Annotated in this window: 96 protein-coding genes and 2 tRNA genes; 52 read left to right on the top strand and 46 right to left on the bottom strand. The window is 68.6% G+C overall.

What is annotated here, in order from left to right; all coding sequences use genetic code 11:
- Positions 1-114 precede the first annotated feature (114 nt).
- Together ACFQ4H_RS06810 and ACFQ4H_RS06805 are read left to right on the top strand one after the other, a co-directional pair.
- Positions 115-1,596, top strand: a complete 1,482-nt coding sequence (locus ACFQ4H_RS06810) for an ABC transporter permease (protein WP_377568140.1) — start codon at positions 115-117, stop codon at positions 1,594-1,596.
- A gap of 132 nt (positions 1,597-1,728) precedes the next feature.
- Entirely contained in the window at positions 1,729-2,037 is a 309-nt protein-coding gene (locus ACFQ4H_RS06805; RefSeq protein ID WP_377568139.1) for a hypothetical protein, read from the top strand.
- Here ACFQ4H_RS06805 and ACFQ4H_RS06800 read toward each other — a convergent pair.
- Positions 1,996-3,084 carry an ABC transporter ATP-binding protein gene (locus ACFQ4H_RS06800; protein ID WP_377568137.1) on the bottom strand — a complete coding sequence of 363 codons (1,089 nt, stop codon included), beginning with the start codon at positions 3,082-3,084 and terminating at the stop codon, positions 1,996-1,998. The genes ACFQ4H_RS06805 and ACFQ4H_RS06800 overlap by 42 nt on opposite strands.
- Positions 3,085-3,086: 2 nt before the next feature.
- Between ACFQ4H_RS06800 and ACFQ4H_RS06795 the strand changes: the two genes are divergently transcribed.
- The 4 genes from ACFQ4H_RS06795 (at position 3,087) to ACFQ4H_RS06780 (ending at position 7,601) form a co-directional block, all read left to right on the top strand.
- Entirely contained in the window at positions 3,087-3,782 is a 696-nt protein-coding gene (locus ACFQ4H_RS06795) for an ABC transporter permease (protein ID WP_377568135.1), read from the top strand.
- 22 nt (positions 3,783-3,804) lie between these two features.
- Positions 3,805-4,533 carry an ABC transporter permease gene (locus ACFQ4H_RS06790; protein ID WP_377568133.1) on the top strand — a complete coding sequence of 243 codons (729 nt, stop codon included), beginning with the start codon at positions 3,805-3,807 and terminating at the stop codon, positions 4,531-4,533.
- Positions 4,534-4,984: 451 nt separating this feature from the next.
- On the top strand, positions 4,985-5,989 hold the full coding sequence (locus ACFQ4H_RS06785) for a glycine betaine ABC transporter substrate-binding protein (protein ID WP_377568131.1): 1,005 nt from the start codon (positions 4,985-4,987) through the stop codon (positions 5,987-5,989).
- 85 nt (positions 5,990-6,074) lie between these two features.
- Positions 6,075-7,601, top strand: a complete 1,527-nt coding sequence (locus tag ACFQ4H_RS06780) for a hypothetical protein (RefSeq protein WP_377568129.1) — start codon at positions 6,075-6,077, stop codon at positions 7,599-7,601.
- A 49-nt stretch (positions 7,602-7,650) separates the two neighbouring features.
- On the opposite strand, the gene ACFQ4H_RS06775 is transcribed toward ACFQ4H_RS06780, so the two are convergent.
- Both ACFQ4H_RS06775 and ACFQ4H_RS06770 read right to left on the bottom strand, forming a co-directional pair.
- Entirely contained in the window at positions 7,651-8,844 is a 1,194-nt protein-coding gene (locus tag ACFQ4H_RS06775) for an NADH-quinone oxidoreductase subunit D (protein ID WP_377568127.1), read from the bottom strand.
- Positions 8,841-9,842 carry an SAM-dependent methyltransferase gene (locus ACFQ4H_RS06770; protein ID WP_377568125.1) on the bottom strand — a complete coding sequence of 334 codons (1,002 nt, stop codon included), beginning with the start codon at positions 9,840-9,842 and terminating at the stop codon, positions 8,841-8,843. Before ACFQ4H_RS06770 ends, ACFQ4H_RS06775 begins: the two co-directional genes overlap by 4 nt.
- A gap of 159 nt (positions 9,843-10,001) precedes the next feature.
- Between ACFQ4H_RS06770 and ACFQ4H_RS06765 the strand changes: the two genes are divergently transcribed.
- The 3 genes from ACFQ4H_RS06765 to panD are packed head-to-tail and all read left to right on the top strand — an operon-like array spanning position 10,002 to position 12,346.
- A complete protein-coding gene (locus ACFQ4H_RS06765) occupies positions 10,002-10,976 on the top strand; it encodes a Rossmann-like and DUF2520 domain-containing protein (protein WP_377568123.1) in 975 nt (324 codons plus the stop codon).
- A gap of 59 nt (positions 10,977-11,035) precedes the next feature.
- Positions 11,036-11,893, top strand: a complete 858-nt coding sequence (gene panC, locus ACFQ4H_RS06760) for a pantoate--beta-alanine ligase (RefSeq protein WP_377568247.1) — start codon at positions 11,036-11,038, stop codon at positions 11,891-11,893.
- Positions 11,894-11,920: 27 nt separating this feature from the next.
- Positions 11,921-12,346 carry an aspartate 1-decarboxylase gene (panD, locus tag ACFQ4H_RS06755; protein ID WP_377568121.1) on the top strand — a complete coding sequence of 142 codons (426 nt, stop codon included), beginning with the start codon at positions 11,921-11,923 and terminating at the stop codon, positions 12,344-12,346.
- A gap of 108 nt (positions 12,347-12,454) precedes the next feature.
- Here panD and ACFQ4H_RS06750 read toward each other — a convergent pair whose 3' ends face one another.
- Together ACFQ4H_RS06750 and ACFQ4H_RS06745 are read right to left on the bottom strand one after the other, a co-directional pair.
- Positions 12,455-12,769, bottom strand: coding sequence for a winged helix-turn-helix domain-containing protein (locus ACFQ4H_RS06750; protein ID WP_377568119.1), 315 nt, complete (start codon positions 12,767-12,769; stop codon positions 12,455-12,457).
- Positions 12,769-13,245, bottom strand: a complete 477-nt coding sequence (locus tag ACFQ4H_RS06745) for a hypothetical protein (RefSeq protein WP_377568117.1) — start codon at positions 13,243-13,245, stop codon at positions 12,769-12,771. Before ACFQ4H_RS06745 ends, ACFQ4H_RS06750 begins: the two co-directional genes overlap by 1 nt.
- A gap of 186 nt (positions 13,246-13,431) precedes the next feature.
- Between ACFQ4H_RS06745 and ACFQ4H_RS06740 the strand changes: the two genes are divergently transcribed.
- The 4 genes from ACFQ4H_RS06740 (at position 13,432) to ACFQ4H_RS06725 (ending at position 17,760) form a co-directional block, all read left to right on the top strand.
- Positions 13,432-14,328, top strand: coding sequence for a septum formation family protein (locus tag ACFQ4H_RS06740; protein ID WP_377568115.1), 897 nt, complete (start codon positions 13,432-13,434; stop codon positions 14,326-14,328).
- Positions 14,329-14,392: 64 nt separating this feature from the next.
- Positions 14,393-16,096: an L-aspartate oxidase gene (locus ACFQ4H_RS06735; protein WP_377568113.1), complete on the top strand. Its 1,704-nt coding sequence runs from the start codon at positions 14,393-14,395 to the stop codon at positions 16,094-16,096.
- Complete coding sequence (nadC, locus tag ACFQ4H_RS06730; RefSeq protein WP_377568111.1) at positions 16,093-16,995, top strand: carboxylating nicotinate-nucleotide diphosphorylase; 903 nt, start codon at positions 16,093-16,095, stop codon at positions 16,993-16,995. The genes ACFQ4H_RS06735 and nadC overlap by 4 nt, the downstream gene beginning before the upstream one ends.
- A gap of 3 nt (positions 16,996-16,998) precedes the next feature.
- Positions 16,999-17,760, top strand: coding sequence for a type III pantothenate kinase (locus ACFQ4H_RS06725; protein WP_377568109.1), 762 nt, complete (start codon positions 16,999-17,001; stop codon positions 17,758-17,760).
- Positions 17,761-17,840: 80 nt separating this feature from the next.
- Here ACFQ4H_RS06725 and ACFQ4H_RS06720 read toward each other — a convergent pair whose 3' ends face one another.
- Positions 17,841-18,716, bottom strand: coding sequence for a class I SAM-dependent methyltransferase (locus ACFQ4H_RS06720; protein ID WP_377568107.1), 876 nt, complete (start codon positions 18,714-18,716; stop codon positions 17,841-17,843).
- A gap of 90 nt (positions 18,717-18,806) precedes the next feature.
- On the opposite strand from ACFQ4H_RS06720, the gene lysS reads away from it, so the two are divergent.
- From lysS to ACFQ4H_RS06705, 3 genes are all read left to right on the top strand, one after another.
- Positions 18,807-20,315 carry a lysine--tRNA ligase gene (gene lysS / locus ACFQ4H_RS06715; protein ID WP_377568105.1) on the top strand — a complete coding sequence of 503 codons (1,509 nt, stop codon included), beginning with the start codon at positions 18,807-18,809 and terminating at the stop codon, positions 20,313-20,315.
- Positions 20,316-20,423: 108 nt separating this feature from the next.
- Positions 20,424-20,774, top strand: a complete 351-nt coding sequence (locus ACFQ4H_RS06710) for a histone-like nucleoid-structuring protein Lsr2 (protein WP_377568103.1) — start codon at positions 20,424-20,426, stop codon at positions 20,772-20,774.
- A 604-nt stretch (positions 20,775-21,378) separates the two neighbouring features.
- A complete protein-coding gene (locus tag ACFQ4H_RS06705; protein WP_377568101.1) occupies positions 21,379-23,910 on the top strand; it encodes an ATP-dependent Clp protease ATP-binding subunit in 2,532 nt (843 codons plus the stop codon).
- Between the two features lie 130 nt (positions 23,911-24,040).
- Here ACFQ4H_RS06705 and ACFQ4H_RS06700 read toward each other — a convergent pair whose 3' ends face one another.
- Positions 24,041-24,955, bottom strand: a complete 915-nt coding sequence (locus ACFQ4H_RS06700; protein WP_377568099.1) for an HhH-GPD family protein — start codon at positions 24,953-24,955, stop codon at positions 24,041-24,043.
- Positions 24,956-25,063: 108 nt separating this feature from the next.
- Here ACFQ4H_RS06700 and ACFQ4H_RS06695 point away from each other — a divergent pair, with 108 nt between their 5' ends.
- From ACFQ4H_RS06695 to ACFQ4H_RS06685, 3 genes are all read left to right on the top strand, one after another.
- Entirely contained in the window at positions 25,064-25,576 is a 513-nt protein-coding gene (locus ACFQ4H_RS06695) for a glycine cleavage system transcriptional repressor (protein WP_377568097.1), read from the top strand.
- Positions 25,573-26,133, top strand: coding sequence for a peptide deformylase (locus tag ACFQ4H_RS06690; protein WP_377568095.1), 561 nt, complete (start codon positions 25,573-25,575; stop codon positions 26,131-26,133). Before ACFQ4H_RS06695 ends, ACFQ4H_RS06690 begins: the two co-directional genes overlap by 4 nt.
- Before the next feature lie 205 nt (positions 26,134-26,338).
- Complete coding sequence (locus ACFQ4H_RS06685; protein WP_377568093.1) at positions 26,339-26,917, top strand: hypothetical protein; 579 nt, start codon at positions 26,339-26,341, stop codon at positions 26,915-26,917.
- A 157-nt stretch (positions 26,918-27,074) separates the two neighbouring features.
- Here ACFQ4H_RS06685 and disA read toward each other — a convergent pair whose 3' ends face one another.
- From disA to ACFQ4H_RS06665, 4 genes are all read right to left on the bottom strand, one after another.
- Positions 27,075-28,259, bottom strand: coding sequence for a DNA integrity scanning diadenylate cyclase DisA (gene disA / locus ACFQ4H_RS06680; protein ID WP_377568091.1), 1,185 nt, complete (start codon positions 28,257-28,259; stop codon positions 27,075-27,077).
- A 203-nt stretch (positions 28,260-28,462) separates the two neighbouring features.
- Entirely contained in the window at positions 28,463-29,905 is a 1,443-nt protein-coding gene (gene radA / locus ACFQ4H_RS06675; RefSeq protein ID WP_377568089.1) for a DNA repair protein RadA, read from the bottom strand.
- Between the two features lie 87 nt (positions 29,906-29,992).
- Positions 29,993-30,709 (bottom strand): hypothetical protein, encoded by a 717-nt coding sequence (locus ACFQ4H_RS06670; RefSeq protein ID WP_377568087.1) that lies wholly within the window; start codon positions 30,707-30,709, stop codon positions 29,993-29,995.
- Between the two features lie 140 nt (positions 30,710-30,849).
- Positions 30,850-31,689, bottom strand: a complete 840-nt coding sequence (locus ACFQ4H_RS06665; protein WP_377568085.1) for a UbiA family prenyltransferase — start codon at positions 31,687-31,689, stop codon at positions 30,850-30,852.
- A gap of 45 nt (positions 31,690-31,734) precedes the next feature.
- Between ACFQ4H_RS06665 and ACFQ4H_RS06660 the strand changes: the two genes are divergently transcribed.
- The 4 genes from ACFQ4H_RS06660 to ACFQ4H_RS06645 are packed head-to-tail and all read left to right on the top strand — an operon-like array spanning position 31,735 to position 35,510.
- Positions 31,735-32,511, top strand: coding sequence for a methyltransferase domain-containing protein (locus ACFQ4H_RS06660; RefSeq protein WP_377568083.1), 777 nt, complete (start codon positions 31,735-31,737; stop codon positions 32,509-32,511).
- 54 nt (positions 32,512-32,565) lie between these two features.
- The gene (locus ACFQ4H_RS06655; RefSeq protein WP_377568245.1) at positions 32,566-33,735 is read left to right on the top strand and encodes an acyl-CoA dehydrogenase family protein; all 1,170 of its coding nucleotides are present in this window, start codon (positions 32,566-32,568) and stop codon (positions 33,733-33,735) included.
- Complete coding sequence (locus ACFQ4H_RS06650) at positions 33,729-34,823, top strand: type III polyketide synthase (RefSeq protein WP_377568081.1); 1,095 nt, start codon at positions 33,729-33,731, stop codon at positions 34,821-34,823. The genes ACFQ4H_RS06655 and ACFQ4H_RS06650 overlap by 7 nt, the downstream gene beginning before the upstream one ends.
- Before the next feature lie 51 nt (positions 34,824-34,874).
- On the top strand, positions 34,875-35,510 hold the full coding sequence (locus ACFQ4H_RS06645) for a hypothetical protein (RefSeq protein WP_377568079.1): 636 nt from the start codon (positions 34,875-34,877) through the stop codon (positions 35,508-35,510).
- Positions 35,511-35,853: 343 nt separating this feature from the next.
- Here the strand turns inward: ACFQ4H_RS06645 and ACFQ4H_RS06640 are convergent, their stop codons facing one another.
- Positions 35,854-36,594, bottom strand: a complete 741-nt coding sequence (locus ACFQ4H_RS06640; RefSeq protein WP_377568077.1) for a hypothetical protein — start codon at positions 36,592-36,594, stop codon at positions 35,854-35,856.
- A gap of 325 nt (positions 36,595-36,919) precedes the next feature.
- Between ACFQ4H_RS06640 and ACFQ4H_RS06635 the strand changes: the two genes are divergently transcribed.
- The 3 genes from ACFQ4H_RS06635 to ispF all read left to right on the top strand — a co-directional run bounded on the left by ACFQ4H_RS06635 (position 36,920) and on the right by ispF (position 38,807).
- Positions 36,920-37,405, top strand: coding sequence for a CarD family transcriptional regulator (locus ACFQ4H_RS06635; RefSeq protein WP_363855973.1), 486 nt, complete (start codon positions 36,920-36,922; stop codon positions 37,403-37,405).
- A 66-nt stretch (positions 37,406-37,471) separates the two neighbouring features.
- The gene (ispD, locus tag ACFQ4H_RS06630; RefSeq protein WP_377568075.1) at positions 37,472-38,176 is read left to right on the top strand and encodes a 2-C-methyl-D-erythritol 4-phosphate cytidylyltransferase; all 705 of its coding nucleotides are present in this window, start codon (positions 37,472-37,474) and stop codon (positions 38,174-38,176) included.
- 142 nt (positions 38,177-38,318) lie between these two features.
- Positions 38,319-38,807, top strand: coding sequence for a 2-C-methyl-D-erythritol 2,4-cyclodiphosphate synthase (ispF, locus tag ACFQ4H_RS06625; protein ID WP_377568073.1), 489 nt, complete (start codon positions 38,319-38,321; stop codon positions 38,805-38,807).
- A gap of 28 nt (positions 38,808-38,835) precedes the next feature.
- Here ispF and ACFQ4H_RS06620 read toward each other — a convergent pair whose 3' ends face one another.
- Positions 38,836-39,216 carry a VOC family protein gene (locus ACFQ4H_RS06620; protein ID WP_377568071.1) on the bottom strand — a complete coding sequence of 127 codons (381 nt, stop codon included), beginning with the start codon at positions 39,214-39,216 and terminating at the stop codon, positions 38,836-38,838.
- Between the two features lie 72 nt (positions 39,217-39,288).
- Between ACFQ4H_RS06620 and ACFQ4H_RS06615 the strand changes: the two genes are divergently transcribed.
- Positions 39,289-40,314, top strand: a complete 1,026-nt coding sequence (locus ACFQ4H_RS06615) for a tetratricopeptide repeat protein (RefSeq protein ID WP_377568069.1) — start codon at positions 39,289-39,291, stop codon at positions 40,312-40,314.
- Between the two features lie 77 nt (positions 40,315-40,391).
- On the opposite strand, the gene ACFQ4H_RS06610 is transcribed toward ACFQ4H_RS06615, so the two are convergent.
- The gene (locus tag ACFQ4H_RS06610; RefSeq protein ID WP_377568067.1) at positions 40,392-41,564 is read right to left on the bottom strand and encodes a homogentisate 1,2-dioxygenase; all 1,173 of its coding nucleotides are present in this window, start codon (positions 41,562-41,564) and stop codon (positions 40,392-40,394) included.
- Positions 41,565-41,659: 95 nt separating this feature from the next.
- On the opposite strand from ACFQ4H_RS06610, the gene ACFQ4H_RS06605 reads away from it, so the two are divergent.
- Together ACFQ4H_RS06605 and fahA are read left to right on the top strand one after the other, a co-directional pair.
- A complete protein-coding gene (locus ACFQ4H_RS06605) occupies positions 41,660-42,520 on the top strand; it encodes a hypothetical protein (protein WP_377568065.1) in 861 nt (286 codons plus the stop codon).
- Positions 42,517-43,719: a fumarylacetoacetase gene (gene fahA, locus ACFQ4H_RS06600; RefSeq protein ID WP_377568063.1), complete on the top strand. Its 1,203-nt coding sequence runs from the start codon at positions 42,517-42,519 to the stop codon at positions 43,717-43,719. Before ACFQ4H_RS06605 ends, fahA begins: the two co-directional genes overlap by 4 nt.
- Before the next feature lie 92 nt (positions 43,720-43,811).
- Here the strand turns inward: fahA and ACFQ4H_RS06595 are convergent, their stop codons facing one another.
- Positions 43,812-44,261, bottom strand: coding sequence for a recombinase zinc beta ribbon domain-containing protein (locus ACFQ4H_RS06595; protein ID WP_377568061.1), 450 nt, complete (start codon positions 44,259-44,261; stop codon positions 43,812-43,814).
- A 539-nt stretch (positions 44,262-44,800) separates the two neighbouring features.
- Here ACFQ4H_RS06595 and ACFQ4H_RS06590 point away from each other — a divergent pair.
- The gene (locus ACFQ4H_RS06590; protein WP_377568059.1) at positions 44,801-45,001 is read left to right on the top strand and encodes a DUF397 domain-containing protein; all 201 of its coding nucleotides are present in this window, start codon (positions 44,801-44,803) and stop codon (positions 44,999-45,001) included.
- Between the two features lie 276 nt (positions 45,002-45,277).
- Positions 45,278-46,555, top strand: a complete 1,278-nt coding sequence (locus ACFQ4H_RS06585; protein WP_377568057.1) for an outer membrane protein assembly factor BamB family protein — start codon at positions 45,278-45,280, stop codon at positions 46,553-46,555.
- A gap of 57 nt (positions 46,556-46,612) precedes the next feature.
- On the opposite strand, the gene ACFQ4H_RS06580 is transcribed toward ACFQ4H_RS06585, so the two are convergent.
- From ACFQ4H_RS06580 to hppD, 7 genes are all read right to left on the bottom strand, one after another.
- The gene (locus ACFQ4H_RS06580) at positions 46,613-47,563 is read right to left on the bottom strand and encodes a COG1361 family protein (RefSeq protein WP_377568055.1); all 951 of its coding nucleotides are present in this window, start codon (positions 47,561-47,563) and stop codon (positions 46,613-46,615) included.
- Between the two features lie 49 nt (positions 47,564-47,612).
- Positions 47,613-48,155 carry a hypothetical protein gene (locus ACFQ4H_RS06575; protein WP_377568053.1) on the bottom strand — a complete coding sequence of 181 codons (543 nt, stop codon included), beginning with the start codon at positions 48,153-48,155 and terminating at the stop codon, positions 47,613-47,615.
- Positions 48,156-48,253: 98 nt separating this feature from the next.
- Positions 48,254-48,802 (bottom strand): hypothetical protein, encoded by a 549-nt coding sequence (locus ACFQ4H_RS06570; RefSeq protein ID WP_377568051.1) that lies wholly within the window; start codon positions 48,800-48,802, stop codon positions 48,254-48,256.
- Positions 48,803-49,002: 200 nt separating this feature from the next.
- Positions 49,003-50,106, bottom strand: coding sequence for a histidinol-phosphate transaminase (gene hisC / locus ACFQ4H_RS06565; protein WP_377568049.1), 1,104 nt, complete (start codon positions 50,104-50,106; stop codon positions 49,003-49,005).
- Positions 50,103-51,143 carry an RDD family protein gene (locus tag ACFQ4H_RS06560; protein ID WP_377568047.1) on the bottom strand — a complete coding sequence of 347 codons (1,041 nt, stop codon included), beginning with the start codon at positions 51,141-51,143 and terminating at the stop codon, positions 50,103-50,105. The genes hisC and ACFQ4H_RS06560 overlap by 4 nt, the downstream gene beginning before the upstream one ends.
- Positions 51,144-51,180: 37 nt before the next feature.
- The gene (locus ACFQ4H_RS06555) at positions 51,181-51,843 is read right to left on the bottom strand and encodes an RDD family protein (protein WP_377568045.1); all 663 of its coding nucleotides are present in this window, start codon (positions 51,841-51,843) and stop codon (positions 51,181-51,183) included.
- Between the two features lie 10 nt (positions 51,844-51,853).
- Entirely contained in the window at positions 51,854-53,059 is a 1,206-nt protein-coding gene (hppD, locus tag ACFQ4H_RS06550) for a 4-hydroxyphenylpyruvate dioxygenase (protein ID WP_377568043.1), read from the bottom strand.
- 143 nt (positions 53,060-53,202) lie between these two features.
- On the opposite strand from hppD, the gene ACFQ4H_RS06545 reads away from it, so the two are divergent.
- From ACFQ4H_RS06545 to ACFQ4H_RS06535, 3 genes are all read left to right on the top strand, one after another.
- Positions 53,203-53,727, top strand: coding sequence for an Lrp/AsnC family transcriptional regulator (locus ACFQ4H_RS06545; protein ID WP_377568041.1), 525 nt, complete (start codon positions 53,203-53,205; stop codon positions 53,725-53,727).
- A 56-nt stretch (positions 53,728-53,783) separates the two neighbouring features.
- Positions 53,784-55,211 carry an outer membrane protein assembly factor BamB family protein gene (locus tag ACFQ4H_RS06540; protein ID WP_377568039.1) on the top strand — a complete coding sequence of 476 codons (1,428 nt, stop codon included), beginning with the start codon at positions 53,784-53,786 and terminating at the stop codon, positions 55,209-55,211.
- 67 nt (positions 55,212-55,278) lie between these two features.
- Positions 55,279-56,949, top strand: a complete 1,671-nt coding sequence (locus tag ACFQ4H_RS06535; protein ID WP_377568037.1) for a fumarate hydratase — start codon at positions 55,279-55,281, stop codon at positions 56,947-56,949.
- A gap of 111 nt (positions 56,950-57,060) precedes the next feature.
- Here ACFQ4H_RS06535 and ACFQ4H_RS06530 read toward each other — a convergent pair whose 3' ends face one another.
- A complete protein-coding gene (locus tag ACFQ4H_RS06530) occupies positions 57,061-57,252 on the bottom strand; it encodes a hypothetical protein (RefSeq protein ID WP_377568035.1) in 192 nt (63 codons plus the stop codon).
- Between the two features lie 284 nt (positions 57,253-57,536).
- Between ACFQ4H_RS06530 and ACFQ4H_RS06525 the strand changes: the two genes are divergently transcribed.
- The 3 genes from ACFQ4H_RS06525 to ACFQ4H_RS06515 all read left to right on the top strand — a co-directional run bounded on the left by ACFQ4H_RS06525 (position 57,537) and on the right by ACFQ4H_RS06515 (position 61,745).
- Positions 57,537-58,262 carry a helix-turn-helix domain-containing protein gene (locus tag ACFQ4H_RS06525; protein WP_377568243.1) on the top strand — a complete coding sequence of 242 codons (726 nt, stop codon included), beginning with the start codon at positions 57,537-57,539 and terminating at the stop codon, positions 58,260-58,262.
- 268 nt (positions 58,263-58,530) lie between these two features.
- Positions 58,531-59,931, top strand: coding sequence for a class II fumarate hydratase (locus ACFQ4H_RS06520; protein ID WP_377568033.1), 1,401 nt, complete (start codon positions 58,531-58,533; stop codon positions 59,929-59,931).
- A 110-nt stretch (positions 59,932-60,041) separates the two neighbouring features.
- The gene (locus ACFQ4H_RS06515) at positions 60,042-61,745 is read left to right on the top strand and encodes a S8 family serine peptidase (protein ID WP_377568241.1); all 1,704 of its coding nucleotides are present in this window, start codon (positions 60,042-60,044) and stop codon (positions 61,743-61,745) included.
- 131 nt (positions 61,746-61,876) lie between these two features.
- On the opposite strand, the gene ACFQ4H_RS06510 is transcribed toward ACFQ4H_RS06515, so the two are convergent.
- Complete coding sequence (locus tag ACFQ4H_RS06510) at positions 61,877-62,524, bottom strand: IclR family transcriptional regulator (protein WP_377568032.1); 648 nt, start codon at positions 62,522-62,524, stop codon at positions 61,877-61,879.
- A gap of 150 nt (positions 62,525-62,674) precedes the next feature.
- Here ACFQ4H_RS06510 and cysS point away from each other — a divergent pair, with 150 nt between their 5' ends.
- From cysS to ACFQ4H_RS06495, 3 genes are all read left to right on the top strand, one after another.
- Positions 62,675-64,090: a cysteine--tRNA ligase gene (gene cysS, locus ACFQ4H_RS06505; protein WP_377568030.1), complete on the top strand. Its 1,416-nt coding sequence runs from the start codon at positions 62,675-62,677 to the stop codon at positions 64,088-64,090.
- Positions 64,090-65,274 (top strand): 23S rRNA (guanosine(2251)-2'-O)-methyltransferase RlmB, encoded by a 1,185-nt coding sequence (gene rlmB / locus ACFQ4H_RS06500; protein WP_377568028.1) that lies wholly within the window; start codon positions 64,090-64,092, stop codon positions 65,272-65,274. The genes cysS and rlmB overlap by 1 nt, the downstream gene beginning before the upstream one ends.
- A 139-nt stretch (positions 65,275-65,413) precedes the next feature.
- Complete coding sequence (locus tag ACFQ4H_RS06495) at positions 65,414-68,173, top strand: Hsp70 family protein (protein ID WP_377568027.1); 2,760 nt, start codon at positions 65,414-65,416, stop codon at positions 68,171-68,173.
- Between the two features lie 89 nt (positions 68,174-68,262).
- On the opposite strand, the gene ACFQ4H_RS06490 is transcribed toward ACFQ4H_RS06495, so the two are convergent.
- Positions 68,263-69,354 (bottom strand): ABC transporter ATP-binding protein, encoded by a 1,092-nt coding sequence (locus ACFQ4H_RS06490; protein WP_377568025.1) that lies wholly within the window; start codon positions 69,352-69,354, stop codon positions 68,263-68,265.
- A gap of 375 nt (positions 69,355-69,729) precedes the next feature.
- Here ACFQ4H_RS06490 and ACFQ4H_RS06485 point away from each other — a divergent pair.
- The 4 genes from ACFQ4H_RS06485 to ACFQ4H_RS06470 all read left to right on the top strand — a co-directional run bounded on the left by ACFQ4H_RS06485 (position 69,730) and on the right by ACFQ4H_RS06470 (position 74,781).
- Positions 69,730-69,803: transfer RNA gene (locus tag ACFQ4H_RS06485), tRNA-Thr, on the top strand.
- 647 nt (positions 69,804-70,450) lie between these two features.
- Positions 70,451-72,679, top strand: a complete 2,229-nt coding sequence (locus ACFQ4H_RS06480) for a proprotein convertase P-domain-containing protein (RefSeq protein WP_377568022.1) — start codon at positions 70,451-70,453, stop codon at positions 72,677-72,679.
- Positions 72,680-72,883: 204 nt separating this feature from the next.
- Positions 72,884-73,624, top strand: coding sequence for a phosphodiesterase (locus ACFQ4H_RS06475; protein WP_377568020.1), 741 nt, complete (start codon positions 72,884-72,886; stop codon positions 73,622-73,624).
- Between the two features lie 47 nt (positions 73,625-73,671).
- The gene (locus tag ACFQ4H_RS06470; protein WP_377568019.1) at positions 73,672-74,781 is read left to right on the top strand and encodes a hypothetical protein; all 1,110 of its coding nucleotides are present in this window, start codon (positions 73,672-73,674) and stop codon (positions 74,779-74,781) included.
- Between the two features lie 18 nt (positions 74,782-74,799).
- On the opposite strand, the gene ACFQ4H_RS06465 is transcribed toward ACFQ4H_RS06470, so the two are convergent.
- The 6 genes from ACFQ4H_RS06465 to ACFQ4H_RS06440 form a co-directional block, all read right to left on the bottom strand.
- A complete protein-coding gene (locus ACFQ4H_RS06465; protein WP_377568017.1) occupies positions 74,800-75,264 on the bottom strand; it encodes a hypothetical protein in 465 nt (154 codons plus the stop codon).
- 25 nt (positions 75,265-75,289) lie between these two features.
- The gene (locus tag ACFQ4H_RS06460; protein WP_377568015.1) at positions 75,290-77,374 is read right to left on the bottom strand and encodes a DEAD/DEAH box helicase; all 2,085 of its coding nucleotides are present in this window, start codon (positions 77,372-77,374) and stop codon (positions 75,290-75,292) included.
- A gap of 83 nt (positions 77,375-77,457) precedes the next feature.
- Positions 77,458-78,777: a BREX system ATP-binding protein BrxD gene (gene brxD, locus ACFQ4H_RS06455; RefSeq protein ID WP_377568013.1), complete on the bottom strand. Its 1,320-nt coding sequence runs from the start codon at positions 78,775-78,777 to the stop codon at positions 77,458-77,460.
- The gene (pglZ, locus tag ACFQ4H_RS06450) at positions 78,774-81,644 is read right to left on the bottom strand and encodes a BREX-2 system phosphatase PglZ (protein ID WP_377568011.1); all 2,871 of its coding nucleotides are present in this window, start codon (positions 81,642-81,644) and stop codon (positions 78,774-78,776) included. Before pglZ ends, brxD begins: the two co-directional genes overlap by 4 nt.
- A complete protein-coding gene (locus ACFQ4H_RS06445) occupies positions 81,641-85,420 on the bottom strand; it encodes a hypothetical protein (protein ID WP_377568009.1) in 3,780 nt (1,259 codons plus the stop codon). Before ACFQ4H_RS06445 ends, pglZ begins: the two co-directional genes overlap by 4 nt.
- Positions 85,421-85,689: 269 nt before the next feature.
- The gene (locus ACFQ4H_RS06440) at positions 85,690-86,304 is read right to left on the bottom strand and encodes a hypothetical protein (RefSeq protein ID WP_377568007.1); all 615 of its coding nucleotides are present in this window, start codon (positions 86,302-86,304) and stop codon (positions 85,690-85,692) included.
- A gap of 737 nt (positions 86,305-87,041) precedes the next feature.
- On the opposite strand from ACFQ4H_RS06440, the gene ACFQ4H_RS06435 reads away from it, so the two are divergent.
- Together ACFQ4H_RS06435 and ACFQ4H_RS06430 are read left to right on the top strand one after the other, a co-directional pair.
- On the top strand, positions 87,042-87,890 hold the full coding sequence (locus ACFQ4H_RS06435; RefSeq protein ID WP_377568005.1) for a helix-turn-helix domain-containing protein: 849 nt from the start codon (positions 87,042-87,044) through the stop codon (positions 87,888-87,890).
- On the top strand, positions 87,887-88,108 hold the full coding sequence (locus ACFQ4H_RS06430) for a DUF397 domain-containing protein (protein WP_377568003.1): 222 nt from the start codon (positions 87,887-87,889) through the stop codon (positions 88,106-88,108). Before ACFQ4H_RS06435 ends, ACFQ4H_RS06430 begins: the two co-directional genes overlap by 4 nt.
- Before the next feature lie 51 nt (positions 88,109-88,159).
- Here the strand turns inward: ACFQ4H_RS06430 and ACFQ4H_RS06425 are convergent, their stop codons facing one another.
- From ACFQ4H_RS06425 to pglX, 5 genes are all read right to left on the bottom strand, one after another.
- Positions 88,160-88,546: a hypothetical protein gene (locus tag ACFQ4H_RS06425; protein WP_377568001.1), complete on the bottom strand. Its 387-nt coding sequence runs from the start codon at positions 88,544-88,546 to the stop codon at positions 88,160-88,162.
- Positions 88,547-88,556: 10 nt separating this feature from the next.
- On the bottom strand, positions 88,557-90,698 hold the full coding sequence (locus ACFQ4H_RS06420) for an ATP-binding protein (RefSeq protein WP_377568000.1): 2,142 nt from the start codon (positions 90,696-90,698) through the stop codon (positions 88,557-88,559).
- A gap of 4 nt (positions 90,699-90,702) precedes the next feature.
- Positions 90,703-91,266, bottom strand: a complete 564-nt coding sequence (locus ACFQ4H_RS06415) for a GNAT family N-acetyltransferase (RefSeq protein WP_377567998.1) — start codon at positions 91,264-91,266, stop codon at positions 90,703-90,705.
- 35 nt (positions 91,267-91,301) lie between these two features.
- A complete protein-coding gene (locus tag ACFQ4H_RS06410) occupies positions 91,302-91,823 on the bottom strand; it encodes a DUF6879 family protein (RefSeq protein WP_377567996.1) in 522 nt (173 codons plus the stop codon).
- A gap of 363 nt (positions 91,824-92,186) precedes the next feature.
- Positions 92,187-95,777, bottom strand: coding sequence for a BREX-2 system adenine-specific DNA-methyltransferase PglX (gene pglX / locus ACFQ4H_RS06405; protein ID WP_377567994.1), 3,591 nt, complete (start codon positions 95,775-95,777; stop codon positions 92,187-92,189).
- Between the two features lie 169 nt (positions 95,778-95,946).
- Here pglX and ACFQ4H_RS06400 point away from each other — a divergent pair, with 169 nt between their 5' ends.
- Genes ACFQ4H_RS06400 through ACFQ4H_RS06390 form a run of 3 tightly spaced genes read left to right on the top strand, consistent with a single transcriptional unit; the run spans position 95,947 to position 99,903 of the window.
- Positions 95,947-97,245, top strand: coding sequence for an AAA family ATPase (locus tag ACFQ4H_RS06400; protein WP_377567992.1), 1,299 nt, complete (start codon positions 95,947-95,949; stop codon positions 97,243-97,245).
- Positions 97,235-98,212 carry a hypothetical protein gene (locus tag ACFQ4H_RS06395; RefSeq protein ID WP_377567990.1) on the top strand — a complete coding sequence of 326 codons (978 nt, stop codon included), beginning with the start codon at positions 97,235-97,237 and terminating at the stop codon, positions 98,210-98,212. The genes ACFQ4H_RS06400 and ACFQ4H_RS06395 overlap by 11 nt, the downstream gene beginning before the upstream one ends.
- Before the next feature lie 44 nt (positions 98,213-98,256).
- Entirely contained in the window at positions 98,257-99,903 is a 1,647-nt protein-coding gene (locus tag ACFQ4H_RS06390) for a DUF262 domain-containing protein (protein ID WP_377567988.1), read from the top strand.
- Between the two features lie 34 nt (positions 99,904-99,937).
- Here the strand turns inward: ACFQ4H_RS06390 and pglW are convergent, their stop codons facing one another.
- The 5 genes from pglW to ACFQ4H_RS06365 all read right to left on the bottom strand — a co-directional run bounded on the left by pglW (position 99,938) and on the right by ACFQ4H_RS06365 (position 106,373).
- Positions 99,938-104,356: a BREX system serine/threonine kinase PglW gene (gene pglW / locus ACFQ4H_RS06385; RefSeq protein WP_377567986.1), complete on the bottom strand. Its 4,419-nt coding sequence runs from the start codon at positions 104,354-104,356 to the stop codon at positions 99,938-99,940.
- Between the two features lie 204 nt (positions 104,357-104,560).
- On the bottom strand, positions 104,561-104,761 hold the full coding sequence (locus ACFQ4H_RS06380) for a hypothetical protein (RefSeq protein WP_377567984.1): 201 nt from the start codon (positions 104,759-104,761) through the stop codon (positions 104,561-104,563).
- A gap of 65 nt (positions 104,762-104,826) precedes the next feature.
- Positions 104,827-104,899: transfer RNA gene (locus tag ACFQ4H_RS06375), tRNA-Arg, on the bottom strand.
- A gap of 94 nt (positions 104,900-104,993) precedes the next feature.
- Positions 104,994-105,440 carry an HNH endonuclease gene (locus ACFQ4H_RS06370; RefSeq protein WP_377567982.1) on the bottom strand — a complete coding sequence of 149 codons (447 nt, stop codon included), beginning with the start codon at positions 105,438-105,440 and terminating at the stop codon, positions 104,994-104,996.
- A gap of 447 nt (positions 105,441-105,887) precedes the next feature.
- Positions 105,888-106,373 (bottom strand): MSMEG_6728 family protein, encoded by a 486-nt coding sequence (locus tag ACFQ4H_RS06365; protein ID WP_377567980.1) that lies wholly within the window; start codon positions 106,371-106,373, stop codon positions 105,888-105,890.
- A gap of 159 nt (positions 106,374-106,532) precedes the next feature.
- Between ACFQ4H_RS06365 and ACFQ4H_RS06360 the strand changes: the two genes are divergently transcribed.
- A complete protein-coding gene (locus ACFQ4H_RS06360; protein ID WP_377567978.1) occupies positions 106,533-108,353 on the top strand; it encodes a potassium channel protein in 1,821 nt (606 codons plus the stop codon).
- An 88-nt stretch (positions 108,354-108,441) separates the two neighbouring features.
- On the opposite strand, the gene ACFQ4H_RS06355 is transcribed toward ACFQ4H_RS06360, so the two are convergent.
- A complete protein-coding gene (locus tag ACFQ4H_RS06355) occupies positions 108,442-109,668 on the bottom strand; it encodes a DUF4032 domain-containing protein (RefSeq protein ID WP_377567976.1) in 1,227 nt (408 codons plus the stop codon).
- Positions 109,669-109,823: 155 nt separating this feature from the next.
- Here ACFQ4H_RS06355 and ACFQ4H_RS06350 point away from each other — a divergent pair, with 155 nt between their 5' ends.
- Both ACFQ4H_RS06350 and ACFQ4H_RS06345 read left to right on the top strand, forming a co-directional pair.
- Complete coding sequence (locus tag ACFQ4H_RS06350) at positions 109,824-110,585, top strand: phosphatase PAP2 family protein (RefSeq protein ID WP_377567974.1); 762 nt, start codon at positions 109,824-109,826, stop codon at positions 110,583-110,585.
- Between the two features lie 9 nt (positions 110,586-110,594).
- Positions 110,595-111,848 carry an APC family permease gene (locus ACFQ4H_RS06345; protein WP_377567972.1) on the top strand — a complete coding sequence of 418 codons (1,254 nt, stop codon included), beginning with the start codon at positions 110,595-110,597 and terminating at the stop codon, positions 111,846-111,848.
- On the opposite strand, the gene ACFQ4H_RS06340 is transcribed toward ACFQ4H_RS06345, so the two are convergent.
- The 4 genes from ACFQ4H_RS06340 to ACFQ4H_RS06325 all read right to left on the bottom strand — a co-directional run.
- On the bottom strand, positions 111,849-112,733 hold the full coding sequence (locus ACFQ4H_RS06340; protein WP_377567970.1) for a class II fructose-bisphosphate aldolase: 885 nt from the start codon (positions 112,731-112,733) through the stop codon (positions 111,849-111,851).
- The gene (locus tag ACFQ4H_RS06335) at positions 112,733-113,683 is read right to left on the bottom strand and encodes a 1-phosphofructokinase family hexose kinase (protein WP_377567968.1); all 951 of its coding nucleotides are present in this window, start codon (positions 113,681-113,683) and stop codon (positions 112,733-112,735) included. Before ACFQ4H_RS06335 ends, ACFQ4H_RS06340 begins: the two co-directional genes overlap by 1 nt.
- A 41-nt stretch (positions 113,684-113,724) precedes the next feature.
- The gene (nagA, locus tag ACFQ4H_RS06330) at positions 113,725-114,831 is read right to left on the bottom strand and encodes an N-acetylglucosamine-6-phosphate deacetylase (RefSeq protein WP_377567966.1); all 1,107 of its coding nucleotides are present in this window, start codon (positions 114,829-114,831) and stop codon (positions 113,725-113,727) included.
- Positions 114,828-115,343, bottom strand: a 516-nt coding sequence (locus ACFQ4H_RS06325; protein ID WP_377567964.1) for an ROK family protein, incomplete at its 5' end; no start/stop codon positions are given. The genes nagA and ACFQ4H_RS06325, both read right to left, overlap by 4 nt.

Genomic DNA, 115,343 nt, shown 5'->3' with positions numbered 1-115,343 from the left:
CTGAATCCGAGAGGTCTACGGATCGGACGCCGGTCGAGTGCGGCCGTTCTGGGTTCCGCACACCGCCACGAGACTGCGAATGGTCGGCTGAGACGACCATGGGAGGCGTGCGACATGGCGTACGACGAGTCGATCTATCGGCCGCGTGACCCGGACCGCACGGACCAGTTCGATGTGGGCGATCAGGACGACCCGTGGCACGACCCCGGTCCGGAACCCCGCAGTGGCCAGCGCCTCCGTGGCGAAGCGTCGTACCAGCAGAACAGCGGCTACCGGCCGGCCCGGCTTCCCGCCGAGAACCCGTCCGGGACCCGACAGTGGGGTGAAGCGGACGAGTCGGAGGCCGGACAACCGCACGGATCGACGTCCCGGCACCGGGCAGCCGCCCAACCTGGCGAGCCTGCCGCTCAACCTGGCGGGTCGTCCGGGAATTCCGGGGGACCGGCCGCCCGATCCGATCCGGAGGACGAGTACCCGGCTGGCCCAGCCGGTGATGGGTCCGGCCGGGACCGGTTCGGGGTCCACATTCTCTGGGAGACCACGCTGCTTCTTGCGGTGGTGGTGTTGGCCTTCCTGCTCTTCCGAGCCAGCCCGGAGACGCTACGCGGGGCGGCACTCGACTCGTTGCTGGTCACCGGGGCAGCACTCGGCCTGCTCGTCCTCGCCGCCGGCCTGAGCCTGCGAGCAGGTGCGCCCAATCTGGCGATCGGCCCGGTCGCGATCGCCTCGGCGGTGCACCTGGCCGAGAACGGGGACCGGGGCATCGTCACCGCCATGTTGCCGGCGACGGTCGCGGTCCTGGTCATCGGCCTGGTGACGGCGTTCGTGGTGGTGGGCCTGCACGTGCCGGGCTGGGCGGCCAGCCTGGCCGGCGGTCTGGCGGTCATCGTCTTCATCCAGCAACGGACCGGTCCCGTACAGGTGCAGGGCGAATTCGATCCCACCCGGACAGCCATCCACCTGTTCGCTGGATTCGCGGCGGTGGCGCTGCTCGGTGGGGTGTTCGGTGCCATCAGAACGGTTCGGCACGCGGTCGGCCGGTTCCGTCCGGTCGCCGACCCGGCACGGCGCCCGGGCGGGGTGGCCGCGTTCTTCACCGGGACGGCGATCGTGGCCTCGATGCTCCTCGCGATGCTGGGCGGTGCGCTGATCGCCACCAACGGGGCCGGGACGGTGACCCCGACCCCGGGCATCGAGTGGACCGGTCTGGCGGTGGGCGTCGCGCTACTGGGGGGCACCAGCGCCTTCGGCCGCCGGGGCGGCATCTTCGGCACGCTGTTGGCGGTCGTCCTCCTCACCCTGTTCAACGCGTACGCGGATGATCAGGAATGGCACATCTCACGGTTTGCCGTCGCCGCCGTCACCCTGGCCGCCGGGCTGGTAGTGACCCGGCTCGTGGAGTCGTACGGGGTGGCCCGGCCCGGTCCCGAGCTCGACGCGCCGCCGCCCGCCGAGGAGGCGTGGACGCCCGGCCCCAACTGGCGTACGGGTACGGAGGACCGGCCGGAGCCCTGGTCCACCGTCCTGCCCGTCCAACCCGTCGAGCATCGGCCCGCCCCGTGGAGCACCGACCGCTGGGACTCGGCCGAGCGTTGACCGGTACCACTCGGCCGAGCGTTGACCGGTACGGCTCGGCCAGGTGTCGACAGCTACGGCTCGGCCGAGTGCCGGCGGGCCGCCCGGCGACTCGCCGTGCCGGGGCGGATGCCGACGGCTAGGCTTTGCCTCATGACCGAATCGTCATCCGGGCGCCGGGTTGGTCCCACCTTCGCCGAGCTGGACGAGCTGTCTACTGAGGATCTCCGGGAGCGCGCCTTCGCCCTCGCCCGCGAGCGCCGTGACCTGGGATTCTTCTGGGAGCTGTTGCAGCGGCTGCCGAACTCCGACGAGGCCGAGGCGCTGGACGGGGCACCCAACTCGATCGGGCCGACCATCGACGAGGCGGTGGCGCTGTTTCGCGAGTTCACCGGTCACGGTTACGAGGAGTCCGAGCCGCTACTGCGGGCGGCCTTCATCGACTATCTGATGAAGCACTGACCCCGTTGGGCCGCCGCCCGGGTTCGGGACGGCCGAGCTGACGTCGAGATCGAGGACCCGGTGTCGGGTCAAGACCCCTACCGGCCGGTCGCCGTCGAGGACCAGTGCCCGGTCGGCGGCGGCGGTGAGCAACCCGGCGAGCGCGTCGTAGAGCGAGGCGCCGAGCGGCACGGTGGGCAGGTCCGTACCCGTGCCGTTGGCCGGTAGGGGGGCCAGCAGCTCCCGGGTGACCGGTGTGACGGCGAGCCGACGGATGCCGCGATCAGCCCCGACGAACTCCCGTACGAACGGAGTGGCCGGTTCGCCGAGCAGGGTGGCCGGCGGTGCGTACTGTTCCAGCCGCCCGCCCTGCGACAGCACCGCGATCCGGTCACCGAGCCGGACCGCCTCGTCGAGGTCGTGGGTGACCAGCACGATCGTCTTGCGTACCTCGGCCTGTAGCCGCAGGAACTCCTCCTGGAGCCGGGTCCGCACGATCGGGTCCACGGCGGAGAACGGCTCGTCCATCAGCAGCACGACGGGGTCCGCCGCCAGTGCCCGCGCCACCCCGACCCGCTGGCGTTGACCGCCGGAGAGTTCGTGCGGATAGCGGCGACCGAACTGGCCGGGATCGAGACCCACCAGGTCGAGCAGTTCCGCCGTCCGGTTCCGGATGCGGTCCCGGGACCAGCCGAGCAGGCGCGGTACGGTGCCGACGTTGGCGCTGATCGTCTGGTGGGGAAAGAGCCCGACGTTCTGGATCACGTAGCCGATCCGCCGCCGTAGTCGGACCGGGTCGGCCCGGGTGATGTCCTCGTCGTCGAGCAGGATCCGTCCGGAGGTCGGCTCGATGAGCCGGTTGATCATGCGCAGCACAGTGGATTTACCGCAGCCGGACGGACCGATGAGGACGACCAGTTCGCCGGCCCCGACCTCCAGGCTCAGTTCGTTGACCGCCACCGTGCCGTCCGGGTACTGCTTACGGATCCCGTCCAGTCGGATCGCCGAGGCGCTGGCGGCCGACGTGCCGGGCACAGCGGTAGCGTCGGTCGTCGGGGTAACGTCCACGTATGTCCTTCCGCCTGGTCTACCGGGAAGACCCGGGAAACCCGTGGTTTTCCTGGCAGTACCTGCGGGACAACTCGGAGACCATCCTCGATGCGCTCGGGGAGCATGTCATGCTCACCGCCCAGGCCGTGGCGATCGCCGCGCTGGTGGCGGTCCCGCTGGCCGTCGTGGCGTACTGGTTCCGGCCCCTCACCGGTCCGATTCTTGCACTATCCGGTGTGCTCTACACGATCCCGTCGTTGGCCCTGCTGGCCTTCGTCGCGCCGTACGTGGGCACCACCAACCCCGCGTCGGTGCTGATCGCCCTGGTGCTCTACGCGTTGTTGCTGATGATCCGCAACACCCTGGCCGGGCTGAACCAGGTGCCCGCCGAAACGCGTGAGGCGGCGCTGGGGATGGGCTACGGCCGGTTCGGTCTGCTGCTGCGGATCGACCTGCCGCTGGCGTTGCCCGGCATCATCACCGGGATACGTCTGGCGACGGTCTCCACGGTCGCGCTGGTCACGGTCGGTGCCATGATCGGGTACGGGGGCCTGGGCGACCTGATTCTCACCGGGTTCCGGAACAACTTCTACAAGGCGGAGATCGTCACCGGCACGGTCCTCTCCGTGGGGCTGGCACTCGTGCTCGACCTCGTGCTGGCCGGGATCGGTCGGTTGCTGACCCCGTGGATCTCCCGCCGGGCGGCTGCCCGGTGACCGCTATGCTGGGGGAGCTGCGATGAATCCGATCGACCAGGCACTGGTCTGGCTGAACGACCCGCTCAACTGGACCAATCCCGGCGGGATCCTCGACCGGCTCGGCGAGCACCTCGTCATCTCGGCGGCGGCGGTGGCGATCGGCTGTCTGGTCGCCTGGCCGATCGGGCTGTGGCTGGGACACACCGGCCGGGGCGGTGCCCTGGTCGTACTGATCTCCAACCTCACCCTGGCCATCCCGACGATCGCCCTGTTGACCATCCTGCCGTTGACCTTCCTCGGCTTCGGCAAGCCACCGGTGATCATCGCGCTGGCCGTCTTCGCGGTGCCGCCACTGCTGGCGAACGCCTACACCGGGGTGCGTCAGGTCGATCCGGAGGCCCGGGATGCCGCGCGTGGCATGGGTCTGTCGGCCGGGCAGTTGCTGCGTCGGGTGGAGTTGCCGCTGGCGGTTCCCTATCTCGCCGCCGGGTTCCGTACCGCAACGGTGCAGGTGGTTGCCACCGCCGCCCTGGCCTCCTTCGTCAACGGCGGTGGACTGGGCCAGATCATCAGCGCCGGCTTCGGGTTGGGCATCTCCGTGGGCGGTGGACAGATCCTGGCCGGTGGGGTGTTGATCGCGTTGCTGGCGTTGCTGGTGGAGGTGATCCTGGCCGGGGTGGAGCGGTTGGTCACGCCCCGCCCGTTGCGTCGTACCCGGGTCACCGCCCGGGCCGACCGGCGGGCGGCGGACGCGGTGGCCGGTCGCTGACCACCCGGTGACGACGTCGGTCGGTCGCTGACCACCCGGTGGCGGCGCCGATCGTTCGCTGACCACCCGGTGACGACGTCGGTCGGTCGCTGACCACCCGGTGGCGGTGCCGATCGGTCACTGACCACCCGACGGCGCCGATCGTTCGCCGGTCATCGGCGTCGCCCGCGATGACATTGCGTGACGGGTTGTCGACGGCGTATGACGGCCGACGGTCGGCCGTATTCCTGAGTTGTCTGATCGACGCGGTTGACGCGAGTCTGATTCGTGCGCTTATTGCACCATTTTCCAAGTAACTTTCGTGACGATCAAATGACAAAAGGGCAGTCCGGTTGTCGGTTCGTCCATGAGGATGTTTCGTGGAAGCTGCGGGTGCCCATCAATGTCAGGTGCCCGTCGGACACGCGGCCGGCCCGATGGGCCGCGCCGGGACACGGAAGGCGGGCTTCATATGCGCGCGGGTTCACGTCTGGCGATCGGTGCGGTAGGCGCCCTTGCCGCAGCGGGATTTCTCACCGGCTGCGGCGATGCCGGTTCCTCGGGCACCGCTGCCCCGGAGGCCGGTACGGCAGGGGCGGGCTGTGCCCCGGTGGCCGGCAGCCAGTTGGTCGTCCTTGCCGACGACAAGAAACTCCAGAACGCCGACAACATCATCCCGGCGGTGAACAGCAAGGTCGCCGGCCCACAGCTGATCGCCGCGCTGGACAAGGTCTCCGCCGCCCTCGACACCGAGAAGCTGATCAAGCTCAACAAGGCGGTCGACATCGACCGTAAGACCCCCAAGGTCGCCGCCGAGGAGTTCGCCGCCACCAGCAACCTGACGGCCGGGATCGAGAAGGGGCCGGGCGGCGAGATCGTCGTCGGCGCGGCCAACTTCAAGGAGAGCCAGATCCTGGGTGAGTTGTACCGGATTGTACTTAGTTCGGCCGGATACCAGGTGAAGGTCCAGCAGATCGGCAACCGTGAACTGTACGAGCCGGCCCTGGAGAAGGGGGAGATCCAGGTGGTGCCGGAGTACGCGGCCACCCTCGCCGACTTCCTCAACGGCAAGCTCAACGGGGCCAACGCGCCGGCGATCTCGGACCCGGACGTGGACAAGACCGTGTCCGCCCTGCGGACGGCGGGCCAGCGCGTGGGGCTCTCCTTCGGTGCTCCGGCCGCCGCCCAGACCCAGAACGCCTTCGCCGTCACCAAGGAGTTCGCCGACCGGTACGGCGTACGGACGCTGTCGGACCTCGCCGCGAAGTGCTCCGGTAAGGCGACGGTGCTGGCCGGGCCGCCGGAGTGCCCGCAGCGGCCCAAGTGCCAGATCGGGCTGGTCGAGGTCTACGACTTCAAGGCAGGCTCGTTCAGCTCGCTGGATGCCGGTGGCCCGCAGACCAAGTCGGCGCTGACCACCGGTGCGGCCAGCGTCGGGCTGGTCTTCTCCTCCGACGGCACACTGGCCACCAGCTGACCGGATCGGTTCGCAGTCCGGGCCGGTGCTACGACAGCACCGGCCCGGTTTCCTGGTTCAGGAACTGTCGGTAGGCTCCACTGCCATGCCTTCCCCCGAAGCCATCGAAGAGTCGCGCGGGAAACCACTGCTCACCGTGCTGTTTTGGGTCGGGGTCGGGTTGGCCCCGATCGCCGCATTGTTACTGCTGGTAGGGGACGGCAACGGGGTGCTGCGGGTTGCCGCCGTACTCGCCCTCCTGGCCGTCGTCCTGATCGGACTGTCGATCGCGTTGCGATCCGACGCCAACGCGGTGCGTGACGAGATCGAGGACATCCTGGCCGAGGAGATCGAAGATCTCCGGGCCGACCTGCGCAAGGACATCGAGACCGCCGCTCGTGCGACGCACAAGGCGTTCGGTGAGAAGTTGCACACCGTCCAGCAGAGCGTCGAGGCGATCCGTAGCCAGCAGACGACACCCCGACCGGATGCAGGGCAGGGAGAACCGGCCGATGTCGGTGGACACCGGAGCGCCACCCGCCCGGCCGGTCAGTATGCCGGGACGGTGTCGTCCGGAGCGTACGGCCGGGCCGGCGGGCACGCCGCGATGCCGGAAGCGGACGTTGCGGGTGGACCGGCGTCCGGACCGCCGCCTGCCGCCCGTCGGGTCGCCCCTGCGGCCGGGGAGCACCCGCCCAGGCCGCATCTGCCGAGCGGGGTGGTCCAACACACCGAGACCGTCCAGGTCACCACCAGGCAGACCATCGTCGGACCGCCCGAGCACGATCCCGGCGGCGGCAACGTGTACGGCAGCACCGTCTACGGCGGCAGGGGCCATCGCCGTGATGCGGACGACGACGGCGACTGGTCCGAGCCGCCACCGAGACGGGAGCGACGCGCCTCCGCCGGTGACGAGGACTCCCCGCCCGAGCAGCGGGCGGGTGAGCCGAGGGGCGGCGAGAGGGGTGGTGACCGCCGGGGACCGGGCCGGTACGACCACGACGACGCCCCGGGGACCGGCGACGAGGGGTACTGGTCCAGCCTTCGGGCGGGTGGCCGATGGGCGTCCGTACGTAGTGACGAGCACGGTCAGGAACTCCGGATGGGTGAGCGGCGGGCGGCCGCGCACGCCGACGAGTCCGGCGCCCAGTTGCACGTCGAGGACCGGTGGGCGGCGGTACGGCGATCAGAGCCCCGCCGGACGGGAAACCAGGACGACTCCGGGTGGGACGAGCCGCAGGACGGCCAGCGACGGACCGGGCACCGGGCATCGGGCGGCTGGCCGGGGGAGGACCCCGGCGGTCGGGGCGCGGACGAGTGGCGCGATCCCCGGCAGTCGGATCGCCGGGAGGACGGTGACGGTCCCGGATCGCGTGGTGAGCGCGGGGGATGGGATCGGCGGACCGGCGCAGCGGCGCTGCCGGCCCGCAGCGGTGATCCGTCAGCGTCGTGGCACCCGGGTCGGAGGGAATCCGAGCGTGAGCCGGTACGGTCCCGGCGGTCCGCCGACGACGAGGAGGCGTACGGCTATCCGCCTGCGGACGACGTGCCCCGGGCCGGTGGCGCACGTCGCGGGGGGCATGGCAGGGAACGGGACGGCGGCGGCTACTCCGACGAATACCGGTGGCGTTGACCGGCCGGGCCACCCAGCCCGGTCGGCACCTCCGCCAAGGTAGCGGGACCTATTTGTCGATGTCGCCGACGACGAAGAACATCGAGCCGAGGATGGAGATCAGATCCGGTACCAGGCAGCCGGGTAGCAGGGTGCTCAACGCCTGCACGTTGGCGTACGACGCGGTGCGCAGTTTGAGCCGCCACGGGGTCTTTTCACCCCGTGAGACCAGGTAGTAGCCGTTGATGCCCAACGGATTCTCGGTCCAGGCGTAGGTGTGCCCCTCCGGGGCCTTCACCACCTTCGGCAGGCGTACGTTCACCGGCCCGGTGAGTTGGTCGACCCGGTCGAGGCACTGCTCGGCGAGGTCGAGCGAGACGTACACCTGGTCGAGCAGCACCTCGAACCGGGCATGACAGTCGCCGGTCGTACGGGTCACCAGCGGCACGTCCAGCGACCCGTACGCCAGATAGGGGTCGTCCCGGCGCAGGTCGAGGTCCAGGCCGGAGGCGCGGCCGACCGGGCCGGACGCGCCGAACGCCGCCGCCTGCTCGGCGGTGAGCACCCCCACCCCGACGGTACGGGCCAGGAAGATCTCGTTCCGCCGGATGATGTTGTCCAGGTCGGGCATCCGCCGACGGACCTCGCCGATCGCCTCCCGGGCCCGGCGGGTCCACCCGGCCGGGACCTCCTCCTTGAGTCCGCCGATCCGGTTGTACATGTAGTGGATCCGACCCCCGCAGGCCTCCTCCATGACCGCCTGGAGCGTCTCGCGCTCGCGGAACGCGTAGAACATCGGCGTGATCGCGCCGATCTCCATCGGGTAGGAGCCGAGGAACATCAGGTGGTTGAGCACCCGGTTGAGTTCGGCCAGCGCGGTACGCAGCCAGACCGCCCGCTCCGGCACCTCGATGCCCATCAGCCGCTCCACGGCCAGCACCACACCCAACTCGTTGGAGAAGGCGGAGAGCCAGTCGTGCCGGTTGGCCAGCACGATGATCTGCCGGTAGTCGCGTACCTCGAAGAGCTTCTCCGCGCCCCGGTGCATGTAGCCGACGATGGGCTCGCAGGAGACCACCCGTTCCCCGTCGAGTACCAGCCTGAGCCGGAGGACGCCGTGCGTGGACGGATGCTGTGGTCCGATGTTGAGCACCATGTCGGTGCCGAGTTGCTGCCCGTCGTCCTCGATGCCGGCGACGAGACCTGCGCCAGTGCCGACGGTCAGCTCACGCAGCGAACCGGTTTCGGTGGTCATGACGGTCATCGTGCCACGACTGCCGTCGGGTCGACACCGACCGGCTGGAGCAGCCACCAGTGACCGCCGAGCCCGGCCGGGTCGGTCAGTTCGCCCACCGCCGAGGCGGCGGCCAGGGCCCGCACGTACGCCGCCGGGTCGGTGCTGGCCAGGGCCAACGGGGGACGTCCGCCGTGCAGACCGAGCGCCCGCAACGCATCCCGTTGTGGAAGCAGGGTGTACGGGAGGCCGGCAGCCGACGAGCCGGCCGCTGCCACCGCGTCCATGGCGACGTGCGCGGTTATGTCACAGGAGCCGTCGGGAACCGGGGGTACCTGCCGGCCGGCGAGGAATCCGGTGAGGCTGCCGTCCGGCGGTCGGTTGGTCGCCAGGTGCCCGTAGTCGACGCAGAGGGCCAGGCCCCGGTCGACGGTGGCCACCGCATCGGCCCAGGCGGCGTCCCGGGGGAGGCCCACCTCGGCCCGGCTGCCGGGCACAGTGGACTCGGTGGGCCACCAGGTGGCCAGCCAGTCCGCCCCGGCCGGGTCGACCGGTCCGCCGGGGGATTCGGTGCCGGTGGCCGGATCGACCAGGACCTGCCGCCAGCCGTCCTGGTCGGCCTCGACCACGTCGAGCGGTACGTTGTCGAGCCATTCGGTGGCCAGCAGCAGCCCGGTTACCCCGGCCGGCGGGGTGGCCCGCCACTCGATGCCGACGGGCAGCGTTCCCGGTCGGGGGGCGAGTTCCACGGCGGTCAGCCGGAGCCGTCGGCGCAGTTCGGGCGTGGCGTGTCCGGCCAGCGTGGTGAGCAGTTCGCCCCGGCCCGCGCCGACGTCCACCACGTCCAGGGGATCGGGGTGGCCCAGTGCCGCGTCGACCCGGTCGAGCAGTCGCAGCAGGGCCAGTCCGAACGCCGGGGAGGCGTGCACACTCGTCCGGAAGTGGGCCGCCGGTCCGGCTCCGGTCACGAAGAACCCGTCCGGCCCGTAGAGCGCCGCCGACATCGCGTTTCGCCAGCTGTGGGGCATCACCAGAGGTTACGGGCCGGGTGGCCGGTCACGTCCGCCCTGTTCCCGGCTGGGCGTCGTGGGGTGGTGAAGGTTTTCACACATCCTTGTGGGGGATCCGCGCAGGCGGCGCATACTTGCGATCGACCGGTACCCACTCCCGAGGACTGGATCATCGCTATGAGCGCACCGCTGCGTCCGCATTCGGCACGTTCCAGCGGGGCTGCCGAGGCACCGGCTGCTTTCTTCGCCGGCCCGGACAGTTCCCACCGCCCGTTGACCGCCGGTGTGATCGGCGCCGGTCGGGTCGGGGCGGTGCTCGGCGCCGCGTTGAACCGGGCCGGGCACTCCGTCGTCGCCGTGTCCGGGCGATCCGACACTACCCGTACCCGGATCAACCAACTTCTGCCCGGTATCGCCAACCTGTCCGGCGACGAGGTGGCCCGGGCCGCCGTCGACCTGTTGATCCTCGCGGTGCCGGACGACGCGCTCGCCGCGGTGGTTGCCGATCTGGCCGAGGCCGGCGCACTCCGTCCCGGACAGGTGGTCGCGCACACCTCGGGCGCGCACGGGCTCGCCGTGCTCGAACGGGCGACCTCGGCCGGTGCCCTTCCGCTGGCGCTGCACCCGGCGATGACCTTCACCGGCACCCCGGCCGACCTGGCCAGGCTGCCGGGAATCTCGTACGGCGTCACCACCGTTACGCAGTTGCGACCGTTCGTCGTGCGTCTGATTGCCGACCTTGGGGGCGTACCGGAGTGGGTGGCGGAGGAAGATCGGCCGCTGTACCACGCGGCGCTGGCGCACGGCGCGAACCATCTCGTCACCCTCGTCAACGAGGCGGTCGATCGGCTGCGCGACGCCGGGGTGGCGGATCCGGCGAAGGTGCTCGGCCCACTGCTGCGCGCCGCCCTGGAGAACGCCCTGGGCCTCGGTGACGCGGCGTTGACCGGGCCGGTCGTCCGAGGCGATGCGGGGACCGTGGCCCGGCACCTGGCCCGCCTCGCCGACACCGCGCCGGAATCCGTACCCGGATATCTGGCGCTGGCCCGGCGTACGGCCGACCGGGCGATGGCGGCCGGGCGGCTCCGGCCGGCGGACGCGGTGGCACTACTGGGTGTTTTGGCCGACCGGCACCGGGAGACGGTGCCATGAGTGAACGTAGCGGGGGCATCAGTGAGCGGGATGTACGCGACGACCGAACCGGGGCCGGCATGACCGACGTCGTACTGACCCGGGCCGAGTTGGCTGCTCGGCGGGGCGCCATGTCGGGGACGGTCGGTGTCGTCATGACCATGGGCGCTCTGCACTCCGGCCATGAGGCGTTGCTGCGGGCCGCCCGGGAGCGGGCCGACCAGGTGATCGCGACGATCTTCGTCAACCCGCTCCAGTTCGGGCCGACCGAGGACTTCGACCGTTATCCGCGCACCCTGGACGACGACGTGGAGATCTGCCGTCGCGCCGGGGTGGACCTGGTCTTCGCGCCGGCGCAGGTGGAGGTCTACCCGTACGGCCAGCCGGCGGTCCGGGTTGATCCCGGCCTCCTCGGCGAGGACCTGGAGGGCGGCAGCCGGCCGGGTTTCTTCGAGGGTGTGCTGACCGTGGTGATGAAGCTGTTCCAGCTCGTCCGGCCGGATCTGGCGTTCTTCGGCGAGAAGGACTACCAGCAGTTGACCCTGATCCGGCGAATGGTCCGGGACCTCGACGTGCCGGTGGAGGTCGTCGGTGTGCCGACGGTCCGGGAACCGGACGGGTTGGCGCTGTCCAGTCGTAACCGCTACCTCTCGGCGGCCGAACGCGAGGCGGCGCTGCTGCTGTCCGCCGCGCTCCGCGAAGGGGCGGCAGCGGCCGAGGCCGGACTGCCCGGCGAGGCCGTCATCGCCGCCGGTCGTCGGCTCCTCGACGACGAGTCCTCCGGCGTACGGCTGGACTACCTGGCCCTGGCCGACCCGGATCTGGAACCGGGACCGGTGTCCGGACCGGCGCGGCTGCTGGTGGCGGCCTGGGTGGGCAGCACCCGTCTGATCGACAACCTGGCCATCGAACTCAATCCGCAATCCCTGCCCAGCTGAATCGCTGATCGACGAGAAGGAATCCTGATGTTCCGCACGATGTTGAAGTCGAAGATCCACCGGGCGACGGTGACCCAGGCGGATCTGCACTACGTCGGCTCAGTCACCGTGGACGAGGATCTACTCGACGCTGCCGACCTGATCCCCGGTGAGCAGGTTGCCATTGTGGACATCACCAACGGCGCCCGACTGGAGACGTACGTCATTCCGGGGGAGCGTGGCAGTGGCGTGATCGGCATCAATGGTGCGGCTGCGCATCTGGTGCACCCGGGTGACCTGGTCATCCTCATCTCGTACGGGCAGATGGACGAGGCGACCGCGCGTTCCTACCGGCCCCGGATCGTGCATGTGGACGCGGCGAACCGGATCATCGAGTTGGGTGCCGATCCGGCCGGTGTGGTGCCGGGTATGGCGGGTGACCCGGTCCGTAGCAATCTCGCCGCGATGAGCTGACCGCATTCGTCCGTACGGAATTGGAACGGCCCCGCTCGGTGCATGGCGTCGAGGCAAGGGGCCGTTCCGGTGTTGCGTATTCGTGACCGTCCACGTGTTGCGGCGATGCTAGCGGTCGAACGCGATGTTCTCGCCGGACCGGGCGACGATCTGCTGGAGGGCGGCGACATGTCCGGAGAAGGCGTTCCGGCCGGTCCTGGTGAGCTTCACCGAGGTGCGTGGACGCTTACCGATGAATGCCTTTCGAATCTCCACGTAGCCCGCTTCTTCGAGTGTGGTCAACTGCTTGGACAACGCCGAGTCGGAAAGGCCGACGGTGTCCCGGACGAACTTGAACTCGGCCCATTCGGTGGCGGCCAGCAGACTGACGATGGACAGACGGGTGGGGGCGTGGATCAGTTCGTCGAACCGGTGCGTGGTCATCAGCCTTCTCCGAGTGGGCGAGCGGTCATCACGCCGCGCAGGTAGCGCATGAGCAGCGGGCCACTGATCGTCATGGCGACCGCGGTCACCGCCCCTGAGATGGTCGCCGGCCGCGGTGTACCCAGTGCCTCCAGGCCGAAGCCCGTCGCCAGGCCGATGCCGACCAGCGAGACGGCCATCACGGTGATCGCCAGTACGCCACGTACGCCGAGCATACGGTTGCTGACCTGGGCCCGGTGGCGCCTGGTGAGCCTGGTGATCACGAGGGTGAGGCCCACGCCGTAGCCGACGGACCCGACGGCCACCACCCATGGCTGGCGGGTCTCGATCGCCGCCATGAAGCCGAGCATCAGGACGCCGATCGCGGCCCAGTACCAGTTGGGGATCATCGACTCGCTGATCACCTGGTCCCGTCGCGCCTGGATTTCGGCCAGCGCACTGGCCGCTTCGGCGGGCTGGATCGACTGGTTGCTCACGATGCCTCCTCTTGGTCGGCGGGCTAGCACTTTCCTAGTGGGAAAGTACTAGTAGCTTTCCTGTCAGGCAAGTACTTTCCTGTCAGGTGCCGGACGGGGATGGGCGATCATCCTCGTCGATTCGTTGGCGCGGCTGTCGTAGCCTGCAGGGAAGGTCTGGACCGTGGCCTCCCGGGGAGGAACGCGATGCGTCGTTGGCTCACCACCTTGACCTTGACCGGCGCGACCGGCCTGCTCCTGGTTGCCTGCGGTGCACCGGGCGGGGCGGACGGGGACCTGACCGACGACTGGGCCGTACCGCCCGCACCGACGCCCTTCACCCCGCCGGTCGGGGCCTGCCACGACCAGGCCGTCTTCGACGAGACGCCCTCCGTCAGGGACTTCGCACCCGTCGACTGTGCGGGCAACCATCGGCAGGAGACCGTGCACGTCGGCAACTACCCCGGTGACTCCGGCCAGGCCCCGGACATGGTCTCGGACGAGGGACGGGCCGCCTATGCGGAGTGCGATGCCAAGGCCACCGAGTACGTCGGCGCCGAATGGCGTACCGGCCGGCTCTGGCTGGCGGTGGCCCGGCCCACGCGGGAGGCCTGGGCCGGGGGCGCCCGTTGGTTCCGCTGCGATCTGATGGAAGTGGCCGACGTCGGCGGTCCACGGGAGCCGGAGAGCCGTTCGGGCAGCCTGAAGGGGGCGCTGGCCGACCCCTCGCCACTCAACCTCGGCTGCTTCAAGAGCAAGGTCACCGCCGGCCGCCTGGACTCACTGACCCCGGTCGACTGCACGCGGGAACACGACACCGAGTTCGCGGGCGTGTGGCAGGCGCCCGAGATGGCGTACCCGGCCGCCGACAAGGACTGGACGCGGTTCTACGACGAGTGCCGCAAGGTGGTCGCCGGGTACGTCGGGGTGCCGGCCGACGCTGACCTGCGCTACCGCACCGGCGTCGTGGTCCGGCCCGGTGCCCGTACGGAATGGGGGTACGGCAACCGTGGCGTGCGCTGCTACCTGTGGCTCAGCAGCCGTACCCTGACCAAATCGCTCAAGGACGCTGGCCCGGCGGGGCTGCCGATCCTGACCAAATAGCGCGCTGGCCCACTTTCTCCGCCCCCGCGCGCCACGCGCCCCACCGGGGCGGTTGACTGTGGTGATGAGCCTGTCGACCCTCGACCTACCAGCGTTGCCAGCCCGACTGGCCGCGCCCGCACCCGGCTGGGTGGAGACCACCGACGTGATCGTGATCGGGTCGGGCATCGCCGGGCTCACCGCCGCGCTGAACCTGCGTGAAGCCGGTCTGCACGTCACCGTGGTGACCAAAGTCAACATCGACGACGGCTCGACCCGCTGGGCCCAGGGCGGGATCGCGGCCGTACTGGACCCGCTGGACACCCCGGCCGCACACGCCTTCGACACCGAGGTCGCCGGGGTGGGACTCTGTGACCCCGCCGCTGTTCAGGTGCTGGTCGAGGAGGGGCCGACCCGGCTACGCGAGCTGATGCGGGTGGGGGCCGAGTTCGACCGTAATCCGGACGGGTCGCTGATGCTCACCCGTGAGGGTGGCCACCGGGCAGATCGCATCGTGCATGCCGGCGGGGACGCCACCGGCGCCGAGGTCCAGCGGGCGCTGCACGAGGCGGTGGGCCGGGACCCCTGGATCCGGCTCGTCGAACATGCGCTCGTGCTGGACCTGCTGCGCGCCCCCGGTACGGCCGGTCAGGGCGCGGACCAACTCGGCCGGGCCTGCGGGATCACCCTGCACGTGCTCGGCGAGGGCAGTGAGGACGGCGTGGGGGCGATCCTCGGCCGTGCGGTCGTACTCGCGACCGGCGGAATGGGCCAGATCTTCTCGGCGACCACCAATCCGACCGTCTCCACCGGGGACGGGGTCGCGCTGGCGATGCGGGCCGGTGCGGCCGTCACGGACGTGGAGTTCGTCCAGTTCCACCCGACGGCGCTGCTGCGCCCGGCCGGTCTGGGCGGCTCCGGGTCCGGTGGTGCCCAGCAGCCCCTGGTCTCCGAGGCACTGCGGGGCGAGGGTGCCCACCTGGTCGACGGCGACGGCAAACGGTTCATGGTCGGCCAGCACGAGTTGGCCGAGTTGGCACCGCGTGACGTGGTGGCGAAGGGCATCCACCGGGTGATGCTGGCCCACGGCACCGACCATGTCTACCTGGATGCCCGACACCTGGGCGAGGACTTCCTCAACCGGCGCTTCCCGACGATCGTCGCCTCCTGCCGGGCGATCGGGGTCGACCCGGCGGTCGACCTGATCCCGGTGGCACCGGCCGCGCACTACGCCTCCGGCGGCGTCCGTACCGACCTCTTCGGCCGTACCTCCATCCCCGGCCTGTACGCCTGCGGCGAGGTCGCCTGCACCGGGGTGCACGGCGCCAACCGGCTGGCCAGCAACTCGCTGCTGGAGGGGTTGGTCTTCGCCCGTCGGATCGCCGAGGACATCGCCCGTGACCTGCCGCCGCAGGTGGATCCGGCACCGACCGGCGCCTGGGTCGGCGGCTCGGGCGACGTGGTCGACCCAGCGGTGCGCGCCGGGCTGGCGCGGGCGATGACCCGTGGGGCTGGTGTGCTCCGGTCGGCCGGCTCGCTGCGGGCGACCGCAGCGGAGTTGACCGCCCTGAGCCGGAGCCGGGGCACGCCCGGTACGGCGAGTTGGGAGACGACCAACCTGGTCACGGTGGCTTCGGCGCTGGTGGCTGCCGCGTACGCCCGACAGGAGACCCGGGGCTGCCACTGGCGGGATGATTTTCCGGCTGCTGACGACGAGTGGCGCGGCCACCTCGTCAGCTCGATCGGTTCGGACGGCAGGCTGGTGCAATCCTGGGAGGCGACACGATGAAGTTGTCCACGGTGGAAGCGCTACGGGCGACCGGGTTGGACCCGGCGGCCGTGGAGCGGATCGTGCGGGACACCCTGGCCGAGGATCTCGGTCCGGAGTGGATCGACGTGACGAGCCGGGCGACGATCCCACCGGAGCAGGTGGACACCGCCGACCTGGTCGCCCGGGCCGACGGGGTGGTGGCCGGACTGGCGGTGGCGGCAGCGGTGTTCGACCTGGCGGATGAGCTGACGGCCACCGGTGACCGTACGGTCGAAGTGGTGATCAGGGCCCGCGACGGTGCGCGGGTGGCCCGGGGTGACGTGCTGGCGACGGTGAGCGGCCCGACCCGGTCGCTGCTGACGGCCGAGCGGACTGCGCTCAACCTGCTCAGCCGCATGTCCGGCGTGGCCACCCACACCCGTGCCTGGGCCGACGCGCTGACCGGTACCAAGGCCATGGTGCTGGACACCCGGAAGACCACCCCGGGTCTACGGATCCTGGAGAAGTACGCGGTACGGGCCGGCGGCGGCACCAACAAGCGGATGGGCCTCTACGACGTCGCCATGATCAAGGACAACCACAAACTGGCGGCGGGTGGTATCGCCGCCGCCTACCAGCGGGTACGCCAGGCGTTTCCGGAGGTCGCGGTCCAGGTGGAGGTAACCACCACGGCGGAGGCCGTCGAGGCGGTCGAGGCGGGGGCCGACTTCCTGCTCTGCGACAACATGAACCCGGACCAGCTCCGCGAGGTGGTGGCGGCGGTGGGTGACCGGGCCGAGTTGGAGGCGACGGGCGGGTTGACCCTCACCGAGGCGGCCCGGTACGCCGCAACCGGCGTGGACTACCTGTCGGTCGGGGCACTCACCCACTCGTCGCCTATCTTGGACATCGCTTTGGACCTCAGGCCCCGGGACTGACGCATGCTGCTGTGTATCGACATCGGTAACACCAACACGGTCCTGGCGACCTTCGACGGCGACAAGCTGGTCCACTCGTGGCGGATCAAGACCGATGCCCGGTCGACCGCCGACGAGTTGGGGCTGATGTTCCGTGGACTGCTGGCCAGTGACGCGGTGGAGATCACCGGGGTGGCCGCCTGTTCCACCGTGCCAGCGGCGCTGCGCTCGCTGCGGAACATGCTGGCCCGCAACTACGGCGACATCCCCAACGTGATCGTCGAGCCGGGCGTGAAGACCGGGGTGCAGTTGGCCATCGACAACCCCAAGGAGGTCGGGGCCGACCGGGTGGTGAACACCCTGGCCGCCTACACGCTCTATGGCGGACCGTCGATCGTGGTCGACTTCGGTACGACCACCAACTTCGACGTGATCAGTGGTCGCGGCGAGTTCCTGGGTGGTGCGTTCGCGCCGGGCATCGAGATCTCCTTCGACGCGCTGGCTGCGCGGGCCGCCCAGCTGCGCAAGGTGGAGGCGACCAAGCCACGGTCGGTGATCGGCAAGAACACGGTGGAGTGCCTCCAGGCCGGGCTGTACTTCGGGTTCGCCGGTCAGGTCGACCGCATCGTTGAGCGGATGACCGAGGAACTGGGCGGCGGGGTGAAGGCAGTGATCGCCACCGGCGGACTGGCGTCGCTGGTCGTCGGTGAGTGCCGGACGATCACCCACCACGAACCGATGATCACCCTGATCGGTCTGCGGATGGTCTACGAGCGCAACGTCTGACGACGCCGGTCCGGCCTCTCGCCCCGCTCGGTCCGGCCTCTCGCCCCGCTCGGTCCGGCCGGACGCCCCGGCCCGGGCCGCTACCGTCGGTGAGCCCGGTAGCAGGTGGTCAGGTACGGCAGTTCGAACGTGTCCCGCCCGGAGAGGTCCGGGTGGTCGGCGGCGAGGGCCCGGACCGCCTGCTCGACCTCCCGCTGCCGCTGCGGCGTGGCGGTCAGGTAGTACGAGCGGGTGGTGACCATTCCGACCAGGCTCTCGGTCGTGTGGGTGGTGGCGTGACGGAACTCGGCCCGCTCGACCGGGCCGAACCGGTCGCCGAAGGAATGGATCTCCGGAGCGTCGTCCCGGATACCCCGCCCCTCCCGGGCCACCTGGTCGGCCCGCCCGTTCCGCCCCTCCTGCCCGGTCCGCCCCTCCTGCCCGGTCCGGCTTTCCGGCACGGTTGGGCCTTCCTGCCCGGTCCGGCTTTCCGGCACGGTTCGGCTTTGCTGCTCGGTTCGGTCGAAGATCGCGGTGAGCGCGGCCACCCAGGGTACGGTTTCGTCCCGGCTGTTCCAGATGGTGCCGAACGTTCCACCGGTCCGGATGACCCGGGCGGCCTCGGCGTGCGCACGTTCCCGGTCGAACCAGTGGTACGCCTGCCCGGCCACGATGGCGTCCGCCGTCCCGTCGGCGACCGGGATCTCCTCGGCGGACCCGTCGAGGGCCGGGACGCCCGGCGTGGCGATCGCGAGCTGTGCCCGCATACTGGCGTCCGGTTCCACCGGTACGACGTCGTAACCGAGCCGCAGCAGGGTTCGGCTCAGGATTCCGGTCCCCGCGCCGAGGTCGACCACCCGGGCGGGTGCCGGGCGACCGGTGAGCCACGCTGCGGCGGCCAGTGGATAGGACGGGCGGAACCGGTCGTAGGCAGCTGCAGCCCCGCCGAATGACATTGCGCTGGCTCGATGGATCATGGTGGCGAGGTTATCCCGGTGACCGCCGCCGAGGCATTTGAGTACGCTCGGGCCTTGACCCACCGAAATCTCCTGCTGAGGAAGCGTGCCGTGAGCGAGCAGACCGCCGTGCCAGTCGACCCCGCCGATGATCTCCCCGAGCAGATGCGGATCCGCCGGGAGAAGCGGGACCGCCTGCTGGCTGACGGGGTCGAGCCGTACCCGGTGGGCTATCCGCGTACCGCGACGCTGGCCGAGATCCGGGCCCGGTACGCCGACCTGCCCACCGATACCGGCACCGGGGACGTCGTGTCGCTTACCGGACGGGTGATTTTCCAGCGCAATACCGGGAAGCTCTGCTTCGCCACCTTGCGGGACGGCGACGGAACCGAGCTGCAGGCGATGTTCTCCCTGGACCGGGTGGGTGCCCAGCGGCTGGAGGACTGGAAGCGTCAGGTCGACCTCGGTGACCATGTCGGGGTCACCGGTGAGGTGATTAGCAGCCGGCGCGGTGAGCTGTCCGTTCTGGCCGACTCCTGGGCGGTCACCGCGAAAGCGCTGCGCCCGCTGCCCGTCGCCCACAAGCCGCTCAGCGAAGAGGCCCGGGTCCGGCAGCGCTACGTCGATTTGATCGTCCGCCCGCAGGCACGGCAGATGGTCCGTACGCGGGCGACCACGGTGCGCAGTCTTCGTGATTCGCTGCACGCTCGGAGTTTCCTGGAAGTTGAAACCCCGATGCTCCAGTTGGTCCACGGCGGCGCGGCTGCCCGGCCATTCGTGACGCACAGCAATGCACTCAGTACCGATCTGTATCTGAGAATCGCCCCCGAGCTTTTTCTGAAGCGCGCGGTGGTCGGCGGGATCGATCGGGTCTTCGAGATCAACCGCAACTTCCGTAATGAGGGGGTCGACTCGTCGCACTCTCCCGAGTTCGCCATGCTCGAGGTGTACGAGGCGTACGGCGACTACGACACCATGGCCACCATGACCCGGGAACTGGTGCAGGAGGCTGCCGCCGCGCTCACCGGGTCGTACGTCGTGACCCACGCCGACGGTACGGAGTTGGACCTCGGTGGCCAGTGGCGGACGGTGACGCTTTACGGGGTGCTCTCCGAGGCGCTCGGGGACGAGGTGACGGTCCGGACCGATCGGGCGCGTCTCGTGCAGTACGCCGAGAAGGTCGGGCTCGCGGTCGACCCGAAGTGGGGCCCGGGCAAGCTCGCCGAGGAGCTTTTCGAGGAGTTGGTCGTACCGGGGCTGCGTGAGCCCACCTTCGTTCGGGACTACCCGGAGGAGACCAGCCCGCTTACCCGGGGGCACCGGGATGAGCCCGGTCTTACCGAAAAATGGGACCTGTATGTCCTCGGATTTGAGCTGGCGACGGCCTACTCGGAACTTGTCGACCCGGTGGTTCAGCGGCAGCGGCTGGTCGCCCAGGCGCAGCTCGGGGCTAAGGGCGACGAGGAGGCAATGCCGCTGGACGAGGACTTTCTACGGGCGATGGAGTACGGAATGCCGCCGGCGGGTGGCATGGGAATGGGAATCGACCGGCTTCTCATGGCCCTGACCGGGCTCGGAATTCGGGAAACGATCCTCTTCCCGTTGGTCCGCGCGGAGTAGTCACCCCGTTCTTGTTGCGTAGTTTCCGGGTCCTATTGACGTAGCGCGCATCTAAAGCGCTATTGTGCTCTTGTTTGCGGGAGAACCTGCTCGAAAGGAACGTGGCACGTGGCCAAGCAGATCATTCACAAGCTGGTCGATGACCTGGACGGCGGAGACGCGGACGAGACCGTCAAGTTCTCGCTCGACGGCGTTCAGTACGAGATCGACCTCTCGAACACAAACGCCGGAAAATTGCGGGAGCTATTCGCCCCCTACGTCTCGGCCGGCTCCAAGGTGGGTCGGGGTGGCGTGGTCATCGGCGGCCGGGCTGCCCGTGGTCGTGGCGGGGCCACCGCCGACCGGGAGCAGAACAAGGCGATCCGGGCATGGGCCAAGAAAGAGGGCAAGGACATCTCTGACCGTGGGCGGATCCCGCAGGAGATCGTCGATGAGTACCACGCCAAGGCCGGTCGTTGAGTCGGTCGAGATCAACCGGTTCTCACGCCGGGCTCGGAGCGCGACGCCGCGCCCGGGTCCGGCGTTGCCCTTTCCGGTGATCCCGGGCACCGTTCCCCGGGGCCGGGAATAGCGGCCCTGCGCCCGTGCCCGCGACACGCCGCGACTCGCGGACCGGTCGGTACGGGAACAGCGGACCTGCGCCGATGTTGAGACACGCCGGGGAGCGTCGACGCGAACCGGCGGGCCAGCCGAGTTGCACCGGTGGACGGTCCGGGTCCGGCCGAGCGTTCCCGCCGCTGCCGGGAAGGATCCGGGGCCGCCCCGCGTTATCCACAACTGGTGGATGATTTGTCCACAGCCTGTGGACGAGCGCCGGCGCTGCCGGTGGATCTCGTACCGACGGTCGAATTTCGCTCTGCGCGTACAGCTGGGGGTCGAGGAACACCCGCTGAGCGCGGACAGTTGGCTAAAACAACGTCGGACGAGGCTCGATCGCGCCCGCAGGGCATCGGATGAGTCGGTCCACGGCGATAGAGTAAGGAAGCACGGGCGTCCGCCCTGGACGTCTGGGCGCTGGCCCCGCCAAGAACACTGGCGCACGGCACGTGAGGAGCACGAGGGCATGTTCGAGCGGTTCACCGACCGAGCGCGACGGGTTGTCGTCCTGGCCCAGGAAGAGGCCCGGATGCTCAACCACAACTACATCGGTACGGAACACATCCTGTTGGGTCTCATCCACGAGGGTGAGGGCGTGGCGGCCAAGGCTCTGGAGAGCCTGGGCATCTCCCTGGAGGGCGTCCGCCAGCAGGTGGAAGAGATCATTGGCCAGGGCCAGCAGGCACCGAGCGGACACATTCCGTTCACCCCCCGGGCCAAGAAGGTGCTGGAGCTGTCGCTGCGTGAGGCGCTACAGCTCGGGCACAACTACATCGGCACGGAGCACATCCTGCTCGGACTGATCCGGGAGGGCGAGGGCGTCGCCGCCCAGGTGCTGGTGAAGCTCGGCGCGGACCTGAACCGGGTGCGCCAGCAGGTGATCCAGCTGCTCTCCGGTTACCAGGGCAAGGAGCCGGCCGCCGCAGGCACCGCCACGGGCGAGGCCGCGCCGTCGACGAGCCTGGTGCTGGACCAGTTCGGTCGTAACCTGACCCAGGCTGCCCGGGAGGGCAAGCTCGACCCGGTGATCGGGCGGGAGAAGGAGATCGAGCGGGTGATGCAGGTGCTCTCCCGCCGTACCAAGAACAACCCCGTGCTGATCGGTGAGCCCGGCGTGGGTAAGACCGCCGTGGTGGAGGGCCTGTCGCAGCGGATCATCAAGGGCGAGGTCCCGGAGACGCTGAAGGACAAGCAGCTCTACACCCTCGACCTGGGTGCCCTGGTGGCCGGTTCGCGTTACCGGGGTGACTTCGAAGAGCGCCTGAAGAAGGTGCTCAAGGAGATCCGCACCCGGGGCGACATCATCCTGTTCATCGACGAGATCCACACCCTGGTCGGCGCTGGTGCCGCCGAGGGCGCGATCGACGCGGCCAGCATCCTCAAGCCGATGTTGGCTCGGGGCGAGCTGCAGACCATCGGCGCGACCACCCTCGACGAGTACCGCAAGCACCTGGAGAAGGACGCCGCTCTGGAGCGTCGTTTCCAGCCGATCCAGGTGGGTGAGCCGTCCCTGGCGCACACCATCGAGATCCTGAAGGGGCTGCGGGACCGTTACGAGGCCCACCACCGGGTGTCCATCACCGACGGGGCGCTGGTCGCGGCGGCCACGTTGGCCGACCGGTACATCTCCGACCGGTTCCTTCCGGACAAGGCGATCGACCTGATCGACGAGGCCGGTGCCCGGATGCGGATCCGTCGGATGACTGCTCCGCCAGACCTGCGTGACTTCGACGAGCGGATCGCTCAGGTGCGCCGCGACAAGGAGTCGGCGATCGACGCACAGGACTTCGAGCGGGCCGCGCAGCTGCGGGACAAGGAGAAGCAGCTGCTGGGCCAGAAGGCGCAGCGGGAGAAGGAGTGGAAGGCCGGCGACCTGGACGTGGTGTCCGAGGTCGACGACGAGCAGATCGCCGAGGTCCTGGCGAACTGGACCGGCATCCCGGTCTACAAGCTGACCGAGGAGGAGACCGCTCGACTGCTCCGCATGGAGGACGAGCTGCACAAGCGGGTCGTCGGCCAGTTGGACGCGGTGAAGGCCGTCTCCAAGGCGATCCGGCGTACCCGTGCCGGCCTGAAGGACCCGAAGCGGCCGTCCGGCTCGTTCATCTTCGCCGGCCCGTCCGGTGTCGGTAAGACCGAGCTGTCCAAGGCCCTCGCGGAGTTCCTGTTCGGCAGCGAGGACGCGCTGATCCAGCTCGACATGTCCGAGTTCCACGACCGCTACACCGTGTCCCGGCTGGTGGGTGCGCCTCCCGGCTACGTCGGCTACGACGAGGGTGGTCAGCTGACGGAGAAGGTGCGGCGTCGGCCGTTCTCGGTGGTTCTGTTCGACGAGATCGAAAAGGCCCACCCGGACGTGTTCAACACCCTGCTTCAGATTCTCGAAGACGGTCGGCTCACCGACGGTCAGGGTCGCATCGTGGACTTCAAGAACACGGTGATCATCCTGACCACCAACCTGGGCACGCGGGACGTGGCCAAGGCGGTGTCGTTGGGCTTCCAGGCCTCGGAGGACCAGGAGTCCAACTACGAGCGGATGAAGCAGAAGGTCAACGACGAGCTGAAGCAGCACTTCCGGCCGGAGTTCCTCAACCGGATCGACGACACGATCGTGTTCCACCAGCTCAACCAGGGCGAGATCCTGTCGATCGTGGACATCATGATCCAGCGGATCGAGACCCAGCTCCGGAACAAGGACATGGGTCTGGAGCTGACCGACAACGCCAAGAAGTACCTGGCGAAGAAGGGCTTCGACCCGGTGCTGGGTGCCCGGCCGCTGCGTCGGACGATCCAGCGGGACATCGAGGACAACCTGTCCGAGCGGATCCTGTTCAACGAGCTGACCCCTGGTCAGATCGTGGTCGTGGACTGCGAGGGCGACCCGGAGGACATCGACAAGTCGAAGTTGGTGTTCCGTGGGGCGGACAAGCCCGTGATCGTGCCTGACGCGGTCCCGGCCGACCTCGGCGGCACCGCAACCGCAGGTGCCGACGAGTAAAACCAGAGCAACAAACACAGATCCCCGTGATCGGGCCCGCGTTCACCACTCGGGTTCCCGGTCACGGGGATCTTGTCTTTGTCCGGTGCCGGTCAGCTCCCGGCACACCGACCGGGTTGTACGACAGGGACTACCCTGCGGCGGCCCCACTCGGTGTCGGGGCTACTGGGCCGTCACCGGCCAGGGCGAACTTCTCGCCGACCAGTTCCACCAGACCGTCGTCGAGCAGACTGGCCAGTGCCCGTGATCGTTGCGTCGCGTCGGACCAGACAAGATCCAACCGGTCGCGGGACACCGGACCGGTCGTCTCCCTCAGCACCGCCAGCAGCAGCCCGCGTACCTGGCGGTCGGTGCCCGCGTAGCGCTGTGGACGTCGGGTCGGCCCGGCCGGCGCGGGAAGCCCGGACGCGCGCCAGGCGCAGCGGTCGATCAGCGGGCAGCCGACGCAGTTGGGCGACTGCGCCGTACACACCATTGCCCCCAACTCCATGATCGCGGCACTGGCCCTGGCCGCCACGGCCGGTTCCGCCGGCAGTAGTGCCTCGGTGGCGACCAGGTCGGCCGGTCGGGTCGCCGGGCCGGCATCCGGCTCACCAGCCACCGCACGGGCCACCACCCGCCGTACGTTGGTGTCGACCACCGGGTGCCGCTGCCCGTACGCGAAGGTGGCCACCGCCCGGCCCGTGTACGTGCCCACGCCGGGCAGGGCCAGCAGTTCGTCCAGGTCGGTGGGCACCTGGCCGCCGTGTCGGTCCACGATCGCCACGGCACACTCCCAGAGTCGCAGCGCACGTCTCGGGTAGCCGAGCCGACCCCACATCCGGATCGCCTCAGCGGAGGTGTCCGCAGCCAGCGCCGCCGGTGTCGGCCAGCGTTCCAACCAGCTCTGCCAGGCCGGCAGCACCCGTACCACGGGCGTCTGCTGGAGCATGACCTCGCTGACCAGGATGGCCCAGGCGCCTACACCGGGCACCCGCCACGGCAGGTCACGGGCGTTCTTCTCGTACCACCGGATGACCTCGGTGGCCAACGTCGTCTCAGGCATGGCGTCGCCGATCATGTCATGCGTACCGGCCCGGTGACACATCCCGCACCTTGGTCGGATCGGCCATGTCGTGACTGGCAAAGCCGGTCGATCAGGCAGACTGCCGGGATGAACGAACTCGCGATCACCGTGATCGGTCAGGACCGACCCGGCATCGTGGCCGATGTCGCGGAGGTGCTCGCCGGGGTGGGCGCGAACCTCACCGACTCGACCATGACCCGGTTGCGCGGCCACTTTGCGATGACCCTGGTCTGCACCGGCCCGAGCGCCGCCGAGGCCGAGGCCGCGCTGGCACCGCTGGCCGCCGACGGCCGGCTCCTGGCCACCGTACGCGCGGTCAGCGGCGACTCGGCCCGCGCCGCGGTCGGCGAGCCCTACCTGATGGCCGTACACGGTGCTGACCGGCTCGGCATCGTCGCTGCGGTGACCCGGGTACTGGCCGAGGCCGGCGGCAACGTGACCGACCTGACGACCCGCCTCACCGGGCCGCTCTACGTCCTCGTCGCCGAGGTGGACCTGCCGCCCGGAACCGCCGGAACGCTGTCTCAGCGACTCAACGAGGTCGCTGCCGGGCTCGGTGTCGTGGTGACACTCCGGCCAGCGGAATCGGATCTGCTGTGACGGTGGAGTACGCCGGTCTGGGGGACTGGACAGTCGAAGCCCTGGGTGAGCCGGGCCAGGTGCGTCCGGTCGTCACCGCACCGCACCCCGTACTCGGCCAGGCCGGCGTCGAGGTCGATCCGACCGACGCGGAGGTGGTCCGGTTGGCCGCCGACCTGGTGGCCACCATGCGGGTCTCGCCCGGATGCGTGGGTCTGGCCGCGCCGCAGATCGGTGTCGGCGCGCAGGTGTTCGCGGTCGACGTGACCGGACACCCCAAGACGGTGACGGTGCACGGCACGTTCGTGCTCTGCAACGCCAGGATCGTCGAGGCCACCCGGTCCCGGCCGGGCCGGGAGGGGTGCATGTCCGTGCCCGACCTGACCGGTGACGTCAAGCGCGCCAGCCGGTTGGTGGTGGACGGGGTACTTCCCGGCACCGGTGCACCGGTACGCCTGGTCACGGACGGGTTCGAGGCCCGGGCGCTACAGCACGAGATCGACCACTGTGCCGGTCTGCTGTTCCTCGACCGGGTCGCCGGGGCACACGCCGTCTACCAACGCAAGGTGTACCTGTGATGGCTGGTTGTCGTACGGCCCAAGGGATCTGACGCGGCTTGATGAACGCTCGGCGCGTCGACAGGATCAACTTGGCCCACCCCGATACGGTGTGGGCATTATGCGTCTGACGGTTGGCCCCCTGCCACCCGCTGTCTATTGGCGGCGTCGAGCCGTCGTGCTCGGAGCGGGGCTTCTTTTCCTGATTGTCTTGCTGTACTCATGCGTGGGTTCGGGTAAAACCAACCCAGCTGCGAAGGAGAGCCCCTCGCCCGGCCCGTCGGCCGAGTCGAAGCCCACCGCCGCGCTCACCCCGGAGACCGGGGCACCGCCCGCCGACGATGTGCCGGCCCCGCCACCGACCGTGGATCCGACCCCGACCCAGGCGGGTCAGGCCCCGGCCGGGGGCAGTACCTGCACCGACGGCGAGATGTCGGTCGTACCCGAGGCGTCCCAGTCGACGGTGCAGCGGGGGGTGACGATCAACCTGCGGATAAAGATCAAGAACGTGTCGAACCGGACCTGTAGCCGGGACGTCGGTGCGGATCTCCAGGAGATCTACATCAAGTTCGGCGCGGAGTTGATCTGGTCCTCCGACAAGTGCGGCGCCGCCAAGGGCAACCTCATCCGGTCCTTCCCGCCCGCGCACGAGGAGTCCTTCGAGGTCTCCTGGAACGGCAAGAACAGCAGTACGTGCGCCAACGGGCTCGCCAACGGGAAGGTCGTCGACGCGGGCGAATACCAGCTCTTCGGCCGACTGGACGGCAAGCACAGCGAACCGGTGAAGCTCGTCGTCACGCACTAGCCCGCCCGGCTAGGTCACGCACTAGCCCGCCCGGCTAGCCGCGCTCGGAATACGCGTTGGTTCGGATACGCGTCGCGCGGCTAGCCGTATTCGTCTGCGGCTAGCCGTACTCGTCCGTCGGCCCATGATCGTCCGTCGGCTCAGCGGGGGTAGCAGGTCAGACGTACCGTTCCAGGATCGAGGCCTCGGCCAACCGGGACAGGCCCTCGCGTACGCCCCGGGCGCGGGCGTCGCCGACCCCGTCGACCGCCTGTAGGTCCTCGACCGTCGCCCCGAGCAGCCGTTGCAGGCTGCCGAAGTGGCTGACCAGCCGGTCCACCACCGAGGCCGGCAGCCGGGGGACCTTGGCCAGGAGTCGGAAACCGCGTGGGCTGACCGCCCCGTCGAGCGCGTCGGAGGCACCGGCGTAGCCGATCGCCTTGGCGACGGCGACCAGGTCGATCAGCTCGGTCGCACTGAGCAGGTCGAGTTCGACGAGCGCCTCGTCGAGGGTACGGGCCTTGCGCCCGGTGGGCAGGTAGTCGCGGATCACCAGCGTACGGTCGGCGTCGACCCCGGCCATCAGTTCGTCGAGCTGGAGTGCCAGCAGTCGGCCGTCGGTGCCCAACTCGACCACGTAGCCGGCGATCTCGTCGGCGATCCGGCGGACCATCTCCAGCCGCTGCACGACCACCACCGCGTCGCGGACGGTGACCAGGTCCTCGATCTCCAGGGCGGACAGGGTGCCGGAGACCTCATCCAACCGCAGCTTGTACCGCTCCAGCGTGGCAAGCGCCTGGTTGGCCCGGGACAGGATCGCCGCCGAATCGTCGAGGACGTGTCGCTGCCCGCTGACGTAGAGGCTGATGATCCGCATCGACTGGCTGACCGAGATGACCGGATATCCGGTCTGCCGGGCGACCCGCTCGGCGGTACGGTGCCGCGTGCCCGACTCTTCCGTCGGGATCGACGGATCGGGCATAAGGTGCACTGCGGCCCGAACGATCCGGGTGCCGTCGCTGGACAGCACGACCGCACCGTCCATCTTGCATAGTTCGCGTACCCGGGTCGCGGAGAACTCGACGTCGAGGGGGAACCCGCCGGTGCAGAGCGTCTCGACGACCTTGTCGTAGCCGAGCACGATCAGTGCGCCGGTACGGCCACGGAGGATTCGCTCCAGGCCGTCCCGTAGCGCAGTGCCCGGTGCCATCAGCGCGAGGTTGGCGCGCAGCGGGTCTCCGGTGAGACCGGATCCACTCATGGTCATGCCGGCACCGACAGTGCGGGCGGCTGAATTGATGGCACCGGTCCGGGCATGGAGACTCGCGTCAGCGGTTCGGTTCGCATCGCGGTCGACTGGCACCCGGACAGTCTACGGACTGGCATGCGTTCGGTGCTGTCGTGGTTACTGTGATGTGCCACTGTGTCCGTTCCCTTCGCTGCCGGCTTACCGGTACCCCCGCTCGCCGACGGTGGACGGGTTGCGATCGAGGGCTCGGTGGCTGGTTTGTCGCGGACACCAGGGTAGGGAAGCAGTGCATCTGGTCGACCCGTGACACAGCCGGCTTATTCGGACGATGCGCGCGCGGCGCACTGTAGGGCCATTCGTACGTCAGTGACTTCCATCACCCGCATGCCGTCGGGAGTGATGCCGGTCGACTCCGGCCCACACCCCTGGGGAACCAGGGCAAACCGGAACCCGAGCCGGGCTGCCTCGGCCAGCCGGCGCGGAACCGCGCCCACCCGGCGGACCTCGCCGGTCAGCCCCACCTCGCCGATGGCCACCAGGTGCGGTGCGATGGCCAGGTTGAGCCCGCCCGAGGCGACGGCGAGGGCTACCGCGAGATCGGCGGCTGGCTCGACCACCCGGATGCCTCCGACGGTGGCGGCGAAGACCTCGCGGTCGTGCAGGGTGAGCCGCTCGGTACGGCGTTGCAACACCGCGAGGACCATGGCCAGCCGGGCGCTGTCGAGGCCGGAGACGGTACGTCGGGGCGAGCCGGCGACCGTGGCACCGATCAGCGCCTGCACCTCGGTGACCAGGGCCCGTCGGCCCTCCATCGAAACCGTGATGCAGGTCCCCGGGACCGGCTCGGAGTAACGGGTGAGGAACAGCCCCGAGGGGTCGGCCAGACTGCTGATGCCGCCCTCGTGCATCTCGAAGCAGCCGACCTCGTCGGCCGCGCCGAACCGGTTCTTGACCCCGCGGACCATGCGCAACGAGGAGTGCTTGTCACCCTCGAAGTGCAGCACCACGTCGACCAGGTGCTCCAGTACCCGGGGGCCGGCGACCTGGCCGTCCTTGGTGACATGGCCGACCAGCACGGTGGCGATACCGCGCTCCTTGGCGACCGCCACCAGGGCTGCCGTCACCGCCCGGACCTGGGTCACGCCACCGGGCACCCCTTCCGCACCCGGCATGGAGATGGTCTGCACCGAGTCGAGCACCAGCAGACCCGGCCGGACCGCGTCGAGGTGACCGAGGACGGCGCCGAGGTCGCTCTCCGACGCCAGGTAGAGCTGCTCGTGCAGGGTGCCCATCCGCTCCGCGCGAAGCCGTACCTGGCTGACCGACTCCTCACCACTGACCACGAGCGAGGGACTCCCGCTGGTGGCGGCCCACTGCTGGGCCACGTCGAGCAGGAGGGTCGACTTGCCGACGCCGGGTTCACCGGCTAACAGCACCACCGCGCCGGGCACCAGACCACCACCGAGCACCCGGTCGAGCTCGGACACCCCGGTCGGTCGGGCCTTGGCCGGCGCGGCACTGATGGTCGCGATCGGGCGGGCCGGCTCGGCGGGCACCCGGGAACTGACCACCCGACCGGAGACGGTCGGGCCGGTGACGGTCGACTCGACGACCGATCCCCACTCACCGCACTCCGGGCACCGTCCGACCCACTTGGGTGGCTGGTGACCGCAGGCGTCGCACTCGAATGCGGGCCGGGGCTCGCGGGTCGTGGGGCGGGCGCGGTTCGCGGCGCCTCGGGGGGTGGCTCGGGTGGTCACACCAGGACGCTAGCCAACTCGTACGACGAAACCGGGCCGACGTGGTCTGCGCCACGCCGGCCCGGTTCGGGTTGTCTTCGGCCAGGGTCAGCCGTGCCCCTTGCCCTCTTCGTCGTGTACGAGCGGGGTGGCGACCGGACCCGGGGTGAGCGGCAGCGCGACCGGAACCACGGTTTCCAAGTGCTGGCCACCGAAGTTGAAGACCAGGTTGATCGAGCCACCCGAGCTCAGCGCCGACCTGAGGCCGTTTACCTGGAAGTGGCGACCCGCGGTCTTGTTGAGGACGACGAAGCTGCGGGCCGGAATCTCGATGCTGGCCGGCGTCTCCGCCGGGGCGGCCGGGGTGGTCTCCACCGGAGACGGTGATCCGGACGGTGACTCGGTGCCCGCTGGCGGCTCGGGCGTGGCCGAGCCGGACGGCTCGGCGGTCCCGGTCGGCGCAGCGGTCTCGGTCGGTGCCACCGGCACGCTCGGCGTGGCCGAGGGGTCGGTGAGCACCACGGAGTTGGCGCTGTCGGTGGTGACCGTGACGGTCACCGACTGATCCGAGTCGTTGTAGAGCACCACTTCGAGCGGTGCGTTGCCGCCTGCCGGGTATCCCTTGGGGTCCAGGTAGCTGACCGCCAGGTTCCGGACCTTGAAGGTGCCGTTCTCCGTCTGGGCGTTGATCCCATTGATGCTGGGCGCCTTCCTGGCGGTCTCGGCGATCTGGCCCGCCCCGCAGCCGGACATCAGCAGGGCGGTCGCCGCCGTACCGGCCAGCAGCACCGCGGCCCGCCGGGCCCCCCTGATCGAGCGCGTCACGTCGGTCCTCCTCGTTGCGATCCCAATCCGGCCGGACACCGGAGGCGGTGGCCATACCGCGCAGACCGGGCTCCAGGGTAATGGGGGTGATCCGCGCCCGTACGGCGACCCGGGCATTAGGTGAGGTGACCGGGACCGGATCACACCACCCGGCCGGCGATCACCAGTAGGACGACGTCGATGAGCGCCACCAGCAGCACCGCGCGGAACACCGCCACCGGCCTGGTGCCCCGCCGTGCGGCGGTGCGACTGCCGTACCACCCGAGGGGCAGCACCACGACGGCGACCGCGATGGCCGCCAACCCGGACCAGGACGGCGGCCCGGGTGGTCCGAAGACGAGCGTCGCCGTGGTCGCCAGCAGCAGCCCGGCGGCGGCTGTCCGGGTCCCGGCCGGGCCGATCCGGTGAGGTAGTCCGCGTACCCCGGTCCGTACGTCGTCGTCCAGATCGGGCAGCACGTTGGCGAAGTGTGCGCCCGCACCGAGCAACACTCCGGCCGCCACCAGCCACAACGGTGGAGCCGGCGCGTCCGGCAGGGCGAGTACGACGAAGGCGGGCAGCGCCCCGAAGGAGAGGGCGTACGGCAACACCGAGGCCGGGGTGAACTTCAGTGGCCAGTTGTAGAGCAGCGCGGAGACCAGGGCGACGGTGGCCAGCACCGCAGCGGCCGGATTCGTGGCCAACGCCAGCGGCGGTGTGACCAGGGCGGCCAGCACTCCCGCCGCGCCGACCACCCGTCGGCTGATCGCCCCCTCGACCAGCGGCTTGTCGGTCCGGCCGACCGCCGCGTCCCGGTCGGCGTCGAGCCAGTCGTTCAGCCAGCCGACGGCGAGTTGGCTGGCCAGCACGGCCGCCGTAACCACCGCCACCCCGCCGGGTCGGTGACCGACGCCCCAGGCCAGCAGCGCCGCCACGCCGGTGACCGCCAGCGCCGGCTCCGGATGGCTCGCCCGGATCAGCCTTAACACCATTTCCGGCATAGGGGAAGTCTGGCCCTTATTGGTGGATCGTGCCAGGCTCAGTCCATGGGAGACGGGCAGGTTCGGACGGCCCGGGGCCAGGTCAGGTCCCTGCCACGTAACGATCTTCGGCAGTACGACGACCTGGCCGGGGAATGGTGGCGGCCCGAGGGCGCGTTCGCGATGCTGCACTGGTTGGCCGAGTCCCGGGCCAGGCTGATCCCGCCAGCCCGTCGGCCGGGCGCGGTGCTGGTCGATGTCGGCTGTGGAGCGGGCCTGCTCACGCCGTACCTGACCGGCAAGGGATACCACCACATCGGCGTCGACCTGGTCTGCTCCGCGCTGGAACAGGCCGCCGCGCACGGCGTGACGCCGGTCAACGGAGATGCCACCTCGGTGCCGCTGGCGGATGGCTGTGCGGACGTGGTCGCCGCCGGTGAACTGCTGGAACACGTTCCCGACTGGCCGGCGGTGGTGGCCGAGGTCTGCCGGCTGCTCCGACCCGGCGGGACGTTGGTGCTGGACACCCTGAACGCCACCGCCCTGAGCCGGCTACTGGCCGTCCGGGTGGCCGAGTTGCTGCCCGGGGTGGCCCCCCGGGGCATCCATGACCCGCGACTGTTCGTTGACGTACGGGAGCTGACCGCGGAATGCGCCCGGCACGGCGTACGGCTGCGGGTCCGGGGCGTACGCCCCGAGTTCTGGGGGGTGACGAGGTGGCTGGTCCGACGGGCGGTGCCCGGGCTACGCCGGGCTGATGCCGGTGGCCCGGGTACGCCGAGGATCGTGCCGACCTGGTCGACGGCGGTGCTCTACCAGGGCCTGGGGGTGAAGGAAGGGTAGGGCGCCTCGACAGCGCGGACGGAAGGGGGAGCCATGGCGGTGGATACGGCGGCCATGAAGGTGGATGCGGTGCTGGCTGCGCGCCGGCTGGTACCACGGCTGGCGGCCCGGGCGGCGGAGAACGACCGGGACGGTGCGTTTCCGGTGGCGGACTTCGCGGACCTTCGGGAGGCGGGGCTGTTCGGGCTGATGGTCCCACCGGCGCTGGGTGGCTCGGGGGCGAGTTTTGCCGAATACACCGCCGTCGCCACCGAACTGGCCCGGGGCAACGGAGCGACGGCGCTGGTGTTCAACATGCACGCCTCGGTGACCGGAGCGCTCTGCGCGGTGACCGAGGAACTGGCGGAGGCCCTCGGTGTGCCGGACGGGGCGCTGGCCGCCCGCGACCGGCTGCTGGCCGACGCCGCCGCCGGATCCTGGTACGCGGTGGCGATGAGCGAACGGGGTGCCGGGGCACGGCTCTCCCAGCTGACCACCGTCTACCAGCCGGTCGACGGTGGCTACCACATCAAGGGGGCCAAGACCTTCTGCTCGGGGGCGGGGCACGCTGACGCGTACCTGGTGGCCGCCCGTAGCGCACTCGATCAGTCGGTGGTGTCGCAGTTCCTGGTGCCGGCCACGTCCGACGGGCTGTACGTCGAGCAGACCTGGGATTCGCTGGGGATGCGGGCCACCGCCTCGCACGATCTGCACCTGGACGTGACGGTGCCGGCGGACCGGCTGCTCGGCGGGGTGGAAGGGCTCGCCCTGGTGGTGGCGCAGCTCATGCCGCACTGGCTGGTGGCCAGCTACGCGGCCGTGTACGTGGGCGTGGCCCAGGCGGCGGTGGACGCCGCCGTCGAGCACCTGACGGCTCGTGGCCTCACCGGGCTGCCGGCCGTACGCGCCCGGATCGGGCGGGCCGACGCTGCGGTCGCCGCCGCCCGGTTGGTGGTCACCGAGGCAGCCCGTCGGGTCGACGACGAACCGGGCGACGTGGAGACGAACCGCTGGGTGTGGCGGGCCAAGCTGCTGGCCGGTACGACCGCGGCGGAGGTCGCCGCGTCGATGTTGGAGGCGGCGGGGACCTCAGCCACCCGGCGCGGTCACCCGCTGGAGCGGCTCTACCGCGACGCCCGCTGCGGGTCACTGCATCCGGCGACCTCGGACGTCTGCGCGGACTGGCTCGGCATCGCCGCGCTCGGCGGCGACCCGGACCGCGACGGAACGGCCCCCCGATGGTGAGCGCGAGGAGCGAGCGGGCGCAGCGAGCGAGCCCCACGGTCGCGATCACCGGAATGGGGATCGCCTTGCCGCCCCGGGCCACCCAGCACGAACTGTGGGAGGGCTTCTTCGCCCGGCACTTCTGCGGGCCGACCCGGGAACTGGCCCAGCGGATCTTCGCCAACTCCGGGGTCACCACCCGCCAGGCAGCGGTCAATCCGCTGTTGGAGGACGTGTCCGACTGGTCGACCGAACGCCGGATGCGTCGCTATCTCGTCGAGGCGCTGCCGCTGGGCAAGGAGGCGGTTGGTCGGGCGTTGACCGATGCCGGCCTGTCGGCCGACGACATCGGGCTCTTCGTGGTCTGTTCCTGCACCGGCTACGCCACCCCGGGGCTGGACATCCTGCTGGCCCGGGACCTCGGTCTGGCCACCGGTACACAGCGGATGTTCGTCGGGCACATGGGCTGCTACGCCGCGCTGCCCGGGCTCGGCGCGGCAACCGACTTCGTCACCGCCCGGGGCCGCCCGGCGTTGCTGCTCTGCGCCGAGCTGCCCGGACTGCACCTGCAACCGTCGTCGGCCCGGACGGACACCCAGCAGATCGTCGCTCACGCGCTCTTCTCGGACGCCGCCGTCGCCGCCGTGGTCGCGCCGGGAGCGACCCGGGGGTACGCGGTCCGCGAGGTCGTCGCGGTGACGGACACGTCGACGGCGGACTACATGACCTGGGACGTCACCGACACCGGCTTCCGGATGGGACTCTCGCCGAAGGTGCCGCAGGTGTTGGCGTCGCACGTACGGGGTCTGGTCGACGATCTGCTGGCCCGGCACGGTCTGCGAACGGTCGATGTCGACGGTTGGGCGGTGCATCCGGGCGGCCCCCGGATCCTCAACGTGGTAGAACGTGAGTTGGGACTGCCAGCGGAGGGGCTGGCCGCGTCCCGGGCGGTCCTCGCCGAGCATGGCAACTGCTCTTCGCCGACCGTACTGCTGATCCTGGACCGGTTGACCCGTGGGCCGCGCCCGCCCCGGTGGACCGTCATGCTGGCCTTCGGCCCGGGACTGACCCTGTACGCGACACTGCTGCAACGGGCATCGATGGCCTGACGTGCCGGTCGAGTGGTGATCGGGAATGCCCCCGGCGGCTAGGATCGCGCTGTGGGCAGTACTTCGGATGGCTACCGACTGCGCGGATATCTGCTGGCGTTCCTGGCGTTGGCGGTCCTGACCGGTGGCGGTTGGTGGTGGATGGTGTCCGCGCCGGATCCGGACCGACGGTCCGCCGGGTCGGCTGCTGCAACGCCCACGCCTGCCTACTCCCCGGCAGCTCCGGACTACCGCCAGGGGTACCCGGCGACCGCCCCCTCCGCTGGGTTGGTGTTCGACGTCGACCCGGCGACCGGCCGGATCACCCGGTTCCGGTCCGTCGAGCCGGTCCCTTCGACCGGCGTCGGTGGCCCCGGCCGCCCGGCTGCGGGTGACGTCGAAAAAGAACTCCCACTCTCCCCGAACTCGGTACGACGTGAGGTGACGACGCTGACCCGTGACAAGGCGATGGACTGGGACCTCACCCTCGCTCCCGGGAACTACTCGCTGCAAAGCATCTGCGTCGCCTCCGGCGACCTGCACTTCCAGGTCGATGGTGGCCGGAGCCAGCCGAGGTCCATCGGCGCTCGCTGCAACGGGGAGCTGTCGGTGATTTCGGTGGCCGTCGATGGTCGGGTACGCATCAAGGTGACGTACGCGGGCCCCGGTTCGGCCTGGGTCGGGGTGGTACTCGAACGACCGTTCTAGCGTTGGTGATCGAGGTTTGCCGCCTGTCGTCGTCGGTCGGTGGACGTCGACCCGTGGGTGGGTCCGCGTGCGGCCGGTCGGTACGGACGGCCAGCCCCCGGGCGCGACAGCACGAATGACCCAGTTCGACAGCAGGTTGGGGCGACGGGCTGACGGCAGTCGCCGGCCATTCCGGCAGCCAAGGTCGATCTTGCGGAAAGCGGCGACGATTACGCGTCGTACCAGCGTGGCGTCAAATCCCATTCGTCCATTCGGGATCAGCCGCTTCGGCTATACCGTCATTCTGCTGCCGATCGTTGGTCGTCGACATTCGCCTAAATCGACCCGTCGATAATTGCCGTGGTCAACGGTTGCCCAATTCGGCCAGTTCGGCCGGGTGCTCCGCGAGTCCGTTCGTCGAGGGCAGGATCCGGACGATCCCCCCGGAGCGGGCGACCAGCAGCGTGGTGGCCGGGTCGGGGCGCGGTGAAAGTCGCAGTGCGGCGGCCAACTGGGCGGTCGGGTCGACGAGGGACCGGATCGGGGCGACCGGTGGCTGTCCCGGTGTGGCGGACGGCCGTGTCTCGCTGGTCAGCGCCACCACGGTGACCCCGGGAGGTACCGTTCGCGCGGCCAGGTTCAGCTCGTCGACACAGGTGCAGCCGTCGACGAAGACGAGTACGGCGGGCAGCAGGCTGCGTAGCGGGACCAGGGCGCCGTCCTCGCGGATCAGATCCATTGCGGGCACCCGCTGTACGGGGGTGCCGGTGGTGGGGGCGGTCTGCTGCGGGGTGCGTTGGGTCGTCCGTACCACGGCGAAGAGGCTGACCAGCGTGGTCAGTACGGCGACCAGGAGGATCAGCAGGGGGCTGCGGGGCGGGCTGGGGATGTCGACGCCCGGAGCGGGTGGCAGTCCGAACAGCCGACGCCAGGCGGTACGGCGGTTCCGTCTGCGTAGTTCGGCGCGGAGCTGGGCGGCCTCGTCGGCCAGTTCGGCGGGATCGTCCGGAATTACGATCGAGCCCCATTCCGGGGGCAGGCCGGGCAGCCCTTCGGGCGGTCCGCCGCCATCGGGTCGTCCGTCACCGTTGCCCGCCGTGCCCATCGCGCCCCCTTGCGGTCACCTGAACAGTGGATCGGGCCCGGTTCCAGGGTCCCCTACTGGCGTTCGTCTCGCCAGTGGTGGGCGTACCCCTAGGGTGAGAGTTACGATTGAAGGACCGCTACGTCCTTGTTCCGATTTCCCGACCTGCCTTGCTGGCCGGTGATCCCGAAGTAACACACCGTGGTGAAACCATCGGATTGACCGGCTGTCAAGCTGAAGAAAGACCTCTCACAAGGCCTCTGAGCTGCGCTAACGGTCAGGAACGCGGTGAGACATCGGTGCCTGAGCGTGTTACCCTAGACACAGCGAAAGGGGTTTCGAACCTATGGTTTTCAGTGTCGGCGAGACCGTTGTTTACCCCCACCACGGGGCCGCACTCATCGAGGCAATCGAGACTCGGGTCGTCAGGGGCGAGGAGAAGCAGTACCTCGTTCTCAGGGTCGCTCAGGGTGACCTGACGGTGCGGGTGCCCGCTGAGAACGCCGAGATCGTCGGTGTCCGCGAAGTAGTCGGCGAAGAGGGCCTGGGTAAGGTCTTCGATGTTCTCCGCGCTCCGCACACCGAGGAGCCGACCAACTGGTCGCGGCGTTACAAGGCGAATCTGGAGAAGCTGGCCTCCGGTAACCCCCTCAAGGTGGCTGAGGTCGTCCGTGACCTCTGGCGCCGGGAGCGGGAGCGGGGCCTGTCGGCGGGCGAGAAGCGGATGCTCGCCAAGGCTCGTGACATCCTGGTCGGCGAGGTCGCGCTCGCCGAAAAGAGCACCAAGGACGAGGCGGAAACCCTCCTCGACAAGGTGCTGACCGAGGCGTAGGAGCAGGTTCCGGACGCTCTGCTCGTTATCCACCCACCCGGACGCAAAGAATTCGAGGACCGCGACGTGACCGCGCAGCTCAATCCGCGCGGTGACGTCGCGGTCCTCGTTCCGGCTGCTGGTGCGGGCGTCCGTCTCGGCCCGGGTCGCCCCAAGGCACTCCGACTGCTGGCCGGCGAGTCACTGCTGGTGCACGCGGTACGCCGGATCGCTGCCGCGCCCTGTGTGCATTCCATCGTCGTCGCGGCGCCGACCGCCGAGCTGAACGCTGTTGCCGAACTGCTGGCCCCGGTCGCCCCGGTGATCGTCGTCGCCGGTGGCGCCACCCGGCAGGAGTCGGTTGCTGCCGCGCTGGCCGCCGTACCGGCCGGGCCCGGGATCGTCCTGGTGCACGACGCGGCCCGGGCGTTGACCCCACCCGAGTTGGTGGAGTCCGTCGCGGCGGCCGTCCGGGCCGGTCAGGACGCCGTGATCCCCGTGCTGCCGGTGGTCGACACGATCAAGGAGGTCTCCGCCGACGACGCGGTGCTGGGCACCGTCGACCGGTCGGCGCTGCGGGCCGTACAGACCCCGCAGGGCTTCCGCCGCGACGTGCTGGCCGCCGCGCACGCCGCCGCCGTCGACCCGCTCACCGACGACGCCGGGTTGGTGGAGAAGCAGGGGATACCCGTCAGGTGCGTGCCCGGCTCCGAGTACGCGATGAAGATCACCCGTCCGTTCGACCTGGCGCTGGCCGAGCACCTGCTGGCCGCCGCACCCGCCACCCCCTGACCCTTTCCCCATTCCACCCCAACCCACCCGCATCTCCGCCCTTCTTGTCGATCAAGGACCTCTGGGCGTGTTTCGATCTCCGAAGCACGGTGATTCGCCCTTGATCAGCGCAGGGATCCTTGATCGACGTATGCTTCCCGGCGTGATCGTTCCACGGGTGGGCGTCGGCAGCGACGTACATGCATTCGAAGCCGGTCGAGACTGCTGGGTGGCCGGCCTGCACTGGCCGGGGGTGGACGGTCTGGCCGGGCATTCCGACGCTGACGTCGCCGCCCACGCGGCCTGCAACGCGCTGCTCTCCGCCGCCGGCCTCGGCGATCTCGGATCCAACTTCGGCGTCGCCGAGCCCGAGTGGGCCGGTGCTGCGGGGGTCGTACTGCTCGGCGAGACCGCCCGCCGGGTACGGGCTGCCGGCTTCGAGATCGGCAACGTCTCCGTCCAGGTGATCGGGGTACGCCCCAAGATCGGACCGCGTCGCGCCGAGGCGGAGAGCGTGCTGAGCGAGGCGATCGGCGCAGCCGTCAGCGTCTCCGCCGCGACCACCGATGGTCTCGGCTTCACCGGTCGCGGCGAGGGTCTGGCGGGTTTTGCGGTCGCGTTGGTCTACCCGGTCGTGACCTCGGCCGGATAGCACCCCATTCGACGCTCACCAGCAGCGCTCACCCGACGCGTCGGGCATGGGCGGTGAAGAACTCCGGGTCACTCTGCACCGGAACCACACAGACGAGGTGTCCGCCGGGCGCACGGAGGACCACCCATCCGTCGTGCCGGGTCTCCTCGGTGGCACCGAGCGCCACCAGTCGATCCACCTCCGCCGGCACGTCGTCGGTCTCGATGTCGAGGTGGTAGCGCGGGGCGTCGTCGACCGCCTGCACCTCCATCGCGAGTTCGGTGCCGGCCGCGCCGGGCAGCGCGTGGTAGGTGCCGTCGGCGTCCGGTTTCGGGGTCGCGCCGAGGGCGGCGGCCCAGAAGGTCACCGCCGCGTCCGCTTCCGTCCTGGGGGCGTCGACGAAGAGACCGTACAGCCGGGTGCGATGCATGGCCGGGAGACTATCGGAATGCGGGCCAGTGCGGCGCTCCCGCTTCACCGGCGGACGATCTAGGCTCGGGCCGTGTCCAGCGATGCCGCCTCAGACCAGCACCCCTCCGCCGACGGCTACATCCAGCGGGCCGTACTCCTGGCCGATCTGGGCCGCTACGACGAGGCCGCGACCGAACTCAGCTACGCGATCGCCCTCAACCCCGGTGACCCGTACGCATTGACGATGCTGTCCCGCGTACACATTGCGATGGAGCGGCCGACCGAGGCGTTGACGGCGGCGGATGCGGCGATCGCCGCAGCACCCGAGCAGGTGCCTCCCCTGGTGGCCCGGGGAATCGCACTGGCCGACCTGCGGCGGTTCGCGGAGGCGGCGCAGACCGCGGACCAGATTCTCGCCCTCGGCCCGACCGACGCCTACGCCCAGCGCAGCGCAGCAGCGATCCTGGCCGAGTCACGGAACGGGCAACTGGCCCTGAACGCCGCCTGGCGTGGCGTGGAACTGGCCCCGGAGGAACCCCAGGCGCATCTGGTGCTCGGTCTGGTCGCCGCCCGGATGGAGCAGTTCGACCTGGCCGAGCGGGCCTATCGGGAGGCGCTGCGGCTCGACCCCGAGCTGGCCGAGGCCCAGCACGACATCGGTGTGATCCGGCTGGAGCAGCGCCGCTACGCGGAGGCGCTGGCACACATCGCCGATGCTGCGGCGTTGGACCCGGCCGGGATCAAGGCCGGGCGGACGATCGGCGCGGGCATGCGCAACCTGGTGCTGTACGGCGCCGGCTACTCGTTCGTTGCCGTGGTGCTGGTGGCCTTCCTGGCCGCCGGTAACGGGGCGTTGTCCCGGATCCTGGCCGTGGTGCTGGCGCTCGGCGGTGCCGGGGTGGTGTGGATGTTCGCGGCCCGGTTGCCCGGCCTGGTCGGCCGGATCCTGCCCGGGTTGCTGCGGGAGGACCGGGCGCTGGCCTTCGCCGGATACACCGTCCTGGCCGCGCCCTGCCTGATCCTGCTCTACGCCCTGATCGGTACGCCGTGGCCGCTGGTGCTGGCGATCTGCGCCGCGACGGCGGCCGAGATAGCGGTACTCCGCCGTACGTACTGACCGCCTGGACCACCCCTGTTACTCCTGCCGGCCATGCGACCAGCAGGTGTGGTCCAGGCGGTGTCCCGCCCGTCGGTTCAGTCGGTGCCGGTACGGGCCCAGGTCCAGGCGTATCCGGGGTCCTCACAGCTCAGCGCCGACTCGCACAGATCGAGTGGACGGAAGGTGTCCACCATGACCGCGAGTTCGTCGAAGTAGTCGACGCCGATCGACCGTTGCACCGCACCCGGCTGCGGGCCGTGGGTGAAGCCGGCCGGGTGCAGGGAGATGGAACCCTGCTCGATGCCGGAACCGCGCCTCGCCTCGTAGTTGCCGCCGGTGTAGAAGAGCATCTCGTCGGAGTCGACGTTGTGGTGGTTGTACGGCACCGGGATGGCCAGCGGGTGGTAGTCCACCTTGCGGGGCACGAACGAGCAGATCACGAAGTTCGGGCCCTGGAAGGTCTGGTGCACCGGTGGTGGCTGGTGCACCCGGCCGGTGATCGGCTCGAAGTCGTGGATGGAGAAGGCCCACGGGTAGAGGTGGCCGTCCCAGCCGACCACGTCGAACGGGTGGTGGGCGTAGACGTACCGGGTCCAGCCGCGTCGGTGCTGGACCAGCACCTCGACCTCGGAGCCGTCGACGAGCAGCGGCTCGTCCGGTCCGCGTACGTCCCGTTCGCAGTACGGCGAGTGTTCGAGGAACTGGCCGCGTACGGAGAGGTAGCGCTTGGGCGGCCCGATGTGCCCGGTGGCCTCGACCGTCAGCAGCCGGACCGGTGAGTCCCCGGTGGGCACGATCCGGTGGATCACCGAGGTCGGGATGATCACGTAGTCGCCGGCGACGGCGTCGAGGACCCCGAAGGTGGATTCGATCCGGGCGGTGCCCGCCTCGACGTAGAGGCACTCGTCGCCGGTCGCGTTGCGGTAGAGCGGGGACGGCTGGTCGGCGACTACGTAGGCGATCCGCACGTCGTCGTTGGCCAGCAGGTACTGCCGCCCGAGCACGGCATCGGCCGGGCCACCGTCGAGTTTGTGGGTGCGCAGGTGCCGTGGTTTCAACGGCAGGTTGGGAACCCGGGTCCAGGCCGGCCGGGTGAATTCCTCGGCGGCGAGGATCGCGGTCGGCAGATGCCGGTGGTAGAGCAGGGAGGAGTCCGAGGAGAACCCTTCCTGGCCCATCAACTCCTCGGCATAGAGGCTGCCGTCGGGCTGACGGAACTGGGTGTGGCGTTTGCGCGGCACCTCGCCGACGCTGCGGTAGTACGGCATGACCATCTCCCGATTTGTCCCAGTCACCGGCCGATGGCGTCCGATAATCGGACGCTGTTGTCCGTTAGTCGTAGCGTCCCGTAGATTCTGTGTTCGTGTCAACGCAGGTGCCCCGGCTCTTCGCCGGTCTCGTCGACGACGCTGCCGTCTTTCCGCCCGGAAGCGCAACGCTCCCTGACGCGCTCGCCGCTCACCGGCGACACCGGGCCGCCTGGTACGCCGACCTGGTCGGGCCGCTCCTGGTCCCGGCCACGGCGTTGCCAGCACTGACCGATCTGCTCGAACCCGATGAGCGGATCGAGGTAGGGGTGATCGGTGACGTCTCACCACTGACCCGGCTCTACGACCTTCGGGACGGCCTCGACCCTCGGATCACGTTGAGACAGGTCGAGGCGGCGGTGGCCAAGCGCGGCGAGGACCCGCAACCGGGCCTGGCCGAGTTGACCAAGCTGCCCGGGCAACTCGGGGAGGTGGACGTCTACGCCGAGATCCCGTTGGCCTGGGGGCTGCTGCGGGCGCTGGACGTCGTCGCCCAGGAGCGGGCCACCGGTACCCGGATAGCCGCGAAGTTCCGTACCGGGGGCCTCGCCGCCGAGTTGTTCCCGACCCCGGTGGAGTTGGCCGCGGTGATCTGCGCCTGTCGGGACAGGGACCTGCCGTTCAAGCTCACCGCCGGCCTGCACCACGCCATCCGGAACACCGACCCGGAGACGGGATTCATCCACCACGGGTTCGTCAACGTGCTCGTCGCGTCCGCAGTGGCCGCCGACGGCGCGGAGGTGGCCGAGGTCGCCGACCTGCTGGCCACCACCGACCCGCTGCGGCTGGTCGAGCCGGCCCGGGTACGGCGGGACCGGTCCCGTCCGTTGTGGATCGGCTTCGGCTCGTGCAGCATCGTGGAACCACTGACCGACCTGATCCGGCTGAACATGGTGAACGGGGGATTCGAGCTATGACCTGGGTCGAGGGTGCGGCGGGTTCGCCGTACGGAGTGCACAACCTGCCGTACGGGGTGTTCCGGCACGACGGGCGCGCACCACGCATCGGCGTACGGATCGGGGACTTCGTCCTCGACCTCGACGGCGCGGAAGCGGCCGACCTGATCCTGGCCGGTGGTGCGCTGCGGCGGCCGGTGCTCAACGACTTCATGGCCCTCGGTCCGGCCCAGTGGGGGGCGGTACGGGCGCGGATCGTCGAACTGCTGGTCGGTGAGGAGCACCGGGCCGAGGTGCAACCGTTGCTGGTGCCGTTGGCCGAGGTCGAGTTGGTGCTGCCGTTCGAGGTCGGAGACTACGTCGACTTCTACTCCTCCGAGCACCACGCGGCCAACGTCGGACAGATCTTCCGGCCGGGCCAGCCGCCGTTGCTGCCGAACTGGAAGCACCTGCCGATCGGCTACCACGGTCGGGCCGGCACCGTCGTCGTCTCCGGTACGTCGGTGGTCCGCCCGTGCGGGCAGCGCTCCACCCCCGACGGTCCGGTCTTCGGCCCGTCCCAGCGGTTGGACATCGAGGCCGAGGTCGGTTTCGTGGTGGGGGTGCCGTCGGCACTGGGCGACCGGGTGCCGGTCGGGGACTTCGCGAAGTACGTCTTCGGTGTGGTGCTGGTCAACGACTGGTCCGCCCGGGACATCCAGGCCTGGGAATACCAGCCGCTCGGCCCGTTTCTCGGTAAGTCCTTCGCCACCTCGGTCTCGCCCTGGGTGACGCCGTTGGCGGCGCTGGCGGATGCCTGGGTGGCGGCCCCGGACCAGGACCCGGTGGTGCTCGACTACCTGCGCGACGTGCCGCACGTCGGGCTGGACCTGCGGTTGGCGGTGGAGTGGAACGGTACGCGGGTCAGCGAGCCGCCCTTCGCGACCATGTACTGGACCCCGGCCCAGCAGCTTTCACACCTGACGGTCAACGGGGCGTCACTGCGTACCGGTGACCTGTTCGCCTCCGGCACGGTCTCCGGTCCGGATCGGGGGCAGGTCGGCTCGTTCCTGGAACTGACCTGGGGTGGCACCGAGCCGGTGGCGGTGGGCGACGACCCGGCCCGGTCGTTCCTGGCCGACGGTGACACGGTCACCATCACCGCGACCGCCCCCGGCCCGGACGGCACCACCGTCGCCCTGGGCGAGGTCACCGGCACCATCCAGCCAGCTCGACCCTGAGCTGCGGCCGGTCCCGGCCAGCTCGACCGTGGACGGGTGGGTCCCCTCCGGCTGCTGGTCGAGCACGCCAGGGGGCGGCCGGAGCCGACGATTCAGCCTGCCGGGGACGTGTAGGTCAACCAGTACAACTGCGGGGCCTGACCGTTCCCGGCAACCACCCGGTGGATCCGGCGACGGATCAGGTCCCGTCGCCGGTCGGGGCAGGAGTGCACCCACGCCGACCGCAGACTGCGTAGCCAGGGCGGGGTACGGCGGGCCCGCTTCTCCTGGGTCTCGTGGACCACGGCCCGGAGGACCTCGCCCTCGATGCTGCCGGCCGGCACGGGTGGCCGGCCACAGCCGGCGTCACAGCGGTAGAAGCGTTCGGTGGCGGCTGTGCCGTTGCGGCGGTCCAACGGCACCATGGTCGTGCCGCACCGGCACCAGATCAGGCCCCACAACAGGTACGGAGTGGGCTGTCCCGGGTTGTCCCACCAGGAATTTGTCTGGATCTTGACGTTCTGCAGCTCGGCCTGGCCGCTGCTTCCCCCGTACTGTCGCATCCGACTTGCCGCCTTCCCGTCCGCCTGGCCTTTCCGTCGTTGGCCTTCCTGGGATTGCATCTGGGCGGGCCGGGCCTCCTAGCGAGGATCCCGCCCGGTCGAATTGAGTCTGTCTCTTCGCGTTGAGCGACACAACGCTTACGGATAGATGTGGCAAGAGATAGGTACGAATGACCGACGTCGCCCATCGGGTGAACGAACCGCATCGAACGGCTATCCGTCCGTCGGGCGATCGCTCCCAGGTTTGTCGGTCAAGTCGTATCAACCCGCCCCGAGGCCGGTCGAAATGCTCCGATGGGCCGCCCTTGCGGGTGCCGAGCCGCCACCTCCGGCTCGGCCGAACGCACATTTCATCCGATGACGGACAAATAGTCCGTCTTATTTGCAACCTACCCGTAACCTCCTGAACTGCACTTCTGGTTGATCAGGACGATCCCGACGGGGCTTTGCGGTCGCACACGATGCACAAGGGCGTGCAGATGATGGGCAAATCGCCCCGAACCTGAATCGGGACTCGTCTCCCAAGTGAGGGGTGTTGAATGATTGACCTTGCCTGTGCACAGTGGCGCAAGAGCAGCCGCTCAAACGACCAGGGACTGTGCATCGAGGTCGCGGACAACCTGGTCGATGTCGTCGGCCTGCGGGACTCCAAGGACCCAGAGGGGCCGGTGCTGGCGTTCAGCCCGCGCGGCTGGGCGGCGTTCGTCGCTGCGACCAAGGCTGGCACCTTCGATCGTTGACCGATCGGCGGTGTTGGACCGTAGTCGACCTGGACAGCCGTTGACCTGGACAGTCCTGGACAGTCCTGGACAGTCTCGGCTCCGACCACGGGTACCGGTAACGGAACGTCAGATTGCGGCCAACCGCACCCGGACAGGGTTGGTTGATCGCCATGACCGTCGGTGTTCGCCGGAACCCCTGGACGACTACGACTTGGATGGCTACGAAAGGTGCCGCTTGGCCTGCCAGGCGGCACGCTTCCTCCGCTCGATAGGGTGCCCGGCGGAGGTGTGGGCATGGGGACGCCGAAAGGCACGGGAACGCTGAGCGGCGCACGGAACCGGCGTCGGTCGATCATCGCAGCGGTCGCTGCGGTGCTGGCCGTCGTGGCGGCCGGTGCGATCGCGTACCGGGTCCTCGCCCCAGCGGAGGAACTCACCCCGGCCCGGGTCGCATACCCGTCCCCGGCTACCCGGGCACCAGGAGTGATCGGCGCGCTGCCTACGGCACCGCTGATCGTCGATGATCGAATCCGGGTCCATGCCAGCCCTCGACAGGTCGTCGCCGACCATCCCGTCGACGCCAGGACCCGACGCACCCCGTACTGGTCGTACCGCCGCTGGCCGGCACAGCTCACCGGGGTGGTGGCCGCCCACACCACGGTGGTCACCCGGTGGTCGGACGGTGAACTGGTCGCGCTGGATGCCCGTACCGGTCGGATCAGTTGGCGGGCGAGCGGCCCTGAGCCCGGACAGGGCTACGAGGGCCGACGTACCGGGGCGGTCGAGGTCTACGCGCCGTCCGGACTGCACACCGCCACCACCCGGGACGGGCAGGCTGTCCTGGTCGTGACCGGCCGGACCGAGTTGCGTGGCGTGGACCTGGTCACCGGCCGGGAGCTGTGGCGCGACGCGGTCGCCCCGTCCTGCCGTCGTGACGGCCTCACCACCACCACCGGCCAGTTCGTCAGCGTGGACGTCTGTGCCTCGCCGCAGATGGCCGAGTTCCGCAACGTGGCGGACGGTACGCCGGTCACCCGGTGGCGGCCCGAGGACGCCGGTTCGAAACTGACGGTCGACGGCCTCGACTGCGGACCCGGCCGCTCGGGCTGTCCGGCGCTCCGGACCACCAGTGGTGAGTCCAGCCGTGGCTGGTTCCCGGCGACGGGTGGACCGGTGGCGGTGCCGGCGTTGGACTCCCCGGAGGTCGTACTGGCCGGGGAATGGGCGATCGCCCCGGGACCGACCGAACTGGTTGCTCGCGTGGCCGACACGGGCTCCCCGGCCTGGCGGCGATCCGACCTCGGACCGGTACGAATACTCGCCACCCAACCGGGACGGGTGCACCTGCTCAGTGAGGCCGGCGACCTGATCAACCTGGACCCGGCGACCGGAACCGAGTCGTCCCGCTTCCCGTTCACCCAGGGCCGCAGGGGGGTCACCTGGGTGCCTGGCTTCGCGTACGCCGCCGGCGGGTTCCTGGCGGTGGAACGCCTCGCCACACCGGTCGACCCGACCGCCGACGACGACGCGTACTACCTGCACATGGAACCCGTCATCTTCGCCGCCAGCTGAGTCGCCTGGGCGTGGCGCTGCTGCTCGGCAAGCCGAAGGAGTCGGCGCGCGTGGGCCTCACCGTCGCCAACGGCGGCGGTAGGTGTAGCCACCGAAGAGCGCGACAGCCAGGACCGTGATCGTCGCGGCGGCGGCCAGCAGGGGGAACGGGCGGAGTCCCGCCGCCTTCTTCACGGACTGCCCACCGAAGGTGACCGTGCCGCTGGCCTTCCGTTCGGTGACACCGCTGGCCAGGACCAACCGGGCGGTCCACTGGCCGTCCGGGATCCGGGTGTCGAGGGGAACGCGTACGGTCCCGGTGTCACCGGTACCGAGGGTGTTCAGTTTGACGCTGAACGGACCGGTGGCGAGTCCGGCGGGCCCGTCCGACAGGAACAGTTCTCCGCCGAGGTCGAGCGCCCGGCCGCCGGTGTTGCGTACCCGAGCGGTCACCACCGGCGTGCCATCGGGGGTGCGTTCGCCCGAGAACCGGTCGATCTCGAAGTCCGATGCCGGTTCACCGCCCGGTCCGACCGAGAGGTAGATGCGGATACCGACGCGACCCACGTTCCGTACGTTGGCGGAGGGGTTCGGGTCGGCGGCGGTTTCTGCCCAGACGACCGCATAGCGCTCGCCGGCTGATGCGGTCTCCGGTACGTCGATGGTGACCCATATCCGGGCGTACTGCTCCGCGTCGAGTTCGATGCTCTCCCGGTCCAGTTGGATCCAGCTGGTGAGTTCGTTCTCTGCCCGCTCCGGCGCGAAGACGAACCCGCTCTGTTCCACGGTGGCGGCGGCGGGGTAGAGCGCGATCTCCCGGGTCACCTCGGAGGAGTTGGTCACCTCGATCCGCCGTCCGATGGTCTCGCCCGGCTTCACGTGATCCACGATGTACTGGTGGGCCCGGAGGTCGTCGCGGCGGCTCACCGGGGCGTCGACCAGGCGGATTCCGACGCTGGCGTCGGGATTCGGTTGGCCGGTCGGCGTCCTGGCGATCGTGCCTGCCCCGGCGGGTGCGGCCGGGGGCACCGTGGCCGTGACCAGCGCCAGGGCGGTTACGGCGAGTGCCAGCCGGTTCTCACGCCACCGAATGGGTCACCGTCCCGCTGTACAGGCCGCCAACGGCGACGGCCGGGATGCCGATGACCAGGGTGGGGTTCCAGCTGACCGAGTTGTCACCGCTACCGGTCGTCTTGGAGTACGCGGTACGGGGCACGTCCAGACTCTGCGCGTCGGCTGCGGTCGGCTGACCCGGGATGACGTTGCCGAGGCCGGTGACGGCCGTCGGTAGGCCGGACCAGTAGTCCACCTCGTGGTTGGAGATGGTCTCCGCCGGCGACCTGTCGCCGGTGGTGAACGACGTCGAGGTCACCGAGGCGGTCCAGGTGGCGTTCAGGAAGGCGCGTGAATCGACCACCTGTACGGTGCCCAGCTGGCCGCTGATGGTCGAGCCGGGGAATCCCGAGCCGAGGCTGGCCGAGGCGGGCACGTGGATGACGAGGTTGGAGGTCGCCACGGTGAACGTGACCGTGGTGTCACCGGAGGGCTGGGCGACCGCTGGTGCGGCTGTCACCGCAACCGTCGCGATGGTTAGAAGGCCGAGCAAGGATGACTTCCGCATGAAAGAGACTATAAGTCGGATAAGTCCGTTTAGTGGCTTGTTCGTATCGAGAGCCGACTAGCGTCCCCTGTGTCCAAGCGTCAGGGCGCGGTGGCCCGTCACGCCACCGAATGGGTGATGGTCCCGGTGTACAGGCCCAGGACGGCGGTGGACGGGATGGTGACGAGCAGGGTGGGTGTCCAGGTCACCGTGTTGTTACCGCTACCGGCGGTCTTCCGGAATGCGGTACGGGAGACGGTGAGGCTCTGCGCCTGGGCTGCGGTGAGCTGGCCCGGGATCAGTGTGCCGCCACCGGTGCTTTTGGTCGCGGGGCCGGACCAGTAGGAGACCTGGCTGTTCGGAATCGTCTGGGCGGGGGTGCCGGTGCCGGTCCGGAACGACGTCGCCGACACCGTCGCCGTCCAGGTGTTGGGGTTGACGATTCGATGGTCCTCTACGGTCACCGCCCCTAGACGGCCAGAGAGCGTCGTGCCGGTGAAGGCGGCGCCGAGGTTCGCCGCCGATGGGACCGTGATCGACAACATCTGTTGCGCCAGCCGGATCTGGGCGGTTTCGTGGGGGGTCGCGGGCGACGCGATCGCGATCGCGGGGGACGACGTGACGCCGACCGACAGCGCAACCCCGACAAGCGTCGACAGTGCTCGCACCGGCAAACTATAAGGCGCTGTGGAGCTGCTTTGCCGTATTTTCACCTATTTGGGGTGGTGGTGGAGCGCCGTAGGGGCCACTCCTGAACCCCTATCCGTACCGTCCGTCGCTTACGGACGTGCCCTCCAGCGGCTATGGACGCACCTTCCGGCTGGCTACGGACGCACCGGAGTGCGCCCGTAGCCAGCCGGGCAGACCGCTAGAGAGCCGTCTCGGCAACGGCCAGGAAGGCGTCGTTCTCGGCCGGGGTGCCGACCGTGACACGTACGCCATCACCGGCGAATGGGCGGACGATGACCCCACGCGCCTCGCAGGCCTTGGCGAACTCGACGGCACGGTCGCCCAGGGGCAGCCAGACGAAGTTGGCCTGGCTCTCCGGTACGTCCGGCACGAGTTTGCGGATCGCCTCGGTCAGCCGGGCCCGCTCGCCGACGACCAGGGCGCACCGGCGACGGACCTCCTCCTCCTGGCCGAGGGCGGCCAGCGCACCGGCCTGTGCGGCGCTACTGGCGGAGAAGGGGGTCACCACCTTGCGTACCGTGGCAGCCACCTCCGGCTGCCCGACCAGGAAGCCGATCCGGAGTCCGGCCAGCCCCCACGCCTTGGACAGCGTCCGCAGCACCACCACGTTGGGCCGGTCGCCGTACACGGCCAGGCCGTCCGGCACGTCCGGGTCGGTGACGAACTCCCGGTACGCCTCGTCCAGGACGACCAGTACGTCCTGGGGCACCGAGTCGAGGAAGCGGTCCAGTTCGGCCCGTCGCAGGCTGGTGCCGGTCGGGTTGTTCGGGTTGCAGACCAGGATCAACCGGGTGTGCTCCGTCACCGCGTTGGCCATTGCCGTCAGGTCGTGTCCGTGCGCGGCGGTGTTCGGCACCTGCACGCTGGTCACGCCGCTGGTCGCCGCGATGATCGGGTACGCCTCGAAGGACCGCCAGGAGTAGACGATCTCGTCTCCGGGCAGGCAGGTGGCGCGGACCAGGTGCTCGCAGAGCGCCACTGAACCGCAGCCGGTGGCGATCCGATCGGGGGTGACGCCGTACCGCTCGGCCAGCGCGTCCCGTAGGGCCAGCACACCCATGTCCGGGTAGCGGTGCGAACCGGCGACCGCTTCGGCGACCGCCTCGGCGACACCGGGCAGCGGGCCGTACGGCACCTCGTTGCTGGCGAGTTTGATCGCTTCGGTGAGCCCCAACTCGCGGGCGAGGTCGGCGGGACTGCGGCCCGGCACGTAGGTGGGCAGCGCATCCAGATCGGCACGGGTCAGCCGGGGTGGTTGGGAGCGGCGTTCGGGGCCGGTCATTCGGGACCTCCAGGGGTTTCGGTGGGTTCGCCGGCTGGGGTGGGGGACTGCCGGGAGACCTGTACGACGACCGTCTCGGCTCTCTTGTCGTGCAGCGCCTGTCGTAGTGGCCGGTCGAAGAGCGGGAAGACGACGTCGATGAGTTGCAGCAGGAAGCCGAAGCAGCAGAACCAGAGCAGGGTCGGCAGGCCGAGGGTGTTCCATCGGCGCAGCGACTGGCCGAAGCCGAGCCGCTCCTCCTTGCCCAGCGAGACCACCTTGATCCCCATGATCCGTTTGCCGAGGGTCTGGCCACGGTTGGCGACCGCCGGCACCTCGTAGGCGAACCACAGTGCGGTGGCGACGAGCAGGATGGCGATCTGCAGACTGCCCGCCTGGTCACCGGGCTGGGGCAGCCCCTCGGTCGACGAATTGCCGGTCATCCCGCGTTGGAAACTCTCCCGGAAGACCGGTGCCATCTCCTGGATGTAGCGCCAGACGAAGAAGCCGTTGACCACGACGTTGAGCAGGAACACGATGCCGATGTCGATGAGTCGGGCGACCAGTCGGGCACCGAGCGACGCCAGGGCGTAGCCGTGCGGGCGGGGGGCCGGCGGCCGGTAGAGGAACGGCACGGGGTACGGCCAACCCGGTGGCGGCGTCATCCCGGGCGGGTAGTTGCCGGGCATCCCGTTGGCGGTCGGCGGAGTTCCGGGCGGATACGTCCATCCGGGCGGGTACGCGCCCGGGGCGCCCTGCGGCGGCTGGCCCGGTGGGAAGGGCTGACCGGGCAGGGGGAAGCCCGGACCGGGGACCCCGGCTCCGGGCGGGAGCGGCTGCCCGGGGAGGCCCGGTGCGTGCGGTTCCGCCGGCGCGGCGCTGGTCGGCCCAGCCGCCGGTGACTCGGGCGGTGTGACGGGTTCGAGCTCGACCGGTGGCGGGCCGGGAGGTGGGGTGGCGTCGACAGGCAGCGGCGCGGCGATCCAACCGTCGCCGTCCCAGTAACGCTGGGTGGTCGGCTCGGCCGGATCGGCGTACCAGCCTGGCTGCACCGTCATATCGCCGACCTCAGTTCGCTTGCCGTGGAACGTCTTCTCACCCTGGAACCTTAACGACCACGGTACGGGCGAACTTGTCGTGGAGGCACTGCTGGTAGGGCTTGTCCCACAGTTGCCAGAGCCCGTCCACGTAGCTGAAGCCGGGCACGAACCCCGCTGCCAGGTTCTGCACCAGGAACCGGCGGAAGGTGGTGGCCCGGTCCAGGGTGGCGGTCGGGTCCAGCGGTACCACCTTGATCTTCATGGACTTCTTGCCGAAGGTCTGGCCGGTTCGGAACATCATCTCGACGTAGTAGACGTACGACATGATCATGGTGAGCAGGATGACGACGGCCTCGACCAGCAACAGCGGCAGGAAGAAGTCGGCAAAGAAGTCCGGCGTGGGGTAGGTGCCGTCAGGTGCCAGCTCGAACGAGTCCTTCATGATCACATACATCGCGATGAGCATGGCGGGGGCGATCAGCACCATGACGACCGCGACCATGATGGCGGAGTCGATCAGCAGCGCCAGGAGCCGGTCGGAGAAGCTGGCCAGCGGCTGCCCGGCCGGGCTGGTCGGCGGCGGGGGTGGGGTCGGGTGGGCGAACCCCGGAGGTACGCCGTACCCCGCCGGGGGTTGACCCGGCGGGGGCGGCGGACTGGCCTGACCGGGGTACGCGTCGGCCGGCGGAACAGTCGGATGACTTGGGGGCTGGGTCACGCCGACAGTGTTACAGGTTGCCGCGACGCTCCTGTTCCCGCTCGATGGCCTCGAAGAGCGCCTTGAAGTTGCCCTTGCCGAAGCCGAGCGAGCCATGCCGTTCGATCAGCTCGAAGAAGACCGTCGGCCGGTCCTGCACCGGCTTGGTGAAGATCTGGAGCAGGTAGCCGTCCTCGTCCCGGTCGACCAGGATCTTGCGGGACTTCAGCTCCTCGATCGGCACCCGGACCTTGCCGATGCGTTCCCGCAGCTCCGGGTCGTCGTAGTACGAGTCGGGGGTGTCCAGGAACTCCACCCCGGCGGCCCGCATCACGTCCACGCTGGCCAGGATGTCGTTGGTGGCCAGGGCGATGTGCTGTGCGCCCGGCCCCTGGTAGAACTCCAGGTACTCGTCGATCTGCGACTTCTTGCGGGCGATCGCCGGCTCGTTGAGCGGGAACTTCACCTTGCGGGTGCCGTTGGCGACCACCTTGCTCATCAGCGCCGAGTAGTCGGTGGCGATGTCGTCGCCGACGAACTCGGCCATGTTGGTGAAGCCCATGACCCGCTTGTAGAACTCCACCCACTCGTCCATCTTGCCCAGTTCGACGTTGCCGACGATGTGGTCGACGGCCTGGAAGAAGCGCTTGGGCTGGAGGCCGGCGTCGATGGCCGGCTGCCGGTCGACGATCGGTCCACGGGTGACGAAGCCGGGCAGGAACGGGCCGGTGTAGCGGGAGCGGTCGATCAGCGAGTGCCGGGTGTCGCCGTACGTGTCGATGGCGGCGAACCGTACCGTGCCGTGCTCGTCGGTGACGTCGGTGGGTTCCGTCCGGCCGGTGGCCCCCTGGGCGAGGGCGTACGTGTACGCGGCGTCGACGTCCGGCACCTCCAGCGCGATGTCGACGACCCCGTCGCTGTGCTTGGCCACGTGCTCGGCGCCGGGCGCGTCCGGGCGGACCGCCCCACAGATGACGAACCGGGCCGAGCCGCTGGTGAGGACGTACTCCGCATAGTCGCGGTAGCCCTGCTCCGGGCCGCGGTACGCGACACAGGTCATGCCGAACGCGGTGGAGTAGTAGTGGGCGGCCTGTTTGGCATTGCCGACCATGAAGACGACGTGGTCGAGGCCCTTCACCGGGAAGGGGTCACTGGTGATGTCGTGGTCGACCGCGCCGATCAGGCGGTTGACGTCCACCTCGTCGGTGCTGCTGGTTCGGTCAAGCGCACTGGTCATCGGGCACTCCCTCCATCCACCGCCCGCCGGATGACTCGGCGTCCGGTAAGCCGTCTTGTGGGGAGGATCGCCGTAGCGTCAATCACTGTGCAACTGTTGGATGAATCGATGGTCAGTTTGTGCATTCAGTATGGTCGGCAAACATGAAAGCTGTGCAGGATGTCCAGCTCGATCAGCTGGATGTGAAGTTGATCGATCTCTTGCTGGTCGAACCCCGGATCGGGGTGCTCGAATGTTCGCGCCGACTACGGGTGGCTCGGGGGACGGTCCAGGCCCGGCTGGACAAGCTGCTGGCCCGGGGGGTCATCGGTGGATTCGCGCCGGAGATCTCGCCGGCCGCGATCGGTTTCGACGTGACCTCGTTCGTGACGCTGGAGATCAGTCAGCGGCACGGGCACGAGGCGGTGACCGAACACCTGGCGCAGATCCCGGAGGTGCTGGAGGCGCACACCATCACCGGGTCGAGCGACATGCTCTGTCGGATCGTGGCCCGGTCCAATGCCGACCTGCAGCGGGTGATCGACCAGATCGTGTCGTACGAGGGCATCGGCCGGGCCTCGACGGTCATCGCGCTGGCCGAGCAGATCCCCTACCGGGTGCTGCCGTTGGTGCGTTCGACGGTAACTCCGCAATCAGTGATAAAAACCGGCAAAAAAGGCGAAAATTGACGACACGGACAGTCGACCTTAGCGGCTACTGACCGAACGCCCGTTACGGTGGCCGGGTGGCGAAGGGGAGCGCCAAGAGCCTGCGCGTGAAGGGCGTACTCGCCCTCGCGTTGGTCGTGCTTGTCGCGCTCTCCGTGACGGGCGTGTGGAACCCGTTCCCGAACATGTGGCAGTGGGTCAACCGCAGCGAACCCCTGTCGGAGCCGGACGTGATCTGGCAGCAGCGGGTCGACGGCACCCCGAAGAGCGTCACGGTGGCCGGCAACGCCGTCGTGGTCGAACACCGCACCACCGTGGAGGCCCGCAGCCTGGCCACCGGCGTACGGCTGTGGGACCGCAAGGCCGACTGGGTAGCTCCCGCCGGCGGCCCGCAGGACTCTGTCGTCGCCGTGGGGAAGTTGCTGATCAAAGGGTACGAGTTGATCGACCCCGAGACCGGTGCGGTACGGCGCCGGGACAACCGGGCGATCGCCGTCTGGACCTATCGCGACGCGGTGCTCGACGCCCGGTGCAGCGACGCCAAGGAGTGCACGCTGACCGCCTGGGAGCCACGGGGCACCAACCCGCTGTGGACGGCGTTCCTGCCCGGCGTCAGCGCCGGGCTCTTCGCCGACAACCCGGAACTACTGGGTACCCGGCGAATCGCCTCGGAACAGATCCCCTCCTCCATCGGTGGTCCGGAAGCGATGCCGCCGCTGCTGGCCTTCCCGGTCGACGGCCGGGTGCACATCCTCGACACCGCCACCGGCCAGGTGGTGCCGGACCTCAAGGTCGACAGCACCGCCCGGCTCGTCGCAGTCGGTGGGCGGGTGCTGCGGATCGAGGCCACGTCCGCGGACGGCACCTGCTACTTCTCCGTCACCGCCCGGGACCCGTTCAACAACCGGGAGATCTGGCGGCACGCCGGGATCAACCTGCGTACCGCCAGCGGGTCCGGCTGTGTGCAGCGGGAGGATCCGCAGGGCGGCCGGAACGTGATCGTCGGTGTGGGGCCGGACATGCGTGAGGCGGTACTCGACGGATACAACGGGCGAGTGCTCTGGGTCGGCGAGGTGGGGGAGAAACTGGTCGCGGTCGACGACCGGTATGCGCTGGTCCGTACCGCCGACAAGAAATCGATCAACACCCGGGCGCTGCCCAGCGGACGGATCCTCTGGACCAGACCGGTCAGCCAGGAGGGCAGTGCGGCCCTCACCCGGTACGCGGCCGTGATCGTGGACCAGAAACCGGATCGCATCGTCGTACTCGATCTACGAACCGGTCGGGAGCTGATCAATCTCGAGTCGTCGGCGAAGGTGCTGGCGATAGGCCCGGCTGGCCTGGTCATCGGTGAGGGACGGGAGATCGGATACGCCGGGTTCGGCGGTCCGGCAGCTACGCCGGGTAAGCCGGATCCGGGCGCCGGAGTGCCCGACAGCGGCTCGCGACCGGACGGCGGTGGCAAGGACGGCGGCGGTAAAGACAATGGTGGCAAGGACGGATGAGAGCGGCGTCCCAGGAGCGACCCGGCGGGTACGACAAGCCCGGCACGCTGCCCTAGGCTTTGCGTTCATGAGCAGTGCCGCCGAGTTCTCCTACGCCCCCTTGCTGCCTCTGGGGGACGACCAGACCGAGTATCGATTGGTCACCGACGAGGGCGTCGACGTGGTACACGGGCCGGGCGGACGGCGATTCCTCACCGTGGAGCCCGCCGCGCTGACCGCGCTGACCGCCGAGGCGATGCACGACATCGCGCACTACCTGCGCCCCGCGCACCTGGCCCAGCTCCGGTCGATCATCGACGATCCGGCCGCCTCGCCCAACGACCGGTTCGTCGCGCTCGACCTGCTGCGCAACGCAAACATCGCGGCCGGTGGCGTACTGCCGATGTGCCAGGACACCGGCACCGCGATCGTGATGGGCAAGCGCGGCCGGCACGTACTCACCGACGGGTCGGACGCGGAGGCGATCAGCCGGGGCGTCTACCAGGCGTACACCCGGCTCAACCTGCGCTACTCGCAGCTCGCCCCGATCACCATGTGGGAGGAGCGCAACACCGGTAGCAACCTGCCGGCGCAGGTGGAGATCTACGCCGAGGACCCGGACGGGCACGCCGACGCGTACAAGTTCCTCTTCATGGCCAAGGGCGGCGGCTCGGCCAACAAGTCGTATCTCTACCAGGAGACCAAGGCGCTGCTGAACCCCACGCGGATGATGCAGTTCCTGGAGGAGAAGCTACGGCTGATCGGCACCTCGGCCTGCCCGCCGTACCACCTGGCGATCGTCATCGGCGGCACCTCGGCCGAGTTCGCGCTCAAGACCGCCAAGTACGCCAGCGCCAAGTACCTCGACAACCTGCCCACCTCCGGCTCGATGCAGGCGCACGGCTTCCGGGACCTGGAGTTGGAGGCACAGGTGCTGGAGCTGACCCGCCAGTTCGGCATCGGCGCGCAGTTCGGCGGTCGCTACTTCTGCCACGACGTACGGGTGGTGCGGCTGCCCCGGCACGGCGCGTCCTGCCCGGTCGCCATCGCCGTCTCCTGCTCGGCGGACCGGCAGGCGGTTGCCAAGATCACCCCGTCCGGGGTGTGGCTGGAGCGCCTGGAGACCGACCCGGCCCGGTTCCTGCCGGACGTCACCGACGCCCAACTCGACCCCTCCGCCGAGGTCGTACGCGTCGACCTCAACCGGCCGATGGACGAGATCCGGGCCGAGCTGTCGAAGTACCCGGTGAAGACCCGGCTGTCGCTGACCGGCCCGCTGGTGGTCGCCCGCGACATCGCCCACGCAAAGATCGCCGAGCGGCTGGACGCCGGCGAGCCGATGCCGCAGTACCTGCGGGACCACGCGGTCTACTACGCCGGCCCGGCCAAGACCCCCGAGGGCTACGCCTCCGGCTCGTTCGGGCCGACCACCGCCGGCCGGATGGACGCATACGTGGAGAAGTTCCAGGCGGCCGGCGGCTCGCAGGTGATGCTGGCCAAGGGCAACCGGTCAGCGCAGGTCACCCGTTCCTGCCAGCAGCATGGTGGGTTCTACCTCGGTTCGATCGGCGGCCCGGCGGCCCGGTTGGCCCAGGACTGCATCAAGCACGTCGAGGTCCTGGAATACCCGGAACTCGGCATGGAGGCGGTCTGGAAGATCGAGGTCGAGGACTTCCCAGCCTTCATCGTGGTCGACGACAAGGGCAACGACTTCTTCGCCGAGGTCACCAAGCCGGTGCTGACCGTCGGCCGCCGCTGACCGTCGTTATATCGCGACCTGCGCAAATGGCGGAGCCCTCCGGTCATCGTGCCGGAGGGCTCCGCCATGTCCGGAGGTCACCGACGTGGGTGTCGGACCGGCGTGTTCGGGTCACCCCCGGCAGCAGTACGACTCGTACTCGTACAGCGCCGTCACACCCTTCCCACGGTCGCGGTCGGAGAGGGTCAGGCGCTTGACAGGGACGATGACTCGCTGCCCCGTCGAGCCGCTACCCGCGTCCATCAACACCTCGACCATCTCTTTGCTCGGTAACTCACGCGGGCCGATCACCAGGATCGTCATGAGATTGCGCCTTCCGCTCGGGGCCGATTGTCTGAGGTCCGCCTGGGGTGGTTGGGCGAGTTGTGGCCTGCCGGCGGCCACCCCGGGGATGGGACGCGCTTCGGTCTTGGTGTTCGAGTCACGGCCGAGCCGGAGCGTTGGGTACACAATGTCGCCGGAATGTCGTCTGGTGCGACGACAATCGATACGACATTTCGGCGACATCTGAAGCGACATTTCGACGTCATTGGCGTTACCCTCGCCAGGTGGAGATCACGCCAAACGCAACGCTGCGGGCCGTGCGTATGGGCCTGCTGATGAGCCAAGACGACTTCGCGCGAGCGCTTCGAGAGGCTGGTGCCCGGGCCGGCGTGCCCAACGACGCATCCAAGCGCCTGGTGCAGCGCTGGGAGGCCGGGGTCATCACGACGCCCCGGCCGGCGTACGCGCGCGCCCTGGAGGCTGCCACCGGCCTACCGATCAGCTCGCTGGGCTTCAGCGTGGCCGTTCCCCAGGCCCGCATCTCGGACGACGGCCAGGGCGGCCACGACGTGGAGGCCACCGAGCCGGCCGGGCCGGTGCCGAACAGCGGGCCGGCCGCTCGTACCGCCCCAGCCGGCAACTACTCCGGTGTGTGGCTGTCCCGGTACCAGTACTTCAGCTCGGGCCGAGGCGACATGTTCACCGGCCTGCACTACGTGGTCGTGCTCCAGCACGGCGACCGGATCACCGTGCGCTCCCTGCCGCGGTCATCGGACTCGCCGCTGACCATGGATCTGACCGTGGACGGCAACGTCATCACGGGCACGTGGGTGGAGCAGACCGCACCGGAAGGCTACTACCGGGGGGCGCGCTATCACGGCGCGATCCAGCTCCTGGCCGAGCCGACCGGGCGCCGGCTGGCCGGTAAGTGGGTGGGCTTCGGCAAGGAGATGGACGTGAACACCGGTCCGTGGGAGCTGATTTTCCAGGACGCGAGCACGAACAAGGCGACGCTGGCCAAGTACGACCGGCGGCCCGAGCCGGACTGAACCTCGCTCCCGCTGACGGTTGGCCGTCAGCATCGACACGCGTTACGTCACGCAGAGTGGTTGAATTTCGTCGGCGTGATTTAACGTGGCGCGGGAAAGACTTGGAAACTGGCTCCGTAATGGAGGGCCAAGCTTGAAAAGCCAGGCCTGGTTTTCAAGGACTGGCGGCAGCGGTGCCCCAAGCAGGCTGAGCAACCCTGCCGTGGCTGCACTACCCAAGTGTTGTCACCTTCCTGCGAGTCCCGGCCGGGCGCGGCAGGATGGAACGGTGACGACACCAGAGGCAACCGGCTACCGGATCGAACGCGACACCATGGGCGAGGTCGAGGTGCCCGCCGAGGCACTGTGGCGCGCCCAGACGCAACGCGCGGTGCAGAACTTCCCGATCTCCGGGCGTGGCCTGGAGTCGGCGCACATCCGGGCGCTGGCCCAGATCAAGGGTGCTGCCGCCCAGGTCAACGCCGAACTCGGCGTGATCGACACAGACGTCGCCGAGGCGATCGCCACCGCCGCCGCACACGTGGCCGACGGCACGTACGACGACCACTTCCCGATCGACGTGTTCCAGACCGGGTCCGGCACCTCGTCGAACATGAACGCCAACGAGGTCATCGCCACCCTGGCCGCCAGGGAACTGGGTCGCGAGGTGCATCCCAACGACGATGTGAACGCCTCGCAGTCCAGCAACGACGTCTTCCCGTCATCGATCCATCTGGCGGCCACCCAGGCGGTCGTACACGATCTGCTGCCCGCTCTGGCGCACCTCGCCGGTGCGTTGGAGACGAAGGCCGAGGAGTTCACGACCGTCGTCAAGGCCGGCCGTACGCACCTGATGGACGCCACGCCCGTGACGCTCGGTCAGGAGTTCGGCGGGTACGCCGCCCAGGTGCGCTATGGCGTCGAGCGGCTGGAGTCCGGCCTGCCCCGACTGGCCGAGCTGCCGTTGGGCGGTACCGCCGTCGGCACCGGGATCAACACGCCGCTCGGCTTCGCCGCCCGGGTGGTCGCCAAACTCCGGGAGGCGACCGGGCTGCCGGTGGTCGAGGCACGTAACCACTTCGAGGCCCAGGGTGCGCGGGATGCGCTGGTGGAGACCTCGGGGCAGCTCCGTACCGTCGCGGTCAGTCTCTACAAGATCGTCAACGACATCCGGTGGATGGGCTCGGGGCCTCGTACCGGTCTGCGCGAACTACAGATCCCCGACCTCCAGCCGGGATCGTCGATCATGCCCGGCAAGGTGAATCCGGTGGTCTGCGAGGCCGTACGTCAGGTCTGCGCCCAGGTGATCGGCAACGATGCGGCCATCGGCTTCGCCGGTTCGCAGGGCGACTTCGAGTTGAACGTGATGCTCCCGGTGATGGCCCGCAACCTGCTCGAATCCATTCGCCTGCTGGCTGCGTCGAGCCGGCTGCTGGCCGACCGCTGCGTGGTCGACCTGGTCGCCAACGCCGAGGTCTGCCTGGCGTACGCCGAAGGCTCGCCCTCCATCGTCACCCCGCTCAACCGCCACCTCGGGTACGACGAGGCGGCCTCCATCGCCAAGGAGGCGTTGGCGAACGAGGCGACGATCCGGTCCGTGGTGCTCGCCCGGGGACACGTCGACAACGGGCGGCTCACCGAGGAGCAGCTCGACGAGGCCCTGGACGTACTCCGCATGACCCACCCCTGACCGGGTTCGGGAAGACGGGGAAAGGTTGATAATCCGGGCAGCCCTCTGGCGAACGTCGATCCAATCCGGTGTGATGCTCCCACTACCCCTCAACGAGAGGATCCTCTGTGGTGAGCAGAAGATTCACTGCCGGAGCAGTCGCGACCGCGACTACGCTGGCCTTCCTTGTGGCCGCGCCGGCCAGCTCGGTCACCGCGGCACCTGCCAGCGTCACTGAGTACACGGTGGTGGCAGAGGACGGTGTCTCCGCTGACACGGCCATTGCTGCGATCCAGGCGGCGGGCGGCACCGTGGTCTCCCGTACCGACAGCGTTGGCCTGTACCAGGTGACCAGCGACCGGAGCGACTTCGCCAGCCGGGTCACGGCAGCGGAGTCCCTGATCGGTGCCTCCGAGAAGAAGCCCATCGGCTGGGCGCCGAAGAAGAAGCTCGACCGGGTCGAGCAGGAGAACCTGCTGGCTGCCGCCAAGGCCAAGGCCAACAAGCCGAACCAGGGCAACAAGAAGGCGGGCATGGACCCGCTCGACGACAAGCTGTGGGGCCTGGAGATGATGCGGGTCGACAAGGCCCGCAGCAAGGAGGCCGGCGACCGGCGGGTGACCGTCGGCATCCTGGACACCGGGCTCGACGCCAGCAACCCCGACCTCGCCCCCAACTTCAGCTGGTCGCTGTCGCGGAACTTCGCCCCGGACATCCCGGAGATCGACGGCCCGTGCGAGGTGGCGAGCTGCCTCGACCCGATCGGCACCGACGACGACGGGCACGGTACGCACGTCGCCGGCACCATCGGCGCGGCGGCGAACGGGACCGGGGTCTCCGGTGTTGCGCCGAACGTGACGCTGGTTGGGCTCAAGGGTGGCCAGGACTCCGGCTACTTCTTCCTCGACCCGGTGGTCAACGCGCTGGTCCACGCGGCCGACGTCGGGATCGACGTGGTCAACATGTCCTTCTACGTCGACCCGTGGGCGTACAACTGCCTGAACAACCCGGCCGACTCGGCGGAGGAGCAGGCTTCGCAGCGGGCGACCATCCGGGCCATGCACCGGGCGCTCGACTACGCCCACTACCGGGGCGTGACCCTGGTCGGCGCGCTCGGCAACAACAACGAGGACCTGGGCGCTCCGCGTACCGACACCTCCAGCCCGAACTACGGCGGTACGCCCCGGCCCCGGCCGATCGACAACAGCAGCTGCTGGGACCTGCCGATCGAGGGCCCGCACGTCATCGGTGTCTCCTCGCTCGGCCCGTCGGGCAAGAAGTCGGACTTCTCCAACTACGGCACCGAGCAGATCTCGGTCGCCGCGCCGGGTGGCTGGTTCCGTGACGGGTTCGGCACCCCGAGCTTCCGTACCGACGCCAACATGATCCTCTCGTCGTACCCGAAGAAGATCCTCCAGGCGGAGGGTTCGGTCGACGCGGACGGCAACATCGTCGCGGGCTACGAGGAGTCGGTGTTCAAGGACTGCACCGCCAGCGGTGAGTGTGGCTACTACACCTACCTTCAGGGCACCTCGATGGCCGCACCGCACGCCTCCGGCGTGGCGGCGCTGATCGTCAGCAAGTTCGGCAAGCGTGACTTCGGACGGGGTGGCCTGACCCTGGACCCGAACAAGGTGGAGAACCACCTCTACCGCACCGCCGCCGAGCACGCCTGCCCGACCCCGCGTCTGCAGCAGTACCGCAACGAGGGCCGGGACGAGACGTACGACGCGTACTGCGCGGGCGGCGAGAACTTCAACGGCTTCTACGGGTACGGCATCGTCGACGCGTACGCGGCGGTGACCACTCCGTTGCAGCCCTGGAAGCGGCCGTAACCGGTAACACCCGCATCGCCTAGTTGATCGAGGGGTTCGCGTCACCGGCTTCGGCCCAGGTGACGCGAACCTCCTGGTCGGTGCGATCCTCCTGGTCGACGCGATCCTCCTGGTCGACGTGGAGGAACACCTCAGGACAGGGCCCGGCAGACCGCGTTCGCGGCGACCAGGACCTGCTGGCCGATGGTGGCGACATCCAGCGGAGCCAGTGCCACGACACCGACACTGGCCTCCAGTCCGGGTACGCCGAGCACCGGCGCGGCCACCCCGTACGCCCCGGGCTGCAACTCGCCGCTGGTGGCGACCGGCTGGGACTGCCCGGCCCGCCCGGCCAGGATGGCCTGACCGGCGGCGCCCCGGTCCAGCGGGTGACGCGATCCGGTCCGGTACGCCACGTGGAACGCCGTCCAACTCGGCTCGACCACGGCGAGTGCCACCCCCTCCCCGCCCTCCACGACGGTCAGGTGCGCGGTCGCCCCGGCCTGTTCGGCCAGTCGGCGTAGGGCCGGCAGCGCCCCCTCGGCCAGCAGCGGCTGAGCCCGGCGGGCCAGGTGCAGCACCCCGACGCCCAGGCGTAGTCGACCAGCGCTGTCCCGGCGGAGCATCCCGTGCTCGGTGAGTGCGCCGACCAGCCGGTAGACCACTGCCCGGCCGACACCGAGTCGGGCCGCCGCCTCGGTGACGGTGAGGCCCCCCGACGCGTCGGCGACCAGGTGCAGTAGGCGTAGACCCCGGTCGAGGGTCTGTGCTGTCTCGCCGGCCCGGCCCACAGTCTCCACAGCAGGCAGCGTACGTCCGTACCGGACGGGGGCGCGCGTTGCCGGCACGGTCCGTGGGCATCTTCGGGGCCGCCGGTCCGGCTGTCTCCGGCCGTCCGGACCAGCCATCTCAAGACAACGGCGGAAAGTGACGGCCGCTACCCTTGTACGGTGACGCTACGCCTGTATGACACCGCCACCCGATCGGTGCGGGACTTTGTTCCGCGGGAACCCGGCAAGGTGGGGATCTACCTGTGTGGTCTCACGGTCCAGTCTCCGCCACACATCGGACATCTTCGATCAGGCGTCAACTACGACGTGCTGCGTCGCTGGCTGCTGCGGTCCGGGTACGAAGTTACCTTTGTCCGTAACGTCACTGATATCGACGACAAGATCCTGGTCAAGTCGATCGAACAGGGCCGGCCGTTCTGGGCGATCGCCTACGCCAACGAGGTGATCCTCGGCGATGCCTACCGGACGCTCAACGTCCTGCCGCCGACCTACGAGCCGAGGGCGACCGGGCACATCCCGGAGATGCACGACCTGATCCAGAAGTTGATCGCCGACGGGCATGCCTACCCGGCCGAGGACGGCTCGGGGGACGTCTACTTCGACGTGCTGTCCTACCCGGCGTACGGCGCACTCTCCGGCCAGCGCCCGGAGGCGATGCAGGCCGCCGGCGACGCCCCCGACCGGGGCAAGCGTGACCCACGCGACTTCGCCCTGTGGAAAGGGATCAAGGCGGACGAACCCGTCGAGGCGGCCTGGCCCTCGCCCTGGGGGCCGGGGCGGCCGGGTTGGCACATCGAGTGCTCGGCGATGTGCTGGCGCTACCTCGGTGCCGAGTTCGACATCCACGGCGGCGGCCTCGACCTGACCTTTCCGCATCACGAGAACGAGATCGCCCAGTCGAAGGCGGCGGGCTTGCCCTTCGCCCGCTACTGGGTGCACCACGGCCTGCTCAACCTCGGCGAGGCCAAGATGAGCAAGTCGATGGGCAACGTCCTCGACCTCGACCACGTACGGGCGCTCGGAATACGTCCGGTCGAACTGCGTTACTACCTGGTCGCACCGCACTACCGGTCCCGGATCGACTACTCCGACGAGTCGCTACGCGAGGCAGCGGTCGCCTACCGGCGGATCGAGGGCTTCGTGGATCGAGCGGCGGAACGGTTCGGTGCCGGTGAACTGGGTGCGCCACCCGCGGCGTTCGGTGCCGCCATGAACGACGACCTCAACACCTCGGCCGCCCTGGCCGTGGTCCACGACACCGTCCGGGACGGCAACCTGGCGTTGGCTGCCGACGACGAGGCCGCCACCCGTACCGCACTGGCAGCGGTCCGGGGGATGCTGGATATCCTCGGTGTGGACCCGCTCGACGTCTCGTGGGCCGGTGACGGTCAGCAGGACGATCTGCGTGGTGTGGTCGACGCGCTGATCGCGTTGGCGCTGGAACAGCGCACGCAGGCGCGGGCCCGTAAGGACTGGGCCGCGGCCGACGCGGTGCGGGATCAGCTCAAGCAGGCCGGTGTGGTGGTCGAGGACACGCCACAGGGCCCCCGTTGGACAATTGGAGAACAGGACTGATGGCCGGCAACTCGCAACGCCGTGGCCGGCGGGTCACCCCCAAAAAGGGCGCAGCCACCGGTTCCGGTGGTAAGAACCGGGCCGGTCTCGCCGGCCGGGGCAGGACCCTGCCCGCCGACGAGCGCCCCTGGCACAAGGGCTACTCCGGGACCGAGAAGGTGCCGCAGCGTACCGCCTGGAAGCAGGAGAAGGAACGCCGCGCCGCAGCCGAGGAGGGCCGGGCACCGAAGATCGGCGTCCCGGGTACGAAGGACACCACTTGGGGCGCCGGCACGGCGACCGGGAAGGGTGGCCGTGGCACCGGGGCTGCCCGTGGCGGTGCCGCTGGCCGGGGCGCATCGGCTGGTGGACGCGGCACCGGCGGCCGGGGCGCGGGCGGTCGGCCGCCGGTCCGTACCGGACCCCGGGTTGCCCCGGGCCGCAAGGCGATGCCGGCCAAGGATGCTCCCGAACTGCTCGTCGGTCGCAACCCGGTGCTGGAGGCGCTGCGGGCCCGGGTGCCGGCCACCGCGCTGTACGTTGCCCAGGGCATCGACATCGACGACCGGGTCAACGAGGCGGTGCGTACCGCCGCCGATCGCGGGATCGCCATCCTGGAGATCAGCCGGGCCGAGTTGGACCGGATGACCGGTGGCGTGCTGCACCAGGGCATCGGTCTCCAGGTGCCGCCGTTCGCGTACGAGCCGTTCGACGACCTCGTCACGATGGCGCTGGAGCAGACCACCCCGCTGCTGGTCGCGTTGGACGGGGTCACCGATCCCCGCAACCTCGGCGCGGTGATCCGGTCGGCGGCGGCCTTCGGTGCCCAGGGCGTCTTCGTACCGGAACGACGGGCCGCCGGCATCACCGCCACGGCCTGGCGGACCAGTGCCGGTGCCGCCGCCCGGGTTCCGGTCAGCCAGGTCACCAACCTGACCCGTGCGATCAAGGCGTGTCAGCAGGCGGGCTTCATCGTGGTCGGGCTGGACGCCGACGGCGAGACCAGCCTCTACGACCTTGAGGTGGCGGTCGGGCCGCTGGTGGTGGTGGTCGGCTCGGAGGGCCGGGGACTGTCCCGTCTGGTCGGGGAGACCTGTGACCTGCGGGTCGGCATCCCGATGTCGTCGTCGGTGGAGTCGCTCAACGCCAGCGTCGCCGCTGCGGTGACGTTGGCCGAGGTTGCCCGGCGACGTACCACCGCCTGACCGAACCGGACGCGAACAACGGCCGGTCCGGACCGCTGATCGAACATGATTGATTAGATCAGCGGCCTGGACCGGCCGTTTTGCTCTTCCCCGTAACATGCAATGCCGGGCATCCCCTCGCCCCTGGAGGAAACGGCACATGGTACGGCAGGATGCCGGCTTCGCGATCGGCGTCGACCTGGGTACGTCCAACACCGTTGCGGTACTGCGCTGGCCGGATGGTCGGACCCGACCGCTGCTCTTCGACGGACAGCCGATCATGCCGTCCGGTGTCTTCCTGGACGCGGCGGGGCGACTGCATGTCGGGCGGGACGCGCAACGACTGGCTCAGGCCGATCCGGCCAGCTACGAACCCAACCCCAAGCGACGGGTCGACGAACCGGCCATCCTGCTCGGTGACCGTGAGGTGCCCACGGCAGAGCTGCTGGGCGCACTGCTACGGGCGGTCGCCCAGGCGGCGGTCGAGGCGGTCGGGTTCCTGCCGCCGGCCGTACTCACGTATCCGGCCACCTGGGGGGCGCGCCGTCGTGAGGTGCTGGCCGCAGCGGTCGGTCGAGCCGGCTGGCCACCGGCTGATCCGCTGGCCACCCCGACCAGCATGTCGTTCGGCGCGCTCGGCCACACCCTGCTGGTGCCCGAGCCGGTCGCCGCCGCCCGGTACTTCGCCGACGTGCTGCGCCGACCGGTGCCGGTCGGGTCGGCCATCGCGGTCTTCGACTTCGGGGGCGGCACGCTGGACATCGCGATGGTCCGCAACGAGGGAGCCGACCAGGCCGGGCGGTCCCGGTTCGCGGTGATCGGATCCGGCGGGGTCGGCGAACTCGGCGGCCTCGACCTCGACGCGGCCCTGGTCGGGCACCTGGGAACACTGGTGGCCACTACGAGCCCGCAGGTGTGGCAGCGGTTGACCCAGCCGGAGACCACGACCCAGTGGCGCGACCGCCGGCAGTTCTGGGACGACGTACGGGGCACCAAGGAGATGCTCTCCCGGGCCAGTGCGGCCCCGGTGGCGGTGCCCGGCGTGGACCAGGCACTGCATCTCACCCGTGACGAGTTGGAACGGTTGATCACTCCGTTGCTGCGTCGTGGCGTTGCCGAGGCGGCAGGTGTGATCAGTCGTGCCGGATTGGTCCCGCAGCAGCTCGCGGGGCTTTTCCTCGTCGGTGGGTCGTCCCGGGTTCCACTGGTTGCCCGGCTGCTGCACGCCGAACTGGGGATCGCGCCGACCGTGCTGGAGCAGCCCGAGCTGCCGGTGGCCGAGGGGGCGCTGGCGGAACTCGCCGTTGTGACGGGTGCCCTGCCCGCCGGGACGGCAACACCCCCGACGGGTGCAGCGCCACCGCTGGGTGCAGCGCCGCCGCTGGGTGCAGCGCCACCGGTGGGTGCAGCGCCACCGGTGGGTGCTGTGCCGCCGCTGGGTGCTGTGCCGCCGATGGTTGCCGGGGCGACCGTACGAGGGGCACCCGTGGCGGCTGGAATGTCGCCGCCGATGCCGACGTCGGTACCGCCGGCCGCTGGTCCCAAGCGGTCCCTCCTGGGCCGACCGAAGATGTTCCTGACCGTGCTGGGGGTCGCACTCGCGCTGGTCGGGGTGGTGGCCACCGCCGTGTTCTACCTGACCCGGGACAGGTACGCGGACCTCGCCTTCCAGCCGTTCGAGGAGATCGGCCGGGTGAAGACCACCGACGAGGGATCGGCGTTGTTCGGCACGGAGATCACCGGTGATCGTGCGTACCTCGCCTATGAACGGGAGGACGGACGGCTCGAGGTGATCGCGGTCAAGGCCAGCACGGCCGAGGTGTTGTGGCGCGAGCGGACGGACAGCACCTCGGACCAGTGGCGGGGCATTCTCGGGGCGCAACACAACGCGGTGGCCGTGCTGGCCAGCGAATCGCGGGAGGCTGATCTTCGCGATCTGATCGTGCTCGATCCGACGAACGGCAGGAAACTGTGGAGCCGTGGCGTTCGTGGCGACGACTCGATCCTCTTCTTCGAACAGGTCGTGGTGCTGGTCGACCGGACCGCTGGTCAGCTGATCGGTCTGAACGTCCGTACCGGCCAGCAGAAATGGTCGTTGCCGAATCCGAAGGACGAAGACGGCACCACCGGTACGGCGGTCTACCGGGTCTCGACGGCTGAGGGGCTGGCCGGTCCAGGTACGCGTTGGGGCAATCCCCGGGACCAGTACCGCGGCGAGGAACAGCGAATCGTGCAGATCGGTGCAGACCGGTCGGCCCGTGTCATCGATTCGCGTACCGGCAGCGTGCTCAGGAGCAGTCGTAGCGTCGCCGACCTCGACGATCACGTGGTCGCGCACGACGGCCGGCTCTACGTCGCCCCGAACGACTACGGCTACCGGCTCGTCACGTACGACCTGGACACCATGGGTGAGCCGAAGAGCCTCTACACCGCCGACGACAAGCAGCGCAGGGTGGAGGCACTGGAACCCTGCGGCCAGGACCGGGTGTGCCTGCTGGAGCGGGCGAACGCCGATGCAAAGACCACCGAACTGGTGGCTGTCAGCGCCGACGAGAACGTTTCGACCTGGCGTAAATCGGCACCGGCCGCGGAATCGATAGTGTCGATCGGGGAGCACACCCTGATCCGTACGTCCGGGTCGGAGTACCAGTCCACGGTCTTCGACCCGGACGGAACCCAACTGCTGGCCCGGAAGGGGAACGGCGTACGAGTCGACGGCGGAAATCTTCTGCTGTTCGACGAGGACCCGTCGGACTATCCCACCGACGTGGGGGTCGCGGGCATCCCGCTCAACTCGAAGAAGCGGATCGAGCTGGGAAGACTCAGCGGTGTCCGCTCGTCAAGCTGTTCGTGGAACACGGCTGTCATCGTCTGCGCCACGCGAGCGGAGTTCGTGTTCCTGCGCTTCGTCGAGGCATAGTCAGTCGCAGCCGGAGAAGCGTGCTGTTTCCGTACGCGGAAGGGGGCGGCCCGCAGCAGCGGACCGCCCCCTTCCGGTTGTTCCTCGGGTCAGATGCGCAGGCCCGTGGCGGCGTTGAACGCGTGCTCCCGGCCCGGCCGGGGCTTGACGTAGACGGTGTCGCCCATGTTCGGCGTGTGGCGGCGGTCGGTGCGCACCACGAACCGCTCCGAGGCTCCGTCGAGCGCGGCGTGCCCGTAGACGTTGGCGTCCGAACCGAGGTCCTCGACCAGTTCGACGACGACCGGCATACCGCCCTCGGAGGCGCTGACCAGGTCACAGTCCTCGGGACGGAAGCCCACGGTGACCTTGCCGTCGCCACCCTCGGACTTGGCGGCTGCCACCTGCTCACGGGTGAGCGGGACGGTCATGCTCGCGAAGACGGCGCCGTTGTCGGTCAGCGGCACGGTCTTGATGTTCATGGCGGGGGAGCCCATGAAGCCGGCGACGAAGACGTTGGCCGGGGTGTCGTAGAGCGCCCGGGGGGTGTCCACCTGCTGGAGCACACCGTCGAGCATGACGGCCACCCGGTGACCCATCGTCATGGCCTCGACCTGGTCGTGGGTGACGTAGACCGTGGTGACACCGAGCTTGGCCTGTAGCGAGGCGATCTGGGTACGGGTCTGTACCCGCAGCTTGGCGTCAAGGTTGGACAGCGGCTCGTCCATGAGGAAGACCTGCGGCTCCCGGACGATGGCCCGGCCCATCGCGACCCGCTGGCGCTGACCGCCGGAGAGCGCCTTGGGCTTGCGGCTCAGGTACTCCTCCAGTTGGAGCAGCGCAGCCGCTTCCTTGACCCGCCGGTCGATCTCGGCCTTCGAGGTCTTACGGAGCTTCAGCGCGAAGGCCATGTTCTCGTAGACCGTCATGTGCGGGTACAGCGCGTAGTTCTGGAAGACCATCGCGATGTCGCGAGCTTTGGGCGGCAGGTGGGTGACGTCCCGGTCGTCGATGTGGATCGATCCCCGGTCGACGTCCTCCAGGCCGGCGAGCATGCGCAGGCTGGTGGACTTGCCGCAACCGGAGGGGCCGACGAGGACGAGGAACTCGCCGTCGCCGATCTCAAGGTCGAGTTCGTTGACCGCAGGCCGTTCGGAGCCCGGGTAGATCCGGCTCGCCTTGGCGTAGGTGACCGTAGCCATGAGGGGGTGCTTCCTTTCACCGGCAGGAACGTGCCGGACGATCCGAGTGAAGGAGCGACCGGTACAGCCCTGCACCGGTCTTACGGGGACACGCCCGGGCCGCTACGCAGTTCGGAGTGTCGTCCGTGTCACGCCACCGTAAACGGGTTTCCTGAGGCTGCCAAGAGCGAGGTCCCCTGATAGGACACACTGCATTCACAATTCGGTCATCGGAGCACGGCGGGACATCAATCGCCGTTGCCGCAGTAGCGCTCCGTGACCAGCGGGAGCGGCCGACCGGGTGGCGGCCCGGCCGCTGGGGATGGTCTTGACGATTGGGCGGCCAAGGTTGCCGCAATATCGGGAAGTCACTGGCTATGCTGACCCCGAGCAAACGCCCCTGTAGCTCAGTTGGCCAGAGCACCCGCCTTGTAAGCGGGATGTCGCCGGTTCGATCCCGGCCGGGGGCTCTCAGATAGGTCGACCCGCCTGCACGTCGGTAGCCGGGCAGCCCAGCGGCCGGCTGGTCGCCGCCAGGTAAAGCCGCAGCTGCCGATCCCCGGTCCGGGCGGCGGTAGCCATCCCACTGCAGTCATCCAATTGCAGTCATCCCACCGCAGTCATCCCACCGCTGTCCCGGATGGCGAACAGCCGTACCTCACCGCTGTGGGTGACGGCGTGATCCGACCGTGGCTGTGTCTGCGGCCCGGCCGCTGCGCCCGGCCGCTGCGTCCGGCTGGGCCCACATCACCCGCGCAGGTGCTGACGGCAGGGGGTCGCCGTCGGGTGCCGATCGCGCCCTCGTCGTTGGTTCGGACCGCTGGCGGCTGCGCACAATGATCGGATTGCGCTCTGCGCTTCGCCGGCGAACATAGCCGATACATACAGATGAGTAAATTTCATAAGCTCGATATCTATCTGTTGTCCGGCTATTTCGGACGGCGGTGAACTGTGATGCACGGTTAGCCTGGAACAGCTCAGCATACGGGACAGGCATCGAAAATGATATATCTCTACATTGCGCCTTCTCCGGCCTAGCATCTCCTCAACCAAGTACGACGCCCATCGATCGATGCTTCACGAGCGCACGATCAGGCAGCAGAGGGGAACAGGGGAGATGTCACAACAGAGATCACCCGGGCGCCGTTGGCGCCTCGGTGCGGTGGCGGCCACTGCGGTCGCTGCGGCGGCGTTCGGCACCCCCGCCGTCGCCGCGCCCGCTGAGGGCCAGATTCTGCAGGCTGGCGGTGCTACCGCCATCGCCGACTCGTACATCGTGGTGCTGAAGGACACCATGGTGACGCAGGGCAACGTCAGTACCAGCGCCACGGCACTGGCCAGCCGGCACGGCGGCACGGTGGCCCGGACCTACCAGCACGCGCTGCGCGGGTTCGAGGCGAAGATGTCGGCCGCCCAGGCGAGGCAGTTGGCCGCCGACCCGTCGGTGAAGTACGTCCAGCAGAACCACACCGTGAAGATCGCTGGTACGCAGAGCCCAACGCCATCCTGGGGGCTCGACCGCATTGATCAGCGTAATCTTCCGTTGAACAACTCGTACACCTATCCGAACAACGGTGCGGGCGTACGGGCGTACATCATCGACACCGGTATCCGCTTCTCGCACAGTGACTTCGGCGGGCGTGCGGTCACCGGATTCGACTCCGTCGACGGCGGCTCCGCCGACGACTGCAACGGTCACGGTACCCACGTCGCCGGCACGGTCGGCGGCAACGCCTACGGTGTGGCCAAGGGCGCGACGCTGGTCGGCGTCCGGGTGCTCGACTGCGGTGGTAGCGGGTCGTACGCCGGCGTCATCCAGGGCATCGACTGGGTCACCGGCGACCACGACCCGGGCGAGCTCGCCGTGGCGAACATGAGCCTCGGCGGCGGCTTCGACCAGGCCACCAACGACGCGGTGACCGCGTCGATCGCCGACGGCGTGACCTACGCCATCGCGGCCGGTAACGACTACTCCGCCGACGCCTGCGGTGTGTCCCCGGCCAGCACCCCGAACGCGATCACGGTGGGTGCGACCGAGTCCAACGATGCCCGGGCCAGCTACTCCAACATCGGCACCTGCCTGGACATCTTCGCCCCGGGCACCGGGATCACCTCGGCGTGGTACACCAACGACACCGCCACCAACACCATCAGCGGCACGTCGATGGCGACCCCGCACGTGGCCGGTGCGGCGGCGCTGGTGCTCTACGCCAGCCCGTCCTACACCCCGCAGCAGGTACGCGACAAGCTGGTCAACGACGCCACCAACGGTGTGGTGACCAACCCCGGTACCGGCTCGCCGAACAAGCTGCTCTACGTCGGCAACATCACCCCGCCGACGCAGGACTTCTCGATCGCCGTGGCCCCGAACTCCGGTTCGGTCAACCCGGGTAGCTCGGTCAGCGCGACGGTGAGCACGACCACCACGGTCGGCGGCGCGCAGACGGTCGCCCTCAGCGCCAGCGGCCTGCCCAGCGGTGCGACGGCCGCCTTCAGCCCGTCGTCGGTCACCTCGGGTGCGTCGTCCAGCCTGACCATCAGCACCACCGGTACCACCGCGCCGGGCACCTACTCGGTGACCATCACCGGTACGGGCACGGTGACCACGCAGAGCACGACCTACACGCTGACGGTCAACGGCCCGCCCGGCTGCTCGCAGACCAACGGCACGGACGTGACCATCTCCGACAACAGCACGGTGGAAAGCTCGATCACTATCTCGGGCTGCTCCGGCAACGCCGGCACGGGCAGCACCGTCGCGGTGGACATCGTGCACACCTACATCGGTGACCTGGTCGTGTCGCTCGTCGCGCCGGACGCCAGCGTCTACACGCTGCACAACCGCACCGGCGGCTCGGCCGACAACATCAACCAGACCTACACCGTGAACCTCTCCAGCGAGGTGGCCAACGGCACCTGGAAGCTGCGGGTGCAGGACGCCGCCGGTGGCGACACCGGGTACCTCAACAGCTGGACGCTGAACCTGACCGGCACCAGCACCCCGGGCTGCACCGGCACCAACGGCACCGACGTCACGATCCCGGACAACACCACGGTGAACAGCACGATCGCCATCACCGGCTGCTCGGGCAACGCGTCGGCGACCAGCACCGTCCCGGTGAACATCGTCCACACCTACATCGGTGACCTGGTTGTCAGCCTGATCGCGCCGGACGGCACCGCCTACGTGCTGCACAACCGCACCGGCGGCTCCACCGACAACATCAACCAGACCTACACGGTCGACCTCTCCTCGGAGACCCGCAACGGCACCTGGACCCTGCGGGTGCAGGACGCCGCGGGTGGCGACACCGGCTACATCAACAGCTGGACCGTGAACCTGTAGCCGTACCAGCGACACCAGCGACACCAGCGCAAACCCACGCGGCCGGGGCTCAGACTCTCGTCGGGGCCCCGGCTCCGTCGTGGCTCGGCTCAGATCGAACACCGCTCCCGAGGTACGGAACACAGCGTGCGGTTCGCGGCATCATGGACTGGCCGGGGCCGAGGTGGCAGGCAGCGATGGACCGGAAGCAGAAACGAGGACCTGATGATCCTGCTGGCCCAGATCAGTGACCTGCACCTGGACGGCACCGAGCGGGCGACCGAGCGAGCTGCCCGGGTCATCGACCACCTCCGGGAACTGCCCCGGCCGGTCGACGCCCTGCTGGTCACCGGGGACATAGCCGACAACGGCGATCCGGCCGAATACGAGGAGGCCGCACGGCTGCTGGCCGTACCGTTTCCGGTCCTGACCTGTCCGGGCAACCATGACGTCCGAAGCGCCTACCGTACGACGTTGCTGGGTGAGCCTGCGGCCGACGGACCGGTCAACCAGCTGCACCGCGTCGGGGACCTGGCAGTCCTGATGTGCGACTCGACCATCCCCGACAACGCTGCTGGACGCCTCGACACCGAGACCCTCGACTGGCTGGCCGCCACCCTCGATGAACTGGACGGCGAGGTCCCAGCTCTGATCGCGTTCCACCATCCGCCGGTCGAGCTGCACCACCCACTGCTCGACGGAATCCGACTGCGTAACCCCGATGACCTGACCGACCTGTTGGCCAGACATCCCGAGGTCGTCGCGGTCGTCACCGGACATGCGCACACCGCCGCTGCCTCCACCCTCGCCGGCCGACCGATGCTGGTGGGTCCGGCGGTGACCTGGACCCTGCGCCTGCCCTGGGAGGGTGACGAGCCCGTGGACCGGTCACAGCCGCCAGCGCTCGCGTTCCACGTACTCGATGACGCGCGGCGGCTGACCACCCACTACCGTGTCGTGCCCTGACCTGGTCGGGGCCAGAGCCGGTCGAGTTCGAGAGAAGAGAGCAGCAGTTGCGGACCCTGTTCAGCGGTGAACGGCATGTCCACTACAGCCAGATCTACGTCAAGAGCGGAGCCACGCCAGGTGAGGGAGGCCTGCGCGCCGCCTTCGCTGGCCAGACGAACGGGATCTGCGGCGCTGCCGTGCCGGGCTCACTGTTCCTCATCACCGGGCTGCACACCGGCCGCGTCGGGTTCACCATCGAACTGCACGACGAGACACCACCGCTGGACGACGCCTGGGAGGAGATCGTCGAGGTCTCGTTCATGCCTGAGACGTCGGAGGTGATCCTCATCGAGTGGGGCGGTGCAGCGTACGAGCTGCTTGCCCTGGAACAGGTCGAATACCGGGTCCGATACTGCGGCACGGGTAGGGACGAGGCGCGGAAGCGGGACACCCGGATCGATGGTGAGCCGCAACTCGACCGGTACCTCCTCCAGTTCTGGCCGAGCCCGGCCCGACCCGATCAGGTGGTGAGGCAGACCAGCGCCAACGCTGCCTACTGGCACCGCCACGCCCGTGGTCTGCCACCGCCGCCGTCGCCCGAGGAGAAGGCAGAGGCGGAGCGCCGGGCGCAGGCAGAAGCGCAGCGCGTACGCCAGGAGCGGCAGCGGCACGACGAAGCGCGACGCTGGGGCGGACGGTTACCAACCGAGCGGCTCCGTAACGTCCGCGGCAACGTATTCGGGATGGTCAGCCTCGATCCGGATCTCGTACACGCCATCGGCGACGCGCCTGCCCAGACACAGCGCAAGATCGCCAGGTGGGCTGCGTGGCGTGCCTACCAGAGGGCAGGGCTTGCCGAACTCGACTGGACGGCGCCGGCGCTTGCCGCACTGGACCGGGGCGAGCCACTACCCCCACCGTTCACGGACGACACTGAGGTGTGGCAGCGCTTTCACGCCGACGAGCAGATGCCCCGGACCCTCGTTACGTCGCTTGATGGGCGGCACCACGACATGTTGCAGCAGGGCATGGCAGTCCCCGCGCTTTTCGGGGCAGCCGAGGCGGACCCGCTACAGGCTGCGCTGGATGCTCTCTTCGCAGCAGCGGTCACCTTCGGTCGGGACCACTATCGCGAGCTGCTCGACGAGGTCCGCCGTACGTTCCTGGTGGATTGAGGCCGACCTCGGTAACGGTCAGCTGGCTCGATGCGGGCCGGCCGGTTCGCGGAACTTGAGCGTGCCGTCGACGTAGTACATGAACTTCGGGGCGGGATCTGCGGTGTAGCCGAGGTAGCCGATCCAACCGGTGGTGGTGGCGTACGACGCCAGCCACCTGACGAGGTCCATGGCGTAGCCGAGTTCGTCCTCGTGCACGCAGCTACGAACGGTCATCAGCCAACGCTGCCGACCATCGGGGTACAGCCGATGTGTGGCGGGCAGCAGGGCGGTCACGTCGACACCGTCGAAGGCGTGGCTTCCCGTCGTGCCGTTGAAGAACGGATAGGGAGTTTCGTCATACCAGTCAGGGGCGCTGAAGGCGCGGAACTCGGTCGGTGGCTCGTCGGTCAGCCGTAGGTGCCACCGGATCTCGTGCAGGATCTCCTCGGGCAGGTCAGGCTGTAGTTCGAGCGAGAGGAAGAGGTCGTAGTAGCCGCCCACAGCGTAGGAGCCTAGGGCCGACTAGTCAGTGGGTGATGACAAAGCGGCTCGGCTCCTTGAGCACAGCCAGGGCGCCGGGCAGGTCGGCCAGCCTGGTGGCCAGTGTGGCGAGGGCCAGACGCTGCGGTAGGGCTGTGTTGAACTTCAGGCCGCTGAGCGCTTTCTCGTCCACGTCCGGTAGGCACAGCCGGTCAGCGGCGTCGGCGATTCCGACCTTCCATTCGGCGGGGTTCAGGTCCCGACGGAGGCGGAGGTAGAGATCCGTAGGTTCCTGCATCGGGTCGGTAAGGCCGGCCAGGGTGCTCGTCAGCGTGGCGTTGGTACGGAACCCCGCCCAGGTCCACCAGTACACGTCACCCGAGGTGAGACGGGTGACCATCGTCCCACCCGGGTGGGCGGCGGGCAGGTGCTGCTGCCGAAGCTCTGCCAGCTGATCGACAGCTCGTCGGGTGAGCGATACGGGTGGTTCGGCACCGAGCACCACCTCGCGCATCGCCCGGCTCAACTCGAATGAGTGGCCGGCCAACCCCATCCCGGTCCATCTTGCCTTCCCTCCGCCGTCGACTGGTTCGACGAAGCACCGGCGACGCTTCCAGTCGACGTAGGTGACCTGCCAACTTCGCCCGCCGAGGAGAAGCCGACGTGGGCCCTGTATCTGTTCAGTCAGCAGGCTTGGGTCGATTCGGCCGAGCTCGGTGCGTCCAGCCAGCACCGTGAACTCGGGAGGAGCGGTGAAGACGGCGGTCATGGACATGAAGTGACGATGTCCGAATCGAAGTTCGGCTTCGGGGCCGATGAATAGCATGTCGCCGTCGCGTTGTAGGTAACCCTGTTCGACGAGGTAGCGCAAGATCACGTCAGCGGACCTGGTGAACGGGTCGAGACCGTTCCACCATTCGTGCCATACGTGGTCGCCGATCTGGCGTTCCTGGAGGCACAGGGCAAGGATCTGCTGGGCGACGATATGCCGCGGCTCTGGTGGGGCAACGACGGGTTCTATCCAACCGCGGCCCCAGAGCAGCAGCAGACCAGCGGCGCGGAGCAGGCTTGGTCGATCCGGTGCAAGGAACAGGCAGTTGCGGGTTGCGCCGGGCCGTCGGCCGGTACGTCCGAGACGTTGCAGGAACGAGGCGACCGAACGTGGTGCACCTATCTGGATGACGCGGTCGAGGTCCCCGACGTCGATGCCGAGTTCGAGGGTGCTGGTGGAGACGATGACGCAGTTACGGGCCTCGGCGAAGGCCTGCTCCGAACGCCGACGCTCGTCCAGGGCGAGGGATGCGTGGGAGAGGAAGGTGGTGATGCCTTTCAGCCGCAGAAGTTGCCCAAGTTCCTCCACCTCCTGGCGGGATTCGCAGAAGACCAGCCGCTTCTCGCCCTGATGCAGGGACGCGATCACTGTCGCGGCGTTCTGGAGGGAGCCGACGTAGTCGAGCTCGATTTCGCCGGGTGGTGGCGCGGAGAGGGGGTCGGTGCTCTGCAGCGGCGCTGATGTGGGGAAGTCGAGGTGTGGGGCGATCACCCGTCCTGGCCGGCGATTGGCTTCCGCGCCCTGTAGCCAGGCAAGTAGTTCCTCCGGATTACCAACGGTCGCGGACAACCCAATTCGTTGTAGCGGACGCCCGACAAGGTGACTTATCCGTTCGAGCACGGCCAGCAGGTGCCAGCCTCTGTCGTCACCTGCGAAGGCGTGTACTTCGTCGACGACAACCGCCTGTAGGTCTGCAAAGAGCAGGGAATGGTCGACGTTGACGCTTACCAGCATCGACTCGATGGACTCTGGCGTGGTCAGGAGAAGATCGGGCCGGTCCCGCAGGATCGACCGGCGGGCGGAGACGGGTACGTCTCCATGCCAGACCGCAGCACGACGGCCCAGCCAGGAGAAGTAGCTGGCCAGCCGGGGTTCGAGGTTGTTCAGGAGTGCCTTGAGCGGGCAGACGTACAGCACCGAGAGGCCAGCCCACTGCTGGCTGGCCATCTTGGACAACAGCGGGAAGACGGCTGCCTCGGTCTTGCCACTGGCGGTGCCGGCCAGCAGTAGCGCGTCCTCACCTTCGAGTAGGGGAGCAATCGCCGCCTCCTGTAGTTCGCGAAGGCGGGCCCAGCCCAAGGTATTGACGATGTGGTGCAGCAGTACCGGGTGAAGCGGCCTGCCCGCCTGAGCATCGCTTGCTTCGGCCCGCGGGTCTGCTTTCACGGTAGGTCCAGGGCGATTTCGTCTGCTCGGGTGGCGTTACGTTCTACCTCGGTCATCTCGGTGCGCGCCACAGTGAGGGCGAAGTCTCGGCGTGGATCGAAGTTCGGGTGCAACTCGATCGGGTCCAGTACGCCAGCGACGAGTTTCTTGAGGAAGAGCCGCGGGGCGATTCCGACCTTGCCGCCGAGTTGACCTGCCAGGGCTGCGGCAAGGTCGGCCAGATATAGGTCGTCGGCGAGGTGGACCAGACGGTCGCGGACGGGGCTGCCGTCGGCGAACAGATCGCGTACTCGGGCACCGAGTTCGACGAGTGAGTCGACGGTGAACCCGGGCAGACGTAGCTGCACCGCCCGGGGGTTGTCAAAGTCGGGGTTGTTCGGAAAGTCGGTGGCGAGTCGTTGGGCGAGCGGGGCCAGCCGCGCGATTCCCTGGGGACCGTCGTAGAACGCCGGCGTGCCGGTGATGACGAGGTACAGGCCGGGAAAGCGGCCGGAGTGAACTTCGTCCACAAGCTGTCGGAGTGCGTTCAGCGCCTTGTCACGGGCGTCAGAGCGGACTCGTTGCAGCGTCTCCACCTCGTCCAGCACCAGTAGCAGACCCGGGTAGCCGCAGTCGCGCAGCACCACCAGCAGTCCCTGCAGGAAGCCGAGGGCGCCGAAATGGTCGAGGTCACCCCGGATGCCGGCATGTCGGCGAGCGACGGCGGAGACGTGCGGCTGTCCACCGAGCCAGGCAAGTACGGCGTCGGCCCCCGCCGCGTCACCGCTTGTGACGGCGGCCCGGTAGCCGCGCAGCGCGGTGGCGAATGTCGGCGCGGTCCGGCCGACGACGTTTAGCCGTTGACCGAGAAGTTCCTCGACAGCGCGGTCGACCGCCGCCTGGTCGGCAGGGTCCACCGTTCCACTGCCCAGGACATCGTCCTCCAGTGCATAGAACCAGGCATCGACAACAGCCCGTAGCGCACTGGGTGGGAAGGTGGCGGTCGTCAGCCGTTCGATGAGTCGGCGGTAGACCGTCTCCAGCCGGTGTAGCGGGGTCTCGTTCTCGGAGACCTGCACTTCGGCGGTGGCGAGATTGGCCCGTTTGGCCTGCTCCGCCAGCCAGCGGGTGAAGAACGTCTTGCCGGAGCCGTACTCGCCCCGGATGGCCTTGAACACCGCACCGCCCGTACGGATCGTGTCGATGTCCTCGGTGACTGCCGTCGTGAACCGATCCAGGCCGATTGCCAGCAGGTCCAGGCCGGATTCGGGTACGGCACCACGACGCAGCGCGTCCAGCACCTGACGTCGCCGGGCGCTGCTCACCCGGGTACTCATGATCGTCCTCCGGGGAGTTGGAACTGTTCACGGAGCAACGCCATGTCCAGCCGTACGGTACGACCGTCGTCGATCAGGGACAGGATGGGGAAGTTGTCGACGTTGAAGATGCGTTGCAGGGTGGTCACGAACCCGGTGGCTCGGGCCGGCTGTTCGCCAGCTTTTTCGGCGACGAGCACGGTGGGCAGGATGCCGTTTGCGTCCACCAGTGCGGTGAGTGCTCCCCGGATCTTGCTGATTGCCATCTTCCGTGGGGTCAGGGAATGCTGGGCTTCGAATATCTCCGATGCGATTAGTGCGTTCACCAGGCCGTCAGGCTCGTCGGCCGATGTCTGGGCGGCCGGCGCGGCCAGGGCGGTGGGAGCTTCGGTTGGCAGTTCGAACAGCGGGGTGCCGGTCGTGGCCGGGCTGCTCCGCTTCGCGTCGCTTCGCCGTACCGGTGCCGGCTTTGCTGGCTGCGTGGAGACACCGGCTGAGCCTGCGGCCTCCTCGACTGTCGTCGACCACCAGTGCGGGTGCTGTGGTCCGAGCAGGCGCCAACCGGATGGTGCCGCCGCGCCGAGGGGCAGCAGCGCCAACAGCGGCACGGTTACCTCGGCCAGCGACGCCCCACCGTGGTAGCCGGCCTGACGAGGCAGGTAGCGCGCTTGCGGGTCCCAGAGTGCGATCACCCGCCCGCCGTCGGTGACCACCCGGGGTCCGGCCAATTCGACCTCCCCGTCGGTGGCCGGTGCCGGATCGGTCCGGTGGCGGGCGGACACCGGTTCGACAACCGACCGGAGGACACCTTCCCGCTCTGGTATGTGCCCGTGGTCGCTGGTCAGGATCACCGCCCGTCCCTGGTAGCGGGCGTAGTCGAGCAGTGCTCGCAGCACGCCGAGGTTGTCGATCCGCCAGCCCGCGTCAGCGCTCTCCCGGCCGTACCGCAGCCCATCGTCGACAGTGTTGACGACCACGCCGACAACAGTGCGAGGGTCGCTCAGGGCGCGGATCACCTTGTCGCTGAGTACCTCACCGGCCTCGCCCTGGAGGGTGCTCTTGTGGAACAGCTTCGCGGGTCGCCCCTGCCAGAGCGGGTTCCCTTCGAACGCCGAACGCTCCTCGGACTGCCCGCCGGTGCGGAGCGCGCCAGCCAGCAGGGAGGCACGCGACACGGTGGTCACCGTGGGTAGTGCAGCGACGACTCCCCGGCGTCGGGCATCTGTCTTCCGACCGGGCCGGCTGGCCAGCGGGTCGTATTCCAGCCAGCCCTGTTTGGCCAGTTGATCGCCGAGGTCGGCAGCGATGGCAGCCGTCATCCCGTCGATCACCACGACCAGGACCGGACGATTGCCTTCCTGGACCAGGGGCGCGACCACCCGGGGCAACACCGTCTCGACGGTGAGCAGATCTCCGGGCTTACCGCCGCTGCCTGTCCACGTGGCGAGGTGGACGGCGAACGCCCGGTCCAGTTCACGACGGCGGCGCAGAGCCTGGTCGTGGATCAACTTATAGGCAGCGGCCAGACCCGCGTGCGCGTCCTCGCCGGTCCAGACGTGGTCCAGGGCCAGGTCGACCCAGGACCACTGCTCGATTTGGCGGCCGACGCCTTCGGCCACGCCGAGTGGAGCGGGGGCCGGCTCGGCCAGCCAGCGGGCAAGGCGTAGCGCCATTTCGGCTCGTTGGACGCGGTGCGGGTAGTGCGCCGCAAGGTGATGGTTGGCCAGGTGGTCGATGGCCTGACCGGCTGCGGTGAGCGTCTCGGGCGTGGCGCCGCCCTTGGCGGCGAGATTCAGTGCCTGGGCGGCCTCGCCGAGCCGGTGGGTGAAGCTTGATCGCAAGATGTCACTGTGGTGGGCGGCCCCGGTCGCGGCGAAACCGAGCAGCAGTTCCTCGGCCCGGTCGAGTACGGAGTGGGCCAGTTGGCGGGGATCGGCTTCGCCGCCCCCACGCTGGAACCCACTGTCGCGTGCTGCTGCCCGAATGTTCTCGCGTCCGAGTGCGGTGGTCAGCAGGCCGACCATGGTCCGGTTGGCGGTGGCGGCGAATGAGGCGATGGTGTCCGGGTCAAGATGAATGCCGCCCAGGTACTGGTCGACCCGCCCCTGTGCGCGGAGGCTGTCGGGGTCGTCGGCCGCCCAGAGCGCCTCGCACACCAGCCCGAGGGGCAACGTGTCGGTGACGTGCCCGACCTCGTGCAGTGCCGCCATCACGCGTACCGCAGGCCCGAACTCGCTGGTCAGCCAGTCGAGAAGGCCGGTCCGCTCAGCCTCGGACAGAGTCGCCAGCGACTGTGGTGCGACCGGTGCGGCACTCCAACGCAGCAGGCTGGACGGGTCGACGTCCTCGGACGCGGTCCCCAGCTGTGCGAGTTGTAGTCGTTCTACGGCCAGGTGCCGCAGTGCGGTGTCGCGTTGCAGCACGATTCCGGGCAGTCGGGGCCACCCGCCGGGCGGGGTGGCTTCGACCAGGGCCCGACCGGCCCAGGAAAGTTCCTTCAGCCGGGGATCCAGTTGTTGTGCGCCGAATGCCTCGGTGATCAGGGTCCACGGGTCCATGCTGACGATCCGGCGTCGGTGCACCCGGCTGAGGATGCCGATGCCCAGTTCCTCTTCCGGAAGGTCGGTCAGGATCGCGGTGGGCAGTTCGTGGGACTCGGCCAGTTGCTCCCAGATGGCCAGGGTGGAGATGCAGGGTACGACCCGTACCCGCAGTGTGTCGTTGACGGGCAGGATCGGGTCGTACGGCCACACCGGCGCAGCGCTGACCAGCAGCACCGGTTCGGGCTTGCCACCCCGCCGGTGGGCACGTAACCGGCGTTCGATCCGTTGGGCGAGGGTGTGCGGGTTGACCGGCAGCGCGTGGGAGGACGACGCGGTGACGATCACTGCCGTACCTGCCAGTTGACCTGGAGCCGTCGGCCCGGATTGCGCCCGGCTACCTTGCGTAGCGTCTCCAGCAACTCGTCCAGGTCGTCGACGTCTATCAGCTTGGTGCCGTGTTCGGTCGAGCCGGGGTCGGGCCCAGTGTCACCGGAGGACGGCGTGGTCTCCGTACCGGGCGTTGGTGGCTGGTGCGGAACGCGGCCGGTGCCATCCCCCGGTGACGGCGGCCGGTGCTGGCTCCGGGTCACCCGGCGGAGCAGGTCGGTGGCGTGGGCGCGGGCCCGGCTCAGAGCAGCGGCCAGCGGGGTGGTGAGTTCGTCGTCGTTCGCGGCCTGCCGTAGTGCCGTGAGGATCTCCACCGCCTCGGCGGTCCAGGGGTCGCCCAGTTCAGCCAGCAGGTCGAAGTTGTCCCAGGAGGTGTTACGAAGGGCCTGGACGACCTCGTACGCGCTTCGGATGCTCTTTCCGGCACGCTGTGGCGGACCGCCCAGGTCGGTGTGCGCGATCTGCTTGACGATGTCGATGTCGCGGTGGCGACTGTCCAGCCCGTCGAGCAGGTCCCGGGCGGCGTACGCGGTGTGTAGTCGCCCGGTGGTGGCGGCGGGGTCGAGTCCGAGCCGGTCGGCGTGCCGTTCCAGTTCGGCTGCCAGCAGGTGTGCGGCTTCCCGGTGCTGGCGTGCCTGCCGGGAAAGATCCTGCACGAACATGGCGACGAGGCGACCACGGGCCAGGGTGGGCGGCATGAAGCCGAACAGGTGCATGGCCCGGTCCCGGGCGAGGCTCCAGTCATCCTCGTCCGGGCGTTCGGGGGTACGCAGGGCCAGGTCGTTGTTGATCGCGGACAGTTCGGGCTGCGGTGTCATGACCGATCCGTGCCGGACCCAGGTGCGGTCGGTCTGTTCGGCGAAGGCAGCCATGACGAGCTGGGCGACCAATGGCTCTAGGCCGCGTGGCTTCGGTTCGTCCAGCCAGCGCACCAGGTCGGTGACCCGGATGTCGCTGGTGATGCCCTCCTGGTTGGCCCGGTGTTGGAAATGCTCGACCCACTGGCGGTCGAGCACGTACGCGGCCTCGTGCATCTCGCCGAGCCCGAGCGGGTTGACTATGCGGCGGAGCACCGCGCGGTCCTTCTTTTCGACCTCGACCCGGTCGTCGCCCGACTCGACGGCCCGGCGTACGTATTCCAGCACGGTGCGCAGGTCGGCGGCCCGCACGGACTCGCCTCTGCGGTCGGGGTCGAAGTCCGGGTGGGCCGGGTATTGGGCGCTGAGCATCTGGTCGGCCAGCCAGGGCAGCACCGCACTGAGTTTCGCGCCGACCGGCAGGGTCAACTCGCGCGGGTCGGTGAGGCTGATCAGGTGGTCGGTGTACGTGGTGAGCACGTCGGCCGCCTGCTTGTTCGCCACCCCGTACGCCTGGCGCAGCACGCCTTTCATGGCCACGAGCAGGGCGTCGCGCTGGTTGGTGAGGGTCGCGTGGGCCCGCCGCCGGTCGTCCTCGCTGAGGTGTTTGGCAGCGAGTTCGAATCGGCTCGACGGGCCGCTGAGCAGCGCGTCGAGCGTGACCAGCCGACCGAGGTCGGTTTGCCGGTTGACGGTCAGCGTGGCGGGAATCCAGCAGACGGTACGAGCGGTGAAGCTGAAGCCGAGTACCCGGTTGCGGTCCTCGGCGGGGCTGTGGGTGCCCTCATCGAACGGGTAGTCGATGACCAGACGCCAGGTGTTGGGCGTGAACGGGTGGAAGGCGTCCTCGCGTAGCTGGTCGGGGTCGCGGATGTTGCCGTAGACAACTTCGATGGTGCGCCGGCTGCCGCGCCAGATCAGGTGTGCCTGGTCGAAGTAGCTTTCGGTGGCGGTGACGCCCAGCTCTTCCCAGAGTAGGCGCTTGACCATGTTCTGCCGGCCGCCGAGGGTGTCGAAGTGGCGGGCGTTGTTGAGCACGCTGCCCACGTCGACGCCGACCAGTTCGAGCTGTACCCCGTCGCCGTCGAGCATCTTGATCTCGCCGAAGCGGGCGGCCCACTGCTCGATCCTCCGGTTGATCAGCCCGACCTCGCCACCGGGGATCGGGCTGGTGATGCTGCCGTGGTTGAGCGCGGAGAGCTTGCGTGGCGTCAGGTTATGCAGTGCCGGTACGGAGGGGGCCAGCGCGGCCAGCAACAGGGTCTTGATCAGCCGGTCGTCCCCGGTGAACGCGCGCACCCGGCCTGCGAGCGCAGGGTCGAGCTGTTCGCCGTGCCGGGCGCGGTCCAGATCGTCGTCACTGACGTTGTGCTGGTCCATGAGGTAGGGGCGCAGCTGGTTCTGGTAGAGCTTCTGCGCGGTTTCGAACTCGACCTTCAGGCGGTCGGTGAACGGTTGGTCGCCGCCCCGGCTGAGCACGTCGTAGAGGTCGCCGAGGGGGATGAGCTGGCCGAGCCGTAGTTCGTCGCGGCGTTCGACGAGTAGTTGGCGCATCAGTTTCAGGCCGGTACGGGATCGTTGCAGCGCGCTGGAGACGTAGACCAGGGTGGAGATGAAGGCCGGGCTGAACGGGTAGGTGAGGCGGAACGATTCCAGGTCGGCACCGCTGCCGGTGTCGGTGCCGAGCAAGACGTCCCACACGTCCGATCGGACCCGTCGGACCCGCTCGAATGCCTCCGTGATCGCCTGGTCGGCCGGGCTACCGTCGCCGCCGACCCGCTTCAGCAGGCGTTTGCGGGTGATCTCCGGTAGGTTGCGGTCCTCCAGCGTGATCACGTCGAATCGGCCGCTGGCCAGGTTGAGCGTGTCCTGGAAGGCCAGGTCGTGAGCGCCGGTCACGGCCTCGCCGACCAACTCGCGCAGGTCGCGCTGGCGGGCGATGAAGGTGATCACCGGGATCGGGCGGTGGGCGTCGCCACCCTCCACGAAATTCGTGATCTTCTGAATCTCGCGGGAGACGAAGCGCTGGTCTCCAATGCTGTTGGCCAGCCAGAGGATCAACTCGTCGAGGAAGAGCACGAGGCCGTCGTAGCCAAGCTCCTTGGCGTGTGTGGCGATCTCGGTGAGTCCGCGGTCGAGCGAGACGAACCCGTCCGCGTCCTCCAACGCGTTGCGGAAGAATCCCCGCTGCCAGGTGCTGAGCAGGTCGTTTACCAGGGATCGGCGGATCTCGTCGTCTGGGGTGGCGGCGAATGCGGTGTCCAGCTTCTCGCTGGTCCAGCCGTCCGCGGTGTCGCCCCAGTCATCCTCTTCGCCACCGCCGGGGAGCCCGGCGATGAACGCCCGGTCGCCGATCTGGGCACGCAGGTGCTGGCTCTGCTCGAGCAGGGCATCGGTACGGTGTACGGCCGGGATGCGCTTGTCCGGATGCAGCTTGCGCACGTATTCGATGTAGCCGCCGAGCACCCGCTGCTCCAGCGACTTCGCGCCCATCATGTGATAGGGCACCAGCAGGAACTTCCGGCCGTCCAGCCACATGTCGTGCCGGGCGAGGAGCGGGGCGAACTCGTCCCGCTTGCGCGCCGCGTGTTCGCCGCGTAGCAGCGCGTGCAGAACCGCCATGAAGTGTGACTTACCGGCACCGAACGAGGCGTGTAGATAGGCGGCCCGGGAGGCGCCGGTGTTGAGCGCGTTCTGGATCAGCCGGAGTGCCTGGTCGAAGTTGTCGACCAGGCGCGGCGGGATGACGTACTCCCGGAGGGTTTCCTCGGCGTTGGTGACGCCGTCGGCAAGCCTGAGGACCAGGTCGCTCGCGGACGGTGACTCCGGGATGACGATCACGTCCCGCAGCAGCGGTGGGGGGGTCTGCTCCGGCATGGGTTATACCGTAGCGGACCCGTCACCCCAGGCTGGGTACCACGACTCTGTCGTGGAATGCCTGGTTGCGGCGGTGGGTGCGGGCGGCGCGGGGGGCAGAGCAGCAGGTTCGGCGGTGGTGCCGGCCACCCCGCCCCAACGGTCCCGGCAGGTGTAGGAGAGGCTGGCGTGGATCCACCTGCCGTCGTTGTCGCGCAGGACGACGAGCCCGCAATGCCGGCAGGGAAGGACCCGGGGGTACGGCGGGGTCACGCCCGCCCTGGCCTGACTCACCGTCGGCCCGTGGTGTCGCCGTGGCGGCACTTGTCACCGGGCAAGTCACCGGCCGAGTCGTCGTCGCCCCAGCACAGGCCACCGGCGCTGTCCCGATGGCAGCCCAGATGATCGGTGGTACGGGCGCAGGTCTCGTTCTCCGGCCCGATCGTGCCACAGGTGACCGGCTCGACGTGGTTCCATTCATCGGCCCGGGAGAGCACGGCGGGGTAGAAGCCCAGCTCGGGCCGGAGCGCGCCCAGCGCCCCGGCATAGGCGGCAGCCCGACTCCGAGCCGCCGGCAGGTTGGCGGCCGGGAAGGTCAGGTGCAGGGTGTATCGGTTGCGCGGGTCGTTGTTGCTGGTCAGCACCCTGGGCCCCTGCTCCCGACCGGCCAACATCCGGTCGACCAGCACGTCGGCGTAGTCGGCCGGGTCGACCGGCTCGATCGGAGTGGGCGGCGGGTTGAGCGCGTGGGCGCACGCCGCACGCACGGCCTCCGACACGTCGGCCCGGTCAAGCACCGCGAACAACTCAGCGTACGGCTCGGACGGTGCACTCTGGCCGGTCGACTCGGGCCGCATGTTCTCCCGACGCTCCCGCTCCCAATACGGCGAACTGTTGTGGGTCACGCGTACCTCCCAAGTCGTCGCTGTCAGGTCAGTTCGGCGGGTCACCGGGGAGGCGGGTGTCCGAGCCCGCCTCCCCGGTGACATTCGGCGGTGCCGGTTTGCCGGATCCGGCTGCCGCCTGCGAAACACGGCCGCGTGCCGCTGCCGCCCCGTGGGGGACACCGGGTGGCGGGAAGTGGTCGTGTTTCGCGGTCCCTGGCTGGGGCGACTGGCCAGGGACGACACTGGGCTTCGGTGGGCGGCCGGCGGCAGGCCGGCTCAATCGCTCATTTCGGACCTGCTGAGCCCATAGCCGGGGTGCACATGGCCATGACTCGTGGCATGCCTGGCACCGGCGGTCGTCGTGCGGGTGGAACACCCATGTGCCGAGCGCCCGCCGGGCCGGTACGTGGTGCGACCAATAGCGGTCGGCGAGCGCCGCGCGCGCCGGATCGTCGGTACGCATCCGCCCGTGACCAGGGACGATCTCCATTTCGGGGGCGACTTCACCCTCCGGTGCACTGTGGCCGGTCAGCTCGGGTCGCACGTGTTCCCGACGCTCCCGGTTCCAGTACGGCGAGCTGTTGTGCATCACACGTACCTCCAGCGTCATTGCGCCCTCACGGACTGCGTACACCATCCCACCGCGTGGTCCAATTTGCAATGTGCAACTTTGGATGTGTGACTTGGGTGTTGCTGGACGAAGGGTTGTTGATCCGCTTGAATGAGCTGGCGTTGCCTACTGATGAGGAGGCGGAGTGGCCAAGAGGTTCAGCCCAACAGCGCGTCGGCGTCGGCTTGCTGCCGAACTGCGTCGTCGGCGTGAGGTCGCCGGGTTCACCCTGGAACGGGCGGCCAGCCATATTGATAGTTCCCACTCAAGGCTGTCTCGGATCGAGACGGCTCAAACGGGTATCCGGCCGCCAGACCTGCGAGCGTTACTGGATCTCTACCAAGTGCCTGCGGATGAACAGGCAGTGCTGGTAAACCTCGCAAGAGAGGCGCGGCAGCGTGGCTGGTGGCACGGCTACGGCAAGGCTGTCCCGGAGTGGTTCGAGGTCTATGTTGGCTTGGAGTCCGAAGCTGCCGGCCTCGGGGTCTACGAGTCGCAGTTCGTGCATGGACTGTTCCAAACCGAGGAGTATGCGCGTGCCGTGTACCAGGCAGCCGTCATACCACTTCTGCCAGACGAAGTTGATCGCCGTGTAAGGCTGCGTATGGAGCGGCAGACGCTCGTCACTGAGCAGGGCATGTTCATGCGGGCAGTGCTCGACGAGGCAGTGCTACGCCGGGCGATCGGCGGACGTGACGTGCTGCGCGGTCAGCTGCGGAGGTTGCTGGATGTCGCTGAGCTACCCAATGTCTCGCTCCAAGTGTTGCCCTTCGGTGCGGGCGCTTGTGTGCTCGGTTCGTTCACGATCATGGACTTCCCGGACCCTGCTGACCCAGCCGTGATCTACGTTGAGAACCAGACCGGGGCGTTGTACCTGGAGCAGCCGGATGAGGTGCGGGACTATACGCTGAAGTACGACTATCTACGTGCTGCGGCGAGAAACCCGGTGGAGTCGACGCAGTTCATCGCAGATCTTGCCAAGGAGTTGACGTGACCTTTGTCCAGCGAGCTACTGAACTGACCGGCGTGCGGTGGCGTAAGAGTACCCGCAGTGGCGATAACGGTGGCTCGTGCGTGGAAGTTGCTGAGGTGGCGGATGCGGTTGCGGTTCGTGATTCGAAAGATCCGAGCGGTCCCGCCTTCATCTTTGAGCAGTGCTCCTGGTCAGCCTTTGTCCGGGGTGTGTGCTTGGGTCACTTTGAGGCGCTCTGATCTACCCGACCTGTTTGGGTGATGCCGCCGGCATCACCCGCGCTGGCGGTCCTAGCCGAAACTCACCCCGCCGTGGATGTCACGTGCCTGGACGACCTGGCCGGTCACCGGCCCGGAGATCGTGTTCCTGGTCTCGCTGTGGTCCTCCTGAGGCCGACCCGCCCTGATTTCGTTCCATAGCCGGTGCAGCTCGATGGCGAAGGTCCGGTCGTTTTGCGCGGCAGCTGCCAGTGCGGCGTTCAGCTCCGCCAGCCGGTGCTTGTCCGACGGGTCATCTTGCGCCGCGACGAGTGCGTTCCCGGTCTCAGGCTGCTCGGCCGCTTTCCGCCGGACGAGACGCACCAGCGCGTTGAAGGCAGCCTTTCCGCCGGCAGTCAGTTCGGTGACGGCACTTGTCGCCAGGGCTGTTGCGATGGCGGCCAGGACCGGGTCGTCCATGCCCACTCCTCTACTCGATAGACTTCAACCGCCGTTGCACTTCACTGGCAAGCGGATGGTCTAGCTCGATCAGCGTGGTCAACGCTGACGACCAGGCATGACGTGCCTCGTCCCGGTCGCCGCTCGCTGCGTACGCATCGCCAGCATGCACGAGGGCGATGCACTGGTGACGCTGGTCGCTCATCTCGGCGAACAGCTCCTGGGCGCGGGTGAGGCTGTCGAGTGCTGCGGGGTAGTCAGGCACCTGGATCAGGGCTCGGCCAAGCTGTAGTTCCACCAGAGCTTCGCTCCACCGGTTACCCAGAGACCTGAAGATCTCCATAGCGCGCTGATAGGACGAGATCGCCTCGTCGTACCTGGCCATGTTCCGGTGACCGTTACCGAGGCTCATCAACGAAAGCCCGATGCCTCGATCCTCGCCCATCGTCCGGAAGATCCCGAGTGCGCTATCGGCACACTCGATCGCATCTGCGAACCTGCCCGAGTCCTCATAGGCGAGGCAGCACCCGCGCATCGCGTAGCCCGCCGTCCAATGGTCACCCACCTGCTGTGCGGCATCGTGCGCGTTCACGTAACACTGGAGTGCCTCATCGATCTGACCACGGTCCCACCAGGCGTCCCCGAGGCTGAGTAACACCCAGCCCTCGGCCGATCGGTCCCCGAGATGCCGGGTGCATTCAACCGCCGAGAGGTGACTGTCGATCCACGCCCGCCAGTAGGAATGTCGTTCGAAGAAGGCCATCGAGGCGATGGCGAGCTTCCAGGCAACATCGCAGTGGTCGGTCTCCTGCGCCAACCGAATCACGTCCAGCAGGTTCAGACGCTCGTGTTCACACCAGCGCAGAGCTTCCTCCAGACTCCCGAATGAGGGTTCGGCAGCGGTGGTGCCGTTGTCCAGACCCGGTATCGGGCGGCCCTGCGGAAGGATCCTTCGGTAGCTGTCGTACGACCGGGTCAGGTACCAGTCGAACATGCGGGTCAGCGCGGCCTCGATCTGTGCGGGCGACTCGTCTTCCTTCGCTTGCTCACTGGCGTAGAGACGAAGAAGGTCATGCAGCCGATACCGTTGCGCGCCGATGCGGGTAACCAGGTGCAGGCCGACCAGCGAGTCCAGATGTCGGCGGGTAGCCGATACCGGTGACCCGGTCAACGCCGCCACTGCGGGCAGCGCGATGTCCGCACCTGGGTGCAGCCCCAGCAGCCGGAAGGTGCGCGCGGCTTCCGGGTGGAGCGCTCGGTAGGACCAGGAGAAGACCACCCGTACGGCGGACAGTTCGTCGCCCTCCACGGACAACGCGTCGAGCCGGCCGCTTTCCTCTTCCAACTCCTCGACCAGGTCGGCGAGGCTCACGTCCGGGTCGCTTACGGCGCGGTCGGCCACGATCCGCAGGGCCAGCGGAAGATTTGAGCAGAGTTCGACCAGCCGGATGACGGCTGCCCGTTCGGTATCGACGCGCACCGGGCTGATTGTCTCCCGTAGCAGCCGAATCGAGTCCTCCTCAGTCAGTACGTCGAGTACTGCCCGGATGGCACCGTCACGTACCGCCAGACCAGACAACCTGTTGCGGCTGGTGATGATCGCCATGCAGCTCGGTGAGGCAGGCAGAAGGGGGCGAACCTGCTCTGCGGTCGCGGCATTGTCGAGCAGTACCAGCATGCGCCGGCCATTGGTCATGGACCGGTAGAGAGCAGTGCGTCCGGGCAGGTCTGTTGGGATCTTCTCTGGCGGCACGTTCAGCGCCCGCAGAAATCCGTCCAGGGCTTCCTGAGGATTCAGCGGGGGCACCGCATCGTATCCCCGAAGATTGATATAGAGGTCCCCGTCGGGAAAGCGGGTGCGGACCCGATGTGCCCAATGCACGGCGAGGGCGGTCTTACCGACACCGGCACTACCAGAAACGGTCGATACGGTGACGACCGGAAGCCTGTCGTCACTCGTTCGCAGATCAGTCTCATCCAGTAGCGAGTCAAGCTGTCGAATGTGCACCTCGCGGTCGATGAACCCCTTCGTCGCGGGTGGAAGCTGACGTGGCGGAGGAAAGGGGGTCTCAGTCACCCGGAAATGTACGCCTCCGGATATTTGTGCAGCTTGGACGACGGCCGCGGCCCCACCAGAGAAGTCGTTGTCCGCGTCGGCGGCGTTTGGATTCATGTGGTCAGGCCTGTCGTTCCGGGATGGCCAGGAACCCGGTACCGATCAACCCCATTAGAATCACGTCCTGATATTTTCCCTCGAAATATTCTTGTTCCCGTAGTAGGCCCTCGACGGCAAACCCGAGACGTTCGTGCAGCTTGATTGAGGCGACATTTGTGGAGTGAATTTCGACCAGGCACTTGTGATAGCGTCGCTCGGTGAACATGTAGGACAGTAGGATGCGTGCGGCTTCCATTGCATAACCGCGACGACGCTGGTCCCGGGCGATGGCGAGGCCGTAGCTGAAACTCCCACTACGCGGATCGGCGCGGGCCGTGGAGATTGCTCCGATCATCCCCGGCGTATCGACCCGTTCGATGGCCAGCGCGAAACAGTCGCTCCCGGTCGCCTGGTTGGTTAGGTTCTTGAGTTCATGCTGGCGCTGTGCAGCTGACCGTGGCGGCTCGACCCGGAACACCGACCGGGCATCCTCACTGTGCTCGGTGAAGGTTTCGTAGTAGCTGTCATCGCTGGGCTCGATCGCCCGGAGCCGGATGAGATCACCGCTCCAGACTGAGCTGCTCATACGTTGACCTGCCTCACCTGGCTTGGTGGAGGAAGCTACGGGCGGTAGTCCGAGAAGCTGCGGGCGTGGGTCCAGGCAACGTCCCGCCAGTAGCAGTGCCGGAGGATCTCTTCGACGGCGTCGATCGTCTCGAAACCGAGGAAGACGTTGTCGCTGTCGAAATGCAGGACGGCAAGTGTGCGCGAATCGAACAGCCAGAAGTCGTGATTCGGTAGGTTGAGTCTTCTTGCCTGGTCGCGATCGAGGTAGCGGATATCCTCACCGGCGGCCAGGTTGTGCGGGGTTACGAAGATTTCAAAACGGAGATAGTCGCTGGGGGGATCATCGACGACCCGGACGCGTTCCACCCGCTTTCCAGTCGAAGTCTGCGACTCCATCAGATCAAGCCAGTTCTGGAGCCAGGCGACGCCAGGGTCCTGGCCGTTGAGAAACTGCTGGAAAGGAATATCCTCGGATGGCAGCCCGTAGGCTCGCCGCACCTCGAGCTTGAAGGCGACATGCTCGAAATCAGCGAAGAGCTTCTGGAACGCGCCAGGATCGCTGATGATCTTTGACATTCGCTACTCTTTGCCCTCGAACCATGACATGAGCGACCGTGGTACAACAACAAACTTCTCGCCTGGTAGCACGTCGCGGAGCTGTGAGAGTGCTTCTGGGTCCGTCAGTTCGGAACCTTGGACCACAATGTCGCCGGTGTCGGTCTCGTAGAGGGTTGGGCAAGATCCAGAGTTGCTCGATGTGGCTAGAAAGCGAATTTTCATCGACTCCTCCAGAGGTCGACTCGGGAGAAAAGTGTAACAGTCAGCTTACTTAGAGTGACGGTAATTGATGTGCGTAAATCCTGTCTGACTTTGCTTCATGTGTAAAGATCTCGTGTCTGGCATGTCGGCTGATTAGCGGAAGGTGGGTGTTGTCATGCATCAGGATCGTCGCCGGCCCCGGGTTGCGGCAGGGGGCCGCCAAGCGGCTAGATCGCCCTCAGTGAGACCGTAGGCGCCGAGGCGCTCGGCGAGGAAGCCGTCATAGACGGCGGCCGGCGAGTCACCGATCATCGGATCGAACTCACCGTGCCACTGCCTTACCCATGGCATGACTTCCCGCAGCCCAGCCAGCAGCGGCGTCAGTTTCTCAGCCGACCAGCCGGCCTGCTCGTCTCGTTGCACGATGAGCACGGCCAACGCCTGAGCCTGCTCGTGGTGATCCCAACCGGCCCAGCCGATCAGCAGGGACGGGTCGTTGTCGCGGCCCGCGTGCGGATACGAGATGAACCGCTCCTTCGGCACATCGAGCTTGCCCCGGTTGCCCCAGAAGCTGTTCTTTCGGAAGTCGGTCGGCTTGTACTTGTCCGGCAACGGAATGTCCTTGCGGATGAGTCGCTTGGCTGGCTCATCGGGGGCCGCGTCCTCCTGCCGTTGCAGGTCCCAGACATGCTCCCAGCCGGCCCGCTTTTCCAGTCCGGCGTCGTTGTAGCGCAGCGCCGCCAGGTAGGGCACATGCTCGGGCTCGATCAGCTCGGCCAGTAGGACTGATAGTTCCTGTCCCGAGTCGTAGAGGTTGGCCACCGCCACGAAATCCGCGTCGCGCCGCAGTTCATCAGCCAACTGGGCGATCGACAGTGGACGCGGCTGGGAGACGCCGTTCTCGTCCGGGGCAAACCACAGGTCACGCGCCTCGCACCGGTCGAGTAGCCAGTCCCGTAGCGCCCGGTCGAGCATCCGGTCCCAGCCTTCGGTGGACCACCGGCGCTTACACTCTGGGCGCTCGATCAACGCCAGGTACCGGTTCTGCTCGATAACCTTGATCCGCTTCTCGACCATCGCTCGGTACTCTGCCGACCAGTGGTCCGGCAGTTCGGTGATCGGCGTAGACCCGTGCCGAGCGAACCATTGCGTCTCAGCCCTGCCGGCCGCCACCTTGCGGGCCAGCACGATTTCGAAGGCACGCTCACCGAGCTTCAACTCAGGCACCGACTCCGCTGGTGCGGTCAGTTCCTCCGACAACAGTCCGTACTGGTGGTAGACCTGCCAGTCCAGTTCCTCCTGGAGCGCGATCATCCGCGCCCGGGTTGACTCCCACTCGCGCTGGGCAGCGGACAGGCGCTCTCGCGTCGGCACCGCTTCACTCGCGACCGCCGCCGGGCTCACCGCCGTCAGGCGCTGCGCCGCCGTGTCCAGTTCCCGAGCCAACTCCAACGGGTACGCCTTCGGCAGCGGAAATTCCTGCAACTTCGTTGCGTTGAACTGGTAAAACCGTTCCCAGTCGTCGCTAGTGAATCCCCCACCCTCGCCCCGGATGCCCTTGTCGTGGCTAACCTGCTTCAACCAAAAACAGGCAGTCGAGCTATTCAGGACTCCCATCAGTTGCAAATGATCGTCCTCTGTCGCCATTTCCGGCAATTTAATTACGGGTGCTGTTTGCTTGAATAGCTTGCTGCTTCGGTCTAGGCTGAAGTGGTTGTGCGTTGCTACTTCAGCGTAAGTGATGGTCCAGTCGTGTGCGGCAGTGTCACGAGTAATCTGGTGCCACTCGTGCCATGGGCGGTTCTCGTGGAAGTATGTACTTTTTCCGAAAGTAGCTCGATTGCCGAGGGTTGTTCGATATGGCCATAGCCACTTGTGGTACGCGTCATCAACTTCGAGGGGAATGAGCCGAAACTCGGGTGTGTATGGGAAGTACGCCCAATTCCCTTCGTGGTAAATCCAGTCCCTCAGTTCGTCGCCAACCGTCAGTCGTCGATTGAGTCTTAGGTCAGTGCCTCTTCGGTTCCATGCTCGACTGGGGGCAAGCATAATGTCGTCAGCGTTTGTCATGCCAAGAACGCCAAGGCGACGTGCGAAACCTCTTAAGACTTTCTTTTCTTTGATGAGAGAGGCGGCAAGGTCGACGGCGCCTCCGCCTGAAAGGCTCCAGGGGAACGCGGCAAGTTGTTGTCGAGGGAGGTTGGCAACTGATATCCACTCGCTTTCTGAGTCAGCCTCGTCGTATTGCGTCTTGATCGCTTGCCAAACCTTGCCATTTGCTGGGTCGGTGGGCTCTTCTGGCTCACCTCGGACACTCATGATCGCCCGAATAGTGTCAGCGCGGTTGGTCTTGCGTTGGCGGCCTACGAGGATAACTGTCGGTGTGCCGTGGCCGGGGATGTAAGCGCCGGAGGTGTCGATGACGTGGGTTAGGTCGATTTCGTGCGCGAAATAGTGCGTTATGAGCTTTCGACCGAACTCGCGCTTCATGAACGAGTTGGCGGTGATCTGGCCGACATGACCGGAGCCGCGACCATCTGCCTCTGGGCGTTTGGCTAAGTCAAAGAACCGCATGGCGAATGGGACCGAAAGGGCGTACTTGCCGGAGCATACGTCCTTGTAGAGCGCTCGGTAAAGCTCGTTGAGTTGCTTGTCCTTCGGTGTGACGTACGGCGGATTGCCGACCACTACGTGGTAGTAGCCTTCGGATAGCAACTCCGGATAGTTATCCAGATCTTCGGTGGCGTATCTGAACTGGCTCAGTTCGTCGACATCGTCGAAGAGGGTGCCCTGACGGTTCTTGATGAGCGAGTCGCCGATGGCGATTTGGATTGGGAAGGCGTACTGGCGGATTTGCTGGAAGGTGGTGAAATTCGCCTCCCGCATGGCCGCCAGCAGCAGGCGGAAACGGGCGATGGCGACCGCGAACGGGTTGAGGTCCACGCCGTGCACCGACTCCAGGGCGAGCCGGACCATCTCGTGCCGGTCCCGCTCCGGGTCCTGTTCCTTCCACTCCGCCATCAGCCGGCGGAAGATGCCGAGCAGGAAGTGGCCGGAGCCGCAGGTCGGGTCGATCGTCTTGATCGTCTCGTGGCCGAACTCGTTGATTGCGGGCTTCAGGGTGAGTTCGAGGATGAACTCCTCCACGAACTCCGGCGTCTGTAGTAGCGCGTACGTCTTCCGCGCCGACTCGGACAGGTCCTGGTAGAGGTCGCCGAGGAACCGGGTGTCCCACTCCGGGTCGGTGAAGTCGTGCACCAGCGTTCCGGCAGCGTCCCGGCGACGCCAGAAGGTGATCAGAGCCTTGGCCGCGTCGTGGCTGATCGGAATCCGGTAGGCCGGGTTGTGTTCCTTGTCGAACAGCAGCCGTCCCGCCTGCGTCTCGCCGATGTGCTCGAACGCCGCAAGCAGCCAGTCCCGGTCGGTCCGCTCGGGGTGGCGGCGGAAGTAGTCGTCCTGCGACTCCTCGGCCAGCACCGCCCGGTCCTTCTCCGGACCGGTCAGATAGCACGTGGCATCGAACAGCCCGTTGTCCTCGCAGAACCGCACGAACACCGAACCCAGCACCCAGGCCACCGCCGTCTGGGTGGCGCGCTCATCGCGCCAAGCCGACCAGGTCGCCGCCGTACGCTTCAGCTTGAACGCTCGATCGTATTCGGGCCGGAGCTTTTCGTAGTGTTCGCCGGAGTCGCCGATCTGCTCGATCAGGTCCTGTTCCAGTTTCCTGACCTGGCCTTGGAGGTCCTTCAGCAGCAACCGACGATCGATCACGATCCGCCCACCCCTTGCGCTCCGCAGCCATCGAACCGCCCCACCGTACCGGGTTGTTGCCGTCGCGTTTCGGAGCCGTCCGGCCGCATTCAGTGTCCCAGAGTGGTGGATTCCTGCCGGCCCCGATGGCGGTGCGCAGTCAATCGATCACAGGGCTAAGGTGTGAGCCATGTCTCTGGTCCACATGGCCCTCGACAACTATCGCTGCTTCGCCCAACGACAGGACATCGAACTACGTCCGGTGACCGTCGTGCTCGGGCGGAACAACTCCGGCAAGAGCGCGCTCGTGCGTGCCCCGGTGCTGTTCGACTCCGGCATCCACACCGACGCGCCGACCCCGCTGGACCTGGACAAGCTGGGTGAAGGTCTGGTCGGCTCGTTCGTCGACTTGATCCACGGCCGCCGGGCGCACGGCAGGATCGAAATCCACCTCGCCGTTGAAACGCAAGGGTTTCCGAGCCGACTGCGGGCCGTCGTGCAGAACATCAACCGTGACCGGTACGACACACAGGTCGTGTCCGAACTGGAACTGTTCGAGTCCGAAGTCCGGATAGCCCGGCTGCAATGGGAGCTGAACGATCCGGCTGAAACCCCACGCTATCGCGTCCAGTTGGGCGAACAGGGATGGAGCGAACTGCCGATCTCGTTCCACGGGCTGCTGCCCGCCGAGCCCGACCTGTTATGGCGGAACGCCGTATTGCCGGAGGACGTGTCGAGTGTCCTGCTGGCTGAGGTCGATGCCTTTCGGCAGAGCTTTCCGGCCGTACGCTACTTCGGGCCGTTTCGGGAGCAGCCGCAACGGCGCTACCTGCTGCCGGCGCGGATGCCGAAAGAACTGGGCAACACCGGCGTCAACGCGGCGGCTATCCTCGCCAGCGACACCGCCGGCCGGCAGGGCGAGTTGATCCGACAGGTCAACGCGGGTCTCGCCGAACTTCTGCCCGGTTGGAAACTGGACCTGGTCAGCCGGGGTGAGGTGTGGTCGGTGGTACTGCGTTCGGCCACCGGCAGTGACTACGCGATCAACCTTGCTGACGCGGGCACCGGTGTGGCGCAGACGCTGCCGATCTTCGTGCAGCGGGCGATCGACCTGGTCAGTCCACCCGAGACGCCCGTCCTGGAGATCATCGAACAGCCGGAGCTGCACCTGCATCCGGCCGCGCACGCCGACCTCGCCGACCTCTACCTGGCGGCGGTGGAGGCCACCCGGGTGCGGTTTCTGATCGAGACGCACAGCGAGACGTTCCTGCTGCGGCTGCGGCGGCGGATAGCCGAAGGGCTGGACCCGGACACCGTGGCGGTCTACTTCGTGGAACAGACTGACGGTTCGGCCCAGGCGCGACGCATCCACATCGACCAGGACGGCAACCTCGACTACTGGCCGACCGGGGTGTTCTCCGAGGACTACAAGGAAACCCAGGCGCTGGCGCAAGCCCAGTGGCGGAAGCGGGACGCCCGTGCGCGTTGAGCTGGCTCCGGAGATCTTCAGTGACACCGACGACACCACCGGCCCGTACCGTCCGGAAGACCTGCACCATCTGTACAACCTGCTCCGCTGCTTCAGCGAGCAGCGGCACGACTGGGTGACGGACCCCAACGTCGTCTACGCGGTGCAGGAGTTCCTACCGAAGCATCTGCCGCAGCTCGCCGACACCTACGTCGCGTTGGCCCAGGATGCGGCCGTCGCCCAGGCCTGGACCGGCACCAGCCAGGCCTCCGATGTCGTACGGGTGCCTCGGGCCGACCTTGCCGACTTCGCCGCCGACCTCTGCCAGGCGGCCGTGGTCGTCGTCGAGAACCAGGAGTCCGACGGCTACTTCCTGAAGACCATCGCGCATGTGCTCGGCGACAAACGGATTCGCATCGCGATCAACCAGCACTGGATCGAAATCGCGAACGGTGGGGGTAGCAGCCTGCTCAAGGTGGCCAAGGAGGCTGCCACCCGCTTTCGCCGGGTGGTGCGGGTGGTTGCCGTCCTTGACAGCGACCGGCTCATCCCCCGACAGCGGACCGGCAGCCACGACAAGGCCGATGCGCTTGCCAGCATCGATGTCGCGGTGCACGTACTCGATCGGCGGGAGGCGGAGAACTATGTTCCGTACCGGGTGCTGGCCCGTGTCGGGCGTCTTGGCGAAGCATCCCAACGGCTCAGGCTGCTCAAGCAGCTGACGCCGGAACAGCGTGACCACTACGACATGAAGCACGGCTTCCGCAAGGCGGGCGACCCACCGGCCGTACTGCCCGCGCAGCGGAGTTTGTTTCACGGCCTCGACGGAAAACTACGGGCAGGGCTGCACACGGGGTTCGGAACGGATCTCCTGGAGCGGATGCACGCCGGCCGGGACGGGCTGACCGAGCACGACTTCGCACAGCTTGGCGACGGGGTTGTGGCCGAGTTGCGCATGCTGCTGGCGACCATTGCCGGCAAAATCTGACCGTACGTTGGCCGGCGGCACACCAGCGGAAGCAGGGGGAACGGATGGCTGTGCAGGTCGAAGAGTTCAATGTGAAGCCGGAAGTGCTGCTGCTGGAGCAGTTACTTGACGAGGTTCGGTCCGGCCGGCTGCGCGTGCCCCGGTTCCAGCGTCCCTATGTCTGGCGACCCGACCAGATGCTCGACCTGTTCGACAGCATCGAGCGCGGATATCCGATCGGCAGCCTCCTGGTCTGGGAGACCAGCCTGCAACTGCCCAGCCTGGACCAGGTCGCCGGCATCGACATCCCGCCCGCGCCGGACGGGTCCATCGCCTACCTCCTCGACGGGCATCAGCGACTCTCCACCCTGTTCGGCGCCCTGATCCACCGCCCCGAGCCATCCACGGGAAGCCGGGACCGGCACTGGTGGATCTACCGGATGCTCGGTACCACCGATCCCCGGGAACTGCGCTTCCAACATTCCGGTAGGAGCGCCCCACCGGCCAACCTGCTACCGATGCAGGCGGTGCTGCGCACCATGGACTTTCTGACGTACGCCCGACGCCTCGCCCGCGACCCGAGCACCGCCGACGACTGTGACGCGCTGGTCGATGAAGCCGAACAGTTCGCCCAGCGGATCAAGTCGTACAAGATTCCGGTGGTGCGGCTGCTCGGCGGTGATCTGCCGCACGCGGTCGAAGCGTTCTCCCGGGTCAACAGCGGTGGTCGACAGATCAGCCCGGATCAGATGGTCTCCGCGTTGACCTATCGCGCCGAGACGGAGGAGACGCTCACCGACCGGATCACCGCGATCCGGGAGAGCATCGGGGACAGCGGATTCGGTGACATCGGGTCCGAGCCGGTGTTCCAGACCATCGTGGCCGTGACGGGTGAGGACGACGTGCAGGGGGCCCGCTGGACCGCGCTCGCCGACCGGATGAGTGGGGACCTCGACGGCATCGTCAAACAGGCCGAGATCGCCCTGCACCGGGCGGTCCGGTTCCTGCGGTACGAGGTCGGGGTGCCGCTGGCCTGGCTGGTCCCGTACCCGCAGCAGATCATGCTGCTGGCGGTGTTCTTCCATCATCAGCCCGATCCGGACGGGGCACAGTTACGAGCACTGGTCCGCTGGTTCTGGAGCACGTCGTGGTCGACGGTCTTCGTCGGCGGTAACGGGTTCCAGGTCCGTCGTGCCCTGCATTACATGCGGGCGTTCGCCACCGATCGGGCACACCTGAACCTTCAGGGCCTGTACGCCCAGCCGCTGCCGGACCGGTTCGACACCGAGGACGGCCGGGTACGCGCATTCCTGCTCTGGGAGTTGGGGCACTTCGGCCACCGCTACGGCCTGGACGGTGAGCCGATCGAGCTGATCGAACTGCTGGCCAGATCGGGTCCGGCCGCCTACCGGCGGATCGTGACCGGTGTGCCCAGCGCCTCCAGCGTGGCCAACCGGATTATTATGCCCACCCCGCCCGGTGTCTCCGTACGCGAAGCCCTGCTCGATCTGCCGCCGCGACGGCTACGTACGGTGGTGGTGAGCCATGCAATCCCACCCGTTGCCCTGGCCCGACTCGTAGCCGACGACCGGAACGAATTCATCCAGGAGCGCACCGCAACCCTTGCCGGGTTGGAACGCGAGTTCATCCAGGAGATCGGGGCGGAGTTGGCGTGGGAGTTGGGCCGTGAAAACGGCACGATCGACACCTGACGGTCATGGCATCGCCTCACCGGGCCCGGTTGTCTCACTGAGCCCGGTCGTCTCGGCGATGCTCGTTGGCGGCCCAGGCGTCCGGCAGCATGATCCATTCGTCTTCGGCCACGGGCACCACGAGATGGTCGAGCCGGGGGAGCTGACCTGGGTCCTCCATCGGGCAGAGCAGCCACACGGCACCGGCACCGCCCCGGGCCACGTCGGCCAACTCCTCCAGCAGCTCCATGGCCCGATAGCGGGCCAGCAGCGCAGCGTCGAAGAGCAATAGCGGCGTGCGGCGATCCGGCAGGGCCAGCAGTTCCGGTCGCAGCTGATGCCAGGTGCGGGCGGTGAACTCGGCGAACTTCAAGGCGTCACGGGAATTCGGGTCGGCTGCGTCAGCGGCCAGCACCGTTTCCCAGGTCGGCTTCGGACGGGCCTCGACCAGGGCGCGCATCTGCGCCAGGAATCTGCCCGCCAGGTTGTACTGCCGGGCCTCCAGCCGGTTGGTCAGCTCGTTGGCGGCCTGCTCGTATCGGTCCGTACGGATCGTCAGAGCGCGGAATCCGCCGTCCTTGGCGGTCTGGGCAAGCTGCTGTTCGGCCCGGAACGCGGCGGCGAGCTCTGGCGAGGCCGCGTTCCACATGGTCATCCCGGTGGCGGTCGAACGGCGGTGGAAAGATGACATCCTGGTCGACGACCCGATCCCCGGCCGGGCGTGGTACGAACCACCACGGAAGATCAACGGGAATCCGGCCTCGGCCAGCAGATGGTCCAGCCTCGGATGGTCCGGCAGCGGCGGCAACTCGGGGAACCGGGCCCGGACCCGCTCCTGCACCTGGTCCTGGCGCAGCTCGGCGGGCCGGTCACTGACCGACGGCGGGACCAGCCCGGCCTGGGTCAACCGCAACGCCCGTACCGGGTCGAGGTCGCGCGGGTAGATCTCCAACCGGGGTGATGCCGCAGCCCGCGCCGAGGCCACCGCCGCCAGTTGCACCATTCGTCGGTCGTCCAGCCGGAACTCGCCGTCGTCGATATCGCCGACCACGGCGGCCAACTCCCGCAGTACCGTCGCCGGGCTCGGCAGCACCTCCAATCCGGCCAACCGGTCCGCCGCCTTGCCGAGCGCGTCGGCAAGATCCAGCAGAGCGGGAGCCGACGGCGTGTCCGGGGACTCGTCGGTCGCCACCTCGAGGGCGATCAGTAGGCGGTCCCGGTTCGCGCTGTTGGGGGTTGGATCGCCGTGCCGTCGTACGGCGAACCTCGGTTCGGGTGACAGCGGATCGATCTCGACCGCTGCCCGAACCGCCGCCAACGCCACCGCCTGCCGCACCGGCTCGGCGTCCTTTGCCGAGCCCCGCCGCATCAGTAGTGCCGTTGCCAGCTCGGTCATCTCCATCACCCGGCCGCTCTCGCTGAGCAGCGTGATCAGCTCCGCGCGTACGCTGGCCAGCACCGGTTCGCCGTACCAGCGCTTTCGCTCGGCCATCAGGAACTGGGCCACCCGGCCGGCGGTAACCTCGACCTTCTTCGCTACCTGCGTCTGCAGTGGCCATGGCGGCAGGTCCGACAGGTGGCCCGCCTCATCCGGCAGGCCGAGCAACAGCCGTACCGCCTCCACCTGCTTCTGGTTTCGGTTCGTCGGATGCAGTGGCGGCACCAGGAAGGCAGTGACCGCATCGAGCCCGACCCGGGCGAGGTCCGCCGCAGAATCCTTACGAGGGCCGACCTCTGCCTCGGCCCGTGACAACTCGGCAGAGATCTCGGCCTTCGCCTCGGTCCGTTCCTGTGCCGTCAGGGGGGAGGATTCCTGCTCACCGAGCCGCGCGCGCCAGTCCCGTAGCCGTTGCTGTAGCTCGCCCCGCGTCTTCGCACCGAGGCCCGGCAGGGTGAACAACTGCTTGGAACCCAGGCCGAGTAGATCCCCGACGGTGGTCGCTTCGAGCCGGTGCGCAGCCGAGACCGCACGGGGGGTGAGACCGGATGCTTCGAGTACGGTCGCCCGGGTCGCCCGGCCCGCTGCCTCGTCCCGGTCCGCTGCGGTGGTCTCCACCTCGTCGTCCGGGTGCAGCGACCCGACCGGCGCGGCCCGGTCGGACTGGCGGAACACCTGCTGCCAGGCGTCGCGCATCTCCTTGAGCGAACCGTGCCGCTGCGCTGCCTCGCGGTGCAGCGCCCGATGGAAGAAACCGACGAGGGCACTGCGGATGGCCGGGTCGAACGCCTCGGCCGCCAACACCGGTGGGCCCTCGGTGTGCAGCGGATTGGTGAGATCGTCTCCCCAGACCGGAACCTCACCGGACGCCATCTCGTGCAGGGTCACCGCGACCGCGTAGCGCTCGGCGTGCTCGTCGTAGGTAGGGCGGGCCAGGGTGCCGAGGAACGGATCGAGGTATCGGGGGGTGCCTGCCTCGATCTCGTCGACCGGTAGCGCAGCCAGCGAAAAGTCGAACAGGACAAGCTGGCGGGTACGGTTCGGCCGGATCCGGATGGCGATGTTGTCCGGTTTGATGTCCCGATGGAAGATTCCCTCACCCTGGAGGTGGTCGATCGCGCCGAACAGGTAGTCGGAATAGGTCTCCAACTCGTCGATGGTGAGCCGGCCGTCCTCACGGAGCTTGCGGGCGAGCGTGACCTCCCCGGCGTGCTCAAGCACGATCATCGTTCGGGGCGGAACCTCGATCGGCTCCTCCCGAGCCAGCCGGATGACCCGCGAGTCCTTGTGGAGGCTGCGCAGCACCTGGGCCTCGTGCGCCAACCGGGACGCCTTCTCGTCGGAGAGGGCGACCTTCAGCACCTCCAGGGCCCCGGTACGCGTGTTCTGGGCGAGGAAGGCTCGGGAGGTCGAACCGGTGCCGAGCTTCTTGCGGATCTGCCAGTCGGCGACCACGTCCCCGATTTTCGCCTCGAGGACGTCGATCTGCTCCTCGACGACGGCCGGCGGCGCGGTGAACTCCTCCTCGACCAGTTGGAGCATCTCCAACAGTTCGGCCACAGAGGAGAGGCGACGCGCAGGTACGGGCGTGGTGGCCGCCTGCACCAACTCGTCCATGAACTCGGAAACCGAGTCGACTATCGACGATGGCCGAAGGCCGTCCTCCTTGGCCAACCGGGCCAGCAACTCTGCTCTGGTGGCCGCCGGCGGCTGGCCGGACAGCAGCAGATAGGCGAGGGTGCCGAGGCCGAAGACGTCCAATGCCACCGGATCCGGTGACGGCGTGCTTAACTCCGGCGCGAGGTACACCTCTGCGGAGCGTTCCAGATGCGGGCCGAACCGGGATGACGGTGAGATACGCAGCGCATCCGCGCTCCCACCGACCGAGTCCGGACCGCGGGCCGCGGTCTGCCAGTCGCTGATCTGGAGCTGCGGACGCAACCAGGCAGCCTCCTCCGGCTCGCCTCGGCGCTGTGAGCCTGGCGTGACCAGGATGCCTCGGGCGGAGAGACTGCGATGGTAGAGACGGCGGCCGTGGGCGTAACCGATCGCCTCCACCAGTTGCCGGACCATCCCGATCCGCGTGCCGACGTCGAGCCGCTCGCCGTACTGGGCCATGAAATGATCGAGCCGCATCGCCCGTCGATCATGGCGGAAGATCAACGCTGGCCCGCCCTCATGCGGCTCCATGGTGTCGACCTGCACGATGCCCGGGTGGCTGATCCCGTGCAGAGCGACCATCTCCCGCCGGGCAGCCCGCTGGATGCTGGCCCGCTCCACTTTGGCGGAGTTCCGTTCCAACAGATAGATCCGGACCCGGCGGTGTTCGTGGGCGAACTGGGCATGATGCGCAAGATGGTCCTGCCAGGTCGGCCCAACGTCGAACGGCTTGGCGTCGAGCTTCCAGGAGCCGACCTGTTCATACCGGCGGCTCCGCGCGATGCCCACCTCCTTGAGTAACTTGGGCAGCGCCTTCGACAGCTCCGGTGATACCTGACGCCGTTCGTCACGGGGCAACGCGCCGAGTAGTCCGGACCAGATTCCTGGAAGCAGTCGTGCATTCTGGCCCGGTGTCGGCTCCGGCCCGTACACCCAGTGGAGCTGATGTTCGTCGAGTTGTACCTGGAGGTTCGGCACCGACAGGAAGACCGCACCCTGGATGAATGGGATCTTCACCTGAGACCGCTGCCTGGTGGCCTGGCGGTCAAGTAGCGAGCGGAGCCGCTTTGCCTTGAGGTCGGCCAGGTGTAGCGGGTTGTCGAAGGTCCGTACCGATTCCTGGTTGCTGGCGATCCAGTTCGGCCCGCTGTTGGTCAACCGTCCGTGCAGGCTCTTGATCTCGACCAGATAGAGGCCACTACGGGTGGCCACCAGCAGGTCCACCTCGTAGACGTGCCCGGTGTCGGCAGTGAAGGTGAAGTTCGACCATGCCCGGTACGGCTCGGCGTCGGGCAGGTGCCGGCGGATGTGTTCCAACGCAGTCCGCTCGTGGTCGAACTGCGATGGCGTCACCGTCGTCCACCGGCCGTCCTGCATCGCTTTACGCCTCCTGCCATGTCAGCGCTCGCGGCACCTGGTCCCCGCCGAGTGGCGGAAGACATCCAGCCTAGTGAACCGGATGGCGTCACCGTGGTCGGGTCACCGTTGCGTGGCGCTCGGTAGCTGCCACTTGAAGATGGGGTACCGCTGTGGCCTGTGCGGTTGACGGTTCCACAGGCATTGACGCCACGTCTCCGGTCTTCAGACAACCCCGAGCAGAGTGGTTAGCCGCTCCCGCATGCGTTGCTTGCGCTTCTCGAAGAACGTCAGAAAGTCGCTCAGGTCGGGCGACAGGTCTTGGAGATCGTTGTCGACGACATACGTTTGGCGCTCTGCATCGGTAGCGAAAGCATGTGCCAGCCACGCGGCGGGCAGCTTTGCCTGCTTTTCGACGTTAGGCACGCCGCCGAGGAGTTGGAGGTTCGGCAGCAGATCGACGGCTGGCTTCGGGCAACGTGTATCACGGGTGCCCCGAGCAGGACTCGAACCTGCGGCCTCCTGGTTCGTAGCCAGGCGCTCTCTCCACTGAGCTATCGGGGCGTGGTGCGGGATCAACCGGTCGGACGGGTCAGCGGGTTGGGGTGGCCTGGATGGCCGGCGGGCCCCCCGTTCCCGCCGGCCGGCTCAGGGTTCATCAGCGCCGGGCGAGTGCCGCCCAGCTGGGGACCACCGGTTCGGCGTACCGCAGCGGCATGCCCGCCTCGGCCGGGGTGCGGTCACCCTTGTCCTGGTTGCAGGAGTAGCAGGCCGCGACCGTGTTCTGCCAGGTGTTCCGGCCGCCGCGCGAGCGGGGCAGGACGTGGTCGACCGTGGTTGCCGGCTCGGCGCAGTAGCCGCACCGGCGTTCGTCGCGGGTCAGTACGCCGGAGCGGGACCAGGCCGGTCCCGAGGAGAACCGCCAGCGGGTGACCAGGTACCGCACGAGTCGGACGACGCGGGGCATCGGGAAGACCCCGATGTGCCGGTCCGGCTCCGCCTCGTGAATTTCGGCGACCCGGCGGCACAGCATCCGGATCGCGTGCTTGACGCTGACCCGATGCAGTGGGCCGAGATCGGCGTTGATAACGAGTACGGCGGTCATCGGGCCCTCCCTCCAAGTCGTGAGTCGTACGGGTCGAATGGTGTTCCCGCCTGCCAGCTGAATCGCTCGGTCGGCAGGTGCGAATGGACGGTTGGCAGGTACGAATGAGCCACCCGATTCGACTGACGAATGGGTGGCTCCGCGTGGGCGGAGCTGCTACTCGCGTCGCTGGTGCAGGTTGTTGCCCTGATCGACGGTGGGGCAGTCGGCGGCCGGGTGCGGCTGGGACAGCGAGTCGCGATCACACGGTATTGACCGTGTCGATTCGCTCCACGCGTGCCACAACATGATTCACTCCCCGGTCGGTTAGGTGACCTTGTATGCGTACGGTAGATCGATCAACGGCGGGTGGGCAACGTATTTCAGATCGACGACGGCCCGGTTCAGTGCGCCCCAGCGTCAGGAAGGGCCCGTTCCCATACGGATGCCGAGGGAAAGGGGCGCAGCCTACGCTGCGGGCGGACAGGTGGGTGGTCGGTCCGAGGCGGGCCAGACGTACGGGACGTCGCCCGGCAGGTCGCCGAAGAGCGGCCGGTAGAAGTCGGGATCCTTGTTGAGCAGGGACACCCGGTGGCTCAGGTGCAGATCGTCCCGCCCGAGCCAGGGGGGCAGGTCGCCAGCGGAGGCCAGTTCCGTCTGGGTGCGTACGGTCGTGATGCCACAGGCTGCCGCGAGGTCGGTGAGCAGGGTGTTGGCACAGGTGTCGGCCCGGCCGGTCTCGGTCCACACCGAGCAGACGTCCAGCCCGTACCGGACCAGGGCCTCTTCGTAGCCGGCCCACATCTTCACCGCCGGGTGGTGACGCCAGCCGTAACCGGGCCAGGTCAGGCCGCGCAGTATCTGCAACGTCTCGACCCGCTGCTTGCCCAGTCGCCGCTGGTCCAGGTGCCGGGCGCTGCGTAGGAAGTCCGGGTACGGCAGAAATGTCTGCATCCTACGTTTCTACCGTTGATCGCCGGTCGACCGCCGGATTTCGGGCAGCTGTCGAGCCGGGCCCGGTCGTCGCGGACGAGCTGGTCCGGCACGCCTGCTGACCATGGAACTCATGATCGAGGGCTGCGCGAGGATGATCGCAACGAATACGATCCGGGCATGGCGGACCCCTGGCGTAACCGTGCTCGACGTGCGGTCGAGATGAGGCTGCGCGATGGTCTGCGCGCCAACGGCGATCCCCGTCCACATTATGTCGTCTGTGGACAGGACGCCCTGGCCTTCCACCTGGTGAACACACTGCTCGGCGACGAGATGCAGTCGGGCTCGGTACGGGTGACCGTCATCGTGCCGCATCGACGGCGCACGGACGGGCCCGATCCTCGTACGATCCGGGGCATCCGCGTGATAAAGGCTGACCGGCTGGACGAGGAGACGTTCCAGGCTGCCGGCCTGACCGGTGCCAGCGGTCTCGCCCTGCTGCACCAGGACGACGTGGGGAACATCCACGCCGCGCTGTGCGCGCAGGAGGTCGAGCCGCGCCTGCGCCTGGTGATGCGGATGTTCAACACGAATCTCGGGTACGGCATCCGCCAACTCTTTCCCGACTGCGTGGTGCTTTCCGACGCCTCGATGGCCGCTCCCGCCTTCGTGGCGGCGGCGCTCGGTGAGGTGGCCCCGACGTACTTCCGGCACGGCGGCCGGACCCTGTACGTTGCCCGGCGGGCCGACGTACGGCCGGAGCACGTGGTGTGTGGGTTGGCCGACACCCGCGACGCCAACAACCCCCGGGTCCTGCCGGAGGACGAGGAGCAGGACGACCTCGTGTTGGCCGAGGCGGTCGGACAGCCCACCGGCACCGAGTTGGCTGCCCGACGGATCAGTCGGCGGAACATGCAGCGTCGGCGGCGACGACCGTTCATCGTCTTCCTCCGGGCCGTACGCTCGTTCGCCACCCGCAAGATCGGCATAGCGACGATCGTGGTGGTCGGTGCCGTCGTGCTCTTCGGCGCGTTGCTGGCCCCCGCCGAGCACGTCAACGTGTGGGAGGGGCTCTACCTGACCCTGGTGACCACGATCAGCGGTGCCGATCCCGACGTGAACAAGCCCACTGCGGCGCAGGTCATGCAGGTGGTGTTGAACCTCGCCGGGCTGGCGCTGATCCCACTGATCACCGCGGCAGTCGTGGACGGGATGGTCAACGCCCGGCTGACGTTGGACGCCGGCCGGTTGCAGGCCCGCCGCGAGGGACATGTGATCGTGGTTGGCCTGGGGAACGTCGGCACCCGGGTGATGGGGCAGCTCCACGATCTCGGCGTCGAGGTGGTGGCGATCGACAAGGATCCCGCCGCCCGGGGCGCGGCCCGGGCCCAGCGGCTGAACATCCCGCTGATCGTCGGCGACGCCGGGCGGGAGGAGACCCTCCAGGCTGCCTCGGTGGCAACCTGTCACGCCCTGGTGGTGGTCTCCACCGACGATGTGGCCAATCTCCAGGCGGCCCTCAACGGGCGGGCGGTCAACAGCGATCTACGGGTGGTGCTGCGCCTGTTCGACGGTGACTTCGCCGCCCGGATCCAGAAGGCGTTCAACATCGGCACCTCGCGCAGCGTCTCCTACCTGGCCGCGCCGTCGTTCGCCGCCGCACTGCAGAACCGGGCGGTGATCGCGACCATCCCGGTGGACCGGCACGCCCTGCTGGTCGCCGAGGTGCCGGTCGCACCCGGGTCGCCGCTGGCCGGCAGCCAGCTGAGCGAGGTGAGCCAACCCCAGGGCGTACGCGTCATCGCGGTCACCCCGGCTGGGCAGACCCGACCGACCTGGTCTCCGAACGGGGGAGAACGGATCGGAGCCGGTGACCGGCTGACCGTGGTGGCCCGTCGGGCCGGGTTGAGTTGGCTGCTGAAGCAGGCAAGCCCGGCAACGGCCCTACCGGTCCAGTCGAGGGGGACCGGAGAACTGGACGAATCACCGCTGGACCGCTGACCACCAGTCCGCTCAGCCGTCCCGGTCGATCTGGACAGGCGGGTCGCTCGAACCCGAAAGGTCTTCCGTACCCCATGGAACGGGTCGGCTAGTGCTGCATCGCCGGCACTTCGACGCCGAGGACGGCCTGCTCGTCGGGGCGGTGCACGAGCACGTCGGACAGGAACGACTGAACGGCCGGGGCCAGCCCGACGTCCCGCCCGGCCTGCTCGGACAGCCGCCAGCGGTGCTCGATGACCTGCGCGAACAGCTCCGCCGGCTCCAGCTTGCCGCGCAGGTGCGCCGGCACGGCCCGGACCACCGGCTCGAAGACCTCGGTCAACCAGCGGTGGGCGGCCTGCTGCTCGTCGGTGAGGTCGCTCTCCGCCCGGTACGTGTCCAGGTCGTTGAGTAGTCGCCGGGCCTGGTTCTCCTCGGCGTCGAGGCCGGTCAGGCGGAGCAGCCGGCGGCAGTGGTAGCCGGCGTCGACCACCTTGGGGCGGACCAGGTACCGACCGCCGTCCATCATGGACATGGCGACCTCGGCGACGTCGAAGCCGAGTTCGTTGAGTCGACGGATGCGGCCCTCGATGTCGTGCCGGGCCTCCCGCTCGATCTGCTGCTCATAGGTGATCTCGTGCCACAGTCCCTCGTAGCGTCGTACCACCTCCTCGCAGACCAGTTCCGGGTCGATCGACTCGTGCAGCAGTCCGGCGGCCTGTAGGTCGAGCGCCTCGCCGAAGATGTTGACCCGGGCGATCTCCAGATCCTCGCCGCGTTGGCCGTTGGAGAGCTGCCGGTGCAGGGCCCCGGTCTCGGCGTCCACCAGGTAGGCGGCGAACGCTCCGGCGTCCCGGCGGAACAGGGTGTTGGACAGCGAGCAGTCGCCCCAGAAGAAGCCGGTCAGGTGCATCCGGACCAGCAGCGCGGCCAGTGCGTCGAGGAGCCGACTCATCGTCTCCGGACGAAGGGTGTTGGAGAACAGCGCCCGGTACGGCAACGAGAACTGAAGGTGTCGGGTGATCAGCACCGGGTCGAGCGGTTCGCCATCGGGGGTGTGCCGGTCGGCGACGATGGCCACCGCCTCGACCGACGGGAAGTCGATGCGTTCGAGTGCGCGCAGCAGGTCGTACTCCCGCTCGGCGACGCGCTCACCGGTCTCCTTGACGGCGTACACCGTGCCAGCTAGCCGTACAAATCGGACGATATGCCGGGATATGCCCTGTGGGAGGGCGACCAGATGGTCGGCAGGCCACTCCTCCAGCGGTGTCGACCACGGCAGGTCGAGTAGCGCTGGGTCAACGAGGGCCGATGTGATGCGCACGCAAACAAGCATGCCGGCTCATGCCACCGAGCGCTCGTCGCCGTGTCTGGGCACACATCGCCACCACCGTCATCGTCGTTCCGGCCAACCGACGTGACGTGTGGAGATCTTGCGTGGGTGAGGTGCAGGTGTGCGGCGAGGCCCGCCCACAGCGGTAGCGTGGTCGCGTGCGAGAGACCACGACGCTGCGGAATCGGGTACGCCTCCGACCGGTCTGGCCGTCCGGCTGGTGGTTCGACGGGCTGCTGGTGGCCGTGCTCGTGGCGATGACCCTCGCGCTGGCCAACGGTCTGCTGGTCGACACCGACCTGGCGGTACGGGACTGGGTGAACGGACACCGTCCCGACATCGCCAACGTAGTCGCCCTCGTGCTGAACTACCTCGGTCAGGGCGGACCGTTGACGCTGATCTCGATCGGGTTGGCGGTCCTGGTCGGTTGGCGAACCCGCTCGGTCCGGCCGCTGTTCGTCCCGGCAACCGCATTCGTGTTTACCTATCTCACCATCGGCCCGGCGAAGGTGTGGACCGATCGGGCGGCACCGTCGTCGAAGCTGCCCCCGGAGGAGTCGGTGCAGATCTTCGCCACCCTGCCGCCAGCCGAGTACGACATGTCCTACCCGTCGGGACACGTCGCCAACACGGTCGTCTGGTACGGAGTGATCGCCCTGCTGCTGGCCGCGCTGCTGCGTACGCTCGGCCGGCCGGACATCTCACCGACGCTGTACCGCGCGATGCGGATCCTGCCCCCGGTGATTGTCTTCTGCACCACCACCTACCTCGGCCACCACTGGCTGACCGACTCGGTTGCCGGGCTGCTGCTGGGGTTGTTCCTGGACCGGCTGCTGTCCCGGGTGCCGTGGGACGACGTACCACTGCCGGCCCTGCCGATGGCACTCAACCGTCCCGGAGTGTTCACCTCCACCCCCTAGTCTCGGTACGTGCAACGACTGGCCCGCCGACTCGGCGTACCCGATGCGGTGGTCATCGGGCTCGGCTCGATGCTCGGCGCCGGTGTCTTCGTGGTCTTCGCCCCGGCGGCGGCTGCCGCCGGGGGACCGGGACTGCTGATCGCGCTCGCCCTGGCCGGATTCGTCGCGTTCTGCAACGCCACCAGTTCGGCCCGGTTGGCCGCCCGCTACCCCGAATCCGGCGGCAGCTACGTCTACGGCCGGGAGCGGCTCGGCGACTTCGCGGGATTCGTCGCCGGCTGGGGATTCATCGTGGGCAAGACGGCCAGTTGCGCCGCGATGGCCTTCACCATCGGCGAATACCTCTGGCCGGCGTACGCCCGGCCGGTCGCGGTGCTGGCCGTCGTGGCGGTCACCGCAGTCAACCTGGGTGGGATCGGCAAGACCGCACGGGCGACCCGGGTGCTGGTCACGGTCACCCTCCTGGCACTCGGCACGGTCGCCGTCGTCGGTAGCCTGAGCGGCGGATCCGACCTGTCACGGATCGGCGGCTTCGGAGGTACGGACACCCGTGGCGTCCTCACCGCAGCCGGGCTGATCTTCTTCGCCTTCGCCGGGTACGCCCGGATCGCCACGTTGGGTGAGGAGGTACGCGACCCGGAGCGGACGATCCCCCGGGCGGTGCCGCTGGCGCTCGGCCTGGTGCTGCTGATCTACCTGGTCGTCGCGGTCGTGGCGCTGGCCGTGCTGGGGCCGGACCGACTGGCCGGCGCACCCGCCCCGCTGGCCGAGGTGGTCACTTCGGCCGGGTTGCCGGGACTGGCGTGGCTGGTCCGGGTGGGTGCGGTGATCGCGGTGACCGGCGTGCTGCTGTCGCTGGTGGCCGGGGTCGGTCGGACCGTGCTGGCGATGGCCCGGCGGCACGACCTGCCCGGCGGGCTGGCCGCCGTACATCCGCGTCGACGGGTACCGCACCGGGCCGAGGTGGCGGTGGCGGTCGTGGTCGTCGTCCTGGTGACCCTCGGTGACCTGCGTAGCGCGATCGGCTTCTCCAGCGTCACGGTCCTGGTCTACTACGCGATCACGAACGCCGCCGCGCTCACCCTGGGCCGTGACCCGGGTCGACGGCTGCCGGTCCGGGCCCTGGCCGTCCTCGGCCTGGTGGGTTGCCTGCTGCTGGCGGTGAACCTGCCCACCACCAGCGTGCTGGCCGGGTTCGGTGTGCTCGCCCTGGGTGCGGCCTGGTACGTCGTACGGCGCCGGGTCACCCGGCAGCACACGTGATCAGGCCGGATCCGACGGGACGGCAGGACCCGGACGGCCCAGCACGGTCAGGAAGTGCGCGACGGTGTCGGCCATCGCCGCCCGGGCCGGGGCCAGGTACTTGCGTGGGTCGACCGGGGGTGAACCCGTGCCGACCAGCGCCTCGGTGACCGTGCCCGTGAACGCGATGTTCAGCGCCGTACCGATGTTGACCTTGACCAGGCCGCCGGCGACCGCCCGGCGCAGCTCCTCGTCGGGCACACCCGACGAACCGTGCAACACGAGCGGCACCTTGACCTGGGCGGCCAGGGCGGCGATCAGTTGGTGGTTGAGCACCGCGTCACGGTGCAGCCGGGCGTGCGAGGAGCCGACCGCCACGGCCAGCGCGTCCACCCCGGTCTCCGCCACGTAGGCGGCTGCCTCCGCCGGGTCGGTACGGGCACCCGGGGCGTGCGGGGACAGTGGCGCGGCCCCGTCCTTGCCCCCGACGGTGCCCAGTTCGCTCTCCACCCACAGCCCGTGGTCCCGTCCGAAGCGTACGGCTGCCGCGGTCGCGGCGACGTTGTCCGCGTACGGCAGGGCCGAGGCGTCGACCATCACCGAGCTGAACCCGTGCTCGGGTGCCTGGTGCAGCAGGTCGACCGACTCGACGTGGTCCAGGTGCAGGGCCACCGGCACGGCCGCCTGGCCCGCCACCGCCCGGGCCGCTGCGGCGATCGGGCCGAGTCGTCCGTGATGGAACCGGACCGCGTTCTCGCTGATCTGGAGGATGACCGGCTGACCGACCCGTTCGGCCCCCGCGACGATCGCCTCGGCGTGCTCCAACGTGATGACGTTGAAGGCGGCGGCGGCAACCCGGTCGAGGGCGGCCTCGGCGACGATGGAGCCGGTCTCGACGAGTGGCATCAGGACATCTCCTCGATCGTCACGGCCGCCCGCAGCCGTTGGTGGTCGGTCGGGCAGACCTCCCCGGCGACCGGGGACCGTACGCTGGCACCGCCCAGCGCCACCGCGTCACGTAACTGATCCGGCCAGGGGCGTCCCCCGGTCAGCCGGCCCCGGGCGAGCGCGGCCACGCAGGCGTCACCGGCCCCGGTCGGGTTACCGGCCAACTGCTCGGAGGTGCGGGCGTGCCAGACGCCGTCACCGGTCACCGCCAGCAGCCCGGCCCGGCCGAGGCTGGCCACCACCGAGGCCGCCCCGAGTTTCCGGGTCGCGTTGGCGGCGGCCAACGCCTCGTCCAGGTTCCCGACCGTCACCCGCCGGCCGAGGAGGCTGCTGTGCAGGCCGGACAGTTCGGCGGCGTTCGGCTTCACCACATCCGGCCCGGCCGGTACGCCGTACCGCAGCGGGTCGCCGTCGGCGTCCAGTACGGTCGCCACCCCGGCCGTACGGGCGTACCCGATCAGCGTGGCGTACGCGTCCACCGGCACCCCGGGTGGCAGCGAGCCGCACAGCGCCACCACCTCGACACCGGCCAGCAGCGCACGGTAGCGCGCCAGGAAGCCCTGCCATTCGTCACTGGTGACGGGCGGCCCGGGTTCCCAGAATCCGGTTGTCGCCCCGTCGTCGGCGCTGACCACGACCGTACGTCGGGATTCTCCGCTGATCGGCATGAACGCCTCGGGTACGCCGTCGGCCGCCAGCAGATCGCGTAACCGGGTGCCGGTCGCACCGCCGGTCAGGCCGGTGGCCAGTACCTGCTCGCCGAGGGCGTGCAGAATTCGGGCGACGTTGACGCCCTTGCCGCCGGCCCGTTCCGTGATGCCGGCGATCCGGTGTACGGCTCCCGGTTCCAGCGCGTCGACCCGGTAGGTGACGTCGAGGGCGGCGTTCAGGGTGACGGTGAGGATCATGCCGGGCCGCCCGGGGTGACGGTGAGGATCATGCTGGCCACTCAGACCCAGGCACCGGCTTGCATCACCCTGACGACGTTCAGGTCGTCGTCGAGTACCACCAGGTCGGCCCGGCAGCCGGGGACCAGCGCGCCCACCCGGTCGGCGAGCCCGACCGCCCGGGCCGGGGTGAGGGAGGTCATCCGGACCGCGTCGGGGATGGACACCCCGGCCCCGACCGCCCGGCGGAACGCGGCGTCCATGGTCAGGGTGCTGCCGGCGATCGCCCCGTCGCGGGCCAACCGGGCCACCCCGTCGGCGACCAGGACCGCCTGACCACCGAGTTCGTACTCGCCGTCGGGCATGCCGGCGGCGGCCATGGCGTCGGTGATCAGGGCGGACCGTTCGGGCCCGGCGGCCGACACCGCGAGGTTCAGCGTGCCGTCGTGCAGGTGTATCCCGTCGGCGACCAGTTCACACACCACGCCGGGGGCGTTGAGCAGGGCGTACACCGGGCCGGGCTCACGGTGGTGCGGCGTACGCATGCCGTTGAAGAGGTGGGTGCCGACGGTCGCGCCGGCGGTGATGGCGGCGCGGGTCTGGTCGTACGTCGCGTCGGTGTGCCCGACCGCAGCGACCACGCCCTGCCCGGTCAGTAGCCGGATCGCGTCCAGGGCACCGGCCCGCTCCGGTGCGATGGTGACCATGCGTACCGCGCCCTTGCCGAGCGTGATCAGGGCGGACAGTTCGTCGAGGGACGGATCCCGCAGGAAGTCCGGGTTCTGGGCACCGCAACGCACCGTCGACAGGTACGGCCCCTCGTAGTGGATTCCGGCCAGCACCCCCTCTTCGACCAGCGGTACGAACGCCGCAGTGGCCTCGTGCATCAGCTCGTACGGCGAGCTGACCAGGCTGGCCAGCAGGGTGGTGGTGCCGTGGGCGAGGTGGAACCCGGCGGCACTGCGGGCTGCGTCGGCGTCGCCGGTGGTGAAGGTGTGTCCGCCGCCGCCGTGGGTGTGGATGTCGACGAATCCCGGCACGATCCAGTGGCCGTCGCGGATGGAGGGGTACTCGGCGACGGCGGTGATCCGGTCGCCGTTGATCTCCACGCAACCCTGCTGGACGATGCCGGTCGGGGTCACCACCCGGCCGCTGATCCGTTCCGTCATGGGGCCTCCACGTTGTCTAGGGCCGGCACTGCGTCGGTGGCGGGCAGGGCGTCCAGGGCGAGTAGCGCGGCACCGAGGCAACCGGCCTCGTCGCCGAGGGCCGCGGTCACCAGTTGCGGTTCGCGGTGGAAGGTGAGCCGTTGGCGCAGCGCGACGCGTAGCGGTTCGAGCAGGCGCTCGCCGGCTTCGGCCAGGCCGCCGCCGAGCACTACCCGTTCGACGTCGAAGAGGGCCTGCGCGATGACCAGCCCGTCGGCGAGGGCGTCGACGGTCTCCCGCCAGACCCGGTCGGCCAGGTCGTCCCGGCCGAGTTGGGTGGCCACGTCGGCCGCGGTGGCGGGTACCCCGGCCAGTTCCGTGTAGTGCCGGCCGACGGCGGCAGCCGACGCCACCGCCTCCAGACAGCCGAACTGGCCGCAGCCGCAGGCGGGACCGCCGGGGCGTACGACGACGTGGCCGATCTCGCCGGCCGCACCGTGCGCGCCGGCCAGCGCCGTACCGTCGACCAGGTG

It is taken from the genome of Micromonospora sonneratiae, from assembly GCF_042679305.1.
GTDB classification, from domain to species: Bacteria; Actinomycetota; Actinomycetes; order Mycobacteriales; family Micromonosporaceae; genus Micromonospora_H; species Micromonospora_H sonneratiae.
The sequence above is the reverse complement of the archived record's forward strand: the minus strand, read 5'-3'. Positions and strand labels throughout refer to the sequence as shown.

Coding starts and splice junctions, on each gene's coding strand:
- ACFQ4H_RS06810 (WP_377568140.1), top strand. CDS start 115: ATGGCGTACGACGAGTCGATCTATCGGCCGCGTGACCCGGACCGCACG.
- ACFQ4H_RS06805 (WP_377568139.1), top strand. CDS start 1,729: ATGACCGAATCGTCATCCGGGCGCCGGGTTGGTCCCACCTTCGCCGAG.
- ACFQ4H_RS06795 (WP_377568135.1), top strand. CDS start 3,087: ATGTCCTTCCGCCTGGTCTACCGGGAAGACCCGGGAAACCCGTGGTTT.
- ACFQ4H_RS06790 (WP_377568133.1), top strand. CDS start 3,805: ATGAATCCGATCGACCAGGCACTGGTCTGGCTGAACGACCCGCTCAAC.
- ACFQ4H_RS06785 (WP_377568131.1), top strand. CDS start 4,985: ATGCGCGCGGGTTCACGTCTGGCGATCGGTGCGGTAGGCGCCCTTGCC.
- ACFQ4H_RS06780 (WP_377568129.1), top strand. CDS start 6,075: ATGCCTTCCCCCGAAGCCATCGAAGAGTCGCGCGGGAAACCACTGCTC.
- ACFQ4H_RS06775 (WP_377568127.1), bottom strand. CDS start 8,844: ATGACCGTCATGACCACCGAAACCGGTTCGCTGCGTGAGCTGACCGTC.
- ACFQ4H_RS06770 (WP_377568125.1), bottom strand. CDS start 9,842: ATGCCCCACAGCTGGCGAAACGCGATGTCGGCGGCGCTCTACGGGCCG.
- ACFQ4H_RS06765 (WP_377568123.1), top strand. CDS start 10,002: ATGAGCGCACCGCTGCGTCCGCATTCGGCACGTTCCAGCGGGGCTGCC.
- panC (WP_377568247.1), top strand. CDS start 11,036: ATGACCGACGTCGTACTGACCCGGGCCGAGTTGGCTGCTCGGCGGGGC.
- panD (WP_377568121.1), top strand. CDS start 11,921: ATGTTCCGCACGATGTTGAAGTCGAAGATCCACCGGGCGACGGTGACC.
- ACFQ4H_RS06750 (WP_377568119.1), bottom strand. CDS start 12,769: ATGACCACGCACCGGTTCGACGAACTGATCCACGCCCCCACCCGTCTG.
- ACFQ4H_RS06740 (WP_377568115.1), top strand. CDS start 13,432: ATGCGTCGTTGGCTCACCACCTTGACCTTGACCGGCGCGACCGGCCTG.
- ACFQ4H_RS06735 (WP_377568113.1), top strand. CDS start 14,393: ATGAGCCTGTCGACCCTCGACCTACCAGCGTTGCCAGCCCGACTGGCC.
- nadC (WP_377568111.1), top strand. CDS start 16,093: ATGAAGTTGTCCACGGTGGAAGCGCTACGGGCGACCGGGTTGGACCCG.
- ACFQ4H_RS06725 (WP_377568109.1), top strand. CDS start 16,999: ATGCTGCTGTGTATCGACATCGGTAACACCAACACGGTCCTGGCGACC.
- ACFQ4H_RS06720 (WP_377568107.1), bottom strand. CDS start 18,716: ATGATCCATCGAGCCAGCGCAATGTCATTCGGCGGGGCTGCAGCTGCC.
- ACFQ4H_RS06705 (WP_377568101.1), top strand. CDS start 21,379: ATGTTCGAGCGGTTCACCGACCGAGCGCGACGGGTTGTCGTCCTGGCC.
- ACFQ4H_RS06700 (WP_377568099.1), bottom strand. CDS start 24,955: ATGCCTGAGACGACGTTGGCCACCGAGGTCATCCGGTGGTACGAGAAG.
- ACFQ4H_RS06695 (WP_377568097.1), top strand. CDS start 25,064: ATGAACGAACTCGCGATCACCGTGATCGGTCAGGACCGACCCGGCATC.
- ACFQ4H_RS06665 (WP_377568085.1), bottom strand. CDS start 31,689: ATGCCGGAAATGGTGTTAAGGCTGATCCGGGCGAGCCATCCGGAGCCG.
- ACFQ4H_RS06660 (WP_377568083.1), top strand. CDS start 31,735: ATGGGAGACGGGCAGGTTCGGACGGCCCGGGGCCAGGTCAGGTCCCTG.
- ACFQ4H_RS06655 (WP_377568245.1), top strand. CDS start 32,566: ATGAAGGTGGATGCGGTGCTGGCTGCGCGCCGGCTGGTACCACGGCTG.
- ACFQ4H_RS06650 (WP_377568081.1), top strand. CDS start 33,729: ATGGTGAGCGCGAGGAGCGAGCGGGCGCAGCGAGCGAGCCCCACGGTC.
- ACFQ4H_RS06640 (WP_377568077.1), bottom strand. CDS start 36,594: ATGGGCACGGCGGGCAACGGTGACGGACGACCCGATGGCGGCGGACCG.
- ACFQ4H_RS06635 (WP_363855973.1), top strand. CDS start 36,920: ATGGTTTTCAGTGTCGGCGAGACCGTTGTTTACCCCCACCACGGGGCC.
- ACFQ4H_RS06620 (WP_377568071.1), bottom strand. CDS start 39,216: ATGCATCGCACCCGGCTGTACGGTCTCTTCGTCGACGCCCCCAGGACG.
- ACFQ4H_RS06610 (WP_377568067.1), bottom strand. CDS start 41,564: ATGCCGTACTACCGCAGCGTCGGCGAGGTGCCGCGCAAACGCCACACC.
- fahA (WP_377568063.1), top strand. CDS start 42,517: ATGACCTGGGTCGAGGGTGCGGCGGGTTCGCCGTACGGAGTGCACAAC.
- ACFQ4H_RS06595 (WP_377568061.1), bottom strand. CDS start 44,261: ATGCGACAGTACGGGGGAAGCAGCGGCCAGGCCGAGCTGCAGAACGTC.
- ACFQ4H_RS06590 (WP_377568059.1), top strand. CDS start 44,801: ATGATTGACCTTGCCTGTGCACAGTGGCGCAAGAGCAGCCGCTCAAAC.
- ACFQ4H_RS06585 (WP_377568057.1), top strand. CDS start 45,278: ATGGGGACGCCGAAAGGCACGGGAACGCTGAGCGGCGCACGGAACCGG.
- ACFQ4H_RS06575 (WP_377568053.1), bottom strand. CDS start 48,155: ATGCGGAAGTCATCCTTGCTCGGCCTTCTAACCATCGCGACGGTTGCG.
- hisC (WP_377568049.1), bottom strand. CDS start 50,106: ATGACCGGCCCCGAACGCCGCTCCCAACCACCCCGGCTGACCCGTGCC.
- ACFQ4H_RS06560 (WP_377568047.1), bottom strand. CDS start 51,143: ATGACGGTGCAGCCAGGCTGGTACGCCGATCCGGCCGAGCCGACCACC.
- hppD (WP_377568043.1), bottom strand. CDS start 53,059: ATGACCAGTGCGCTTGACCGAACCAGCAGCACCGACGAGGTGGACGTC.
- ACFQ4H_RS06545 (WP_377568041.1), top strand. CDS start 53,203: ATGAAAGCTGTGCAGGATGTCCAGCTCGATCAGCTGGATGTGAAGTTG.
- ACFQ4H_RS06535 (WP_377568037.1), top strand. CDS start 55,279: ATGAGCAGTGCCGCCGAGTTCTCCTACGCCCCCTTGCTGCCTCTGGGG.
- ACFQ4H_RS06530 (WP_377568035.1), bottom strand. CDS start 57,252: ATGACGATCCTGGTGATCGGCCCGCGTGAGTTACCGAGCAAAGAGATG.
- ACFQ4H_RS06525 (WP_377568243.1), top strand. CDS start 57,537: ATGGGCCTGCTGATGAGCCAAGACGACTTCGCGCGAGCGCTTCGAGAG.
- rlmB (WP_377568028.1), top strand. CDS start 64,090: ATGGCCGGCAACTCGCAACGCCGTGGCCGGCGGGTCACCCCCAAAAAG.
- ACFQ4H_RS06495 (WP_377568027.1), top strand. CDS start 65,414: ATGGTACGGCAGGATGCCGGCTTCGCGATCGGCGTCGACCTGGGTACG.
- ACFQ4H_RS06490 (WP_377568025.1), bottom strand. CDS start 69,354: ATGGCTACGGTCACCTACGCCAAGGCGAGCCGGATCTACCCGGGCTCC.
- ACFQ4H_RS06480 (WP_377568022.1), top strand. CDS start 70,451: ATGTCACAACAGAGATCACCCGGGCGCCGTTGGCGCCTCGGTGCGGTG.
- ACFQ4H_RS06475 (WP_377568020.1), top strand. CDS start 72,884: ATGATCCTGCTGGCCCAGATCAGTGACCTGCACCTGGACGGCACCGAG.
- brxD (WP_377568013.1), bottom strand. CDS start 78,777: ATGAGTACCCGGGTGAGCAGCGCCCGGCGACGTCAGGTGCTGGACGCG.
- ACFQ4H_RS06445 (WP_377568009.1), bottom strand. CDS start 85,420: ATGCCGGAGCAGACCCCCCCACCGCTGCTGCGGGACGTGATCGTCATC.
- ACFQ4H_RS06425 (WP_377568001.1), bottom strand. CDS start 88,546: ATGGACGACCCGGTCCTGGCCGCCATCGCAACAGCCCTGGCGACAAGT.
- ACFQ4H_RS06420 (WP_377568000.1), bottom strand. CDS start 90,698: ATGAATCCAAACGCCGCCGACGCGGACAACGACTTCTCTGGTGGGGCC.
- ACFQ4H_RS06415 (WP_377567998.1), bottom strand. CDS start 91,266: ATGAGCAGCTCAGTCTGGAGCGGTGATCTCATCCGGCTCCGGGCGATC.
- ACFQ4H_RS06410 (WP_377567996.1), bottom strand. CDS start 91,823: ATGTCAAAGATCATCAGCGATCCTGGCGCGTTCCAGAAGCTCTTCGCT.
- ACFQ4H_RS06400 (WP_377567992.1), top strand. CDS start 95,947: ATGTCTCTGGTCCACATGGCCCTCGACAACTATCGCTGCTTCGCCCAA.
- ACFQ4H_RS06390 (WP_377567988.1), top strand. CDS start 98,257: ATGGCTGTGCAGGTCGAAGAGTTCAATGTGAAGCCGGAAGTGCTGCTG.
- pglW (WP_377567986.1), bottom strand. CDS start 104,356: ATGCAGGACGGCCGGTGGACGACGGTGACGCCATCGCAGTTCGACCAC.
- ACFQ4H_RS06370 (WP_377567982.1), bottom strand. CDS start 105,440: ATGACCGCCGTACTCGTTATCAACGCCGATCTCGGCCCACTGCATCGG.
- ACFQ4H_RS06365 (WP_377567980.1), bottom strand. CDS start 106,373: ATGCAGACATTTCTGCCGTACCCGGACTTCCTACGCAGCGCCCGGCAC.
- ACFQ4H_RS06360 (WP_377567978.1), top strand. CDS start 106,533: ATGGCGGACCCCTGGCGTAACCGTGCTCGACGTGCGGTCGAGATGAGG.
- ACFQ4H_RS06355 (WP_377567976.1), bottom strand. CDS start 109,668: ATGCTTGTTTGCGTGCGCATCACATCGGCCCTCGTTGACCCAGCGCTA.
- ACFQ4H_RS06340 (WP_377567970.1), bottom strand. CDS start 112,733: ATGCCACTCGTCGAGACCGGCTCCATCGTCGCCGAGGCCGCCCTCGAC.
- ACFQ4H_RS06335 (WP_377567968.1), bottom strand. CDS start 113,683: ATGATCCTCACCGTCACCCTGAACGCCGCCCTCGACGTCACCTACCGG.
- nagA (WP_377567966.1), bottom strand. CDS start 114,831: ATGACGGAACGGATCAGCGGCCGGGTGGTGACCCCGACCGGCATCGTC.